The sequence below is a fragment of the Vibrio navarrensis genome (assembly GCF_000764325.1).
In the GTDB taxonomy this organism is placed as follows: Bacteria; Pseudomonadota; Gammaproteobacteria; order Enterobacterales; family Vibrionaceae; genus Vibrio; species Vibrio navarrensis.
Genome location: NZ_JMCG01000001.1, coordinates 576,714 through 692,056, shown reverse-complemented (window position 1 = coordinate 692,056; position 115,343 = coordinate 576,714). Strand labels below are relative to the sequence as shown.

Annotated in this window: 98 protein-coding genes, 1 tRNA gene, 1 other RNA gene and 9 pseudogenes (2 of these 109 cut by a window edge); 46 read left to right on the top strand and 63 right to left on the bottom strand. The window is 48.3% G+C overall.

What is annotated here, in order from left to right:
- From ftsW to rsmI, 10 genes are all read right to left on the bottom strand, one after another.
- Positions 1 to 46, bottom strand: partial view of a cell division protein FtsW gene (ftsW, locus tag EA26_RS03115; RefSeq protein ID WP_052079220.1) — the 5' end (the start) only. The gene continues 1,157 nt to the left of window position 1, outside the view; 46 of the gene's 1,203 nt are visible here — the first part of the coding sequence; the start codon lies at positions 44 to 46; its stop codon lies beyond the left edge, outside the window.
- A gap of 15 nt (positions 47 to 61) precedes the next feature.
- Positions 62 to 1,375 carry a UDP-N-acetylmuramoyl-L-alanine--D-glutamate ligase gene (gene murD / locus EA26_RS03110; RefSeq protein WP_039423985.1) on the bottom strand — a complete coding sequence of 438 codons (1,314 nt, stop codon included), beginning with the start codon at positions 1,373 to 1,375 and terminating at the stop codon, positions 62 to 64.
- Between the two features lie 36 nt (positions 1,376 to 1,411).
- Complete coding sequence (gene mraY / locus EA26_RS03105) at positions 1,412 to 2,494, bottom strand: phospho-N-acetylmuramoyl-pentapeptide-transferase (protein WP_039423983.1); 1,083 nt, start codon at positions 2,492 to 2,494, stop codon at positions 1,412 to 1,414.
- On the bottom strand, positions 2,491 to 3,852 hold the full coding sequence (locus tag EA26_RS03100; protein WP_039423980.1) for a UDP-N-acetylmuramoyl-tripeptide--D-alanyl-D-alanine ligase: 1,362 nt from the start codon (positions 3,850 to 3,852) through the stop codon (positions 2,491 to 2,493). Before EA26_RS03100 ends, mraY begins: the two co-directional genes overlap by 4 nt.
- A complete protein-coding gene (gene murE / locus EA26_RS03095; protein WP_039423977.1) occupies positions 3,846 to 5,330 on the bottom strand; it encodes a UDP-N-acetylmuramoyl-L-alanyl-D-glutamate--2,6-diaminopimelate ligase in 1,485 nt (494 codons plus the stop codon). Before murE ends, EA26_RS03100 begins: the two co-directional genes overlap by 7 nt.
- 35 nt (positions 5,331 to 5,365) lie before the next feature.
- On the bottom strand, positions 5,366 to 7,096 hold the full coding sequence (locus EA26_RS03090) for a penicillin-binding transpeptidase domain-containing protein (protein ID WP_039423975.1): 1,731 nt from the start codon (positions 7,094 to 7,096) through the stop codon (positions 5,366 to 5,368).
- Positions 7,093 to 7,410, bottom strand: coding sequence for a cell division protein FtsL (gene ftsL / locus EA26_RS03085; protein ID WP_039423972.1), 318 nt, complete (start codon positions 7,408 to 7,410; stop codon positions 7,093 to 7,095). Before ftsL ends, EA26_RS03090 begins: the two co-directional genes overlap by 4 nt.
- Before the next feature lie 3 nt (positions 7,411 to 7,413).
- The gene (rsmH, locus tag EA26_RS03080; RefSeq protein ID WP_039423969.1) at positions 7,414 to 8,364 is read right to left on the bottom strand and encodes a 16S rRNA (cytosine(1402)-N(4))-methyltransferase RsmH; all 951 of its coding nucleotides are present in this window, start codon (positions 8,362 to 8,364) and stop codon (positions 7,414 to 7,416) included.
- Positions 8,365 to 8,546: 182 nt separating this feature from the next.
- Positions 8,547 to 8,944: RNase P RNA component class A (gene rnpB, locus EA26_RS20120), an RNA gene on the bottom strand.
- Between the two features lie 105 nt (positions 8,945 to 9,049).
- Positions 9,050 to 9,916 carry a 16S rRNA (cytidine(1402)-2'-O)-methyltransferase gene (rsmI, locus tag EA26_RS03075; RefSeq protein ID WP_039423966.1) on the bottom strand — a complete coding sequence of 289 codons (867 nt, stop codon included), beginning with the start codon at positions 9,914 to 9,916 and terminating at the stop codon, positions 9,050 to 9,052.
- Between the two features lie 68 nt (positions 9,917 to 9,984).
- On the opposite strand from rsmI, the gene EA26_RS03070 reads away from it, so the two are divergent.
- The 4 genes from EA26_RS03070 to EA26_RS03055 are packed head-to-tail and all read left to right on the top strand — an operon-like array spanning position 9,985 to position 13,329.
- A complete protein-coding gene (locus EA26_RS03070) occupies positions 9,985 to 11,796 on the top strand; it encodes a penicillin-binding protein activator (RefSeq protein WP_039423964.1) in 1,812 nt (603 codons plus the stop codon).
- Entirely contained in the window at positions 11,783 to 12,151 is a 369-nt protein-coding gene (locus EA26_RS03065) for a YraN family protein (RefSeq protein WP_039423961.1), read from the top strand. Before EA26_RS03070 ends, EA26_RS03065 begins: the two co-directional genes overlap by 14 nt.
- Positions 12,152 to 12,154: 3 nt before the next feature.
- Positions 12,155 to 12,745 carry a phosphoheptose isomerase gene (locus EA26_RS03060; protein ID WP_039423958.1) on the top strand — a complete coding sequence of 197 codons (591 nt, stop codon included), beginning with the start codon at positions 12,155 to 12,157 and terminating at the stop codon, positions 12,743 to 12,745.
- Between the two features lie 2 nt (positions 12,746 to 12,747).
- Positions 12,748 to 13,329, top strand: coding sequence for a BON domain-containing protein (locus tag EA26_RS03055; RefSeq protein ID WP_039423955.1), 582 nt, complete (start codon positions 12,748 to 12,750; stop codon positions 13,327 to 13,329).
- A gap of 68 nt (positions 13,330 to 13,397) precedes the next feature.
- Here EA26_RS03055 and sspB read toward each other — a convergent pair whose 3' ends face one another.
- The 8 genes from sspB to zapE all read right to left on the bottom strand — a co-directional run bounded on the left by sspB (position 13,398) and on the right by zapE (position 19,735).
- The gene (gene sspB, locus EA26_RS03050; protein WP_039423952.1) at positions 13,398 to 13,886 is read right to left on the bottom strand and encodes a ClpXP protease specificity-enhancing factor; all 489 of its coding nucleotides are present in this window, start codon (positions 13,884 to 13,886) and stop codon (positions 13,398 to 13,400) included.
- 3 nt (positions 13,887 to 13,889) lie between these two features.
- Entirely contained in the window at positions 13,890 to 14,525 is a 636-nt protein-coding gene (gene sspA, locus EA26_RS03045; protein ID WP_039423949.1) for a stringent starvation protein SspA, read from the bottom strand.
- A gap of 99 nt (positions 14,526 to 14,624) precedes the next feature.
- Positions 14,625 to 15,362: a cytochrome c1 gene (locus EA26_RS03040; protein ID WP_039423945.1), complete on the bottom strand. Its 738-nt coding sequence runs from the start codon at positions 15,360 to 15,362 to the stop codon at positions 14,625 to 14,627.
- Positions 15,359 to 16,624, bottom strand: a complete 1,266-nt coding sequence (locus tag EA26_RS03035) for a cytochrome b (RefSeq protein WP_039423941.1) — start codon at positions 16,622 to 16,624, stop codon at positions 15,359 to 15,361. The genes EA26_RS03040 and EA26_RS03035 overlap by 4 nt, the downstream gene beginning before the upstream one ends.
- Entirely contained in the window at positions 16,624 to 17,214 is a 591-nt protein-coding gene (gene petA / locus EA26_RS03030) for a ubiquinol-cytochrome c reductase iron-sulfur subunit (protein WP_039423937.1), read from the bottom strand. Before petA ends, EA26_RS03035 begins: the two co-directional genes overlap by 1 nt.
- A gap of 329 nt (positions 17,215 to 17,543) precedes the next feature.
- Positions 17,544 to 17,936, bottom strand: a complete 393-nt coding sequence (gene rpsI, locus EA26_RS03025) for a 30S ribosomal protein S9 (RefSeq protein ID WP_039423934.1) — start codon at positions 17,934 to 17,936, stop codon at positions 17,544 to 17,546.
- Between the two features lie 15 nt (positions 17,937 to 17,951).
- On the bottom strand, positions 17,952 to 18,380 hold the full coding sequence (gene rplM, locus EA26_RS03020) for a 50S ribosomal protein L13 (protein ID WP_039423932.1): 429 nt from the start codon (positions 18,378 to 18,380) through the stop codon (positions 17,952 to 17,954).
- Positions 18,381 to 18,631: 251 nt separating this feature from the next.
- Positions 18,632 to 19,735, bottom strand: a complete 1,104-nt coding sequence (gene zapE, locus EA26_RS03015; RefSeq protein WP_039423928.1) for a cell division protein ZapE — start codon at positions 19,733 to 19,735, stop codon at positions 18,632 to 18,634.
- A 159-nt stretch (positions 19,736 to 19,894) separates the two neighbouring features.
- Between zapE and zapG the strand changes: the two genes are divergently transcribed.
- The 3 genes from zapG (at position 19,895) to degS (ending at position 23,048) form a co-directional block, all read left to right on the top strand.
- Complete coding sequence (gene zapG, locus EA26_RS03010; RefSeq protein ID WP_039423927.1) at positions 19,895 to 20,344, top strand: Z-ring associated protein ZapG; 450 nt, start codon at positions 19,895 to 19,897, stop codon at positions 20,342 to 20,344.
- Positions 20,345 to 20,494: 150 nt separating this feature from the next.
- Positions 20,495 to 21,862, top strand: coding sequence for a DegQ family serine endoprotease (locus tag EA26_RS03005; RefSeq protein ID WP_039423925.1), 1,368 nt, complete (start codon positions 20,495 to 20,497; stop codon positions 21,860 to 21,862).
- Positions 21,863 to 21,980: 118 nt separating this feature from the next.
- The gene (degS, locus tag EA26_RS03000; protein ID WP_039423923.1) at positions 21,981 to 23,048 is read left to right on the top strand and encodes an outer membrane-stress sensor serine endopeptidase DegS; all 1,068 of its coding nucleotides are present in this window, start codon (positions 21,981 to 21,983) and stop codon (positions 23,046 to 23,048) included.
- A gap of 42 nt (positions 23,049 to 23,090) precedes the next feature.
- On the opposite strand, the gene parC is transcribed toward degS, so the two are convergent.
- The 6 genes from parC to nudF all read right to left on the bottom strand — a co-directional run bounded on the left by parC (position 23,091) and on the right by nudF (position 29,993).
- On the bottom strand, positions 23,091 to 25,373 hold the full coding sequence (gene parC, locus EA26_RS02995; protein WP_039423921.1) for a DNA topoisomerase IV subunit A: 2,283 nt from the start codon (positions 25,371 to 25,373) through the stop codon (positions 23,091 to 23,093).
- Between the two features lie 3 nt (positions 25,374 to 25,376).
- Complete coding sequence (parE, locus tag EA26_RS02990; RefSeq protein WP_039423919.1) at positions 25,377 to 27,257, bottom strand: DNA topoisomerase IV subunit B; 1,881 nt, start codon at positions 27,255 to 27,257, stop codon at positions 25,377 to 25,379.
- Positions 27,258 to 27,482: 225 nt separating this feature from the next.
- Positions 27,483 to 28,073, bottom strand: coding sequence for an esterase YqiA (gene yqiA / locus EA26_RS02985; protein WP_039423917.1), 591 nt, complete (start codon positions 28,071 to 28,073; stop codon positions 27,483 to 27,485).
- Between the two features lies 1 nt (position 28,074).
- The gene (cpdA, locus tag EA26_RS02980) at positions 28,075 to 28,890 is read right to left on the bottom strand and encodes a 3',5'-cyclic-AMP phosphodiesterase (RefSeq protein ID WP_039423916.1); all 816 of its coding nucleotides are present in this window, start codon (positions 28,888 to 28,890) and stop codon (positions 28,075 to 28,077) included.
- An 18-nt stretch (positions 28,891 to 28,908) separates the two neighbouring features.
- Entirely contained in the window at positions 28,909 to 29,358 is a 450-nt protein-coding gene (locus EA26_RS02975) for a DUF1249 family protein (RefSeq protein WP_039423913.1), read from the bottom strand.
- Positions 29,358 to 29,993: an ADP-ribose diphosphatase gene (gene nudF / locus EA26_RS02970; protein ID WP_039423910.1), complete on the bottom strand. Its 636-nt coding sequence runs from the start codon at positions 29,991 to 29,993 to the stop codon at positions 29,358 to 29,360. Before nudF ends, EA26_RS02975 begins: the two co-directional genes overlap by 1 nt.
- Positions 29,994 to 30,221: 228 nt before the next feature.
- On the opposite strand from nudF, the gene tolC reads away from it, so the two are divergent.
- The gene (gene tolC / locus EA26_RS02965; protein ID WP_039423907.1) at positions 30,222 to 31,553 is read left to right on the top strand and encodes an outer membrane channel protein TolC; all 1,332 of its coding nucleotides are present in this window, start codon (positions 30,222 to 30,224) and stop codon (positions 31,551 to 31,553) included.
- 107 nt (positions 31,554 to 31,660) lie between these two features.
- Here the strand turns inward: tolC and hldE are convergent, their stop codons facing one another.
- From hldE to EA26_RS02950, 3 genes are all read right to left on the bottom strand, one after another.
- Positions 31,661 to 33,091 (bottom strand): bifunctional D-glycero-beta-D-manno-heptose-7-phosphate kinase/D-glycero-beta-D-manno-heptose 1-phosphate adenylyltransferase HldE, encoded by a 1,431-nt coding sequence (hldE, locus tag EA26_RS02960; RefSeq protein WP_039423904.1) that lies wholly within the window; start codon positions 33,089 to 33,091, stop codon positions 31,661 to 31,663.
- Positions 33,092 to 33,161: 70 nt separating this feature from the next.
- Positions 33,162 to 36,002 (bottom strand): bifunctional [glutamate--ammonia ligase]-adenylyl-L-tyrosine phosphorylase/[glutamate--ammonia-ligase] adenylyltransferase, encoded by a 2,841-nt coding sequence (glnE, locus tag EA26_RS02955; protein WP_039423902.1) that lies wholly within the window; start codon positions 36,000 to 36,002, stop codon positions 33,162 to 33,164.
- A gap of 115 nt (positions 36,003 to 36,117) precedes the next feature.
- Positions 36,118 to 37,374, bottom strand: a complete 1,257-nt coding sequence (locus tag EA26_RS02950; protein ID WP_039423899.1) for a methyl-accepting chemotaxis protein — start codon at positions 37,372 to 37,374, stop codon at positions 36,118 to 36,120.
- 112 nt (positions 37,375 to 37,486) lie between these two features.
- On the opposite strand from EA26_RS02950, the pseudogene EA26_RS02945 reads away from it, so the two are divergent.
- A pseudogene (locus EA26_RS02945) lies at positions 37,487 to 38,188 on the top strand (potassium channel family protein).
- A 31-nt stretch (positions 38,189 to 38,219) separates the two neighbouring features.
- Here EA26_RS02945 and EA26_RS02940 read toward each other — a convergent pair.
- On the bottom strand, positions 38,220 to 39,737 hold the full coding sequence (locus EA26_RS02940; RefSeq protein ID WP_039423896.1) for a CYTH and CHAD domain-containing protein: 1,518 nt from the start codon (positions 39,735 to 39,737) through the stop codon (positions 38,220 to 38,222).
- Positions 39,738 to 39,942: 205 nt separating this feature from the next.
- Here EA26_RS02940 and EA26_RS02935 point away from each other — a divergent pair, with 205 nt between their 5' ends.
- The 3 genes from EA26_RS02935 (at position 39,943) to EA26_RS02925 (ending at position 42,821) form a co-directional block, all read left to right on the top strand.
- Positions 39,943 to 40,623 carry a TIGR00153 family protein gene (locus EA26_RS02935; RefSeq protein WP_039428731.1) on the top strand — a complete coding sequence of 227 codons (681 nt, stop codon included), beginning with the start codon at positions 39,943 to 39,945 and terminating at the stop codon, positions 40,621 to 40,623.
- A 142-nt stretch (positions 40,624 to 40,765) separates the two neighbouring features.
- Entirely contained in the window at positions 40,766 to 42,025 is a 1,260-nt protein-coding gene (locus tag EA26_RS02930) for an inorganic phosphate transporter (RefSeq protein ID WP_039423894.1), read from the top strand.
- Positions 42,026 to 42,209: 184 nt separating this feature from the next.
- Complete coding sequence (locus EA26_RS02925) at positions 42,210 to 42,821, top strand: TIGR04211 family SH3 domain-containing protein (RefSeq protein WP_039423892.1); 612 nt, start codon at positions 42,210 to 42,212, stop codon at positions 42,819 to 42,821.
- A gap of 51 nt (positions 42,822 to 42,872) precedes the next feature.
- Here the strand turns inward: EA26_RS02925 and EA26_RS02920 are convergent, their stop codons facing one another.
- Entirely contained in the window at positions 42,873 to 44,999 is a 2,127-nt protein-coding gene (locus EA26_RS02920; protein WP_039423888.1) for an AAA family ATPase, read from the bottom strand.
- 96 nt (positions 45,000 to 45,095) lie between these two features.
- On the opposite strand from EA26_RS02920, the gene EA26_RS02915 reads away from it, so the two are divergent.
- Positions 45,096 to 46,316, top strand: coding sequence for a multifunctional CCA addition/repair protein (locus tag EA26_RS02915; RefSeq protein ID WP_039428728.1), 1,221 nt, complete (start codon positions 45,096 to 45,098; stop codon positions 46,314 to 46,316).
- A gap of 90 nt (positions 46,317 to 46,406) precedes the next feature.
- Here the strand turns inward: EA26_RS02915 and EA26_RS02910 are convergent, their stop codons facing one another.
- Genes EA26_RS02910 through folB form a run of 3 tightly spaced genes read right to left on the bottom strand, consistent with a single transcriptional unit; the run spans position 46,407 to position 48,063 of the window.
- Positions 46,407 to 47,210: an undecaprenyl-diphosphate phosphatase gene (locus EA26_RS02910; RefSeq protein WP_039423885.1), complete on the bottom strand. Its 804-nt coding sequence runs from the start codon at positions 47,208 to 47,210 to the stop codon at positions 46,407 to 46,409.
- Between the two features lie 14 nt (positions 47,211 to 47,224).
- On the bottom strand, positions 47,225 to 47,707 hold the full coding sequence (gene folK, locus EA26_RS02905) for a 2-amino-4-hydroxy-6-hydroxymethyldihydropteridine diphosphokinase (protein ID WP_039423882.1): 483 nt from the start codon (positions 47,705 to 47,707) through the stop codon (positions 47,225 to 47,227).
- Positions 47,704 to 48,063 (bottom strand): bifunctional dihydroneopterin aldolase/7,8-dihydroneopterin epimerase, encoded by a 360-nt coding sequence (gene folB / locus EA26_RS02900; RefSeq protein ID WP_039423879.1) that lies wholly within the window; start codon positions 48,061 to 48,063, stop codon positions 47,704 to 47,706. The genes folK and folB overlap by 4 nt, the downstream gene beginning before the upstream one ends.
- 124 nt (positions 48,064 to 48,187) lie before the next feature.
- On the opposite strand from folB, the gene plsY reads away from it, so the two are divergent.
- Positions 48,188 to 48,796: a glycerol-3-phosphate 1-O-acyltransferase PlsY gene (plsY, locus tag EA26_RS02895; protein ID WP_039423876.1), complete on the top strand. Its 609-nt coding sequence runs from the start codon at positions 48,188 to 48,190 to the stop codon at positions 48,794 to 48,796.
- A gap of 64 nt (positions 48,797 to 48,860) precedes the next feature.
- Here the strand turns inward: plsY and EA26_RS02890 are convergent, their stop codons facing one another.
- Together EA26_RS02890 and tsaD are read right to left on the bottom strand one after the other, a co-directional pair.
- Positions 48,861 to 49,676, bottom strand: coding sequence for an alpha/beta fold hydrolase (locus EA26_RS02890; protein WP_039423873.1), 816 nt, complete (start codon positions 49,674 to 49,676; stop codon positions 48,861 to 48,863).
- Between the two features lie 53 nt (positions 49,677 to 49,729).
- Entirely contained in the window at positions 49,730 to 50,749 is a 1,020-nt protein-coding gene (gene tsaD / locus EA26_RS02885; RefSeq protein ID WP_039423869.1) for a tRNA (adenosine(37)-N6)-threonylcarbamoyltransferase complex transferase subunit TsaD, read from the bottom strand.
- Positions 50,750 to 50,976: 227 nt separating this feature from the next.
- Between tsaD and rpsU the strand changes: the two genes are divergently transcribed.
- The 7 genes from rpsU to EA26_RS02850 all read left to right on the top strand — a co-directional run bounded on the left by rpsU (position 50,977) and on the right by EA26_RS02850 (position 57,782).
- The gene (gene rpsU, locus EA26_RS02880; RefSeq protein ID WP_001145625.1) at positions 50,977 to 51,192 is read left to right on the top strand and encodes a 30S ribosomal protein S21; all 216 of its coding nucleotides are present in this window, start codon (positions 50,977 to 50,979) and stop codon (positions 51,190 to 51,192) included.
- Between the two features lie 30 nt (positions 51,193 to 51,222).
- On the top strand, positions 51,223 to 51,666 hold the full coding sequence (locus EA26_RS02875) for a GatB/YqeY domain-containing protein (RefSeq protein ID WP_039423701.1): 444 nt from the start codon (positions 51,223 to 51,225) through the stop codon (positions 51,664 to 51,666).
- An 86-nt stretch (positions 51,667 to 51,752) separates the two neighbouring features.
- On the top strand, positions 51,753 to 53,519 hold the full coding sequence (gene dnaG / locus EA26_RS02870) for a DNA primase (RefSeq protein ID WP_039428727.1): 1,767 nt from the start codon (positions 51,753 to 51,755) through the stop codon (positions 53,517 to 53,519).
- A 99-nt stretch (positions 53,520 to 53,618) separates the two neighbouring features.
- The gene (gene rpoD / locus EA26_RS02865; protein WP_039423697.1) at positions 53,619 to 55,493 is read left to right on the top strand and encodes an RNA polymerase sigma factor RpoD; all 1,875 of its coding nucleotides are present in this window, start codon (positions 53,619 to 53,621) and stop codon (positions 55,491 to 55,493) included.
- A 143-nt stretch (positions 55,494 to 55,636) separates the two neighbouring features.
- Positions 55,637 to 55,712: transfer RNA gene (locus EA26_RS02860), tRNA-Ile, on the top strand.
- 335 nt (positions 55,713 to 56,047) lie between these two features.
- The gene (locus EA26_RS02855; protein WP_039423695.1) at positions 56,048 to 56,383 is read left to right on the top strand and encodes a helix-turn-helix domain-containing protein; all 336 of its coding nucleotides are present in this window, start codon (positions 56,048 to 56,050) and stop codon (positions 56,381 to 56,383) included.
- On the top strand, positions 56,376 to 57,782 hold the full coding sequence (locus EA26_RS02850; RefSeq protein WP_039423692.1) for a HipA domain-containing protein: 1,407 nt from the start codon (positions 56,376 to 56,378) through the stop codon (positions 57,780 to 57,782). Before EA26_RS02855 ends, EA26_RS02850 begins: the two co-directional genes overlap by 8 nt.
- Positions 57,783 to 57,820: 38 nt before the next feature.
- Here the strand turns inward: EA26_RS02850 and EA26_RS20210 are convergent.
- Positions 57,821 to 58,114 (bottom strand): annotated as a pseudogene (locus tag EA26_RS20210) (tyrosine-type recombinase/integrase); the annotation flags it as partial.
- Between the two features lie 108 nt (positions 58,115 to 58,222).
- Positions 58,223 to 58,939 carry an SIMPL domain-containing protein gene (locus EA26_RS02845; protein ID WP_039423689.1) on the bottom strand — a complete coding sequence of 239 codons (717 nt, stop codon included), beginning with the start codon at positions 58,937 to 58,939 and terminating at the stop codon, positions 58,223 to 58,225.
- Positions 58,940 to 59,331: 392 nt separating this feature from the next.
- Here EA26_RS02845 and EA26_RS02835 point away from each other — a divergent pair, with 392 nt between their 5' ends.
- The 5 genes and pseudogenes from EA26_RS02835 to EA26_RS02815 all read left to right on the top strand — a co-directional run bounded on the left by EA26_RS02835 (position 59,332) and on the right by EA26_RS02815 (position 66,755).
- Positions 59,332 to 61,095 (top strand): bifunctional lysophospholipid acyltransferase family protein/GNAT family N-acetyltransferase, encoded by a 1,764-nt coding sequence (locus tag EA26_RS02835; RefSeq protein ID WP_039423684.1) that lies wholly within the window; start codon positions 59,332 to 59,334, stop codon positions 61,093 to 61,095.
- A gap of 278 nt (positions 61,096 to 61,373) precedes the next feature.
- Positions 61,374 to 62,455 (top strand): annotated as a pseudogene (locus EA26_RS02830) (TRAP transporter substrate-binding protein).
- Positions 62,456 to 62,955: 500 nt separating this feature from the next.
- On the top strand, positions 62,956 to 64,908 hold the full coding sequence (locus EA26_RS02825; protein WP_039423682.1) for a PTS mannitol transporter subunit IICBA: 1,953 nt from the start codon (positions 62,956 to 62,958) through the stop codon (positions 64,906 to 64,908).
- A gap of 111 nt (positions 64,909 to 65,019) precedes the next feature.
- A complete protein-coding gene (locus EA26_RS02820) occupies positions 65,020 to 66,168 on the top strand; it encodes a mannitol-1-phosphate 5-dehydrogenase (RefSeq protein WP_039423681.1) in 1,149 nt (382 codons plus the stop codon).
- A gap of 56 nt (positions 66,169 to 66,224) precedes the next feature.
- Positions 66,225 to 66,755 carry an MltR family transcriptional regulator gene (locus EA26_RS02815; RefSeq protein WP_039423679.1) on the top strand — a complete coding sequence of 177 codons (531 nt, stop codon included), beginning with the start codon at positions 66,225 to 66,227 and terminating at the stop codon, positions 66,753 to 66,755.
- Between the two features lie 271 nt (positions 66,756 to 67,026).
- Here the strand turns inward: EA26_RS02815 and EA26_RS02810 are convergent, their stop codons facing one another.
- A complete protein-coding gene (locus EA26_RS02810; protein WP_226978292.1) occupies positions 67,027 to 67,857 on the bottom strand; it encodes a Tn7-like element transposition protein TnsE in 831 nt (276 codons plus the stop codon).
- A gap of 211 nt (positions 67,858 to 68,068) precedes the next feature.
- On the opposite strand from EA26_RS02810, the pseudogene EA26_RS20205 reads away from it, so the two are divergent.
- Together EA26_RS20205 and EA26_RS22140 are read left to right on the top strand one after the other, a co-directional pair.
- Positions 68,069 to 68,383, top strand: a pseudogene (locus EA26_RS20205) (IS5/IS1182 family transposase); the annotation flags it as partial.
- A 56-nt stretch (positions 68,384 to 68,439) separates the two neighbouring features.
- A pseudogene (locus EA26_RS22140) lies at positions 68,440 to 68,577 on the top strand (OsmC family protein); the annotation flags it as partial.
- A 75-nt stretch (positions 68,578 to 68,652) separates the two neighbouring features.
- Here EA26_RS22140 and gdhA read toward each other — a convergent pair.
- The 4 genes and pseudogenes from gdhA to ltrA form a co-directional block, all read right to left on the bottom strand.
- Positions 68,653 to 70,005, bottom strand: coding sequence for an NADP-specific glutamate dehydrogenase (gdhA, locus tag EA26_RS02805; RefSeq protein ID WP_039423677.1), 1,353 nt, complete (start codon positions 70,003 to 70,005; stop codon positions 68,653 to 68,655).
- A gap of 233 nt (positions 70,006 to 70,238) precedes the next feature.
- Entirely contained in the window at positions 70,239 to 71,147 is a 909-nt protein-coding gene (locus tag EA26_RS02800) for an IS5 family transposase (protein ID WP_039423675.1), read from the bottom strand.
- Positions 71,148 to 71,226: 79 nt separating this feature from the next.
- A pseudogene (locus EA26_RS22560) lies at positions 71,227 to 71,334 on the bottom strand (DUF4277 domain-containing protein); the annotation flags it as partial.
- Positions 71,335 to 71,361: 27 nt separating this feature from the next.
- Positions 71,362 to 72,849, bottom strand: coding sequence for a group II intron reverse transcriptase/maturase (gene ltrA, locus EA26_RS02795; RefSeq protein WP_052079615.1), 1,488 nt, complete (start codon positions 72,847 to 72,849; stop codon positions 71,362 to 71,364).
- 476 nt (positions 72,850 to 73,325) lie between these two features.
- On the opposite strand from ltrA, the gene tnpA (EA26_RS02790) reads away from it, so the two are divergent.
- From tnpA (EA26_RS02790) to tnpC (EA26_RS02780), 3 genes are read left to right on the top strand one after another with little or no spacing between them, the layout of a single operon-like run.
- The gene (gene tnpA, locus EA26_RS02790; protein WP_039423672.1) at positions 73,326 to 73,646 is read left to right on the top strand and encodes an IS66 family insertion sequence element accessory protein TnpA; all 321 of its coding nucleotides are present in this window, start codon (positions 73,326 to 73,328) and stop codon (positions 73,644 to 73,646) included.
- Entirely contained in the window at positions 73,643 to 73,996 is a 354-nt protein-coding gene (gene tnpB, locus EA26_RS02785; RefSeq protein WP_039423669.1) for an IS66 family insertion sequence element accessory protein TnpB, read from the top strand. Before tnpA (EA26_RS02790) ends, tnpB (EA26_RS02785) begins: the two co-directional genes overlap by 4 nt.
- A gap of 59 nt (positions 73,997 to 74,055) precedes the next feature.
- Complete coding sequence (gene tnpC / locus EA26_RS02780) at positions 74,056 to 75,588, top strand: IS66 family transposase (RefSeq protein WP_039423663.1); 1,533 nt, start codon at positions 74,056 to 74,058, stop codon at positions 75,586 to 75,588.
- A 30-nt stretch (positions 75,589 to 75,618) separates the two neighbouring features.
- On the opposite strand, the pseudogene tnpC (EA26_RS02775) reads toward tnpC (EA26_RS02780), so the two are convergent.
- The 4 genes and pseudogenes from tnpC (EA26_RS02775) to EA26_RS02760 all read right to left on the bottom strand — a co-directional run.
- Positions 75,619 to 76,482 (bottom strand): annotated as a pseudogene (gene tnpC, locus EA26_RS02775) (IS66 family transposase); the annotation flags it as partial.
- A 59-nt stretch (positions 76,483 to 76,541) separates the two neighbouring features.
- A complete protein-coding gene (tnpB, locus tag EA26_RS02770; RefSeq protein WP_039423660.1) occupies positions 76,542 to 76,895 on the bottom strand; it encodes an IS66 family insertion sequence element accessory protein TnpB in 354 nt (117 codons plus the stop codon).
- A complete protein-coding gene (tnpA, locus tag EA26_RS02765; RefSeq protein ID WP_039423657.1) occupies positions 76,892 to 77,212 on the bottom strand; it encodes an IS66 family insertion sequence element accessory protein TnpA in 321 nt (106 codons plus the stop codon). Before tnpA (EA26_RS02765) ends, tnpB (EA26_RS02770) begins: the two co-directional genes overlap by 4 nt.
- Before the next feature lie 244 nt (positions 77,213 to 77,456).
- Positions 77,457 to 78,437, bottom strand: a complete 981-nt coding sequence (locus EA26_RS02760; RefSeq protein ID WP_052079613.1) for a sigma-54 interaction domain-containing protein — start codon at positions 78,435 to 78,437, stop codon at positions 77,457 to 77,459.
- Between the two features lie 232 nt (positions 78,438 to 78,669).
- Between EA26_RS02760 and EA26_RS02755 the strand changes: the two genes are divergently transcribed.
- The 6 genes from EA26_RS02755 to EA26_RS02730 all read left to right on the top strand — a co-directional run bounded on the left by EA26_RS02755 (position 78,670) and on the right by EA26_RS02730 (position 84,200).
- A complete protein-coding gene (locus tag EA26_RS02755; RefSeq protein WP_052079611.1) occupies positions 78,670 to 79,233 on the top strand; it encodes an RBBP9/YdeN family alpha/beta hydrolase in 564 nt (187 codons plus the stop codon).
- 176 nt (positions 79,234 to 79,409) lie between these two features.
- Entirely contained in the window at positions 79,410 to 80,426 is a 1,017-nt protein-coding gene (locus EA26_RS02750; RefSeq protein ID WP_039423655.1) for a sulfate ABC transporter substrate-binding protein, read from the top strand.
- A complete protein-coding gene (gene cysT / locus EA26_RS02745) occupies positions 80,427 to 81,275 on the top strand; it encodes a sulfate ABC transporter permease subunit CysT (RefSeq protein ID WP_039423654.1) in 849 nt (282 codons plus the stop codon).
- A gap of 41 nt (positions 81,276 to 81,316) precedes the next feature.
- Complete coding sequence (gene cysW / locus EA26_RS02740) at positions 81,317 to 82,147, top strand: sulfate ABC transporter permease subunit CysW (protein ID WP_197057384.1); 831 nt, start codon at positions 81,317 to 81,319, stop codon at positions 82,145 to 82,147.
- A gap of 152 nt (positions 82,148 to 82,299) precedes the next feature.
- Positions 82,300 to 83,208, top strand: a complete 909-nt coding sequence (locus EA26_RS02735; RefSeq protein WP_407701083.1) for a sulfate/molybdate ABC transporter ATP-binding protein — start codon at positions 82,300 to 82,302, stop codon at positions 83,206 to 83,208.
- A 29-nt stretch (positions 83,209 to 83,237) separates the two neighbouring features.
- Positions 83,238 to 84,200: a LysR substrate-binding domain-containing protein gene (locus EA26_RS02730; protein ID WP_039423651.1), complete on the top strand. Its 963-nt coding sequence runs from the start codon at positions 83,238 to 83,240 to the stop codon at positions 84,198 to 84,200.
- 78 nt (positions 84,201 to 84,278) lie between these two features.
- On the opposite strand, the gene EA26_RS02725 is transcribed toward EA26_RS02730, so the two are convergent.
- The 7 genes from EA26_RS02725 to EA26_RS21850 form a co-directional block, all read right to left on the bottom strand.
- Positions 84,279 to 85,142 carry a TauD/TfdA dioxygenase family protein gene (locus tag EA26_RS02725; protein WP_039423649.1) on the bottom strand — a complete coding sequence of 288 codons (864 nt, stop codon included), beginning with the start codon at positions 85,140 to 85,142 and terminating at the stop codon, positions 84,279 to 84,281.
- Between the two features lie 93 nt (positions 85,143 to 85,235).
- Positions 85,236 to 86,006, bottom strand: coding sequence for an ABC transporter ATP-binding protein (locus EA26_RS02720; RefSeq protein WP_039423646.1), 771 nt, complete (start codon positions 86,004 to 86,006; stop codon positions 85,236 to 85,238).
- Positions 86,007 to 86,016: 10 nt separating this feature from the next.
- Positions 86,017 to 86,979, bottom strand: a complete 963-nt coding sequence (locus EA26_RS02715; protein ID WP_039423643.1) for an ABC transporter substrate-binding protein — start codon at positions 86,977 to 86,979, stop codon at positions 86,017 to 86,019.
- Between the two features lie 97 nt (positions 86,980 to 87,076).
- Entirely contained in the window at positions 87,077 to 87,919 is an 843-nt protein-coding gene (locus tag EA26_RS02710; protein ID WP_081947023.1) for an ABC transporter permease, read from the bottom strand.
- A 17-nt stretch (positions 87,920 to 87,936) separates the two neighbouring features.
- Positions 87,937 to 89,289: an LLM class flavin-dependent oxidoreductase gene (locus tag EA26_RS02705; protein WP_039423640.1), complete on the bottom strand. Its 1,353-nt coding sequence runs from the start codon at positions 89,287 to 89,289 to the stop codon at positions 87,937 to 87,939.
- A 127-nt stretch (positions 89,290 to 89,416) separates the two neighbouring features.
- Positions 89,417 to 90,004, bottom strand: a complete 588-nt coding sequence (gene ssuE / locus EA26_RS02700; RefSeq protein ID WP_052079609.1) for an NADPH-dependent FMN reductase — start codon at positions 90,002 to 90,004, stop codon at positions 89,417 to 89,419.
- 372 nt (positions 90,005 to 90,376) lie between these two features.
- Complete coding sequence (locus EA26_RS21850; RefSeq protein ID WP_160173451.1) at positions 90,377 to 90,541, bottom strand: hypothetical protein; 165 nt, start codon at positions 90,539 to 90,541, stop codon at positions 90,377 to 90,379.
- A 4-nt stretch (positions 90,542 to 90,545) separates the two neighbouring features.
- Between EA26_RS21850 and EA26_RS02695 the strand changes: the two are divergent.
- Both EA26_RS02695 and EA26_RS02690 read left to right on the top strand, forming a co-directional pair.
- Positions 90,546 to 91,199, top strand: a pseudogene (locus EA26_RS02695) (IS630 family transposase); the annotation flags it as partial.
- A gap of 160 nt (positions 91,200 to 91,359) precedes the next feature.
- Positions 91,360 to 92,284, top strand: a pseudogene (locus EA26_RS02690) (IS5 family transposase).
- 366 nt (positions 92,285 to 92,650) lie between these two features.
- On the opposite strand, the gene EA26_RS02685 reads toward EA26_RS02690, so the two are convergent.
- Positions 92,651 to 92,890 carry a LexA family protein gene (locus EA26_RS02685; RefSeq protein ID WP_020432846.1) on the bottom strand — a complete coding sequence of 80 codons (240 nt, stop codon included), beginning with the start codon at positions 92,888 to 92,890 and terminating at the stop codon, positions 92,651 to 92,653.
- A 73-nt stretch (positions 92,891 to 92,963) separates the two neighbouring features.
- Here EA26_RS02685 and EA26_RS02680 point away from each other — a divergent pair, with 73 nt between their 5' ends.
- Positions 92,964 to 94,088, top strand: coding sequence for an IS630 family transposase (locus EA26_RS02680; RefSeq protein WP_039423633.1), 1,125 nt, complete (start codon positions 92,964 to 92,966; stop codon positions 94,086 to 94,088).
- A gap of 65 nt (positions 94,089 to 94,153) precedes the next feature.
- Here the strand turns inward: EA26_RS02680 and glmS are convergent, their stop codons facing one another.
- Positions 94,154 to 95,986, bottom strand: a complete 1,833-nt coding sequence (gene glmS, locus EA26_RS02675) for a glutamine--fructose-6-phosphate transaminase (isomerizing) (protein ID WP_039423629.1) — start codon at positions 95,984 to 95,986, stop codon at positions 94,154 to 94,156.
- A gap of 73 nt (positions 95,987 to 96,059) precedes the next feature.
- Positions 96,060 to 96,821, bottom strand: a complete 762-nt coding sequence (locus EA26_RS02670) for a DeoR/GlpR family DNA-binding transcription regulator (protein WP_039423628.1) — start codon at positions 96,819 to 96,821, stop codon at positions 96,060 to 96,062.
- A 428-nt stretch (positions 96,822 to 97,249) separates the two neighbouring features.
- Here EA26_RS02670 and pykF point away from each other — a divergent pair, with 428 nt between their 5' ends.
- Both pykF and EA26_RS02660 read left to right on the top strand, forming a co-directional pair.
- On the top strand, positions 97,250 to 98,662 hold the full coding sequence (gene pykF, locus EA26_RS02665; RefSeq protein ID WP_039423625.1) for a pyruvate kinase PykF: 1,413 nt from the start codon (positions 97,250 to 97,252) through the stop codon (positions 98,660 to 98,662).
- Between the two features lie 167 nt (positions 98,663 to 98,829).
- Positions 98,830 to 99,489, top strand: coding sequence for a GntR family transcriptional regulator (locus EA26_RS02660; protein ID WP_039423623.1), 660 nt, complete (start codon positions 98,830 to 98,832; stop codon positions 99,487 to 99,489).
- A gap of 443 nt (positions 99,490 to 99,932) precedes the next feature.
- Here the strand turns inward: EA26_RS02660 and EA26_RS02650 are convergent, their stop codons facing one another.
- The 8 genes from EA26_RS02650 to EA26_RS02615 form a co-directional block, all read right to left on the bottom strand.
- A complete protein-coding gene (locus EA26_RS02650) occupies positions 99,933 to 101,813 on the bottom strand; it encodes a sensor domain-containing diguanylate cyclase (RefSeq protein ID WP_039423617.1) in 1,881 nt (626 codons plus the stop codon).
- 175 nt (positions 101,814 to 101,988) lie between these two features.
- The gene (gene ilvN, locus EA26_RS02645) at positions 101,989 to 102,483 is read right to left on the bottom strand and encodes an acetolactate synthase small subunit (RefSeq protein ID WP_039423616.1); all 495 of its coding nucleotides are present in this window, start codon (positions 102,481 to 102,483) and stop codon (positions 101,989 to 101,991) included.
- Position 102,484: 1 nt separating this feature from the next.
- Positions 102,485 to 104,209, bottom strand: a complete 1,725-nt coding sequence (locus EA26_RS02640) for an acetolactate synthase 3 large subunit (RefSeq protein WP_039423613.1) — start codon at positions 104,207 to 104,209, stop codon at positions 102,485 to 102,487.
- Between the two features lie 428 nt (positions 104,210 to 104,637).
- Positions 104,638 to 106,443 carry an AMP-dependent synthetase/ligase gene (locus EA26_RS02635; protein ID WP_039423611.1) on the bottom strand — a complete coding sequence of 602 codons (1,806 nt, stop codon included), beginning with the start codon at positions 106,441 to 106,443 and terminating at the stop codon, positions 104,638 to 104,640.
- A gap of 200 nt (positions 106,444 to 106,643) precedes the next feature.
- Positions 106,644 to 107,603 carry a transcriptional regulator LeuO gene (leuO, locus tag EA26_RS02630; protein WP_039423609.1) on the bottom strand — a complete coding sequence of 320 codons (960 nt, stop codon included), beginning with the start codon at positions 107,601 to 107,603 and terminating at the stop codon, positions 106,644 to 106,646.
- A gap of 346 nt (positions 107,604 to 107,949) precedes the next feature.
- Positions 107,950 to 108,996 carry an MJ1255/VC2487 family glycosyltransferase gene (locus tag EA26_RS02625; RefSeq protein ID WP_039423604.1) on the bottom strand — a complete coding sequence of 349 codons (1,047 nt, stop codon included), beginning with the start codon at positions 108,994 to 108,996 and terminating at the stop codon, positions 107,950 to 107,952.
- A gap of 9 nt (positions 108,997 to 109,005) precedes the next feature.
- A complete protein-coding gene (locus EA26_RS02620; protein WP_039423599.1) occupies positions 109,006 to 109,548 on the bottom strand; it encodes a phosphatase PAP2 family protein in 543 nt (180 codons plus the stop codon).
- A 132-nt stretch (positions 109,549 to 109,680) separates the two neighbouring features.
- Entirely contained in the window at positions 109,681 to 110,331 is a 651-nt protein-coding gene (locus EA26_RS02615; protein WP_039423590.1) for a TetR/AcrR family transcriptional regulator, read from the bottom strand.
- A gap of 439 nt (positions 110,332 to 110,770) precedes the next feature.
- On the opposite strand from EA26_RS02615, the gene leuA reads away from it, so the two are divergent.
- The 4 genes from leuA to leuD form a co-directional block, all read left to right on the top strand.
- On the top strand, positions 110,771 to 112,318 hold the full coding sequence (gene leuA, locus EA26_RS02610) for a 2-isopropylmalate synthase (RefSeq protein ID WP_039423587.1): 1,548 nt from the start codon (positions 110,771 to 110,773) through the stop codon (positions 112,316 to 112,318).
- 85 nt (positions 112,319 to 112,403) lie between these two features.
- On the top strand, positions 112,404 to 113,495 hold the full coding sequence (leuB, locus tag EA26_RS02605; RefSeq protein ID WP_039423586.1) for a 3-isopropylmalate dehydrogenase: 1,092 nt from the start codon (positions 112,404 to 112,406) through the stop codon (positions 113,493 to 113,495).
- 19 nt (positions 113,496 to 113,514) lie between these two features.
- Positions 113,515 to 114,915 (top strand): 3-isopropylmalate dehydratase large subunit, encoded by a 1,401-nt coding sequence (gene leuC, locus EA26_RS02600; protein ID WP_039423584.1) that lies wholly within the window; start codon positions 113,515 to 113,517, stop codon positions 114,913 to 114,915.
- Between the two features lie 12 nt (positions 114,916 to 114,927).
- Positions 114,928 to 115,343, top strand: partial view of a 3-isopropylmalate dehydratase small subunit gene (leuD, locus tag EA26_RS02595; RefSeq protein ID WP_039423581.1) — the 5' portion only. Its footprint extends 187 nt past the window's final position; the window shows 416 of its 603 coding nt (coding positions 1–416); the start codon lies at positions 114,928 to 114,930; its stop codon lies beyond the right edge, outside the window.

Sequence of the window (115,343 nt, the reverse complement as noted above, 5' to 3'; positions counted from 1 at the left end):
CAAACCATCGGAGCAGAGTTGTTCTGAAATGTGCTGCCTTGACCAAACGGTGAACCTATTGCTATGCGTACTGGCGCGCCAGCTCAGCGAATCGATCGCCGCGCGCCATAAAGTTACTGAACTGGTCAAAACTAGCACAGGCTGGCGAAAGCATCACCATATCTCCCGGTTGCAATTGCGCAGATATCTGCTCAATCACATCTTCCATCCGTTCAAAGCGTTTGGCTGACGGATGTAAAGGCATAAACTTATCGCCATCTGCACCAAAACAGCAGAGTTCGACGGGCAAATTGGCCAAAACAGGCGCTAACGGTGAAAAGTCGGCCCCTTTGCCGTCGCCACCGACCAACAGGTAGAGCTTGCCCGTGCAGTGCAAGCCCGACAAGGCTGCTTGAGTGCTGGCCAGATTAGTTGCTTTCGAATCATTGACCCACTTAATGCCGCGATTATCGGCGACAACCTGACACCGGTGTGTCAACCCGGTGTAAGACTTCAGCGCCTCTAGCCCTTTCCGATAGTCAATTCCTGCCGCGCTTAGTAGCGCTAGCACGACCAACACGTTCGCCACGTTATGCTGACCCACCAGTTTTAACTCGCTGCTTGGCAAGATGGGCTGACCGTTTTGCGCCAACCATGACTGACCTTGCCAAGTGATTAAGCCAAACTCTTCTGCATCAGAGCCAAACGAGAGCAATGGCATCGGCGAGAGCGGATAAGTTTGCACATCATCACGATTGACGATGGCGGTTTGCGCGTGTTGGAAAATGCGCAGTTTGGCTTGGCGATAGTCGTCCATGCCCTGATAGCGATCCATGTGATCTTCGGAAAGATTGAGAAACGCCGCCGCCACCAGTGACAAACTGGCGGTGGTTTCCAGCTGAAAACTCGACAACTCCAGCACGTAGAGTTCGACCTCTTGCTGCAACAAATCGAGAGCAGGTACTCCAATGTTGCCACCGATGGCCGCTTTCACTCCGCAGGCATTGGCCATCACACCACACAGGTCGGTAACGGTACTTTTGCCGTTGGAACCGGTAATCGCAAGCACTGGCTTGTCTGCCGCCCAGGCAAACAGCTCAATGTCACCAACCACAGGCGTACCTTTCGCAAGCACGGCCTGAATTTGTGGGGTTGCTAACGCGATTCCGGGATTGGTGACCACCAGATCGGCTTGGCTCAGCCAAGCGTCATTCCAGCCACCCGTATGTAGCTCAATGCCTGCTGGCAGTTTGTCTGCCCCCGGCGGCGTTGGTCGAGTATCCATCACCTTAAGCTGCAACTGAGGCTGTGTTTTTCTCAGGTGTTTAACGACAGAGAGCCCGGTTATTCCGAGCCCTACGATCACCACATTCTTTATCGATTGCCAACGTTCCATATTCTTTCACACTATAATTGTGCGGCGAGAGAGCGCTTAACGCACTTTCAACGTCGCAAGACCAATCAAGACCAAAACAATAGAGATGATCCAAAAGCGCACGATCACGCGCGGCTCTGGCCAACCTTTTAATTCGTAGTGATGGTGAATCGGTGCCATGCGGAAAATGCGCTGGCCACGTAACTTGTATGAGCCAACCTGAAGAATGACCGACAGGGTTTCCATCACAAACACACCGCCCATGATCACCAACACCAGCTCTTGACGCACCAATACGGCGATGGTGCCTAGTGCACCACCAAGTGCTAACGAGCCGACATCACCCATAAATACTTGAGCTGGGTAAGTGTTAAACCATAGAAAGCCCAGCCCGGCGCCCACCATCGCGGTACACACCACCACCAGCTCAGAGGCATGCGGCAGATACGGGATATGCAGATATTGAGCGAAGTTGACGTTGCCAGTCGCCCAAGCAATCACAGCAAACCCGGCTGATACCAGTACGGTGGGCATGATGGCCAAGCCATCTAATCCGTCGGTCAAATTGACCGCGTTTCCGGTTCCGACAATCACAAAATAGGTGAGAATGACGTACATTAAGCCAAGCTGCGGCATCACATCTTTGAAAAAAGGCACCACTAACTGAGTGGCTGCCGTGTCTTTGCCATACGCGTACAGAGCAAACGCCACCACGAGCGCAATCGCCGACTGCCAGAAATACTTCCAGCGGGCAATCAAGCCATCGGTGTTTTTGCGCACCACTTTACGATAATCGTCGGCAAAGCCAACTGCGCCATAACCAAGCAACACAGCCAGTACCGCCCACACATAAGGGTTCGAGAGGTTCGCCCACAGCAATACGGTAACCGTGATTGCCGTTAGGATCATGATGCCGCCCATGGTCGGGGTACCACGCTTACTGAAATGGGACTCAGGCCCTTCATTGCGCACCACTTGACCAATTTGCAGCAGTTGCAGCCGTTTGATCATCTTGGGGCCCATCCAAAGCGAGAGGCCAAGCGCCGTTAGGACACTTAAGATGGCGCGAAACGACAAGTATTCAAACAAGCGGAAGAAAGAAAAATATGGCTGTAGCAGCTCGGCAAGCCAAATAATCATTTAAAGTTCTCCTTCAAAGCAGCCACAACCTTGCTCATGCCAGCCGAGTTCGCCCCTTTTACCAATAAGGTATGGTTTGATTCGGCGTCAGAAGCGAGATGCTGCTTGATATAATCGATCATGGCGCTATGGTCAGCGAAGTGAAGCCCCTGACACAGATCGCTAATAATTCGTGTGTCCTCACCAAAAGTAAGAACGTGCTCAAAACCAAATGGGGCAGCATGTTCACCGACTTGACGATGAAGTGCAAGACTTTCATCCCCCAATTCGGCCATGTAGCCTAAAATTAGCCAGCGCGTACCTGAAAAGCTCGCCAACAGATCCACAGCCACTTTCATCGCGGGGACGCTGGCATTATAGCTGTCATCGATCAGTTTAATCTTATCGGTGAGACGTTGGACATCCACGCGGCCTTTCACTGGCATCAAATTACGCAGCCCTGCCTGAATTTCTTGCTCACTCGCACCAAAATGCAGCGCGATGATCGAAGCCGCAATCGCATTGCTAACGTTATGCTGACCAATGATCCCCAGTGAAATAGGTAAAGCTTGCTTTGGCGTGTGCAAAACAAACTTTGCTTGGCCCTCTTCATTAAGATAAACGTCAGAGGCATAAAAGTCGGCATTTGGATCGTGCGCCGAGAAGGTCACGACTTTTTTATCGGCCAACACCGATTGCCAAGCCTCTCCGCCATTACTCTCTAGGTTGACCACTGCCACATCGCCGGCGGCAAGCCCTTGATAGATTTCACCTTTCGCCTGCTTCACACCGTCAATCGAGCCAAAGCCTTCCAGATGCGCGGCCGCCACGTTATTGACCAGGGCAATTTGCGGTTTGACTAAACGGGTGGTGTAAGCAATCTCGCCAATGTGGTTGGCACCCAGCTCAATCACCGCGTAGTCATCATCTTCTTGTGAGCGCAGCAGCGTAAGCGGCACGCCGATGTCGTTGTTAAAATTACCGGTGGTAAACAGTACCTTGCCTTTTTGCTGCAAAATACTGGCGGTCATCTCTTTGACGGTGGTTTTTCCACAGCTTCCGGTGATCGCCACCGTCGCCGTCTGGCAGCGCTGATGCACATCGGCCGCCAACTGGCCGAGCGCCAATTTCGTGTCTTGGACAACCACTTGCGCAACAGGCAGATCGAGAGCGCGTTCCACTAATAAAGCACTTGCGCCAGCCTGCAACGCTTGCTGGCAAAAATGGTGCGCGTCGAAACGCTCTCCCACTAAGGCAACAAACAGCGCCCCTTTTTCGATGTGGCGGGTGTCGGTGGAAACACTGGAAAAAAGGGCATCCTCACCGATAAGCTGGCCCTCAGTGAGCTGAGCCAAATGGCTAAGCGTGGTGTCTAGCATGGCTGAATTCCTAAAAGTTGCTGCGCCGATTCACGATCAGAATAGTGAATCGTCTGATGGGATAACACTTGGTAATCTTCGTGCCCTTTGCCCGCCAATAAAATGATGTCGTCGGCATGGGCGTGCTGCAAGGCGTGTTGCAGCGCTTTGAAGCGATCATGCTCCACAATCGCCAACTGCGGCGAGGCAAGACCTGCTAACATATCGGCGATGATCTGCGAGCCATCTTCACTGCGTGGATTGTCATCGGTGAGGATAACACGATCCCCCAGCCGCTCGGCGATTTCCGCCATCATCGGCCGTTTGCCTTTGTCTCGGTCACCACCGCAACCAAAAATGGCCCAAAGTTTGCCCTGACAATGTACGCGCAGAGCTTGCAAGGCTTTTTCCAGAGCGTCGGGCGTGTGAGCATAATCCACCACCACTTTTGCTCGGCCCGGAGCTTGGAAAAGCTCCATACGACCAAGCACGGGTTGCAATTGGGCCGCACTATCGAGCAGCGCTTGTTTATCAAAGCCGAGACTGAGCAAGGTGGCCAGTGCCAACATCAAATTGGTGGCATTGAACTCGCCGATCAGCGGCGCTTGAAAACGCCCAGTACCGAAACAGCCATCAAACTCAAGCGTGATGCCGCTTTGCGCGTAGTCGACACGCGTTGCCCAAAGGGTGCGCTCTGCGGAGGGTTGTGGCTGCAGCGAGACAGCAATACCGCGCTCAAGCTCGGCAAACCATTGAGCACCAATCGGATCATCGACATTGATGATCGCTTGCTGGCATTGATGTTCAGTAAACAGGCTCATTTTGGCCTGTGCATAAGCCTCCATCGTGCCGTGGTAATCGAGGTGGTCACGACTTAAGTTAGTAAACACGCCAGCGGCAAAGTTGAGATCTTTCACTCGCCCTTGCACTAAGCCGTGAGAAGAGACTTCCAACGCGGTGGTTTGTGCACCTTGCTGCGCTAGCGTCGCTAACGTTTTTTGCACTTCGACCGCGCTACCTGTGGTATTGGCGGCAGGCTGCAAGTTATGCAGAAAACCATTGCCTGTGGTCCCCATCACCGCCGCCGACTCACCAAGCAGTTGCAGCCACTGAGCGATCAATTGCGTGATGGTGGTTTTACCGTTGGTGCCCGTCACGCCAATCAAACGCATCTGCGGATGCGGATAGAGTTTCCCGGCAATGGCCGAAAGCTGCATATCGAGCTGCTCGACATACACCACGGGCACATCCCCTCGGTACTCCAAACTGGCGTGCGCATGTTGAGAACAAGCACTGGCGATCACCGCGTTGGCACCATTGGCGATGGCAGTATCGATAAAACGGCGACCGTCGGTTTGCTGGCCAATCATTGCGACGAAGGTATCCCCAGTACGAATCTTGCGGCTGTCCAACTCAAGGGAAGTGACCGTTACGGCATTGAGCTCTGGATAAATCGCCCAAGGCGATAACAAGCTGGCCAAACTGATGGATGTTGTCATGGTTTCAATTCTCCGAGCTAAGCTCAGGTATTCAGTTAATTCTGGAACTGGTTTTCATCTGGAGCGACATTTAAGATTTGCAGCGCCCCTTTCATAATTTCGGAAAAGACTGGCGAGGCGACCGAGCCACCGTAATAATCATCACCCTGCGGCTCGTTCACTACCACCACCAGCGCAATGCGCGGATCGCTCACTGGCGCAACGCCGGCGGTATAGGTGATGTATTCATCACTGTATCCACCCGCGCTCGCTTTGCGCGAGGTCCCGGTTTTCGCCCCGACCCGATAGCCGGGTACAGCCGCACGACGGGCCGAGCCGCCTTTTTGCGTCACGGTTTCCAACATATTAAGCACTTCTCGCGCATGCTTTTGCGACACCACCTGCTTGGCCATGTCGCGTTCATGACTTTCGATAATGTGGATCGGCTCATATTTGCCTTCGTTACCTAAAGTGGCATAGGCGTGCGCCAACTGGATTGGTGTCACAGACAAGCCATAGCCAAAAGCGAGCGTAGCACGTTCAATCGGTGACCAGCGCGTACGCGTGGGGAAAATACCCGTCACTTCCCCCACTAAATTCAGCCCGGATAGCTCGCCTAAACCGACTGAGTTATACATTCCAAGCAACGCTTCAATCGGCATTTCCATCGACAGTTTCGTCACGCCGATATTACTGGATTTTTTGAGAATTTCGGTGAGATTGGCCTTACCGACTTTCGAGACATCACGCACTCGGCTGCCTCCTACCTGCAAAATGCCGTTGCCCGTGTCAATCACGGTATCTTTCGTCGCAACGCCGTTTTCCAGTGCCGCGAGAATAACAAACGGTTTGACGGTCGAGCCAGGCTCCAAAGAGTCGGTAATCACGCGGTTGCGCATTTTATAGCTTTGCCAATCACTGCGGTTATTGGGGTTGTAAGAAGGGGCGTTGACCATCGCCAGTACCGCGCCTGTTTTGACATCCAACATCACCGCCGACCCCGACGTCGCGCGGTGATCCGCCACTGCTTGTTTGATGGCGCGATAGGCGATTGCTTGCAAACGTTGATCAATGGTCAGTTTGAGCGGTTTGCCCTCTTGACGCTCCTCCAGCGCGATATTTTCCACCACGCGTCCAAAACGGTCTTTGCGGATGGTCTGTTTCCCCGCTTCGCCCGTCAGCCAGTTATCGTAACTGCGCTCAACCCCTTCCAAACCGTGGCCGTCAATACCAGTCACGCCCACTAGGTGCGCACTAACCTCTCCGGCGGGATAATAGCGACGAGACTCTTCTTTTAGCCCAACGCCCGGCAATTTCAGCTCGCGAATATAGTTGGCCATCGCAGGGCTGACTTGACGCTGCAAATAGATAAAACGCCGAGTTTCATTACGGCGAATTCGCTCGATCAGTGCGTCACGCTCAAGCCCAAGTACATCCGCTAATGCATACCATCGCTGCGGGTTATCCAGGCCGTTTTCTTTGAAAATGGTCACCGGATCGGCCCACACGGCTTCCACCGGGACACTCACCGCCAGCGGCTCGCCATTTCTATCCGAAATGATCCCTCGTGCAGAAGGCAGCGCTTTGACGCGAATCGAACGCAAATCCCCTTCACGAATCAGGTTATCAGGCTCCACCACTTGGATCAGCGCCAAACGCGCCACCAAGGCTGCAAACGCCAAGAAGACAAAAAACAGCACCAGATGGAAGCGCCAACGGATCAGTACCGGGCTCGCTTGCTCTCTCTCTGACGACTGAAGTTTACTTTTGCTCTTTTTCGCCATCATTTCAGATTGATCACCACTTCTTTGTCACCATCCGGACGGCGCATTTCCAACTCTTTCTTCGCCAGTTCCTGTACTCGGCTGTGCTCAGCCAGTGCCGTCTCTTCCAGCATTAAGTTACGCCACTCACTGTCGAGATGTTCGCGCTCTTGCAAGGTTTGATCTTTAAAGGTGATCGCTTGACGAGTGTGGTGCGTGGCAAAGACCACGGCCATTGCCGTCGCAAAAATGCACAGCAGCAGCAAAAGCGGCACCCGACCTACAGTGAGTAAGTCGAGCAAAATTAATTTGGCGAGATTGGGCGTGCGCTTTGCCATGAATCAGAGTTTTTCAGCAATACGAAGAACCGAACTACGCGAGCGAGGGTTCATCTCAATTTCCGCTTCCGTTGGCATAATCGCTTTACCAACCGTTTTCATATTCGCCGAGCCTAATGCTTGAATTTGCGCTTCGGTCATCGGGATACCGTAAGGCACTTCTGGCCCTTTGCTCTCTTTACGCATGAAACGTTTCACCATGCGATCTTCCAGCGAATGAAAGCTGATGACCGACAAACGCCCTTGTGGAGCCAAGATCGATGCTGCGCCTTTTAATGCGGTGTCGATCTCTTCCAATTCACTGTTGATGTAGATGCGAAAAGCTTGGAATGTGCGCGTCGCTGGGTGTTTTTTCTCTTTGAAACTTTTTGGCGCCGCTTCAGAGATCAATTTGGCCAGATGTGACGTACGTGTTAGTGGCTCTTTCTCTTCATTTTCCCGATGAGCGACGATCGCTTTGGCGATGCGACGGGCATGTTTGTCTTCGCCGAACTCGCGGATCACCCAGGTTATGTCATCAAGATCCGCTTCAAGCAACCACTGCGAGACCGGAATGCCCGACGTAGGATCCATGCGCATGTCGAGTGGGCCATCTTTCATAAAGCTAAAGCCGCGTTCTGCGTCGTCCAGTTGGGGGGAGGAAACGCCTAAATCGAGTAAAACACCATCCACCTTGCCGACTAAATCATACTGTTCAGCGTACTTGGCCATGCCAGAAAATGGGCCATGGATAATGGTGAAACGTGGATCGACAATTTTTCCCGCTTCAGCAATCGCCTGCGGATCGCGATCGATACTGTAAAGGCGGCCATTTTCGCCCAAGCGCGACAAAATTGTCCGACTGTGACCACCGCGGCCAAACGTTCCATCAATGTAAACCCCGTCGGGCTTGATCGCTAAGCCGTCGATCGATTCATTGAGTAATACGGAGATGTGCTGGAATGTGTTGGTCATGGTCTTCTCGTTGAATGTGCTAAGCCTTGGGCGGCGAATCATTAGTGTACTGATTTCCATCATCAGCGCCACTACTAGACTGGGCCTAGGCGTGATATAGCGCCAAGTTTATGGGTTGGTGAATAAAATACGTCAATAAAAAGCAAAAAACCCATCATTAACAAGTAATGATGGGTTTAAAGAGGTGGAGCCGACACATAAGCCGGGTTCTGTTCCGCTTGCGCGGCGGTAGCCATTCGTCTAGGCCAGCAATCACTCACTGGCTCGAGCAACCTACCCGCCTCCTTACGCGAGCAACGCAATGTGGAGGCCTATTTGGTCTTGCTTCAGGTGGAGTTTACCCTGCTACGAACTATTACTAGTCGTCCGGTGCGCTCTTACCGCACCCTTTCACCCTTACCTGATCCCCCTTTCTCTAACGAAAAAAAGGGCCATCGGCGGTCTTCTCTCTGCTGCACTTGTCGTAGGCTTGCGCCCCCCAGGCGTTACCTGGCACCTTGCTCTATGAAGCCCGGACTTTCCTCCCCTTTGTCAGTCTCCCTAAGGACATCAACAAAGCAGCGACTACCCAGTCAGCTCCGAGGGCGGATTGTATAGCCTTCTCACTAAGGTGTCTAGTCAGATCACATTATCGGCGCAAATTAGCGCTCATTTGCACAACCGACTCACCCAATGGCACGAACTATTACTGGTCGAGGTTTTCCAAACCCCATTTGTACAAGGCATTTTTCTTCACGTTGTAAATTTCCGCGACCATGGCAGCGGCACGTTTGAGCGGCAACTCTTTAAGCAAGATGGTCAATGCGCGCAGCGCTTCTTCCGGCAGACCGTCTTCTGCACTGTCACGATAACCATGGATCAATAACGCCATTTCACCTTTCTGCTGGTTTTCATCGCTTTTCACCCAGTCAACCAGCTCACCCAACGGCATTCCTTGGATAGTTTCAAAGGTTTTAGTCAACTCTCGCGCCAGCACCACTTCACGATTTGGCCCAAGAATTTCCAGCATATCGTGCAGTGAGTCGATGATTCGATGTGGTGACTCATAAAAAATACAGGTACGCTCTACCTTTGCAATCTCAAGCAATTTATCCTTACGGCCTTTACTTTTGGCAGGTAGGAAGCCTTCGAAACTGAATCGATCCGAAGGTAAGCCCGATGCAGACAAAGCGGTAATGACCGCGCAAGGGCCAGGCAGGGGCACAACTTTAACGCCGGCCTGACGACATTGGGAAACCAGATGATACCCTGGGTCACTGATCAGCGGCGTCCCTGCATCAGAGACCAAAGCGATGTTTTGCCCAGCGAGCAGTTTATCGACCAGCACCTGTGCTTTTTGCTGTTCATTGTGGTCATGCAAGGCAAAGGTTTTAGTTTGAATATTGAAGTGAGACAACAATTTACCTGTATGACGTGTATCTTCGGCCGCGATGAGATCGACCGTTGATAGCACTTCGATGGCGCGATGGGTGATGTCCCCCAAGTTCCCAATTGGAGTCGGAACAATGTAGAGGGTGGCACCCGTGGCGGGTAAGTTATTTTTATCTGTCATTTGTTTACCATCACTTCAACGATTAAGATAGAGACAATTTTGTACGGAATTATAGAGAACTCACGGCAATGATTAACCATAAGAGACTCAGTGTACCACGCCTACTCACCCCTGTTGCACTGGCAATTACCTTAGCGGCCTGTTCTTCAGCGCCGAAGATGCCGACCAGTGTTGACATTACCCTTGAGCCGAGCCAGTCCGTTGAAGCTTACATTATCAATGCCGACAGCAGCCAAGGCAGTTTGCAAACCGACTGGCTAATTATGGCCACCAAAGCGGCATTGCAGGCCAATCAGTTAGAGCAAGCCGATTTGCTTATCCAGCGCTTAGCTCGTCTGCCCATGAGCGAGCAACAGCAAGCCGAATGGCAACTTGCCCGAACCACTTACCATCAAAAGAAAAATCAACCTCGCTTGATCACCGAGCTGCTCAATTTCAAGACGTGGTGGACGCTGGCTGACAGCCAATGGCAAGAGTACTACACTCTGCGCGCGCAAGCGTTTCAAGCGCTTGATCGCCCCTTTGAAGCTAACCGCCAATGGGTCGCGCTCAGCCAATACGTACCAGAAGAGCAAAAAAGTGCCATCGCGGAACAGATTTGGGCCAATTTCAGCCGTTATTCACAGTACGAAATCACGCAACTGCATACCGAATCCGATGAAGAAGTGCTGGACGGCTGGCTACAACTGGCGATTTACATGAAAAACATGGCGGGGAATGTTCCTCAGCTAAAAAATACCCTAGAGCATTGGCTCGCCGAGAATCCAAACCATCCGGCCGCGATTTATACTCCTGCCGAAATCCAATCGATTTTGGCACTAGAGATCATCAAACCGGTCAATACTGCTTTGCTTCTGCCACTCAGCGGCAAGTTCGCGAAACAAGCACAACTGGTTCGTGACGGTTTCATTTTTGCCATGATGAATGACACTGGGCGGGATCCAAATGCCACCTTGACTGTGATTGATACCAATCTCTACCAAGCCAAGCAAATCAAGCAGCGCCTGATTGACGAGCAAATCGATTTTGTCGTTGGGCCACTGCGCAAAGAGATGATCGAAGCTTTACAGCAAGAGCTGCAAGACGAAAACGGCAAGACACAAATTCCATCTTTGGCATTGAACATCCCCGACACCATTCAAGCGGGCACAGGCATTTGCTACGTCGCTCTCTCGCCAGAACAAGAGGTGGCGCAAGCGGCAAAACATCTGTTTGCAGAGGGCTACAAATACCCGCTCATTCTGGCTCCGCAAGGTGCGTTTGGTCAGCGCGTAGTCGCCGCGTTTGAGCAAGAGTGGCAGAAGTACAGCGCCGATAAACCAGCCATAAGCTACTTTGGTGACAAACGCCAGCTACAACGAGACATCAACTCTGTCTTTGGTTTGCAAGAGAGCCAACAGCGCATCGCGCAGATGGAAAGCCTGATGAATGTGCCGATGGAAACTCAGCCGCGCAGCCGCCGTGATATCGATGCGGTCTACATTGCCGCGCGCAGCTCTGAGTTGACACTCATTAAACCCTTTATTGAAGTGGCCATAAACCCAGATACTAAGCCGCCGAAGCTGTTCTCCAACTCCATGAGTAACAGTGGTGAGAAGCAGTATGAAGATCTCTCTGGCATCACTTACAGCGACATTCCGCTGCTGATCCACGCGAGCCCAGCGCTGGATAATCAAATGAACCAATTGTGGCCCGAACAGTCAAATGTGCAAAAGCGCTTACAGGCACTTGGGATGGACTCTTACAAACTCATGGCAGAATTGCCGCAGATGAAAGTGGTCCCAGGCCATTCCGTCAATGGCAAAACAGGCCTGCTCACCATCGACAACAACTGTGTGGTGCAGCGCGAGATCAGTTGGTCAGAGCATGGCGCTCTTTAATCGCCGCGCTGTCGGTGAACAATACGAATCCCTGGCAAAGCGTTGGCTTATTGGCCAGGGATTGGTATTTATTGAACAAAACTTCAACACTAAATTAGGTGAAATTGACCTTATTTTCCGCGATGGTGAGACCATTGTGTTTGTAGAAGTTAAATACCGGAAAAGCGTATACTACGGCCACGCCGCCGAAATGGTCTCTGCCGCAAAAGCAAACAAGTTACTCAAAACCGCTTATCTTTGGCTAGACCGACACGGATACAACGCTTGTAACACCGCGATCCGCTTTGATGTGATTGCAATACACAATAATGGCGACGATCTCCATTGGATAGATAACGCCATCACGCAAGGATAACCAATGCTCGACAGCATTAAAGACAGCTTTACCGAAAGTATTCAGATTCAAATTGCAGCGGCAGAAGCGCTGCCCGATGCGATTACCCATGCCGCGCAAGCGATGGTCGCCACGCTACTCAACGGACACAAGATTCTCTGCTGTGGCAACGGCGGTTCAGCAGCCAATGTCCAACAGTTTGTCTCTTGCCTACTTAACCGCTTTGAAACCGAACGGCCAAGTTTGCCCGCGATGGCATTGACCGCCGACAACACCACGCTAACCGCCGTGGCGAATGACTACCACTATCAAGAAATTTTTTCCAAACAGGTGCGAGCTTTTGGTCAACCAGGCGACATTCTTCTCGCTATTTCCACCAGTGGTAACAGTAAAAACATCATCAAAGCGATGGAAGCTGCGGTAACGCGTGACATGACGATCATTGCACTTACTGGCAAGGATGGCGGTGAAATGGCAGGGCTTTTAGGTGAAAACGATGTGGAAATTCGCATTCCCTCCCATCGTACTGCGCGTATCCATGAAGTTCATATGGTGACCTTGCACTGCTTGTGCGATCTGATCGATCAGGTGCTCTTCCCAACCCATGAGGAATAAGAATGTTGCGTTACTCACTATTGCTGCTTTCAACCCTGATGCTCAGCGGATGCGCAGGGCTATTTATTGCTGGGGCGGCAACCACCGCGAATATCGTCACTGACACCAGAACCACCAAAGAGATTTGGCAGGACAACAATATCGAGTTTGAAATTGCCGCTATCGGCAACAAAGCCCCATATGTGGGCAATGTCAGAATCGTGGCCAGTTCATACAACGGCACGGTGGTTTTGATGGGGCAAGCTTCTAGCGCCGAAGAACGGGCGAGTTTCGAAAGCCAGGCGCGTAACGTTAAAGGGGTCAACGTACTGCACAATCAGGTCAGGGTGAAAACGCCGCTCGGTGTATCGGATATCAGTAACGACAGTTGGATAACCGCTAAGGTCAAATCCGCATTGTTGGCCGAGTCGGAGCTCAATGGCGTCAAAGTCAAAGTGATTACCGAAGATAAAGAGGTGTTTCTGTTTGGCTACGTCACAGAAGCTCAAGCGAAAAAGGCCACTGAAATCGCTCGCAATATTTCTGGCGTTAAACAAGTGATCCGCGCCTTTGAATATGGCAACGCGAAAACCGAAGAGCAGTAACGGATAAATCACAAGTGGTAAAAAATCAAAAAGCAGCGTTCGCTGCTTTTTGTTTTACCTGATCACACTTATTTGACCACTCTTAAGCTTGGCTTGCCTTTAGGTCGAGTCGGTTCAGCGTTAGAGTTTTCTGTTGAAGCAGTGTCTGAATCAAGGTCATCTAATGACAATTCCGAATCATCTACGTCATCAAGCCACTCTTCTTCAATCTCACCAGTCACGTTGGTGTAGGCTTCTTCTGGCTCAAACATGGTGCCAGCGCCGTTCTCTCGAGCATAAATTGCCAACACAGCATGAAGCGGTACGATGACGGAATGAGGACGACCACTAAAACGAGCATGGAACGAAATCGCCTCATTGCCAAGTTCAAGCTGGCCTACTGCTCTTGGCGCAATATTTAAGATGATCTGTCCATCTTGAACAAACTCAAGCGGTACTCGAACACCCGGCATTGTCGCCTGAACCACCAGATGCGGGGTCAGATCATTGTCCACCAGCCAATCATAAAATGCACGGAGCATATAGGGGCGGCGGGCAGTCATATTAGCAATTTCCATAACTTAACGAACCAGACGCATCTCACGTTCAGCTTCAGTCAAAGAAGCGAGGAATGAATCACGTTCAAAAACACGGTTCATGTAAGTCTTGATCTCTTTGGAACCAGGACCAACGAGCTCAATACCCAATTGAGGTAAACGCCACAATAATGGGGCAAGATAGCAATCGACCAAGCTGAACTCTTCACTCATGAAGTACTCATACTCGCCAAAAAGTGGCCCTAATGTCAGTAGATCGTTACGCAGTTTGATACGCGCTTTTTCTGACTCTTCACCGTTGCCTTTCGCCACTTTCTCCGCTAATGAATACCAGTTACGTTCGATACGGTACATCATCAGACGGCTGTTACCGCGAGCAACAGGGTATACAGGCATCAATGGTGGGTGTGGGAAGCGCTCATCCAAGTACTCCATGATGATCTTAGAGTCGTACAATGCCAGTTCGCGATCAACCAGAGTTGGCACTGACTTATAAGGATTTAGCTCGATAAGCTCTGCTGGTAAGTTGGTTTCATCAACCAGTTCAACCTCAACACTTACCCCTTTCTCAGCCAGAACAATACGCACCTGGTGGCTGTACAAATCTGATGCACTTGAGAATAAAGTCATCACAGAACGTTTATTGGCAGCTAAAGCCATGGGCCCTCCAGTACACTTAGGAATAGAAAAAAACAATGGAGGCTAAGCCTCCATTGATCTGTCAATAAAATTGAGAATTAGCGCAGCATGATAGCACAATTAATGCACATCGCGCCAATACTCTTTCTTCAGCATCACGACAACGATAGTAAACAGCACAAGGAAAGCCATAACCCACCAGCCAAGATTATGACGCTCAAGTTTCACTGGGTCACCCGAGTAAACGAGGAAGTTAACCAGATCAAGCACAGCTCTGTCGTACTCGCCCTTACTCAGCTCACCGGTACCGTCACTTTCGGTGCCGACCACAACTTGCACTTCGTGGCCGTCAACAACTTTGGTTTCGTATACTGGTGTTGGAATGCCTTGTAACTCTTCTAGCACATGCGGCATACCTACGCTTGGGAAAACGATGTTGTTCACACCAAATGGGCGCGATGGATCCACATAAAACGAACGCAAGTAGGTGTAAATCCAGTCAGCACCACGCACACGAGCCACCAAGGTCAAATCTGGTGGCGGCGCACCAAACCAGTTTGCCGCTTGTTTAGGCGGCATGGCATTGACCATCAAGTCACCAATTTTCGACTCAGGATTAAACATCAGGTTTTCTTTCATCAGATCCGTTGGAATACCGATGTCATTTGCAACACGCTCATAACGCTGATATTGCGTTGAGTGGCAGCCGAAACAGTAGTTCATAAACAGTTTTGCGCCGTTTTGCAGCGATGCCTGGTCGGATAGGTCAACATTTGCCTTATCCAAGTGAACATTAGCACCCGCCGCCATCGCCAGTGATGGCAACATCGCAAACAGAATTACAATCCATTTCTTCATTTGAATGTCACCCTCTCTGGTAATGGTTTTGTTGCTTCGTTCTTGCTGTACACATACAGGAGAATAAAGAACATGAAATAACCTAAGCTAAAGATCTGCGCGAGCAATGTGTATGTCGGGGTTGCAGGCAACGCACCAAGAATACCCAGAGCAATAAAGCTGATCGTAAACTGGATGATGTTAATCAAATGAATTTTGCTACGATAACGGTAAGAGCGAACTTTACAACGATCAAACCACGGCAGTAGGAACAAGAAGAGAATCGAAAGTCCCATTGCAACGACACCAATCAACTTGTCAGGTACCGCACGCAAAATTGCATAAAACGGGGTGAAGTACCATACCGGAGCGATATGCTCTGGCGTTTTTAGTGGGTTTGCTGCTTCAAAGTTAGGTGGCTCAAGGAAGTAACCGCCCATCTCTGGATTAAAGAACAACACGTAACAGAACAAGAACAGGAACCCGGCAACACCCACCAAATCTTTCACCGTTCCATATGGGTGGAATGGAATCGAATCGATGATGTCGTATTTGTTTGAGTAGTACTCATGGAACTTGAACTGCGACTTGTAATCCGCGCCCATTTTACCTTTTGGCAACTTGGTCTCGATACCGTCTGGGTTGTTAGACCCTACTTCGTGCAGAGCCAGAATGTGCAACACGATAAGTAGTAGCAGTACAATCGGCAAGGCAATAACGTGCAGTGCAAAGAAGCGGTTTAACGTCGCGCCTGAGATGATGTAATCACCACGAATCCACAGTGTTAGATCATCGCCGATAACCGGAATCGCACCAAACAGCGAAATGATTACCTGAGCGCCCCAGTAAGACATTTGGCCCCAAGGCAGTAGATATCCCATAAAGGCTTCTGCCATTAGCACCAAAAAGATCAACATACCGAAGATCCATAGCAACTCACGTGGCTTCTGGTATGAGCCGTAAATCAAGCCACGGAACATATGCAGATAAACGACGACGAAGAATGCAGACGCGCCAGTTGAGTGCATATAACGCAACAACCAGCCGTATTCCACATCGCGCATGATGTATTCGATTGAAGCAAACGCACCTTCACCCGAAGGAACGTAGTTCATCGTCAGCCAAATTCCCGTTAGGATCTGATTGACGAGAACAAGCATGGCTAAAGAACCGAAAAGGTACCAAAAGTTGAAGTTCTTTGGCATAGGGTATTCGGACAAATGCTTTTTGTAAGCATTCATCGCTGGGATTCGTTTCTCAACCCAATCTAACAGTGCTTGCATTATGCATCTCCCTCGTCAACACCGATAAGAAGCTTGTCATCGCTCAAATACATGTGTTTAGGAATAACTAGGTTCAATGGAGCTGGAACGCCCTGGAATACTCGCCCAGCCATGTCAAACTTAGAACCATGGCATGGACAGAAGAAGCCCGATTTAACCCCTTGAACTTGCTCTGAGAAAGAATCCGGTAAGTACGTTGGGGAACATCCCAAGTGTGTACAAAAACCAACCGCGATGAAGAACTCAGGCTTAATTGAGCGAAACTCATTCTGAGCATAAGCTGGTTGTTGTTCCATTTCGGACTGAGGATCACGAAGTTGACCACTAATCGTTTTCAGGTTTTCCAGAACTTCTTGTGTGCGGCGTACAACCCAAACAGGTTTGCCTTGCCACTCGACGCGAATCATCTGACCGGCTTCAATTTTACTGATATCCACTTCCACCGGCGCACCAGCTGCTTTCGCTTTGGCACTCGGATTCCAGGATTTGATAAAAGGAACGGCGACGGCAGCTGCCCCCAACCCACCAACCACTGCGGTTGTTGCGGTCAGAAAACGCCTGCGGCCGTTATTTAAAGGCGCGTTGCTCATCCAAACATTCTCCCATTTGCTCCTTTTGGATCGTGATTGTTCCGCTAATAGAGCATGGCTAACAAAATATGAATCTAGTTCTATTTATTGACGAGAAATGATAAATAAAACCCTACTTTTTGACAAGATAAAGCTACCTTTTTGTAACATTTGTGAGGTAAATCGCTCACGTCGTCACAAAAGCGGCAAAATTCTAAATATTTGATGTGAGGTGTAACAAAGAAAGGAGAATAACTAATTCAAAATAAACAAAAAGCCCGGCATATAGCCGAGCTTTGAACCACGATTTCCATGGATAAATCCAAGAGAAATTCTCTGCGAGCGTAAGATTAACGCTTAGAGAACTGTGGACGACGACGTGCTTTACGTAGACCAACTTTCTTACGTTCAACGCAACGAGCGTCACGAGTAACGTAGCCAGCAGCACGTAGAGCAGGACGTAGAGATTCATCGTATTCCATTAGAGCACGAGTGATACCGTGACGGATTGCACCCGCTTGACCAGAAATACCGCCACCTTTTACAGTTACGTATAGATCTAGTTTCTCCACCATGTCTACCAATTCAAGAGGTTGCTTAACAACCATGCAAGAAGTTGGACGACCGAAGTACTCTTCAAGCGCACGCTTGTTGATTACGATGTTGCCGCTGCCTGGTTTGATGAAAACACGTGCAGCTGAGCTTTTGCGACGGCCAGTGCCGTAGTATTGATTCTCTGCCATTTTCGAAATCCCCAATTAGATGTCTAGTACTTTTGGTTGTTGAGCAACATGGTTGTGCTCAGCGCCAGCGTAAACTTTCAGCTTACGGTACATAGCACGGCCTAGAGGACCACGTGGTAGCATACCTTTAACTGCCAGCTCAATGACCATTTCTGGTTTACGAACAATCAGCTTGTCAAAAGTGATTGACTTAATACCACCAGGGAATTCAGTGTGACGGTAGTAAGTTTTTGCTGCAGCTTTGTTACCAGTTACAGTAACTTTCTCCGCGTTTACAACGATGATGTAATCACCAGTGTCAACGTGTGGAGTGTACTCAGCTTTGTGTTTGCCACGTAGGCGAGATGCAATTTCACTTGCTAGACGGCCAAGAGTTTTACCTTCAGCGTCTACAACATACCAGTCGCGTTTTACAGTTTCTGGTTTAGCAACGAAAGTTTTCATGCTAATAATAACCCGTTAATTCAAATTTAAACTTTAAAGGAACACACCGCTGTGCTCCCACACTGTCTAAGAGCCCAGTCATCACCCCTTCGAGCGGTTGGCACTCTCGACCTTATATCTCGAATAACTTCGATAATCAGGTCTGCAGTAACGGTGGGTCGCAGGATTATAGAGAAGGGCGAAGAAAAAATCACCTTTTTTTGCACTCAATCACTAATTTTTTCTGCGTATTTTCCTCGAAAGGCGGAAACCTAAGCCAAGTGTTCTTTAGCTAGGTACTCATAACTTTGCATTTCCGTTAAGCGAGACAAACACCGTTTAAATTCGAACTCTAGCCGCCCTTGGGTGTAGAGCATCTCCATCGGCACTTGGGCAGAAATGATCAGTTTGACGTGACGTTCATAGAACTCATCCACTAGTGCGATAAAACGCCTAGCCGCATCGTCAATTTTGTTGTCCATCTGCTGAACGTCCGCCAACAACACTGTGTGATATATCTTTGATATTTCTATATAGTCATTCTGACTTCTTGCAGTTTGACAAAGCTGAGCAAACGTTGCGTACAGCACGCCATTACTGGCCTCGACCACCTCTATCTGGCGATGATTGATTTCGACTGAGGTGTGCTTGTGGCTATCGTCACCGGAAAGTTGTTGATAATAACGTTGCAAATTGCGGCTTGCATCTGCATCTAACGGGTGATGATAAATTTCAGCTTGCTGCAAGGTTCTTAGGCGATAGTCGATGCCGCTATCGACGTTAATCACCTGACAATGCGTTTCGATCAGTTCAATCGCAGGTAGAAAACGTGCACGCTGCAAACCATTGCGATAGAGATCTTTTGGCTCAATATTCGACGTCGCGACCAAAATCATCTCTCTTTTGAACATTTCCTGCATCAAGGTACCAAGGATCATGGCATCGGTAATATCGGAAACAAAAAATTCATCAAAACAGACGATGTCCGCTTCCTGTTTAAAACGCTCCGCCACCTTTTCTAACGGATTCTCCACCTCAGCCAGTTTTTTCAACTCGTCATGCACCCTATACATGAAACGGTGAAAGTGCACTCGCATCTTACGCTGGGTTGGCAAAGCATCAAAAAAGGTATCCATTAGATAGGTTTTGCCCCGCCCGACGCCGCCCCAGAAATATAGCCCTTGAGGAGCCTTAGGACGCATGGGTTTCTTTCCTAACCATTGTTGCCAGCGAGGCACACTTTCGGCTGGCGTAGCGGAATATTGGATAAATTGGTGAAAAAGCGAGTCTAACGCCCGCACGGCTTGGTATTGAGCAGGATCTTTTTTAAAGCCTTGATGCTCGATATCATGTTCGTATTTTTCTAATGGGCTCATTGTTGTCATACCAAAACAGGACAAAGCAATACAATTACTAGGATGAGAATTCGGTGTTGCTATTTTTCTTTATTGACCACTTTTCCCATAGTAACATGGTCATGCAATACGTGTAACTAAGCAGTAAAAAACATGTTAAAACAACTATAAGGAGCTGTTATGCCTTGGATGTATGCCATCGTAGGCTTGCTGGTCGGTGCGATTGTCGGCGTGATAATTTCCAGACTGACTACCCCCGAATACAAGAAACAGAAATCGGTCAAAAAGGAGCTGGAAGTCGCTAAATATGCGTTGGAACAGCAACGCCAAGAACTGGCGGACCACTTTGCCCAAACCGCAGAATTACTTGAAACACTAGGCAAGGACTACAGTAAGTTGTATCAGCACATGGCGAAGACCTCCGCTGACTTGCTGCCAAACCTGCCCGATCAAGACAATCCTTTTGATAAAAAAGCGATCACTTCAGAAAGTGAAGCCGCATCTGAGGCACAGTCTGAAGGTATGGCAGAGCAACCGAAAGATTATGCCAATGGGGCAACCGGTCTTTTTAGCGGTGAGAAAAAAGAGATTTTAACAGCCACTGACGCAGTGACCGCCAAAGCGTCTTAAATTTTCTGCTGAACTTTTCAAAGGTTTTTGAGTCCCAACTCACACTAGTGTCTATTGAAAACTGTTTGTGGCGCCAATATGAATAGCAATAAGCTTATTCGTTTGAGCCAATCTCCCTTGCAATAGACCTTATTTATGAGGAGTTATCGGATGAAAAAACCTTTGCTTGTTTTAACTGCCCTTTCATTGAGTTTAAGCTCAGCTCTCGCTCCCTTACCAGTCAGTGCGGCGTTTCCTACCGCGGTGAATGGACAAGAACTACCTAGCCTAGCCCCCATGCTTGAGCGCGTCACCCCTGCGGTAGTCAGCATTGCGGTGGAAGGTAAACAAGTCGAACGCTCACGCATCCCCGAGCAGTTTCAATTTTTCTTCGGTCCAGATTTTCCCACAGAGCAAGTGCGCGAACGCCCCTTTCGCGGGCTCGGTTCTGGTGTAATCATTAATGCGGATAAGGGCTATATCGTCACTAACTACCACGTCATCAAAGGCGCGGATAGCATCCGTATACAACTTCATGATGGCCGTGAAGCCGATGCTGAGCTGATGGGCGGAGACGAGATGTCGGATATCGCGTTGCTGAAAGTGAGCGGCGTTAAAGATCTGACCGAGATTAAGATTGCCGATTCCGATCAACTGCGCGTCGGAGATTTTAGCGTCGCCATCGGTAACCCCTTCGGTTTAGGGCAGACAGTCACCTCAGGGATCGTTTCAGCACTAGGGCGCAGCGGCCTTAATATCGAAAATTTCGAGAACTTTATTCAAACGGATGCCGCCATCAACAGCGGAAACTCCGGTGGTGCCTTAGTCAATCTGAACGGTGAGCTTATTGGCATCAATACCGCTATCTTAGGCCCCAGCGGTGGCAACGTGGGGATCGGTTTTGCCATTCCATCGAACATGATGAAAAACCTCACCGATCAGATTCTCGAATTCGGTGAAGTGAAACGCGGTATGCTCGGAGTACAAGGCGGTGAAATTACCTCAGAACTTGCCGACGCTTTGGGTTATCACTCGAGCAAAGGGGCGTTTGTCAGCCAAGTGGTCGAAGATTCGGCAGCCGATAAGGCGGGCATCAAGGCTGGCGATATTATTGTCTCGCTCAACGGCAAGAAGATTGAGACCTTCTCTGAACTGAGAGCCAAAATTGCCACCTTGGGAGCGGGTAAATCAATCAAACTGGGTGTTATCCGCGATGGTAAAGAGAAAGAGTTCAAAGTCACTTTAAGCGAATCTCAGCAAACCAAAGCCAAAGCGGACAAAATGCATGAAGGACTGGCAGGAGCGGAGTTAGCCAATACTAGTAGCTCCGACCGCATTGCTGGGGTAAAAGTGGTTGAAGTCGCAGACAATTCACCGGCTGCCCGCTACCAGTTGAAAAAGGATGACATCATCATTGGTGTCAATCGTCAGCGCGTGAAAAACTTAGCTGATTTCCGCACCATAGTGGAAAAACAAACTGGTGTACTGGCGCTAAATATTCAGCGTGGCGAACGCACTATCTACCTCGTGATTCGTTAATCTCGCTGAGACTTCACTAACTTAGGGCAGCCTTGCATAGGCTGCCCTTTTATTATTTCTGTCGGTAGTGCTATTCTTCACCCTTGTTTGCAAATTGTTCCGTTTTTGTGGAGAGGGTATGGTGAGCTTTCTTTTGCGTTCTATTTTATTGGGGCTGATGACAGCAGCATTGGTGTTGCTGGCGGTTCCCTCTTTACGCAGTAAAGTCTTGATCACTCCTTTAGATCCAGTTCCTCAAGATGCCGCAACGATGCAAATCTCCTTTAATCAAGCCGTGCACAATGCTGCGCCAGCGGTAGTGAACATTTACAGTCGTAAATATGTAGAAAATGATCGCAGCAAGCTCTCTACTCAAGGATTAGGTTCTGGGGTGATTGTCAGCGAAAAGGGCTACATCATCACCAACTATCATGTCGTCGCTCAGGCGGATCAAATTGTGGTCGCGCTGCAAGATGGTCGGGTCGCCGCGGCCCAGTTAGTGGGGAAAGACCGCCGCACCGACATCGCCATTTTACGTATTGAAGGCAGCAATCTACCGGTAATCCCTCTTAATCCAAGCTATAAAGCGAAAGTCGGCGATGTGGTTTTGGCCATCGGTAACCCGTACAACTTAGGCCAAACCACCACATTTGGTATTATTTCTGCCACGGGCCGCTCTTCGATCAGTGCCGATGGCCGACAAGCGTTTATTCAAACCGACGCTGCCATCAACGAAGGTAACTCTGGTGGCGCTTTGGTCAATACTCGCGGAGAGTTGGTCGGCATCAATACCGCCTCTTTCCAGCAAGCTACCGACATGGAAACCTACGGTATCTCTTTTGCTATTCCTTATTTGCTGGCCGATAAAATCATGCAAAAGATCATCGCCGACGGGCGAGTCATTCGCGGCTACATTGGTATTGATGGACAAGACATCAACGCCGTGACTGCGCGTTTATTAGGAAATGAGCACATTGGCGGGATTGTGGTGTTAGGCGTGGATCCAAACGGACCAGCAGCCAAAGCAGGCTTTCAGCCACAAGACATCATCATCAGTATTGATGACAATAAGATCCAAGGACGGCAAAGCGTGATGGACATTGTCACCGATTTGCGCCCAGGCACAACGGTCGATGTCGGCGTGATTCGTAAGGGCCAAGAAATCACTCTGCAAGTGACCATCGCCGAAGATGCGCGAGAAATCTAACCTCATAAAATGACAAACCCCAGCGCTATGCTGGGGTCTGCTTTACTCTTGCTCTTGCTCTGGCGCAAGCTCACTGTCGGAGGATTCAATTTCGATCCGAGTGACCCGCTGCAAGCCACGCGGCAGCAAGCCACCACGACGACCACGTTCACCACGGAAATTCTCCAGATCGCTCGGTTTAAGCCCCAGCTTACGTTTGCCAGCGTATAGGGTTAACGACACCCCTTTCGGCAATGCGATAAGATGAGACAACACTTCCTCTTTCGATTTGGCTTTGGCCGCCGGGATATTGATGATCTTGTTGCCTTTACCTTTACCAAGATGCGGTAAATCTTTGATCGGGAACATCAACATGCGCCCTTGGTTAGTAATCGCAAGGATGTCATCGTTGTCCAGATCCAGCACCGCCGATGGCGTCATCACTTCGGCATTTTCTGGCAAGGTGACGAGCGCTTTACCGCTGCGGTTTTTCGACAGCAGATCGCTACCTTTACAGACAAAGCCGTAACCCGCATCCGAACCCACCAGCCACAGTTGATCCTCTTCTCCCATCACCAGTTGACGAATACTGCTACCCGGCGTGATGTTGAGTCGGCCTGTAATCGGCTCACCTTGCCCACGCGCGGACGGCAAAGTATGCGACTCGAGCGAATAGCTGCGCCCATCCGAGCCAAACAGCACCACTTGCTGGTTGCTCTTACCGCATGCATGAGCAAGATAACTGTCGCCCGCTTTGTAGCTTAGCCCTTCGCAATCGACTTCATGTCCTTTGGCATGACGGATCCAGCCTTTTTCCGACAGCACCACAGTGATCGCTTCATTCGGCAGCAAATCACGTTCAGTGAGCGCTTTCGCTTCTTCACGTTCGATAAGCGGAGAGCGGCGATCGTCACCGAATTTCTCGGCGTCAGCTTTGATCTCTTTTTTCAGTAGCGTATTCAAACGGCGCTCAGAGCCCAGTAACTCTTCCAGCTTCTTACGCTCTTTTTCCAGCTCATCTTGCTCACCGCGGATCTTCATCTCTTCGAGCTTCGCTAGGTGACGAAGTTTGGTATCAAGAATCGCGTCAGCTTGAATATCGGTAATGGAAAATCTCGCCATCAACACCGCTTTAGGATCATCTTCGGTGCGAATGATCTCAATCACCTCATCGATGTTGAGATACGCGATCAACAAACCTTCTAAGATGTGCAAACGCGCCAGCACTTTATCCAGACGATATTGCAAGCGGCGGCGAACAGTCTCGCGGCGAAACTCTATCCATTCAGCCAGAATTTGTACTAAACCTTTGACCTGAGGGCGGTTGTCAAGGCCAATCATGTTGAGGTTTACTCGGTAGCTCTTCTCCAAGTCAGTTGAAGCAAACAAATGGTTCATCAGTTGTTCGCAATCGACACGGTTAGAGCGTGGCACAATCACGATGCGCGTTGGGTTTTCGTGATCCGATTCATCACGTAAATCTTCGACCATCGGCAGCTTTTTGGCGCGCATTTGCCCGGCGATCTGCTCAAGTAGCTTGGCGCCAGACACCTGATGCGGTAGCGCGGTGATGACGATATCAGCGCTCTCTTTATGCCATACCGCGCGCATTTTGATGCTGCCTCGGCCAGTGCGATAGATCTTCTCCAGATCTGACGCTGGTGAGGTAATTTCCGCCTCGGTTGGGTAATCCGGCCCTTTGACGAACTGCATCAGATCAGGCAGCGTAGCCTGTGGATGGTCAATCAAATGGATGGTTGCGTCCGCCACTTCACGCACATTGTGTGGTGGAATGTCGGTCGCCATCCCCACCGCAATACCCGTCACACCGTTAAGCAAAATGTGTGGCAAACGCGCAGGCAACATTTTCGGCTCTTTCATCGTGCCGTCAAAGTTTGCTTGCCACTCGACCGTGCCTTGGCCCAATTCGCCAAGCAACACATCGGCAAATTTAGACAGTTTCGCTTCGGTATAACGCATCGCGGCGAACGATTTCGGATCGTCCGGCGCACCCCAGTTTCCTTGGCCATCCACCAGCGGATAACGGTAGGAAAATGGCTGTGCCATCAGTACCATGGCTTCGTAACAGGCAGAATCACCGTGCGGGTGATATTTACCCAGCACGTCACCAACCGTACGCGCCGATTTTTTGTATTTTGCTGATGCAGACAGGCCGAGCTCTGACATCGCATAAATGATGCGACGCTGAACCGGTTTTAAGCCATCGCCAATGTATGGCAAGGCACGGTCCATGATCACGTACATCGAGTAGTTGAGATAAGCGTCTTCAGTGAACTTGCGCATTGGCAACTGTTCGACGCCATCGTAGGTAATTTCTGTAGACATCTATTAAACCTCTGCCATATCGCCGTTGTTTTGCAACCAAGATCGACGGTCGTCGGCACGCTTCTTACCCAGCAGCATGTCCATCATTTCCATGGTCGCTTCGGAGTCATCAATGGTGAGCTGCACCAAACGACGCGTATTCGGATCCATGGTGGTTTCACGCAATTGCAGCGGGTTCATTTCACCCAAGCCTTTAAAGCGTTGTACGTTGATTTTGGCTTTCTTCTGGCTGAGACGCTCCAAAATACCCTCTTTTTCTGCATCATCGAGGGCGTAGAACACCTCTTTGCCACAGTCGATACGATACAGCGGCGGCATGGCGACATAGATATGACCCGCTTCGACCAGAGCGCGGAAATGACGGGTAAACAGCGCGCACAGCAGTGTCGCGATGTGCAGCCCATCGGAGTCCGCATCAGCGAGGATACAGATTTTGCCGTAGCGCAGGCTTTCTAAGTTGTCGCTGTCGGGATCAATGCCCAGCGCAACCGAAATGTCGTGCACTTCCTGTGAAGCCAGCACTTGATCGGCTGAGACTTCCCAGGTATTCAAAATTTTACCGCGCAGCGGCATCACCGCTTGGAACTCGCGATCGCGCGCTTGCTTGGCAGAGCCGCCCGCCGAGTCCCCTTCGACAAAGAAAATTTCGGTACGATTGAGATCTTGCACCGAGCAGTCGGTCAGCTTGCCGGGTAGCGCCGGGCCCGAAGCCACCTTCTTGCGCACCACTTTTTTGCTGGCGCGCATACGGCGGTGGGCGTTGGCAATACACACTTCAGCCAGTTGCTCAGCAAGCTGCGGCTTTTCGTTAAGCCACAGGCTAAAAGTATCTTTCACCACACCAGAGACAAACGCAGCGGTTTGACGAGACGATAGACGTTCTTTGGTTTGGCCAGCAAATTGCGGGTCTTGTATCTTCACCGACAGGACGTAGGCACAGCGGTCAAAAACGTCTTCCCCTGTCAGTTTTACTCCACGTGGCAGCATATTGCGGAACTCGCAGAACTCGCGCATCGCGTCCAATAAACCTTGGCGCAAGCCGTTGACGTGCGTGCCGCCTTGCGCGGTCGGAATGAGGTTAACGTAGCTTTCGGTGATCATTTCACCGCCTTCCGGCAGCCAAATGACCGCCCAATCTGCGGCTTCAGTTTCTGCCGAGAAAGCGCCGGTAAACGGCTCTTCGGGCAACAAGGTGTAGCCTTTCACGCCTTCAAACAGGTAGTCTTTCAGCCCGTCTTGATACCGCCACTGATACTCTTGGTTATTCACTTTATCGCTGAAAGTGATTTCTAATCCGGGGCACAGCACCGCTTTAGCACGCAAGTTATTGACAAGGCGTGTTACGGAAAAATTGGCGGAATCAAAGTATTTGGCGTCTGGCCAAAAGTGCACACTGGTACCGCGATTGCGTCGGCCACACGTGCCTGTGACGGTAAGATCGGAAACTTTGTCACCATGTTCGAACGCAATTTCGTAGACTTGACCATCACGACGTACTGTCACCTCCACCCGTTTGGACAGAGCGTTGACCACGGAGATGCCTACCCCGTGTAGACCACCGGAAAACTGATAGTTTTTATTGGAAAATTTACCGCCAGCGTGCAGCTTACAGAGAATAAGCTCAACGCCCGAGACCTTCTCTTCCGGGTGGATATCGACAGGCATGCCGCGACCATCGTCGATCACTTCCAGTGATTGGTCTGCATGCAAGATGACTTGTACTTTGGAGGCATGTCCGGCCAGCGCTTCGTCGACACTGTTGTCGATCACCTCTTGACCTAAGTGGTTGGGGCGCGTGGTATCCGTATACATCCCTGGTCGGCGACGTACTGGTTCAAGACCATTCAGTACTTCAATGGCACCAGCATTATATTGTTCAGTCATAATACGGAATCGTTCTCAATATTTACCTGTTGTCTGTAGAACTTGCTCATCTTAAACACAGACAACGAAAAAGCTACCCTGTTACTCACAGGTTTGGCCCTGTGTGCTACACGGTAGCTGGATTCGGAAAACATAGTCGGAAAGCGGCCCGGCTATGTCAAGAAACGGTTGGATATGAGCTGCAAAACTATGAGCCTTCCCCAATCCTGTACAAAGTGAAGGGAGTTATAACTCAAGGAAAGTGATAATTTGCTCAGGATAACGTTCAAAGCCAACAAAGCTATGATCGCCTCCCTCTTCCACCGTCTGTCGGCTGGCAGCAAATTTGTCTACCGCCTGACGATAATCGAGCACTTCATCTCCGGTCTGTTGCAGCAGCCAGAAATCTTCTGGCGAAGCGATGCGTTTTACCTCAAGAGCTTTGAGCTCGTCAATATGCACACTTTCAAGTGTATAGCTTTCGTGCGTATAAGGATTGGTTTGCGGGCCAAGATAATCCGCGAGCAGCTCATAAGGTTTGACCGCCGGATTAACCACTACGGCGCGGAAACCAAATTGATCATTGAGCCAAGTCGACAAATACCCTCCGAGCGAACTGCCGACCAAACCAATTTGGTGTGTTGCGTGATACTGGGTAACAAGGGACAACAAAAAATCGGCTGCTTGCTTGGGGAAACTGGGCAGTTGCGGCACCACCACTTCGATATCCGGGCGATGCAACTGGCAGTATTGCTGCATCAGTTGCGCTTTCAATGACAGAGGGGAGCTGTTAAAACCGTGAATATAAAGTAATAAAGAGGGCTTTTTCTCTGTCATATCAATATCCACTCGAAGTAAAGTCGGGTAAAAAGCTTCCAGCACTCAAACGCTGGACTTGGGTCGTGATCTCGCCATCGGCATGCAACTGCAACTCTCGCCAACCGGGAGAGACATTATCCAAAGCGAAATCATCAGAGTTGGGTTTAAACTGAACGCAGGTTGAAGGCGTGGCCATCACGCGGATGCCGTGATGCATGCGATTCATATCCTGATGCACATGGCCGCACACAATGCCTTTGACATTGGGATAGCGATAAACGATCTCCCAAAATACCTCAGCATCTTTCAAGGTGTGTTGGTCAAGCCAAGCGCTCCCTACCAGCAGCGGATGGTGATGCAGTAAAATTAAGGTATGTTTACTGGGGTTGCTGGCCAGTTTTTCTTCCAGCAAGGCCAGTTGGCTGTCACTTAAACGGCCATGAGGCACGCCAACCACCTGAGAATCCAGCAAGACCATCTGCCAATGCTCGCCCAACGCAACATACTCCGGCGCGGTGATTTGCGAAGAAGGCAGCACACTCGACATATTCGGTTTATAGTCGTGGTTTCCCGGCAACCAGAAACACGGCTTTTGCAGCGGCGCGATGCCCTTAGCAAAATGCTGATAAGAGTGTGCGCTGTGGTCTTGTGAGATATCGCCCGTTGCCAGTACATAGTCAAACGCCACTTGGCGCTGTATGACCTGCTCGACGACCGCCTGAAAACTCTGAAGCGTTTTGACACTTAATAAGCTGCCTTCATCGGTCGCAAACAGATGAGTATCGGTTATTTGCAGCAGCTTTATGCTGCTCGTGTCGCTGGTTGTATGTTGCAAAATGAAAACCTGACTCTGTTATTCTTCTTTAAATGTTATTGGCGCTCGACTGATACCGCTCTTGAGGCAAAACGTGAGCCATTCACCGAGAAATGCATTGAGCTGATGTTTTTCATCTTTCTGCATTAACTTGTCATTCGGGTAGTCGTATTTCGCTTTAAAACGGGAGTGGTCGCCACTGGAGAGCACCTCAGCGACTCTGGCATCGTGATAAAGCCTGACAGACATCGTTGGCAAAGGAAATACTGGCGCCTCATCACTCTGACATACCTCCACTATCGTGGTGTATTTTGTGACCTCTTTCACTGTCAGTTGATAAACCATATTGGCCACTTGGTAGCAGCGCACCTCTCCAACCTCAGCTTGAAAAGGCAACAGCGCGTTCAATTTGGCATAATTGGTCTCGTAGGTTCTCATTAACTCTGCCAAATCAACGTAGTACGGCTTTTTAACTGCGACCTGCACCATCAACCCTTCTCCAACCACTGCGACTTTAACTGCAAGTGATTTAACTCTAACCATTGCAAAGCAATAATTGAGGCACCGTTCTCGATTTTACCTTCTCTTACTAAATCATACGCTTGCGAGCGGCTCATCACGTGAACACGAATATCCTCATCTTCATAGTCTAAACCATGAATGCCAGATGCTTGAGACGCATCCACTTCACCAATGAACACATCCAGTTTTTCAGAGCATCCGCCCGCCGAAGGGTAGTAAGAGACAATCGCGTGGATATTTTTGACCGAAATGCCCGCTTCTTCTTCCGCTTCTCGACGTACCACCTCTTCAGCCGATTCGTCGCGATCAATCATGCCCGCGACGATTTCCATCTGCCACGGGTGGTTGTGCTCTAAGGCACCGACACGGATCTGTTCAATCAAAACCACTTCATCGCGCACAGGATCATAAGGCAGCATTGCAGCAGCATGACCACGTTCAAACATTTCGCGTTCGATCACATTACTCCAGCCACCAGCAAACAATTTGTGGCGAAATCGGTATTTCACCATTTTAAAGAAACCTTTAAATAAGGTTTCTTTGGCCAGCACGTCTACATCGTTGGGAGTAAAAACACTGGGTTTATTGTCATACTGTTGCATCGGACACCTCACTGAGTGAATCTTGTAGTGTACTCACTGTTTAAACATGACTCAAAGGACTTGGCTCAACTTTTCATATAATTGTTCTAAAATTTTTTAGTATTGTTGCTGTTTTTATTATACAAGTGGACAGCTACTAAGAAAAAATGCAGAATTTAGGGTAAATATCCAGCAACTTAGGTTAGACTCTTGGGAATTAATCAAACTATAAACGGCAGGAATGAAAAAATGAAAAAACTGCTTCCACTGCTTATTGGTGCAGTACTCGGCGGCCTCAATACATCAGCTTGGGCTGATTCTCTGGCGGAGATTTACGACCTCTCCAAACAACACGACCCACAACTGCTGAGTGTCAAAGCAAAGCGAGATGCCGCGTTTGAAGCGATTACGTCAAGCCGCAGCAGCTTGTTGCCACAAATTAATTTGACCGCTGGGTATAATCTAACCCGCGGGGAGACTGATTTTGATTCAAGTTCAGTTTCTACGGCAGACAACGACAAGAACACCCTTTCTGCGGGCATCAGTTTTTCTCAGGAACTCTACAAACGTTCCTCTTGGATTACGCTAGACAACGCAGAGAAAACCGCTCGTCAAGCGGATGCCTCTTACGCGGCAACGCAACAAGCCTTGATCCTGCGTGTCGCGCAAGCGTATTTTGCGGTTTTAAAAGCGCAAGATAGCTTGGATTTTGTCCGTGCAGAAAAAGCCGCCGTTGCGCGTCAGCTTGAGCAAACCAAGCAGCGTTTTGAAGTCGGTTTGTCCGCAATTACCGACGTACACGACGCGCAAGCGCAGTACGATGGCGTTTTGGCTGATGAAGTGTTGGCCGAAAACAGCCTAACTAACAGCTACGAAGCGCTACGTGAGATCACAGGGCAAGAGCACAAAAATCTGAATGTACTGGACACCAAACGTTTCACCGCCAGCCGCTCAAGCACTCCTGCAGAAGCGTTGATCGAAGAGGCGCAAGAGAAAAACCTCAGCTTGCTGTCAGCACGTATTGCCACTGACATCGCTAAAGAGAACATTTCTCTGGCCAGCTCTGGTCATCTGCCTTCTCTCACGCTCGATGGTGGCTACAACTACGCCGATATTGGTAGCAGTGAAAGTTCTGACGGCACAACCAACAACTTCAATATTGGTTTGAACCTGAATGTGCCACTGTATACTGGTGGTAATATCACCTCACAAACCAAACAAGCTGAGTTCAATTACGTAGCAACCAGCCAAGATTTGGAAGCCACTTACCGCGGTGTGGTCAAAGAAGTGCGTGCGCAGAAGAATAACATCAATGCGTCAATCGGTGCGCTACGCGCTTATGAGCAATCCGTTGTCTCAGCGAAATCCGCACTGGAAGCAACCGAAGCGGGCTTTGATGTAGGGACTCGCACCATCGTTGACGTGTTAGATGCCACTCGCCGTCTCTACGATGCCAACAAAAACCTCTCTGATGCTCGTTACAACTACATCCTGAGCGTGCTGCAATTGCGTCAAGCTGTGGGCACCCTGAGTGAACAGGATATTCTCGATGTCGATGCGGGTTTGATTGCGAAAAAATAGTCGCCCACGGTGAGCCAGTCTCTCCGCTGGCTTGCTTAACGAAAGTGCGAAACAAAAAGGGTTACTTCATCAGTAACCCTTTTTTTGATCTTCATCTTGGCGGGTGATTAACCTTTGCCACCTTTGATCGCATCGATGATCTCTGTGGTCGAGCAGCCATCTTCGAAGTTGAGTACTTTCACTTCACCACCCGCAGCAATCACTTCTGCGCCACCGGCAATCTCTTCGGGTTTGTAATCGCCACCTTTGACCAACAGATCCGGCAATACCGCAGCAATCAAACGCTGCGGAGTATCTTCGCTAAAAGGCACCACCCAATCGACTGCGCCCAATCCCGCCAAGACCGCCATACGGCGATCGGTTGGGTTGACCGGGCGACCCGGCCCTTTGAGGCGTTTCACCGATTCATCGGTATTTACCGCCACAATTAAGCGATTGCCCAGTTTGGCCGCATTGTTGAGGTAAGATACATGGCCCGCATGCAAAATGTCGAAACAGCCGTTAGTCATCACCACTTTTTCGCCTTTGGCCTGCGCCGCTTTGACGGCATCGATCAACGCCGCTTCAGTAATCACGCCAAAATCGGTATCACGGCTGCCATGAATCGCTTCGGCCAGCTCGATGGTAGATAAGGTCGAGGTGCCCAGTTTGCCGACAACGACACCGGCGGCGGCATTTGCTAGAGCGCACGCCTCTTCCAGTGGTTTCCCCGCCGCAACCGAAGCAGCCAAAACAGAGATCACCGTATCCCCAGCCCCTGTCACGTCATATACTTCTTTGGCTTGTGTTGGCAGATGGAATGGCTTTTGCCCCGGGCGCACTAACGTCATGCCGTGTTCACTGCGAGTCACCAACAGCGCAGAGAAATCAAACTTCTCAATCAACGCCAGTGCTTTGGCCACCAAATCCTCTTCCGAGGTGACTTTGCCAACCACCGCTTCAAACTCCGACATATTCGGAGTCAGCAACGTAGCACCGCGATACGGTTCAAAATTGGTGCCTTTAGGATCGATGAATACCGGCACATTGGCGGCGCGCGCTTTGGCGATCAACGCTTCAACGTGCTCTAAGGCGCCTTTATCGTAGTCAGAGAGAATCACAGCCTGCACCTGTGGCAAAGTGCGTTCCATGCGAGAAAGGATCAACGCTTGATCGACATTGGCAAACTTGTCTTCAAAGTCGAGGCGGATCAATTGCTGACCGCGGCTCATCACGCGCAGTTTAGTGATGGTTGGATAGTTTGGCAGAGAGACAAAATCGCACTTCACCTTGAGTGAACTGAGGGTTTCCGTCAACACTCTGGCTGGCTCATCTTCACCCGTCAGACCAACGATGTGTGCAAGGCCGCCCAGTGAGGCGATGTTCATGGCCACGTTTGCCGCGCCGCCCGGACGCTCTTCGTTGTTGTCGACTTTAACGACAGGCACCGGCGCTTCTGGGGAAATACGGTTCACAGGCCCATACCAGTAGCGGTCTAACATGACGTCGCCGATGATCAGAACACCTGCATTGCTGTAATCAGGTAGGATAGGTTTCATTGTCGATCTCCAAATTTTTTGCTGCGCAGAGTTTAGCACAGCCCTTTTGCGGGCTAAATAGTGGAAGGTGCTAGCTCAGCCACGCGTTCCAAGCATCCATTACTACCTGTCGCTCAGCGGTAAATTTATCCAGAGCCACGTCCGCATCCAGATTCAGCAAATTGCGTTTATGGATCTCATCACGCATACGCGTGTAGGCCTGCGTTAGCGCCAGCGCCTGTGATTCATCCATCACACCTTGTGCAATCGAGGTTTCAAAGATGCGCACGTTATCACTCCAGCGTGTCATTTTCGGCTTACTCGCGCTGAAATTGAGTACCAAGTACTGGGCCAAGAACTCGATATCGGTGATCCCGCCTTGATCTTGTTTGAGCATGAAACGGTCCGCTTTTTTGCCACCAAGGTGATCGCGCATTTTTACTCGCATCTCCGCTACTTCTTTTTTCAGTTGGCTTTCATCACGCGGCAACGCCAGTACCTCGTGACGAACACGGGCAAATTCGTTCGCTAGATCGTCATCTCCATAAATCATACGGGCGCGAACCAGCGCCTGATGCTCCCAAGTCCACGCTTCTTGGCGCTGGTATTCATCAAAAGCATCCACCGGGCACACCAGTAAACCCGATGCACCGGACGGACGCAGGCGCGTGTCCACTTCATACAAGATGCCCGACGCGGTACGAGTCGAGAAAATGTGGATGATGCGCTGTGCCAGACGCAAGTAAAATTGGCGTCCATCAATCTCCTTTTTGCCATCGGTGTAGACATTGGTTGGGCAGTCATGGAGGAAAACCACGTCCAGATCGGAGTTGTACCCCAACTCCCAGCCACCCACTTTGCCATAGCCGACCACCGCAAAACCTTTGCCGTTTCTCTCTTTCAGATGGGTTGGCTCACCATATTTTTCCGCCACTTGTTGCCAAGCTTGATGGACAACGGCTTCGACAATCGCTTCGGCCAAATAGGTTAAGTGATCGCTCACTTTCATTACTGGCAATACACCTGCGATATCAGCCGCTGCGATGCGTAAAATGCAGATCTGTTTAAACTGGCGCAGTGCCTCCATTTGCTGCTCCATATCCTCTTCAGGAATACGGGCGAGAAAATCGCGCAGCTCAGTGCGATAGGATTCGAGCGGAATGGGGTTATACAACTGCTGTGGGTCGATAAGCTCGTCAAGCAAGATAGGATAACGCGCTAACTGCTGTGAAATCATCGGGCTGGCGGTGCACAGACGCACCAACTGAGTTAATGCGGCAGGGTGCTCGTCCAGCAGTTCCAGATACGTGGTGCGGGTGACGATGCTGTGCAATAAGAAAAACACCCGCGGCAAACCAAATTGCGCTTCAGGGTGAGCAAAAGCCGCGCTGAACACTTTCGGCATCAAGTGATTGAGCACATCGCGCCCGCGCGGCCCTAAGGTCTTTTTCGCCAGATCAGCTTTGAACTGAATCACTTGCTGGGCAACTGCGCCGGGATCGTCCAGGGAGAGATCGTTTTGCAGAATCTGCTCAATCACTTCTGGGTTGTGGGCCATATCCCATAGCTCGCTGAAGTGGTTCGCCACCGGACTCACTTCTTCTTCGTCATCACCGATCAAGGTTTCAAACACTTGATGCACCGCCGCCATGTGCTGATTGACCTCTAGCAATAAACTTTGCCAATCGGCATACCCCATCGCCGTAGCAAGAGCCAGTTGCTCCAACTCACTTTCTGGCAAGGTTTGCGTCTGTTTGTCGGCCATGGCTTGCAGTAAGTTCTCCAAGCGGCGCAAAAACTGATAGGCCACCGTCAGGCTACTGACCTCTTCTTGAGTCAGCAGTTGCAGTTGGGCAATCGCCTCCAGTGTGGTCAAGAGCCCTCGCTTGCGTAAACTGGGTTCGCGCCCGCCGCGGATCAATTGAAAGACCTGAGCGATAAATTCAATTTCGCGAATGCCGCCAGCACCGAGCTTGATGTTGTTGGTCAAACCACGGCGACGTACTTCGCTGCTGATCATCGACTTCATCCGCCGCAGCGATTGAATCGCGCTGAAATCAATATAACGACGGAAGACAAACGGACGCAGCATCTGGCGCAGCTCTTGGTATTGCGGGTACATCTCCCGTCCCATCACGCGCGCTTTGATCATCGCGTAGCGTTCCCAATCACGCCCCTGTTCTTGGTAGTAATCTTCCAACGCAGCAAAACTCATCACCAGCGGGCCACTCTCCCCGAAGGGGCGTAAACGCATATCCACCCGATAGCAAAAGCCATCAAAGGTTTGCTGATCGAGCGCTTTGATGATCCGCTGGCCAAGGCGGGTAAAAAACTGCGCGTTGGCAATGCTACGCCGTGCGCCTTGGGTCTCTCCGTTTTCCGGATAAGTGAAAATCAGATCGATATCGGAAGAAAAATTGAGCTCGCCACCGCCGAGTTTTCCCATGCCGATAATCAACATCGGCTGCGCTTCCCCCGCGGCATTGGTCGGCGTTCCCCACTCTTGGCAGCACAAAGCGTATTGCCACTGGTAAGTCTCAAAAATCATCGCCTCGGCCAGTTGAGAAAGATGGCTCAGTGACGCCTGCAAACTCCAACTTTGGCTGAAGTCTTTCCAAGCGATGTAAACCATCTCACGATTACGAAACTGGCGCAGTACGCACTGTCCCGTTGCTTCGTCACGACACTCGGCCAGCAGCGCCGCCAATTGGGCTCGGTATGATTCCTGACGGCTTTCATCCGCCAACATCGTCGGCAATTGCTTGGCAAGCAGACTGTCGCGCTGCAGCGCCTCGACAATAAAAGGGCTGAGTCCTGCGACATAGCGGTACTGTTCGGCAAACTCCGCCGACCAATGCTCGATGTAGCCCGCTTGTTGGGCGCTTTGCATCGCCCGCTCTGCGACAGGCTGTAATGACGAAGGCAAGTGCATGATTCTTCCTTGTAATGTTTTGCTTTGTGCTATTTATATCAGAGTTGCCGCCATAAAAAACGCCCACATCGACAATGTGGGCGTTCTCTCTTTTTTCTCGGTATTTTTCTCTGTATTAAACGCGGAATAACTTGATCTTTTTATCCAGCTCTTCGGCATTGTTTTGCATGATTTCCGAGGTCTCGAGGAGTTCACTCACCACCACCACCGAGGCTTCCACCAGCTCACGCACATTGGTGAGGTTCTGATCCATCTCGGCCGCGACGCTGCTTTGCTGACCTGCAGCCGTTGCGATGTGTAGGTTCATCTCATTAATTTGCGTAACTTGACCTACGATGCCGTCAAGCTCGTGACCCGCATTAGAAACCAACTCGACCCCTTCAGCGGCCTCAACCACACTTTTTTCCATCAGTTCCACCGCTGAAGTTGCGCTGCTTTGCAACTGAGAGATCATATCTTGAATCTCTACCGTCGCTTGCTGAGTACGCTGTGCTAAGTTACGCACTTCATCAGCAACCACTGCAAACCCGCGTCCAGCTTCACCAGCACGCGCCGCCTCAATCGCCGCGTTCAATGCCAGCAGGTTGGTTTGTTCAGAAATGCCTTGAATGGTACCGACAACGCTACCGATAGCGTCTACACGCTCTTCCACTTGGTTCACTGCCTGCGCCGACGCCGAAATATCGGAGGAAAGTTGGCTCATTTTGTTTACGGTGCCCTTAAGGAACTGCTGACCTTTTTTCGCCTGCTCGGACGCCAACTCCGTCAGTGAAGAGGCATTGTGCGCATGCTCGGCCACCGTCTGTACCGTGGAGGTCATCTCGCTCATTGCCGTTGCCAATTGGTCAATTTCGTTAAACTCTTCTTGGGCAGACTCTTTAGTTTCCGACATGCTCAGCGTCATCACTTCGGTCAATCCAGAGAGTTCATCCGAGGCATTAATCTGGGTTTGGATCACATCGTGTAACTGTTTACGGGTCTTCTCCAGCTCACGCGCTACGTCACCGTATTCATCTTTACACTCCATCCCGAAGGGAATGGAGAGGTTTTTCTGCGCCATGAGTTTAATAGCATCATTGAGGTAACGAGTCTGACGCAGCATGACACTCGCTGCGGCCATCAATAGAACAATAAACAGCACAATCAGCAGTGCGGTTTGCCAAGCAACTTGCACTAAGTAAGCATCATAATGGTGTTGCGCAAGCTGCTCATTCTGCGTTGCTGCCAACAAAGCTTGATAAAAAGTACTCGCATCCCACAGCTGTTTCCCCACGATTAAGATCGTACTGAACACCATCAGCATGACCATCTTGGGAACCAGGCGAATGTCTGAAATCACCCTTTCCCAGGGTTTAAACGCCAGCTTTTCCATTGTCAGTTCTCCACCAAGTCTTTTATAGTCCTATTTACAAGCGTGTTGCCCGAGCAACAAAATGCGCTGACTCTCAAAAAAACTGAGCCAATCTATTTATTTCGAGCCCCGTATGAATAGCAATGATATCAAAGACAGCACCAAACCTATGAGTCTGTTATCACTAATCTTGTCTTTTATGGCGCTATTTGTGATCTCTGGCTTGTTGTTTCTTCCTATCGATAACGAAACTCGCCAGATCCTTATCGGGTTGGATTTCATAATCTGTAGCATTTTCCTGCTACAACTGAGCGTAGATTTGATCCGCGCCACAGACAAACGCAACTTTGTGAAAACTCACTGGATCGATTTTCTCGCCAGCATCCCCTTAGTGGAGCCACTGCGCTTTGCAAGGTTGTTTCACATTCTGCGTGTCATCTTAGTGCTACGCTCGCCTCCATTTTACTCTTGATGGTGGTGCTGGTGATGCTCGGCTCGGGTCTGGTGCTTTTTATGGAAGGCAAGGAAGAAGGAGCGAATATTCAGACGGGCATTGATGCGTTGTGGTGGGCGTTTGTCACTATCTCCACCGTCGGATATGGCGATCATTACCCAGTGACGGATGGGGGGGAAGATCGTCGCAGTGATTGTGATCCTCTGCGGTGTAGGACTGTTTGGCATGATCTCAGGCCTGATCACTTCGCTACTCACCAGCCCGACCCACCAGCAAACTTCCCGCTCTATAAATAAAGAGAAGATGCTAGAGACCATGTTGCAGCGCCAAGAAGAGATCCTCAATCGGCTTGAACGTCTGGAACAGCAGATAAAAAAATAGGGCAAATGCCCTATTTTCTCGAACAACCCAGTTAGCGTCGCCAGTAAGGCTCTGCTTCAATACCGATGGCGCGTGTTTGATCCATCGCGTGCAAGATGGAACGTTCTTGACGCAGCAACCAGCGCTCTAATTGCTCTCGCTCTTCCGCTTCCAACTTCTCACATAAAGGATGCAAGTGGCGCAGCATTAATAGGTCATCAATACCGTGGATCAGATCCGCCCAAGGCATACGAAAACCGTTGCGCTCTTCGGCATCGTAAAGGCTGGCAAAGCCAACCCCAGTGTAAAGATTGCGCATTAAGCGATAACGTTGATCAATATACGCCTGCGCCGTCATCTCTTGCTCGGCGGGAAAAGCTTCCATCAACTCCGTCCAAGTTCTGTCCAACTGCGTTACGGAAAACTCTTTGACCGAACTCGCCATCTGCTCACGCGCTTTGTCATCCAGAAACGGCTGCCAGCCACGAGTTAGAATCCAGCGACTCAAATCAAGCAACAAGCCGGTGTAACGCGCACTGGTTAATAGACGCAGCATCTCTGCACGATCCGGCAGGTTGTCAAATTGTTGAGTGAGCTCAGCGACGAGAAATTTACGCGCGTCCAGCTTGCGCAGCACATGGCCTTTGTCTTCCAGAAGTTCGGTTAAATGCGCATGCTCGCCCAACCACGCCAGCTCTTCTTCCAACCATTTCAGTTCTTGGCGCAAAATGGCGCTGGCGCGGCGCGGCACAACCCCGCCAAAAATGGTCAAGGTTTGCCGAATAAAGCTGATGGCATGATTGATTTCGCGCAGAGCCTCCACCGATTCACGCTCAACGTAAATCTGTTCGTGGTAGTGCCAGTGCGACAGCGCATGCTCCAGTGAATTGATCAAACAATACTCAACGTTATCGAGCTTGCCTGTATCGACCAAACTGAGCGATTTCACCTCATCGCCTTGATAACCTTGCGCAAGGCGATAACCTTTGGCCGCTTTACTTAAGTTACCAAGACGCATACCGCCCGATTCAGACAGCAAACGGGCCAAGGTAAACAGCGCGTCAGTCTGACCAGATTTAAGCTCCAGTTCCACTTCACAAATCGTGTCTTCTTTGTCCTGTGCGTTGACCAACCCTTGGTCAAACGCCACTTCAATTTGGCTGCCGTCCGGCATACCAATTAACCACTGTTCACGGCTAAAGTTGGTGGAAAAAAGCGGCATCAATTCGGCTTGCAAGGTTTCAATCTCTTTGCCTTGCGGCCAGATATCAAGCGGATGCAGTGAGAGATCGGGGATGTTACAGGTATGTTCTGCATTGTATTCGGGACGTTGGTGTAAGCCTGCAACGACGCGTCCGGCTGTCTTGACAGTCTGAACAAAAACGTCATCAAAGCGGCGTATCCTTAAGCCTGTATCGTGTTGACGAAGCCAGTTGTCTGGAGTGTCAAAGTAGGTGTTACCCAGATCTCGACAACTGTGCTGAAGTACTTTGGTTTCGGCGATTTTATCTCGCAAAGTTTCTGAAAATTCAGGAGAAACAAAAAACTTCAGTTCTATCTCGGTTTCCATAGTTGTACCTTTCAAAGCAGACTGGAACAGGATATTGCCTAAATTCTTACGGGGCAAGAAAGAAATATCGCACTAGAGATGATCTAAAACAGTTTTAATGCGGGATTTAATGCGTTAACATGCGCGCCTTTATAGCCATCGCTCAACATTTCACCATGAAATGGTGTATGTTCTTTTAAGGTTATAGTTATTAGGTTGAATGACCATGCCAGTAAATACAATTATGGGGTTATTTGCAAAGTCCCCTATAAAGCCTTTGCAGCGTCACGTGGTTTGTGTCAACGAGTGTTGCTCACACCTGATCAAGTTCTTTGAAGTCTGTTCAGAGGGCGATTGGGAAAAAGCAGCGGAAATTCGTGCACAAATTTCTCACCTAGAGAAAGAAGCTGACGTGTTAAAGCGTGAAATCCGCCTTAAACTTCCTCGCGGTTTGTTCTTACCGGTCGATCGTACCGACATGCTGGAGCTCCTCACTCAGCAAGACAAACTGGCAAATCTGGCAAAGGACATCGCAGGTCGCGTCTACGGTCGCAAACTGGTGATTCCTGAAGCACTCCAATCCAATTTCATCGCTTACGTTCAACGTTGTCTTGATGCCGCTAACCAGGCTCAAAACGTCATCAACGAGCTTGATGAACTCCTCGAAACCGGATTTAAAGGCCGTGAAGTGACTCTGGTCGCTGAGATGATCCATCAGTTGGATGTTATCGAAGACGATACCGACGCGATGCAAATCACTCTTCGCCAACAGCTGATGGCTATCGAATCGAAAATGAATCCAATTGATGTCATGTTCTTGTACAAAATTCTGGAATGGGTGGGCGGCATTGCCGACCAAGCGCAGCGCGTTGGTGCTCGCTTAGAGCTTATGCTTTCTCGTTCTTAAATTTAAAAGTTAACCAAATAACGAAGAGCAACCACAGTATGACGACCCGCTAGGCGATGAGTATTTTCTACGCTGAAGGTCGTTATCTGCGTCAAAAACAAGCTTGGGTTGCTCCGCTTGTTATCAACAACTAGGTATTACGATGGAAATCCTTGCGAACTACGGCACCGTCTTGATTATTGTGGCAGCTGTCTTCGGTTTCTTGATGGCGATTGGTATTGGTGCAAACGATGTTGCCAATGCAATGGGCACTTCAGTAGGTTCAAAAGCACTCACCGTTAAACAAGCCATTATTATTGCGATGATTTTTGAATTCGCAGGCGCTTACTTAGCCGGTGGTGAAGTGACAGAAACGATCCGTAATGGGGTGATTGAAACCTCTCTCTTCGCAGATAAACCCGATGTGCTGATTTACGGCATGATGTCAGCGCTTCTTGCCGCAGGCACTTGGTTGCTGGTGGCGTCTTACATGGGCTGGCCAGTCTCTACCACTCACTCTATCATCGGCGCTATCATTGGTTTTGCTTGTGTCTCTGTTGGTACAGAAGCGGTCGATTGGAGCTCAGTAAAAGGCATTGTCGGTAGTTGGATTATTACTCCGGTGATTTCTGGCTTCTTTGCGTACCTCATTTTTGTCAGCGCACAACGCCTCATTTTCGATACAGAAAAACCACTGATCAATGCCAAGCGTTTCGTGCCGGTATACATGTTCATCACCACTATGGTGATTGCGCTAGTTACCATCAAAAAAGGCTTAAAGCACGTTGGGCTACACCTTTCAAGCTCAGAAGCTTGGATGTGGTCTGCGGTGGTTTCTGCCATCGTGATGGTCGGCGGCTATCTCTACATTCAGAAGAAATTTGCTAATCGTGATGAAGACCATGGTTTTGCCGGCGTTGAGAGTATCTTTAGCACTCTCATGGTGATCACTGCGTGTGCTATGGCGTTTGCTCATGGCTCAAATGATGTGGCTAATGCGATTGGTCCTTTGTCTGCTGTGGTTTCAACCGTTGAACATATGGGTGAAGTGGCCGCGAAAAGCTCTATCGCATGGTGGATTCTGCCACTGGGTGGCTTGGGAATTGTGTTCGGTTTAGCGACGCTTGGTCATAAAGTGATGGCCACCATCGGTACTGGTATTACAGAATTGACGCCAAGCCGTGGCTTTGCAGCCCAGCTAGCAACCGCTTCAACCGTCGTACTGGCGTCCGGCACTGGCTTACCGATTTCAACCACGCAAACTCTGGTTGGTGCGGTACTGGGGGTCGGTTTCGCACGTGGTATTGCTGCACTGAACTTAGGTGTGGTGCGTAATATCGTCGCTTCTTGGGTGGTCACGCTGCCTGCGGGCGCACTGCTGGCGGTCGTCTTCTTCTATATGATGCAAGCAGTTTTTGGCTAACACAAAGCGTCAGAAATATGTAAAGCAAGGACAGATTTTGTAAGCACCTTGTCATATTTGACTCAAACGCACATTAAGGGAGGCTTTGCCTCCCTTCTTTGTTGCATGAGTTTGGGAAACTTTTTACTATTCGTCAATCGGGGCATTTATCGCCGACTCTAATGAAATCGTTAAGGGATTTATTGTGAAAAAACTCATCGTTACGGTTTTGCTGACTGTCTTTGCTGTGCCGTCACTCTTCGCACAAGACCGCTACATTGCAGATGAACTGTTTACCTATATGCATTCAGGGCCAAACAACACTTTCCGCATCATCGGCAGTGTTGATGCGGGCAGTAAAGTACAACTGCTGCAAAGCAACAGCGAAACGGGCTACAGCGAAGTGGTTGACGAACGTGGTCGTAAAGGCTGGGTACAAACGAAATTTATCACTCGCCAAGAAAGCATGGCGATTCGCCTTCCGCGTCTGGAAAAAGAACTTAAAGATGTGAAAGCGCAACTGGCCAACGCGCGCCAAAGTGCCGACACCGAAAAAGCGGGCTTGGTCGATTCACTGGAAAACCGTAATCAACAAATTTCCGAACTGGAGATGAAGTATGGTGAAATCAGCGAGCAGCTCACCGCTGTTCAAACGGAAAATCGCCAGCTACGCGCGAAACTGGATACCCAGAAAGACGATCTGCTATTGAAATACTTTATGTATGGTAGCGGTGTAGCGGGCGGCGGCTTGCTCTTTGGCTTGATCTTACCTCACTTGATCCCACGCCGTAAAAAGTCCCCGTCAGGCTGGGCATAATGCGAAACGTTCAGGCCGCGATTGCGGCCTGATTTTTATCCTTCTCTACGCTCATCCCTTCCACTCATACAGAGCCGGAATGGCAATCTTCTCGCCGTCAAACTCCACCACAATCGACTGAGGTAAAATTTCCACCAGCTTGACTTGCTGCTCAATCCAATCCCCTTGGCGATACTCTGCGCCATTGATCTTCAACCAGCGTCGTTGGCTGTCATTGGAGTAAATATGCGATTGCAGATCCAGCGCCGGTAAACGCCCGCGCCAGCGCGCCGCTTCCATTTCCAGCGAATGCACTTCCCCCTGTTTTGTCTGACTTGGCTCAGGTGATGGTGAAGCCAACGCACTTTCCACTTTCATCGCCAATTCTGGAGAAAAACCTGAGAGATCTAAGTTATCGAGTAAGTCTTGCGCCTTATCCGCGTTCGGTAGCTCAGGTGAAGAGGCATTTTGCGCGAGCAGTATAGGCGCAGGTTTGGCTTCTACCAGAGACGCCTGCGGAAAAGTTCTGGGTAACGGTGATAGATAACCGAACGGCGGATAACTCAAGCGTTGCGCCAGCTTCTCTTGCTCGTCTAGCTCAGCCCCTTGCTGCAAACTCGGCGCGCTCAATTGAACCAACTGCTGCAAACGCGACAAAGTGTTCGGCCCGGCGATCCCATCGACATTTATCCCCTGCCATTGTTGGAACCATTCCACACGGCGTTGTAGCGCGCTATCAAAGTGCTCACCGCCTAGCGGATCATCATTGAGCGCTTTCGCCAGTAGCTGGTCTAATAGCGTAATCGCTTCGCCGCTCATGTTGAGCTTTAAGGTGTCACGCAGCGGCGCACGCCAAATAGCCATCGTTTCTCCGCGCCACAAAGCGAGCAGTTCGCCGACGGGTACTCGCAGGCGCGCATCGCCATTGAGCACCTCCGCCCACTCATGCTGCACGCGCCAAAGCACCACATACCCACGCTGATTCTGCTGCTGTAGCGTTAACACCACTGGACGGTTAGCCTGTACTATCTCCTGCCAATTACTCTGCAAGCGAGCACAACGAAATACCGACAGTGGCGCATTAAGACATAAGCTGTCTTGCTCACTCGCCTGATATCCCCACACTTGATACAGCTCACTCAGCGCCTGCTGTGGATCTTGCCGAGCCATCAGCAAGTCGACGATATTCTCTGACGGTGCTGGTGCAATCACGAGAGCGCTGCTTGGCGCATCGGGTTCAACATCGCTAGCCACTGCGGCTTGATTTGTGCTTAGCTGCGTGGTGTACCAGTAACCACCGCTTGCCAGCAGCGCGATGATGCTCAGCGCCACGGCACTTTTTGCCAACCTTGTAGTGGAGCGGCCTGTTTGAGGCTGCTGATAGATTTGCGCCTGAAACTGCATCACCTCTTCACACGCTTTATGCACATTGGTTTTGGACACCAGCAGCGTACTTTGGTAAAAACTCAATTGCAGCGCTTTATCGCAAATCAAGTTAATCAAACGCGGGATACCGTGACTGTATTTGGCAATCAGCTTGGTCGAGCTGCGATCAAACAGTTGCTTGTCACCTCCAGCGGTATGCAGACGAAAAGCGATGTAGTCGGCCGTCTCTCGCTCATCTAAGGGTAACAAATGGTAGCGGCCCGTAATGCGCTGGGCTAGTTGACGCAGTTGGGTGGTTTGCAGCAGCTTTTGCAGCTCAGGCTGCCCGACCAGCAACACTTTGAGCAGTTTACTGCTCTCGGTTTCTAAGTTGGTGAGTAAGCGTAGTTGCTCCAAAACATCCGCCGCGAGGTGCTGCGCTTCATCAATCACCAGCAGTGTTTGCCTCCCGATTTGGTGATTGCGCAGTAAGAACTGATGAATGATCTGATGGAGTTGCTTGAGGCTTGCCTGCTGTGGATAGCTGAGATTGAACTCATCACAAATTGCTTCGAGCAGTTCCAAGCTGGAGAAGGTCGGATTGAGTAGCAGCGCGGCGCATTTGTTGTCACCTAAGTTGGCCAACATCGACTTAGCCACGGTGGTTTTGCCTGTCCCCACTTCACCAGTTAGCATGGCAAACCCACCGCCATCGCCCAAACCTGCCTGCAGATGGGTGATGGCTTCACGATGACGTTGACTCAAATAGAGATAACGTGAGTTCGGCACAATCGAAAATGGCAACTCAGAGAAGCCAAAAAAGTCCTTATACATACACAATCCAAACGCAACGGGCTCATTTCAATAGGGAGCAAAGTACCATTGCTTGCTACAATGTCCAGTCAGATCAGCAATTATTCGAGGTCACACGTGGAAGTTTACTTAGTCGGTGGCGCAGTCCGAGACCGATTACTGCAAATCCCAGTTTACGATAACGACTGGGTCGTGGTCGGCGCAACCGCCGAAGCGATGCTCAGCGCAGGTTACACCGCCGTTGGCAGCGATTTTCCGGTATTTCTGCACCCCAAAACCAAACAGGAATATGCCCTCGCGCGTACGGAGCGAAAAACCTCGGCCGGTTACAAAGGCTTTGAGTGCTTTTTCTCACCGGAGGTAACCTTGGAAGAGGATCTCCTGCGTCGTGACCTGACGATCAATGCCATGGCGATGGACGCGCAAGGCCAGATCATCGACCCTTATGGCGGACAGCAAGATCTCGCCGATAAACTATTAAGGCATGTCTCCAGTGCGTTTACCGAAGATCCGCTGCGCGTTCTGCGCGTGGCTCGCTTTGCGGCAAAACTCGCGCCGCTGGGTTTTCGTGTCGCCGAGGAGACGATGGCGCTAATGAGAAGCATCGTAGAATCCGGCGAGCTGCAAGCCTTAACTGCCGAACGGGTTTGGCAGGAGTGGTTCAAGTCGCTCAATAGCGATGCGCCGCAAGTTTTTCTAAAAGTGCTGCGAGAGTGCGGCGCCTTGGCAGTCGTGCTGCCAGAGATTGACGCGCTGTTTGGCGTGCCTCAGCCAGAAAAGTGGCACCCGGAAATTGATACTGGAGTTCATACCTTACTGGTCGCTGAGCAAGCCGCCAAGCGCAGCCCATCGCCTGTGGTTCGTTTCGCCGCACAAGTGCATGATTTAGGCAAAGGCGTGACTCCCAAAGAGGAGTGGCCAAGCCATAAGCTGCACTGCCACACCGGACAGAAACTGATCCAGCGCCTTTGTGAACGAGTGCGCATTCCCAATGAATTTCGCGATTTGGCGCTGTTAGTCTGTCAGCAACACTCTAACATTCACCGCGCCGCTGAACTTAAACCAGCAACCATCATCAAGATCCTCAATGGCTTTGATGTGTGGCGCAAGGCGGATCGATTAAAAGAGATCCTATTGTGCTGCGAGGCGGATCATGCAGGCAGAAAAGGGCTGGAGAACGAACCGTATCCGCAGTCAGAACTCATGATGCGTGCATACCAAGCCGCTTTGTCCGTTGAGGTGCAAACGGTGATCGAAGCGGGATTCAAAGGTTCTGCGATTCGCGATGAACTGGAAAAACGCCGCATTGCCGCAGTGGCCAACGCGCTTGGCCGCTAGAGTGATATAACACGCTCAGCCATAGAGCAAAAAAGGCCCGCGGATCACAACCCGCGGGCCTTTTTAAAATGAGCTGAGCGAGTTAAGCACTTAAGCGTAGAGCAGGTAGGCAAACAAACCGACGCCCAGAATCAGACGATAAATCACAAACGGCATCATGCCCATACGTGAGATCATCTTCAAAAAAAGATGAATACACAAATAAGCACTGACAAATGAGGTGATAATCCCGGTCAGCAAGAAACCAACATGCACTGGCTCACCGCTAGTGACAAGTTTCAAACCAAGGTAAGAACCCGCCAAGGTAATGATTGGGATCGACATTAAGAAAGAGAAACGCGCTGCCGCCTCACGGGTAAAACCCAGATAAAGCGCTGCGGTAATGGTGGCTCCTGAGCGAGAAGTACCAGGGATAATGGCCACCGCTTGAGCAAGGCCGATAAAGAGCGCTTTTTTCCAGCCCGCTTGATACTCATCATTGAGCAGCGTGGCATTCTTATCAACCCACCACAGCAACAAGCCGAAGATGATGGTCGTGGTTGCGATCACATAAGCGCTGCGTAAGTAAACCTCAACCACATCTTTCATCAATAAGCCAAAAATACAGGCAGGAATGGTCGCCAGCACGATCATCCACGCCAACTTCGCTTCTTTACTGCGATCCCCTTTAAAAACGGAGGCGAACAAAGCCGAAAACAGCGTGATCACTTCATGGCGGAAGTAGATGACCACTGCGGCCAACGTCCCTACATGCACAGCGACATCGAAAGCCAATCCTTGATCTGCCCAGCCAAAAATCGCCGAGGGCAAAATTAAATGCGCCGAACTGGAAATCGGCAAAAACTCCGTTAGGCCTTGGATCAAAGCCAACACAAACGCTTCAAAATAACTCATGGTTTACTCGGTTTTTATAATGAAAAATCAATTTTTTGCAAAGAGTCGAGCTCCTTTGCATTGCGCCAAATTTGCTCGACGGTTCGACCATCACCCGGAATGGTCAACTCCGGTTGCAAATCATACAAAGGTTGAATGACAAAAGGGTATTTAAAAATATCGCTGCGAGGCAACTGCGGATTTTGCGCGCAAATGCAGTCACCAAACAACACAATATCGAGATCTAAGGTGCGATCTTGAAATTTTTGCGCATTCGTATCTCGACCCCACTTATGTTCGATCGCGCGCAAACGTGCGACAAACTCCGGCAGTGCGAGGTCAGTATTGAGCTGAATAACAAAGTTAAAAAAAGGATGGCTATCAAAGCCGACCGCAGCACATTCGTATATCGGCGAAGCGCGTAAATCACTGCCCAATGCCGCCAACTCTTGCCAAGCTGCGCGGGCGTGTTTCTCTCGCTCTAGATTGCTACCCACGCCGATATACGCGGTGTTCATGCCTGACCTCGTTCAATGACAACGCCCACCGCGCGTGCCTGTGGCACGGCTCCGGGCTTGGCCAGACGGATACGAATCCAAGGGACGTTAAAACGGCTCATGATCAACTCAGCCACTTCCTCGGCGACACGTTCGACCAACAGAAAACGGCCACCTTCGATATGTGTCAGCACGGCCTCACTCACTTGGGCATAATCGAGCGCGTCGCACACATCGTCGCTTTTGCCAGCAGGGCGATTGTCGTGGGCCATCTCGATATCCAGTGCCAGCTTCTGTTTGATCTCCTGCTCCCAGTCGTATACACCGATTGTGGTGATCACTTCCAACTGTTCAATAAACACTTTGTCCAGCGCCATGTTTTGTCCTTATTAGAGGTCGGATACCCGTTTGGGGTAAATTCATCGTATTATTTTCGCAATCGCGCTATGATAGCAACTACGCGAAAAATGAGCATTAATTTCCAAATATTTAGGTACTCACATGGACGCACTGGCAGTGACAATGACCATCATCGCCTACCTGCTGGGATCAATATCCAGCGCGGTGTTGATTTGTCGTGTGCTGAGATTGCCTGATCCACGAGGTGTGGGTTCCAATAACCCTGGCGCGACCAATGTACTGCGCATTGGCGGAAAAGGCACCGCGGCCGCTGTTTTGCTCTGTGACATGCTCAAAGGCACCATTCCGGTGTGGAGCGGTTACTATTTCGGTATCGACCCCATCTTACTTGGCGTGATTGCCATTGCGGCGTGTTTAGGCCATATGTACCCAATTTTCTTTCATTTTCAGGGTGGTAAAGGTGTGGCCACCGCACTTGGCGCGATCGCGCCCATCGGCCTTGATTTGACCGCGATGATCATGGCCACTTGGCTGACGGTGGCATTGCTGTTTCGCTATTCTTCACTGGCCGCGCTCATTACTGTACTGCTTGCACCCTTTTATACGTGGATGATCAAACCTCAGTATACCTTGCCTGTCGGTATGCTGTGCTGCTTGATTGTGCTGCGCCATCACCAAAATATCCGCCGCCTTTTTACTGGCGAAGAACCGAAAATCGGCGAAAAGAAATTGCCTTTCCCCAAACCTTAATCACGGATACTCAACAACGATTTAAAGCAGCGGCCTCAACATCAGCCCGCTGCTTTTGACACATTTAGGCATAAACCTGCGCAAAAAAATCGCTCAGCATACGGTTAACAAACTCCGGCTGCTCCAGATTGCTAATGTGGCCTGCATTAGGGATCTCGATTAATTGGCTGGCCGTGATCACATCTTGCATCAGATAGGACTCGAACACCGGACGCGGCTTATCTTCTCTACCGACGGCAATAAGCGTCGGCAAGGCAAAGTTCTCGGCATCTTCAATCACATCTCGGCGACCAAACACCATGCGTCCCACTCTCGCCACTTGCACCGCTTGTTCCCCGGAAAGAGAGGCAAGTTTTTGTGTAAAATCATCAACCAACTGAGGTTTTTTTTCTTTCACATCGTTGGCGAAAAACAGCGGCACCACCGCTTCAACTATTGGTGGTGGCACCAGTTGGCTTTGGCTAATAGCGTCTAACATGGCGAAATATTTTTTATGCGTCACTTCAGGTTCCAGACCAATAAAGGTATCCATCAGTACCAAAGACTTCACCCGCGCAGGTGCCTGCGAGACTAACTCCGCCCCCCACATGCCGCCGACGGATAAGCCAACAACAGAAAACTGCTCAATGGCTAAATGGTCCATCAAGGCCAGGACATGACGCGCGTAATCACCCAATGAATGGCAGTTCGCTGGCGCCGCCTGTGATTGCCCGTGCGCCCACAGTTCAGGAACGATGCAGCGATAGGATTGGCTTAGCCATTCAACTTGTGGCGCCCACATTGCGCTGTCCCACAAATAACTATGACCAAACAGCAAAACAGGGCCTTGGCCCACATCCTGATACGCCATCTGCTGACCATCAATCTCGAATGTCTTCATTTCTTACCCTTTTGACTGATAAAAACGGCCGCCTTGGCGACCGCTTGTCTCTGTTATTGTTCAATTGCCGTCAGCGTATCAATCGGCCAGCGCGGACGCGCCTCAACGGCTAAATCTGACACTTCATTGTTCTTCAAACGTTGCATACCGGCGTAAGCAATCATCGCTCCGTTGTCGGTGCAAAATTCGGTGCGCGGGTAATAGACCTCACCGCCCACTTTCTTCGCCAATTTCGCTAACTCGGCGCGTAAGCGTTTGTTGGCACTCACCCCGCCCGCAATCACAATACGCTTCATGCCAGTTTGCTCGAGAGCACGCTTGCATTTTATCGCCAAGGTTTCACACACCGCCTCTTCAAACGCTAAGGCGATATCGGCACGAGTCTGCTCATCATCACCGTTGGCTGCAATGGTATTGGCGGTGAACGTTTTCAGACCTGAAAAACTCATGTCTAACCCTGGGCGATCAGTCATAGGGCGGGGAAACTTAAATCGCCCTGGAGTGCCTTTTTCCGCCAACTTGGACAATAGCGGTCCTCCTGGATAGTCCAGTCCCATCAGCTTGGCGGTTTTATCGAATGCTTCACCTGCTGCATCATCGATCGATTCGCCTAAGATTTTGTACTCACCGATGCCTTTGACTTCCACCATCATCGAATGGCCACCAGAGACCAGCACCGCAACAAACGGAAACGGCGGTGGATTCTCTTCCAACATAGGCGCAAGTAAATGGCCTTCCATGTGATGCACGGGCACGGCTGGCACGCCCCAAGCGTACGCCAAACTGCGTCCAATCGTCGCGCCAACCAATAGTGCACCAACCAGCCCTGGGCCAGCGGTGTACGCCACACCATCAATCTCTTTTGCGCTCAGATTGGCTTCTTTGAGCGCTTCTTTGATCAGCGGAATGGTTTTTTTTACGTGGTCACGTGAAGCCAGCTCAGGCACCACACCGCCGTAATCGGCGTGCAGTTTAATCTGGCTATAAAGTTGGTGGGCTAGCAAGCCTTTCTCATCGTCATAAATGGCGATGCCTGTTTCGTCACAGGAGGTTTCAATGCCGATAATGCGCATAGTGTTCTCGGTATGCTTAGTGCTAATTGAAAATTGGCGACATATTACCTCGCTGGACTCTGACAAACAAATTTTGTACAGACAATAGTCGACAAAAGGCTTTACAAAGCCATTGTGATCGGATTAAAATTCCGCACCATTTTTGATCAAGCTGGTTAGAGACCAATCGCTAGTGATTTGTCTGTTTATTACCAGCGCTAACGAATAACCCCTGAGGTGAAAGGCATATGCCAGTAGTTAAAGTACGTGAAAACGAACCGTTCGACGTTGCTCTACGTCGTTTCAAGCGCTCTTGCGAAAAAGCAGGTATCCTTTCTGAAGTGCGTCGTCGTGAGCACTACGAAAAACCAACTACAGTTCGCAAACGCGCTAAAGCAGCAGCTCAAAAGCGTCACGCTAAGAAGCTAGCTCGCGAAAACGCTCGTCGCGTTCGCCTGTACTAATAACTGAGCTCCTGGTTAAGGAATTTAGTTATGGCTCTGATTGACACTCTCAAAGAAGAGCAAAAATTAGCGATGAAAGCCAAGGACAAACAGCGCCTTGGCACAATCCGTTTAGCCTTATCAGCCATTAAGCAACGTGAAGTTGACGAGCAGATCACTCTGAGCGACGACGACATTCTCGCTGTGCTGACCAAAATGGTTAAACAACGTCGCGACTCTGTATCGCAGTTTGAAGCGGCAGGTCGTCAAGACTTGGCCGATGCGGAGAAAGCAGAAATTACTGTGCTTGAAGACTTCATGCCACAACCGCTTAGCGAAGAAGAAGTAACCGCGCTTGTTGAAGCCGCCGTTATTGAATCTGGCGCTGCTGGCATGCAAGACATGAGCAAAGTAATGGCTGTGCTCAAGCCGCAAATTCAAGGTCGTGCAGATATGGGTAAAGTGAGCGGTTTAGTTCGCGCTAAACTGGCTTAATACCCGCACCTGTTTGCAGCAAGCCGTGCTATCCTTTGGAGCGCACGGCTTGTTTGTATCTACTCTTCTCTTTTTTATTAGGTTTTATGGCAGGACACATCCCTCGTAGTTTTATTGATGACCTCCTAGCTCGACTAGATATCGTCGATATTATTGACGCACGGGTAAAACTTAAGAAAAAAGGCAAGAACTACGGTGCTTGCTGCCCTTTCCACAACGAGAAAACCCCCTCGTTCAGCGTCAGTCAGGAAAAGCAGTTTTACCACTGCTTCGGCTGCGGTGCGCACGGTAATGCCATCGACTTCATGATGGAATATGAGCGACTCGAATTTGTTGAAGCCATTGAAGAACTCGCCTCTTATCTCGGTTTAGATGTGCCGAGAGAGCAGCGCGCTCAAGGTAGTGGACGCTTTAGCCAAGCCCCTCAAGCCAGCAGCAGCGAAAAACGCAGCTTGTATGACTTGATGGCGAGCATCGCACAGTTTTATCGTGACCAACTCAAACAGCCTACGGGCAAAGTAGCGATTGATTATCTGAAAAATCGTGGCCTCTCGGGCGAAATAGTGCAGAAGTTTGGCATCGGTTACATCGCCGATGAGTGGGATTTGGTGCGCAGAAACTTCGGCCAACACAATGAAGCTCAAGAGATGTTGGTCTCAGGCGGCATGTTGATCGAAAATGACAAAGGCAATCGCTACGACCGTTTTCGCGGCCGAGTGATGTTCCCCATCCGCGATCGCCGTGGTCGAGTCATTGGTTTTGGTGGGCGAGTGATTGGCGAAGGTACGCCAAAGTACCTCAACTCGCCCGAAACACCGATTTTCCACAAAGGCAAAGAACTCTACGGCCTGTATGAAGTGTTGCAAGCCTATCGCGAGCCACCACAAATTTTGGTGGTCGAAGGCTATATGGATGTTGTCGCCTTGGCGCAATATGGCGTAGATTATTCCGTCGCGTCCCTTGGCACCTCCACCACTGGCGATCACTTGCAAGTGTTGTTCAGACAAACCAGCACCGTGGTGTGTTGCTATGATGGAGACCGCGCAGGCAGAGAAGCGGCTTGGCGCGCAATGGAAAACGCCCTGCCGTACCTGACCGATGGGCGCCAACTTAAGTTCATGTTTCTACCGGATGGCGAAGACCCGGATTCTTATATTCGCCAATTTGGTAAAGCAGAGTTCGAGCGACAAGTTGCCAGCGCCACGCCATTGTCCGAGTTTATGTTTAGCTCCCTTGCTCAACAGGTGGACATGAGCAGCAAAGAGGGCATGGCAAAACTCAGTACACTCGCTGTTCCATTAATTGATAAGGTGCCAGGCGGAACTTTACGTCTATACTTGAGAGAATTGTTGGGACGTCGACTTGGTTTGGTTGATGAGCGTCAGTTGCAGCAACTCATTGCACGCCAAGCTCAAAGCGAACAAAAGCCTCAGCCTCACCGAGAGCTGAAGCGAACCCCGATGCGTGAAGTCATCGCCTTGTTAATCCAGCGCCCAGATTTTGCCCAGTTGGTGCCTGATCTGAGCTCAGTCGCTCACTTAACCATACCCGGCTTAAGTTTATTGATAGAAGTGCTTGAAAAATGTCAAGCACGTCCCAATATCACTACGGGCCAATTGTTAGAAAGCTGGCGTGGTAGCCAGAATGAGACCCTTCTGTCTCGTCTTGCGAGCTGGGAAATCCCCCTCGTTGAAGATAATGAAGAAGATATATTTTTGGATTCACTGGATAAAATTCTTGCCCAGTGCGTCGAAAAGCAAATTGAAAACCTGCAGGCAAAAGATAGAAGTATCGGCTTATCAGCCGATGAAAGAAGGGAGCTGCTAGCACTAATGCTAGATTTAAAAGCGTAACCCTGTTTAATTAGTCAGCAACGATTTTATTTGCTATAGTTAGTGGTTTGCATTTCGCATACTAATTCCTTCACCAGATTACGAAGTTGGATACCGTCTATGGATCATAATCCGCAGTCACAGCTAAAACTACTTGTCATTCGTGGCAAAGAGCAAGGCTATCTGACCTACGCCGAAGTAAATGACCACCTACCTGCTGAGATCGTCGATTCCGAGCAGGTGGAAGATATCATTCAGATGATCAACGACATGGGCATCAAAGTAGTAGAAACTGCTCCTGATGCTGATGACCTGTCACTGAGTGATGAAACAAACATTACCGATGAAGACGCAGCCGAAGCGGCAGCGGCAGCACTTTCGAGTGTAGAAAGCGAAATTGGCCGTACCACGGATCCCGTGCGTATGTACATGCGCGAAATGGGCACGGTAGAACTACTAACACGCGAAGGCGAAATTGATATCGCTAAACGTATTGAAGATGGTATTAACCAAGTACAATCTTCGGTTGCCGAATACCCAGGTACCATTCCTTACATCCTTGAGCAATTTGATAAAGTGCAGGCAGAAGAGCTTCGTCTGACCGACCTTATCAGTGGCTTTGTCGATCCTAACGCTGACGAAACCGCAGCGCCAACCGCAACACACATCGGCTCTGAGCTGACCGAGGCGGATCTGGAAGATGAAGACAGCAACGACATGGACGACGATGAAGACGAGGATGAAGACGGCGACGATTCAAGCTCAGATTCTGATGAAGATATCGGCATCGATCCTGAAGTGGCACTTGAGAAATTCACCCAACTGCGCAACAGCTACCAGAACGTTCAGCTTGCTATTAACGAGCACGGCTACGAAAGCGCTCAGGTCGCTCAAGCTCATGAAGTGATGTTGGAAGTATTCAAAGAGTTCCGTCTCACGCCAAAACAGTTTGACCATCTGGTTAATGAACTTCGCACAGCAATGGATCGCGTTCGTACCCAAGAACGTTTGATCATGAAATCTGCGGTCGAAATCGCCAAGATGCCGAAAAAGTCGTTCATCGCTCTGTTTACTGGCAACGAGTCCAACGACGCATGGCTGGATCAGATCCTCGCATCTGACAAACCATACGCAGAAAAAATCCGCCAAAACGAAGAAGACATTCGCCGTTCAATCGCCAAGCTGAAAGCTATTGAAGAAGAAACCTCTTTGTCTGTTAACAACATCAAAGACATCAGCCGTCGTATGTCTATCGGTGAAGCGAAAGCACGCCGGGCGAAGAAAGAGATGGTGGAAGCGAACTTACGTCTGGTTATTTCTATCGCGAAGAAATACACCAACCGTGGTCTGCAATTCCTCGATCTCATTCAGGAAGGCAACATTGGTCTGATGAAAGCGGTAGATAAGTTTGAATACCGCCGCGGCTACAAGTTCTCAACATACGCCACATGGTGGATTCGTCAGGCGATCACTCGCTCTATCGCAGACCAAGCCCGTACAATCCGTATTCCGGTGCACATGATCGAAACGATCAACAAACTCAACCGTATCTCGCGTCAAATGCTACAAGAGATGGGCCGTGAGCCACTACCGGAAGAACTGGCTGAGCGCATGCAGATGCCAGAAGACAAGATCCGTAAAGTACTGAAAATTGCCAAAGAGCCAATCTCCATGGAGACACCTATTGGTGACGACGAAGATTCTCATCTAGGCGATTTCATCGAGGATACCACTCTAGAGCTTCCTCTGGATTCTGCAACGGCCACCAGCCTAAAAGCAGCAACCAAAGAAGTTCTTGCTGGCCTAACGCCTCGTGAAGCAAAAGTACTGCGTATGCGCTTTGGTATCGACATGAACACCGACCACACTCTAGAAGAAGTGGGCAAACAGTTCGATGTAACGCGTGAGCGTATCCGTCAGATCGAAGCAAAAGCACTACGTAAACTGCGTCACCCAAGCCGCTCAGAAACCCTGCGCAGCTTCTTAGACGAATAACAAGGCGTGTTTCAGACAAAAGGTGAGCCTCGGCTCACCTTTTTTGTTATTTGTTGTGCTAAGTGAATAAAAACTAAGCGCAATTAGCCGTCGTAACATCTAGACACCCTGCCCTAGTTCTCCTATAATCTTGGCTCTTATTTGGCCCCTTAGCTCAGTGGTTAGAGCAGTCGACTCATAATCGATTGGTCCGCAGTTCAAGTCTGCGAGGGGCCACCATATTTCAGAAGGTTAGTAAGCGTAGTGTTTACTAACCTTTTTTTGTACCTAACGATTTTGGGTCAGGTAATGGGTCAGGTAAGCCCCGATCACGCACTCTTCTCTGCCTTCTTCCAATACTAATCCGAATACTACGCTGTTGCCAAATGTGTCCTTCTGGCTGATAAAACTCTCTCATAGAGAACAAAGAGAGGTATTTAACTCGCAAACCAGTCATAAGTAACTTAAATTGCACTTATAGATAATTTCTTATACAGTCACTACAAAAGTGAGCTATAGTGAACTTATATATTAAGACGAACCCAATAGTGACAAAAGTACATTAAAAGACACTTATGAAAAAAGGTAAGATGGTAAAGGCACAACCTATGCCTGATTTGAATACCGAGTTCAGTATGGAAACGCTGGGGAGCGCCATTCGCTCAAAGCGCACCGATAGAGGCTGGCGTATTGATGATCTCGCTTTAAAAGCCAACTTATCTCGTAGAACAGTAATGAAGGTAGAAAAAGGCGATACCAGTGTCACCTTTGCCAATGTACTCGTCCTCATGGATATCTTAGGGCTATCGTTACGCCTTATCGACTTAAACCTATTTGTTCGTCCACATAGCCAAATAACCTCCCAAGCTGAAAACAGCGTGAGAAGCAGTGAGGACGGTTGGTATGAGTAAGTTACAACAGTTAGACGTGTTTATCGGTACGAATACCAAAATTGGTCGTTTGATTCTTCCTGTCGGAACAGAAACAGAGTTCTCATTCATCTATGAAGATGAATGGAAACACACGGGTTTCCCGATTTCTCCCCACATCCCTTTCGATGGTCAGGCTTCGCCACGTAGTATCGAGAACTATCTCAGAAATCTCCTTCCTGAAGGAGAAGCCTTTGAGGAGATGATACAAAACACCACTATCTCCAAAAGCAACACGTTCGGGCTGATTCGTAAGCTTGGTGCGGAAACATCTGGCGCATTGTCTTTTCGAGTTCCAGACTCAGAACCTGGGGAAACCAGTTTTAGATCTGTACCTGATGATGAACTAATAGAACGACTAGAGCGAAATCTAGCGCCATTAGTTTATTGGGACGGTAAGGTTCGCCTTTCGGTTGCTGGTGTGCAAAACAAATTAAACTTACTTAAGCGCGGTGATGAATGGGGGTTTGGTGAAGGCAAATTAAGTTCGAACTACATTCTGAAGTTTGAAAGCGGTAGAGCACCGTGTATTGCTGTTAATGAGTTCTTTTGCATGACATTAGCCAAGCTAGCAGGTTTGGACGTCGCTAATGTTGAGTTAACCCGCATTGGGAAGACTAGGACACTGATAATAGAGCGGTTCGATCGTGCCTATATCGAGGCTCGTGATGTCGTTCAACGAAGACATGTGATTGATGGCTGTCAGGCAACTGACTTACCTCCAGGTTACAAATACGAGCGTCAGAATGGGGATGAAGGCGATGGCGTATATATGCGTGATGGCGTTTCTTTCCCACGCCTACTGTGCGTCAAAACCATAGACACGGTAATCACCAATCTAAAGCTTACCCAATGGATGCTCTTTAATCTAGCAACACTAAACTACGATGCCCATGGTAAAAATATTAGCTTCTTCGTCACCCCTAAAGGTCTGGAACTGACCCCTTTTTATGATTTAGTAAACATAGAAGCAATCGCTCAAGAGGGAGCAAAACGCAACTCACGAAGCGGTAAATTGTCTGCTGATGAGGGCCGTGCCGCCAGCATCCCTCAATATTTTGCAATGTCGATTGGAGATTGGGAAAGTGAAGACTTTCAAAATCCGCCGAAAGGTAACTTCAAACGCCCTATCACCAGCTATGATTTAGCTGAATTCGGCGCTCTGCTGAGTTATTCAGGCACCAAAATGGCTTCCATAATGGTAGAAACCGTTGATGCTATAAAAAATGCTCTGAAGGAAGCGATTGACCTTACCGAAGCTCAAGGAATCGACGATGGGGAACGTGAACACATAGAGCTATGTGTGTCACTCATCCAAACAGAGTGTGAACATTTACTAAGTCAGGCCGAGAGTGTACCAGAAATGAGTGAGCTTCTTTAATGGCAAATGCAGGGGCACTCGTTAGCAAGTTATATAAGCTATTCCACATTCGCACTTACTTCTCTCAACCTACTCGAAGCCAAATGAGCATCTCTAATACTGGTTTGCGGCGATTGATGCCCTAATAAATGCTGAACATCATAGAGCGTGGCATTTCCGCTGTTTATGAGGATCGATGCGAAGCTGTGCCTCAAATCATGAATTCGGAAGTTGTCTGTAATCCCGGCAGCTTTCTTGATTCGGGCGAATGCCTTCTTCGGATGAGCGATAGGTCTGCCGGGTGCATCTCCGGCAAAGATATAGGGGTTCTTCGGTTGTTGAAATCGTCGTTGATATTTCCAGCGCCAGCGAATAGTTGTCCGGCGATTAACCCGCGTATTGGGTAACCGATAGGTAACAAAAGGGCAGAATGAATCTGCCCTTTTGCATTTTTGCATTGCTCAATCCGACAAATAGTACTGCACCGTCGAAACTACACGGACGATTTTAATATGTGGTGTATTGCTATCGCGCTCATAAATGGTGAACTGACCTTGGGAAGCATTGCGAATTTTGCCAAGGGTACTATGCGAATCTTTGGCAAACTTTTCGGCCACTTCACGGGCGTTTTTAGTGGCTTCTTCAATCATGTCGGGTTTGACATCATTAAGTTTCGTAAAGCTGTATACCACAGAGTTGTAGTAAGGATCTTGGTTGAAGACGATGCCTTGCTTACCCAAACGGCCAATTTGGCTGATGGCTTGGCGCACGACGTCCACTTGGGTGCTGAACACAGTGATCGTCTGTGTCGCCAGATAGCGGTATTGCGGCTCCATTTCACCGCCATATTGTTGCGCTTTTTTGTCGATCACCGCTGGCGCTGCAAGCGTGACGTTTTCGTCAATCCCCGCTTCTTTGAGGAACGTTTCAATGATGGCAGTTTGGCTCTCGACCCGAGTAAACAGTTTCTGCACATCGTTGTCAGCGACGGTGAACTGGATCGGCCAGATAACGGTGTCTGCCGGATATTCTCGCTCCGATAAGCCTTTGACCGTCACCACACGCTCATACGCTTTAAACTGAATCGCAGTCTGCTGTAAAAAATAGCCGAGCAATCCCAAGCCTAGCATCAGGGAAATACCCAAAATCAGCGCGGCCCTACTATTGAGCTCTTTCATTGTTCTGTCCTTAATGGAGAAAGTGAATAACTGGCTAAAACATAGCGTATTTATTGCTTCAAGGCTAAGAAACGCCGTGAAGAAGAAAAAGAAACGGGAACCGATATCGATTCCCGTTTTTCCAGAGCAGCAAAACAAAGGTTTATTGACTTATGCGTTATTTTTTATCCCGCATTTGCAACTTAACACCCAAACTTAGGATTTGATGCAAAATTAGTATATTTTGTGAGCAATAGATTATTTGTATCAATTAAATTAATCATTGTTGCATTGAACTTAAAACACCCTTCACTGAACTGTCACGCGCGCGTCACTAAAGCCTCATCATTGTGCAGCGTACCTGTCACAAAACCGCCTTAGCATGCCTTTAGCAATACTGTCTAGAGGTGACTATGACAACAAGCAGTCCTTTCCGTCTCCCACGTAAGACCCCATTTGGCATCGGCGAAAATGTCGCGGAGTGGATGACCGGTTTGAGCAAACTGGATAAGTTTTATATGCAGCGCCCAGTGGGCTGCAACACCCCTGCTTTCCTGCGCTATACCTTGCAAGTGCTGGGTATCGACTATCATATCGCGCGCGGGTCATTGGACTCAGTGCCGAAAATCGGCCCGACGGTAGTGGTGGCGAACCATCCGCTTGGGTGTGTCGAAGGGGTTATTTTGGCCGAGCTACTGCTCACCATTCGCAGCGACGTGCAGATCTTAGCCAATCAATACCTCAAAACTGTGCCAGAGCTGGATAAGCTGTTTATCGGTGTCGATGTGTTTGAAGGCAAAGATGCGATGAAATCCAATATGAAAGCACTGCGCGACGCCAACAAACACCTTGCTCAGGGCGGCTTATTATTGGTCTTCCCTGCGGGCGAAGTGTCGCAATTGGTCGACCGCAAACAGCGCCGAGTGGAAGATAAAGACTGGAGCCGCTCTGTCAGTGCCTTGATCCGCAAGAACAGAGCCACCGCGGTGCCCGTTTTTATTAATGGGCAAAACTCGCAGCGCTTTTATATGGCGGGCAAAATTCACCCTTTGCTGCGCACGCTGATGCTCGGGCGAGAACTGCTGAACAAAAACAACCAGCCGATCCAGCTCTCCATTGGCCAAGCAATCAAATACAAAGAAGTGACCACGCTCAATGATGAGCAGTTGGTCAGTTATTTGCGCCTCAACACTTATTTACTCGACCACAGAGGGAACGGCCAAGTAGCAGCCAATAGTCACCCAGTGAGCCAAGAGCCGATTGCGCAGCCGCTCGACAAAGCAATACTGCTGCGCGAGTTGGCCATGCTGCCAAGCGATGCACAACTGCTGAAACAAGGGGAGTTTAGCGTCTATTGTGCCAAAGCATCGCAAATCCCCTCTTTGCTGCATGAAATTGGCCGCCAGCGAGAAATTAACTTTCGCGCGGTCGGCGAAGGAACGGGCAACGCGATAGATATCGACCATTTTGATCACTACTACCACCATCTGTTTGTGTGGGACGATGAACAGCAATGCTTAGTGGGCGCTTATCGCCTTGGCTTGGTGGACGAACTGCAAGCGCAGCTGGGGATTGACGGCCTCTACTCGCGCACTCTGTTTGAATACGATCAGCGTTTTCTTTCCCAGCTTGGTCAGTCGATTGAAATGGGACGCTCGGTGATCACCGCCGAATACCAACGCAGCATGAGCGCGCTGCTTTTGCTGTGGAAAGGGATCGCCACTTTTGTCCACCAGCATCCGCAGTACACGCATCTGTTCGGCCCGGTGAGCATCAGCAACGATTACAGCCCCGCAGCGCGACAGTTACTGGCTCAATCGATGACGCTGCACCACTATGACACGGCCAATGCCGAACATGTGAAGCCACTCAATCCGCTGCCCGAGGCGCACCTCGGCTGGAACACCAGCATGTTGACGGCGCTCGGCGATTTGCAACTGTTGTCGCGCGTTATTGCCCGCCTCGATGAAGGGAAAAGCGTACCTGTGCTGTTGAGGCAATATTTAGGGCTCAATGGCAAACTGGTGTGCTTTAATGTCGATCCTGCGTTTAACAACGCACTGGATGGTTTGATCGTGGTGGACTTGCGTGATGTCCCAGAGAAGACTCTGGCGAAATACATGACCGTAAGCGGCGCCGAGGCGTATCTCAAGCACCATCAAGCCCTTGATAGATAACCAGCCCTGAACAACTAACCTCTACCGCAAGCAGTCACGAGCAACTGGTCCGTGACTGCTTTGGCAGTTTTAAAATCACGACTTTACTCTTACTGAGAAGACATATATCGCAATTTTACACCACTGATTAAACAGAACCCTTCAAAAAACAATTAATAAAACATCAAAACGCAGTCATTCAGTCGATTCGATACGCTGATTTTAACTAGCAACTCAGTTGACGAGAAATTGATCTGCTTTGACTCTGTTGGCAAACAACAATCGATAACGAGGAAGTCATGCCAGCCAACAAACCCTGCCAATCCCTACTAAAACGCGCGCTGATTGCGTCGGTCGCCCTGCTCTCCTTTTCCACCTTTGCCACCGATCAAGTCTATCGTCTCAAGCTCGCAGAAACTTGGGGGCCAAACACGCCCATTTTAGGCGATGCGTCGAAAAATATGGCCAAACTGGCACAAGAGATGTCCAACGGGCGTTTGCAGATCCGCATTGATTCCGCCAACAAACACAAAGCGCCGCTTGGCGTGTTTGATATGGTGAAATCAGGTCAATACGATTTGGGCCATTCCAGCTCTTACTATTGGAAAGGCAAAGTGCCGAATACCCTCTATTTTTCTTCAATGCCGTTTGGCATGGTCACCATGGAGCAGTACGCGTGGTTTATCACGGCGGCGGTATGGAGCTGATGGAAAAAGTGTATGCACCGCACAATCTGCTCTCCTTTCCCGGTGGCAATTCTGATATTCAAATGGGCGGTTGGTTTAAAAAAGAGATCAACTCACTGGAAGATTTGTAAGGGCTGAAAATGCGTATTCCGGGCTTTGCGGGCGAAGTGCTGGCCCGTGTCGGCGCCAAACCAACCAATATTGCCCCCGGAGAGCTGTATACATCACTTGAGCGCGGCACCATAGATGCACTGGAATGGGTCGGGCCTGCGTTTGATCTGCGCATGGGATTTCAAAAGATCGCCCCTTACTATTACACCGCTTGGCATGAACCGGGCTCAGAAACCCAGTTCTTAGTCAATAAGAAAACGTGGGATAAATTACCCAAGGATCTCCAAGTTATCTTGGAAACGGCGTTTCGTGTCGCGGCGTTTGACATGTACACCCAAGCGGTGGATGCCAATGCCAGCAGTTGGGCGACGATGAAAAGCGAGTATCCCGACATTAAAGTGCGCGACTTTCCGCCGCAGGTGCTCGCTGCGATGCGAACTGCCACCCAAGAGTTGCTCGCAGAAGAAGCGGCCAAAGATCCGTTGGCAAAAGAGATCATCGACTCACAAGAGCAGTATCTGAAAAAAGTTCGCGCTTGGACCAACATCTCCACCCAAGCCTATTTGCAAAGCAACACTCAATAACTCATAGCAACAAGTCGGCGGCACTGTGCGTTCTTCTTCAGTGTCGCCTCCCACTGAAAAGCCCGCTCAATTCTTGTCAAAAAGTTTCAAAAAACAGCAAAATCCAACAAGCATCACATTTTTATTTTTACCAACAAAAAACAAAAGGCGACATATATCACTTAAATATTTTATTTCACGAATAGAAATAAATCAGAGGTGATCAATGTCACAAAATATTTTTATTTATAATTTAATTAAATGGGATATTTATCACTACTATTTTTATTGACAAATAAGGAATTAGCTTTTCGTTATTAAGTTACATGTCAATTAATTGATCGCCATCACTTAAAAAACGTTTGCTTGGGTGGAAAAATCAGGCACTGATCACGAAAAACCCGTTGTCAGTTCCAATTGGAGAATGTGTGGTAAATTGACTGTGAATTAAGCAATCAGACGGTTTTGGCGAACCGTTTTACTACAACAATATTCATCAGAACATCAAACGGGGAACACATATGATATCACCAGATGCAAAGATCAAGATACAAAATTTTGGTCGTTTTCTGTCTAACATGGTCATGCCCAACATAGGCGCATTCATCGCTTGGGGCTTTATTACCGCACTTTTCATTCCTACCGGATGGCTACCCAATGAGACCTTAGCGTCCATGGTTGGCCCTATGATTACCTACTTACTGCCACTGCTGATCGGTTACACTGGCGGTAAACTGGTCGGTGGCGATCGCGGCGCTGTCGTCGGTGCCATCACCACCATGGGTGTCATCGTCGGTACCGATATCCCCATGTTTATGGGGGCAATGATGGTTGGCCCACTTGGCGGCTGGGCAATCAAAACCTTTGATAAAAAAGTCGAAGGAAAAATCAAAAGCGGCTTTGAGATGTTGGTCAACAACTTCTCCGCTGGCATCATCGGCATGCTTTGTGCCATGTTGGCTTTCTTCCTGATTGGCCCATTTGTCAAAATCCTTTCTGGCGGTTTGGCGGCAGGGGTAAACTTCCTAGTTTCAGCACACCTGCTCCCTCTTACCTCCATTTTTGTTGAACCTGCGAAAATTCTCTTCCTGAACAACGCAATCAACCACGGTATTTTCTCACCGCTGGGCATTCAGCAAGCCTCTGAAATGGGTCAATCGATCTTCTTCTTGATTGAAGCAAACCCTGGCCCAGGTCTTGGCATTCTGTTGGCTTACATGGTGTTTGGTAAAGGCACCGCGCGTCAAACCGCAGGCGGCGCATCCATCATCCACTTCTTCGGTGGTATTCATGAGATCTACTTCCCATACATTCTGATGAATCCACGTTTGATCCTCGCAGCAATCGCAGGTGGTATGACTGGCGTATTCGTCCTTACCGTATTTGATGCAGGCATCGTCTCTCCAGCTTCTCCGGGTTCTATTTTCGCAGTGCTGCTGATGACACAAAAAGCGTCTATCGTCGGTGTTCTTGCGTCTATCGCTTCAGCGGCAACGGTTTCTTTCGCGGTGGCTTCACTGCTGATGAAAACCCAGACCTCAAGCGAAGAAGAAGGTGATGAAGCGGCGTTGGCCAAAGCAACCTCACAAATGAAAAACATGAAGTCGGCGTCAAAAGGCGCAGTGAGTGCAAGCAATCAGAGCAAGGGCAACGTTGATCTGACCAAAGTACAAAGCATCATCGTCGCTTGTGATGCGGGCATGGGCTCAAGCGCGATGGGCGCGAGTATGCTACGCAAGAAAGTACAAGAGGCAGGGCTGGCAATCCACGTCACTAACCTTGCTATCAACAGCCTAACCGAGAGTGCCGATATCGTGATTACTCATAAAGATCTCACTGACCGTGCACGCAAGCACGCACCAAACGCCTACCACATCTCACTGGTGAATTTCCTTGATGGCGAGATGTACAACCAACTGGTGACCAAACTGCTCGCTGCGCAAAAGCCGTCGGCGGCAAACGATGAGAATGCGGTGAAAGTGTCATTGGTGGCGGCCAACGACGACAATTACAACCCGCAGCAACCTTCGGTTTTTCAAATCCAACGTGAAAACATCCACCTCGGATTAAAAGCAACCAACAAAGAAGAAGCGATCCGTTTTGCGGGGAACAAGTTGGTTGAGTTGGGTTACGCCGAGCCAGAATACGTTGATGCGATGTTTGCACGCGAAGCACTGGTGCCCACTTATCTGGGCGAATCGATTGCCGTACCGCACGGTACGGTGGAAGCGAAAGATCGCGTAAAGAAAACCGGGATCGTGATCTGCCAATACCCAGCTGGCATCCAGTTTACCGATGATGCCGACGACGTGGCTAAGTTAGTGATTGGCATCGCGGCGAAAAACGATGAACACATTCAGGTGATTACCACCATTACCAACGCACTTGACGAGCCAGAAGCAATTGAAAGGCTGACCAGCACGCAAGATGTTGAAGAAATCCTCAACATCTTGAGCGGTCAACAAGCCGCGTAAGCCTCTGAGTCAACCTTTTTGCTCCTGAGCAAACCGAGGTCAGCTGTCACCCCCTATGCGGTTGACCTCATCTTCGTCTCGTTCATTGATTTAATTTTGGTAGGTAAGAATATGAAAAATGCAGTTCATTTTGGCGCAGGTAACATTGGTCGTGGTTTTATTGGCAAACTGCTCGCCGATGCCGATGTGGCGGTCACCTTTGCCGACGTCAACGCTCCCTTGGTCGATCAACTCAGCCACAAACAGCAGTACAAAGTGAAAGTGGTCGGCAGTGAGTGCCAAATCGACACTGTGACGCATGTTACTGCGGTCAACTCCGCCAGTGACGATGTGATTGAGCAGATTGTAAAAACCGATTTGGTCACTACCGCAGTGGGGCCAAACGTGCTCGATATCATCGCTAAGACGATTGCCAAAGGCATCGCACAACGGTTTGCCGCTGGCAACCAAGCACCGCTGAACATCATTGCGTGTGAAAACATGGTTCGCGGCACCACACACTTGAAAGGCGAAGTGTATAAACATTTAAATCCCGAACTTCACTCTCAAGCCGACGAGCTGATTGGCTTTGTCGATTCAGCGGTTGACCGCATCGTGCCGCCCGCTGAAGCAGCCAACGATGACCCACTGGAAGTCACCGTGGAGAGTTTTAGCGAATGGATTGTCGATGAGCAGCAGTTTAAAGGCGAGATCCCTGATATTGCCGGTATGGAGAAAACCAACAATCTGATGGCGTTTGTCGAGCGCAAACTGTTCACTCTCAACACCGGTCATTGCATCACCGCGTACTTAGGTTGCTTAAAAGGCCACCGTACCATCCGTGAAGCGATTGAGGATGAAGAAATCTACGCAGACGTCAAACAGGCGATGCAAGAGAGTGGTGAAGTGCTGATCCGCCGTTATGGCTTTGATCGCGAGATGCACAATGCTTACATCGAGAAAATTCTTGGCCGCTTTGCCAACCCATATTTGGTGGATGAAGTGGATCGCGTTGGGCGTCAGCCAATCCGCAAGCTTGGCGAAAATGATAGATTAATCAAACCACTACTGGGTACAATTGAGTACGGCACCGACAACCAAACCCTGCTGAAAGGGATTGCCGCTGCGCTCAAATACCAAAATGAGACCGACCCGCAAGCACAAGAATTGCAAAACGCGCTGCGAGAGCTTGGGGTGAAAAAGACCTTAAGTCACTACACGGGTCTCGCTGAAGAGAGTGCGGAAGTGGCGCAAATCGAAGCCATTTTCCTACAACTTTAATCTGTTCGGGGAGCTTAGCTCCCCGCTACTATAATAACGATATATTGACCTAGCATATGGCAGAGAACCTAAACGAAACCGAGATAATAGAACGCTTGAATAATGCCGCTTCGGTCAGAGGTTTTTTTGTTGAAACCGTAGATATTTTTACTGAAGCCATTGATGGTCTTATCCAACGTATTTTCCGCAAAGACAACTTCGCCGTTCAGTCGGTGGTTGGCCCGTTACTTCATGATTCAGGACCGCTTGGCGATCTCTCCGTGCGCCTCAAGCTACTATTTGGCCTTGGGGTGCTAGGCGATCACTGCTATCACGACATCGAAGACATTATTAAGCTCAAACATAAACTTAACAGCGACGGTACCGATTACGAATTCACCGATCCATACATTTTAGAAGCGATCCAGAAGCTGCATTTAGTGAAAAGCATGGGAATGGTGCAACTGCGCGTTGATGAACCCGATGACGACATTGATCTTGGCTTTTATCAATTACAGCTGCAACGTCGGCAACAAGTGATCCGCTCCGGTCTCTCTTTGGCCATCGTTGAAATCTGCAATGAATTGGGCAAGGACAGCCCATTCTAACATCTCTGTTTTACTCAACCCTCTCTCAATAGCCACTCGCGGTCCCAGCGCCGCCCAGCCTTTGTACGAATCCTTATTTGTGGCTCAAACACTCAGGCATAAAAAAACCGAGGCCAGAGCCTCGTGTGAGAGAGGAATAAAGTTTCATACTAAGAATTTTCTAAAGCCGCATTGTGCAATGAGGTTGCGGTTTTAGTAAAAAAATAAAGTATCATACTAGATAGAAAGAAATGGCTCTACTTCGTAAAAATCGAAGTATTAAAGTATCATACTAATAATCTAACCATCCCATAAACCATCCTGCCCATTTATCAATATCAGCAGGGTCGATACAACCTTTGTGTTTACAAGGAGGATGAGAGATTCCCTTGAAGTTACCATCTCCACAAATTAGAGAGATATAATCGCGCGGCCAAGCAAGCGACTTCTTGAGCAGTCGAACTTCTAACTCAGCGATCTGCTCAAGCAACGCTACATTATCTTTTAACTTTAATACCATGGTCGATATCGAATTCTTCGCATCAGAGGTATCAACTTCAACAAAATGATACACCTGCCCATGATAAGTAACTTTGACGACAGCCATACACCTCGGATTAGCATCATCCGCCATCATGTGTTTGGTACATCGTGCCAATTTAGGCAATTTTCTCAGCGGATGGCGGTACGTTTGACATCCGTAATTAGATTCCAAACGATCAATCACCTGAAAGAAAGTCTCAAATTTACTTGCATACAGATGAACGTCATCACTTTCGTCATTCAAAACGTCATAATCAGCACCGGCAATTGTACCTGTAGCATTATCACCATTTGGAGATAACTTATTGGGAAGTTGTTCATTGGAATCACTATCATCGGGCTTTCCGCGATTAGCCTTCCGAGTTTTATCAGTTACTCGATTAGTCTTGAATGGCTTACGAAATGACAAGCCAACTGATTCTGTATCTAAAACAACACGTTTTTTATCGGGGTCAGCCTCTTCCTTATCATCAAGTTCGTGCTCTTCCGGACGTTTAGGCCGACCTGAATTAGCTCCGCCACCTTGACCTGTTACCTGCCTTTTGAAATCAGGGTGATAAAAATCTAGCTCATCAGGCATACTCGATGGCAAACCTTCCACCCTTCTAATTTCCCATATAAAAAAGCTGTTACTGTTCCAATCATGCCACCCTGACACTTCTAGTTTTGTTCTATTTAAGCAAGGAGGTGTAAAAGAGAAATCCCAAAATTTATACTGTCCATTGGATGTATACTCTCTCATCATTGTCTGGTGAATACTTTCAAATGAAGTTCGAGCCTCAGGGTCCATCAATGCTATACGGATCAAGCGAGCTGTTCCGCTCATCCCACCAAGAGAAGGAGCAGCCTTCTGGGAACAAGGGCATCCTCGTAACTTAGCGGTAGGTTGTCAGAAGCTCTACGGCTCCAACAAGAAATGGAAAAAGCGGTATGGCTATCATAAGCGCTCGCTATCAGAGACAGCAATGTATCGGGTGAAACAGTTGTTAGGTGGAAAATTAAGCCTGAGAAACTACAACGCTCAGGTTGGCGAGACTTACGCCATGATCAAAGCACTGAACAAACTTACAGGGCTTGGTATGCCTGAAACTCCGTATATTGTATAAAAGTCGCTCAACTTTAGGAGGTTTGGTTTCTCGTCTGAATTACGCATCAAAGCCCACTAAACCCTAAGATAACATTTGCTGGTGATAATCAACCGACACGATCTCAATTAGAAAAAATGCACCACATGGCTCATGAGAATTGTTTTATCGCCAATTCGGTTAAAACTGAAGTGACGACGCTTATTGCAGATTAAATGAAGCTCTTTGTCAAAGCGCAGTGTATCGCCGAATAGTGTTAAGCCAGCAGTCCGGCTGCTGGCTACTGTGAACTAAACGATGCCTTGCTCGATCATCGCATCAGCGACTCTTCTAAAGCCGGCAATGTTTGCGCCTAAAACTAAATTACCAGGTTGACCAAACTCTCGACTGGTTTCGTTTGCATTAATAAAGATGTTTTTCATGATGGTCTGCAACTGGCTATCGACTTGCTCGAAGGTCCAGTTTTGCATGCTGGCATTTTGTGCCATTTCAAGCTGACTGGTTGCAACGCCGCCTGCATTGGCTGCTTTCGCTGGCCCATAAGCCATTTCGGAATCCACGATGATATTGACCGCATCACGAGTGGTTGGCATGTTTGCGCCTTCACTAATCAAAACACACCCATTATCGATAAGAGCAAGAGCATCGTTTGACGTCAGTTCATTTTGGGTCGCGCAAGGGAATGCGGCGTCAGCTTGATATCGCCATACAGCATGCCCTTCATTAGGATAGTCACCCAACGGCGTATACTCTGCTTCAGGGTAAGTGTCTAAATACTCTTCTAAACTTGCTCTTTTCACTTCTTTTAGTTGCTTGAGGAGCTGCAGATCAATACCGTGTTCATGATAAATCGTGCCTCTAGAATCGCTGCATGTTACTGGGGTTGCTCCCATGTGGTATAGCTTTTCAATTGCATAGATAGCGACGTTACCTGCGCCAGAAACGAGGCAAGTTTTGCCTTTTAGTGAATCATTACGGTCATTGAGCATGCATTCCGCAAAATATACGGTTCCGTATCCCGTTGCTTCTTTTCTAACAAGTGAGCCCCCCCAAAGAAGGCTCTTGCCTGTAAATACTCCTTCGTAGCGGCCCGTCAATCGTTTATATTGACCAAACATATAACCAATTTCACGCGCACCGACGCCGATATCGCCAGCAGGAACATCGGTAACGGGACCAATGTGGCGGTATAACTCGTTCATAAATGATTGGCAAAATCGCATGATTTCACCGTCAGATTTTCCTTTAGGATCGAAATTTGAACCGCCTTTTCCGCCACCAATTGGAAGGCCAGTAAGCGCGTTTTTAAAAATCTGTTCAAAACCGAGGAACTTTATGATGCTCGCGTTCACTGAATGATGGAACCTCAGTCCGCCTTTGTATGGACCTAACGCGGAGTTAAACTCGACGCGGTAGCCTTTGTTTACTTGCACATTCCCTGCGTCATCGACCCAAGGAACTCGAAACATGATTTGACGTTCTGGTTCTACGATTCTTTGGATAATCGCTTGTTCTTTATATTTATTATTGCTTTCTATGACTGGAGCGAGAGAAGTTAATACTTCTTCTACGGCTTGGTAAAACTCTTTTTGAGCCGGGCTACTGTGTTGTAACGCAACAATAGTATCGTGTATGTGTGACATAGTCCTCTTCCTTGATATGAATAAGTAATCAGTTTATATGAATTCATTACCATTAAATAGTGATTTTGACCAATTCTCAATGGCTATACCTATTCAACTTGAAGATGCAGGTTTCAATATCTGAAAATTATCCGTAATTCTGGATACGAGTGAGCCTGCAACTTTTGGTAATGTCGCATGGCGTTGTTGAACAAATCAGGTGAAGGACATATCTTGCCTACGTTCTATCAGCATTAGTTTCGAACTGGCATACCTAGTCCTATTACTTTGTTCATGGCTTTGACATTGGCAAGCGCTTCACCTACTTGAGCATTATAATTCCTTAAGCTCAATTGGCCACTCGTTAGCCCTTTGTATCGTGACATTGCCGTTTCAGATAGAGAAGGGTCGTGATAACCAGAGTTAATTTTCCATTGAGCCAACGTATCACTTTTTAACGCTTTTACTGCTTCGTTTCTTGGGTGTCCATCATCCCAGAAGCTAGCATTTTTACGTGGCGGTATTAACGGAGTAATGCCTTTTCTTTGTAACACGTTATGGCAACCCTTCGTATCGTATGCACCATCGCCAGAGACTGAATCTATTTTTCTTCGTAATGGATTAAGCAGCGTCGGAAGCACTTCACTATCACCGACATTAACCAAGCTCACTTCAGCACTGATGACTTCATGCGTATCTACATCTACAGCAAGATGCCGTTTACGCCATGTTCTGCGCTTTTCGTTTCCGTGTTTTTTGACCTTCCACTCTCCCTCTCCAAAGACTTTAAGACCTGTAGAGTCAATGGCGATATGACGAATGCAGCCTTTAGACTTGTTACGATACCGTACTTGAACTGTCTTTGACCGTTTGCTGATACACGTGTAATCAGGTGAAGTGAGAGGAACATCCATCAGCGTAAAAATGGAGTCGATGAAGCCTTGAAGCGCACGAAGAGGAAGAGAGAAAATACCTTTTATCATAAGGGCGGTTTCGATAGCTGTATCCGAATATTGAAAACCTCTACCTCGCTTCCCGTGATGCTTTGTACATTTCCAAGCTTCGATGGCAGAGTCATCAATCCAAAAAGTCACGCTACCACGTTGACATAATACACGGTTGTACTCACTCCAGTTTGCGATTTTAGCTTTTGGCTTGCTCATTTCTTTGCTCGTTCAATCATTGATATGGGATCAGATCCCTACGAACTAAAAAGGTTCAATTCGATTTGAGCAACAACGCCGTAAGGTGGTGTGCTTCAATGTCTTTGGCGAGTAACTTAGACACAGGCTTGGTCTTAAAAAAGTCCGAGAACATGTGCAATGTTCTGCTATGAAAGCCAAGTCCATTGGTCGCGGTAGGAATAGCGGTCACCCGCTACCCCCCGCACAGATCCGTACGTGCGCTACTAACGCATACGGCTCCTACCTTGGGTCTAACGTCAAATCGCTGCTCAGGATAAGGGTGGACAATTCTTGCTTTGGGGATCCAGTAATCAACTAATTTCCTAAAACGTGACCATGTCATTTTATGACGCTGGCTACGCCTTCGCAGTTGCTTTAGCCATGCATTAGTGATCTCTGTAATAAACAGATTTAGGGAGCTACCATTCATTGGGACACCATAATAGTTGATGTGCCCTCGAATAATCTGATTCAGCCACTTTCCAACCTTCCACGGCGGTAAGTGAAGCCTTTTCTTTAGCTCCTGTCTGACCCATTTTATCTTACTGATAAGTCGCTTTTTGATTGTCTTCCGCTTGATCATTATGGCCTTTTGGCTCTTAGTCAGGTCACAGTAATGTGTGAATCCAAGGAAATCAAAGGTTCCTGGTCTTTGAACTTTCCCTCTTTTAAAGTCTTCAAAAGCGAATCGTCCAAAATGTATCAACTTGGTTTTGTCCGGATGAACGGATAAGCCAAATTGAGAGAGGCGTCTTTTCAACCCCTCTAAACACGCATTTGCATCATTTTTATGCTGAAAACCGATAACAGCATCGTCAGCGTACCTAACCATGATGACATCGCCAGTTGCACTTCGATGCCGTTCTCGGTTCAGCCAAAGATCAAAAGTATAATGAAGATAAACATTTGCCAACAATGGTGAGATCACCGATCCTTGAGGAGTCCCGAGGAGCGATTTAACTCGCTGGTTATGTTCATCAACGTACCCTACTTTTAACCATTTGGTAATAATTTTGAGCAATGGTTTATCTGCGACTCTGTGCTCTAAGAACTGGATCAACCAATCATGTTCTACAGTATCAAAGAACTTGGTTATATCTAAATCAAGCACCCAGTTTATCTTTCTCCGGTTGAGAGCAACATACAGTGCATCAAGAGCTTGATGCTGATTCCGCTCTGGTCGAAAACCATATGAAAAGCCCATAAAGTCGCTCTCATAGATCGATTCTAGAACTTTACTGACTGCTTGTTGAACAATTTTGTCCCTAATGCATAGGATATTCAGCGGTCGCTGACTACCGTCTTGTTTAGGGATATAAATTCTTCTGGCAGGTTTTGGCTTATATCGTCCTGATTGAATATCTTCACATAGCTGCTTGATGAGCTGTTTTGAGAATAATTGATATTTATCCCATGTTACCCCATCGATCCCTGCGGCAGAATCACGCTTGAGAGTGTAAAAGCACTCCATGAGCAATTCTTCCGTTATAAGATGAAGAAGGTTGTTAAACTTCAGTGTCTTATTTTGAGCTGCGAGTTTGCGTATGGCCACCAACTTTGACATCACGGGGATCCAGCTCTGTGTCTGGCCGTGGTTAGACTGTTGACCATTCCCCTTGGTCAGGATACTTCCCTCCGCAGACTCCGCGTCTGTTTTACGAGTTTTGTTCGTCTGTTTCATCAGTACTATTATCCTGTCCGACTTCCTATACCATATTTATCTTGCCTGAGAGGGTTCAATAATTATGCCCGGTTGATACTTACCGGGACTGTATAGGATCTCCTAGGTTCCGGCGTATAAATTTCTCTGTATGCATAAGGTCTCCGACCCCGGGAAGTGTGCCCAAGAACTCACCAAATTACGCTCTTGTCACTATTGGATTCTGCTTCGCTTAACAACATCTCCACTTCCAAACTGAATTTCGTGGCTCAATACTTAGCCTACAGATGCCTCTACTAACACTTCACTAATGCAGTTACCCACACTCAGCGCATAGCTCGAGGACCCAGCGGATGGTTAGTCCTTACTGAGATGGGACTTCCACCCATTATTTATTCGCCAGCTTTGCCTAGCGTTCTAAGCGCATCATAAACCCCGCATTCTAATCGTCTAGCCCGAATAATAAGATCAAACCTCCAACCCAAAGGAGATTTGAAATGGCCAAACGACGCACTAACCAAGAATGGCGAACCCTGTTCGAACACTATGAATCCAGCCAGTTATCACAACGATTATTCTGTGAACGTAACGGACTGAGTCTCTCCACTTTTTACGCTAAGCGCCAACAGTTAAAGCACTGCGAAAAACCGAACACGGTTGGCTTTGTTAAAACAGAAGTCGTTGAAAAGACCACAAAGTATCAAGCCACTCACGTTGCCGTTGCCAATATGACCCTGCTCGTCAATGATGTTGAACTGAGCATCCCACAAGGCACGCCAGCGACCTATCTCGCAGAGCTTATCGGTGCGCTGTCATGAAACGTATGCTCAGTGCTCCCGAAATCTATCTCTATCGCGAAAGCGTCGATTTTAGAAAGTCCATCAACGGCCTCGCGGCGATTATCGAAAGTGACACCGACTTACCCTTGGGCAGTGGTGCGCTGTTCCTATTCACCAACAAACAGCGCGATAAAGTCAAAGTGTTGTACTGGGATAAAACAGGCTTCGCTCTTTGGTACAAGCGCCTCGAAAAAGCCAAGTACAAGTGGCCTTCCAAAGAGCAAAATGAGGTGTTTACCCTAACTCAATTCGAGCTTGATAGACTGCTTTCTGGCTTCACGATTATCGGCCATAAACCCATTGAAATAAACGATTTTACAATGACTTAAGCGATAATAAACTCTTATCCACCAAGCGTTAACGTCATGATTTTAGTATAATCAACGCCATGAAAAAGACGCTAAATATCAACCCAGAAAGCCAAGATGTTGCCGAGCTACAAGCGATGGTGAAAGTGCTGATGTCGGAGAAAAATGAGTGGCAACAAGAGCGTCAATCCCTACTTGAACAGCTTAAACTTGCCTTCGACCGCCAGTTCGCTAAACGCTCGGAGGCATTAAGGCCTTACGATGAATCCCAAGGTGACCTCTTCAACGAAGCGGAATGTGAAGCCGCTAAGGAAGAAGAGGTTGACGTTGTCACAACGACCACCACAAAGAAGAAACGCGGTAAACGTCAGCCCCTGCCAAAGAGCTTGCCTCGTGAGGTTATCGAACTTGATTTAGACGACGATGAAAAGCAGTGCACTTGCTGCCAACATCACCTGCATAAAATCGGTGAAGACCGTAGCGAGAAACTTGAGTTCACGCCAGCGGTACTCAAAGTGTTGGAATATGTTCGTCCTAAATATGCTTGCCGCCAATGCGAGCAAACTCAGGACAACAGCCGCATCGTTCAAAAGCCAGCGCCGCAAAGTATTATCCCTAAAAGCTTCGCTACAGAAAGCTTGTTGGCCAATATCATCCTCGGCAAATACCAATACGCGATGCCACTTTATCGACAAGAGTCGTTGTTTACCCAGTCGGGTATCGAACTCTCGCGCACCACCATGGCAAGGTGGATTATCCAAGTCAGTGAGAAGTTCGCTCCACTTTATGCGGCCTTGAAAGCGCACCTACTTGAGCAAATGGTGATTCAGGCGGATGAAACGCCGCTCAATGTCCTCAAAGAAGATAAACAGTGTTACATGTGGCTCTACTGCTCGGGCGCGGACTCGCCAGATGCCGCACTGCCCAATGTAAAAAATATCGTCTTGTATGACTATCAAAACAGTCGCGCGAGGTCGTGCCCTGTTGCCTTCTTGGGCGACTATGATGGGTATCTGCAAACCGATGGCTATGGTGTTTATGATGGGCTTCATCGAGTCACCAATGTCGGTTGCTTTGCGCATGCTCGGCGCAAGTTCATGGACGCGAAAAAGCTTCAAGGCAAAGGTAAGTCAGGCAAAGCGGATAAAGCGCTGGCCAAAATCCAGAAACTCTATGGGATAGAATCCCGCTTAAAAGGTGCCAGTGCCGAAAAACGGAAAGCAGAGCGCCAAGAGCATGCTAAGCCGATACTGGATGAGCTTTATGAATGGATGACAACTCAGAAAGTGCTTGAGTCTAGCCCGCTGGGTAAAGCGATAAAATACACGCTCGGTCAGTGGCCGAAGCTCATTCGCTATATCGATGACGGTCACTTATCGATAGACAATAACCGTGCTGAACGCGCAATAAAACCGCTGGTTATTGGGAGAAAGAACTGGCTCTTCTCGACCAATCCCAATGGAGCGGAAGCGAGCGCGATGCTTTACAGTATCGTCGAGACAGCGAAAGCCAGCGGCCTTATCCTTTACGACTACATGGTCAAGTGCATGCAGGAGTTAGCGAAAGCGGAACCTGATATCGATGCACTCCTGCCTTGGAACTTCAAACACTAACAATATCGCCCCGTGGGATCATGGGGCGGATACGATATTTCTCACATTAGGGAGGGCGGCATCTGGCGAGTCCGCGCCCGAGCAGTAGAGCCACATGTAACACTGTTTATCTTCTTTGAGGACATTGAGCGGCGTTTCATCCGCCTGAATCACCACTTGCTCAAGTAGGTGCGCTTTCAAGGCCGCATAAAGCGGGGCGAACTTTTCACTGACTTGGATAATCCACCTTGCCATAGTGGTTCGTGATAGCTCGATACCCGACTGGGTAAACAACGACTCTTGTCGATAAAGTGGCATCGCGTATTGGTATTTGCCGAGGATGATATTGGCCAACAAGCTTTCTGTGGCGAAGCTCTTAGGGATAATACTTTGCGGCGCTGGCTTTTGAACAATGCGGCTGTTGTCCTGAGTTTGCTCGCATTGGCGGCAAGCATATTTAGGACGAACATATTCCAACACTTTGAGTACCGCTGGCGTGAACTCAAGCTTTTCACTGCGGTCTTCACCGATTTTATGCAGGTTATGTTGGCAGCAAGCGCACTGCTTTTCATTGTCGTCTAAATCGAGTTCGATAACCTCACGAGGCAAGCTCTTTGGCAGGGGCTGACGTTTACCGCGTTTCTTCTTTGTGGTGGTCGTTGTGACAACGTCAACCTCTTCTTCCTTAGCGGCTTCACATTCCGCTTCGTTGAAGAGGTCACCTTGGGATTCATCGTAAGGCCTTAATGCCTCTGAGCGTTTAGCGAACTGGCGGTCGAAGGCAAGTTTAAGCTGTTCAAGCAGCGACTGGCGCTCTTGTTTCAATTGGATTTCTGACGCCAACAGTGCTTTCACCATCGCTTGTAGCTCGGCAACATCTTGGCTTTCTGGGTTGATATTTGGCGTCTTTTTCATGGCATTGATGATACTAAAATCATGCCGTTAATGCTTGGTGGATAAGACTTTATTATCGCTTAAGTCATTGTAAAATCGTTTATTATGACGGGTTTGTGGCCGATAATCGTGAAGCCAGAAAGCAGTCTATCAAGCTCGAATTGAGTTAGGGTAAATACCTCGTTTTTCTCTTTTGATGGCCACTTGTACTTCGCTTTTTCAAGACGTTTGTACCAAAGAGCGAAGCCTGTTTTATCCCAGTACAACACTTTGATTTTGTCGCGCTGTTTGTTGGTGAACAGGAACAGTGCGCCGCTGCCCAAGGGCAAGTCGGTGTCATTTTCGATAATCGCAGCGAGGCCGTTGATGGACTTTCTAAAATCGACGCTTTCACGATACAAGTAAATCTTTGGAGCGCTGAGCATGCGTTTCATGATAACGCACCGATAAGCTCTGCGAGATAGGCCGCTGGCGTGCCTTGCGGAATGCTCAGTTCAACACTGTTTACAAGTAGTGTCATGTTGGCAACGACAACGTGAGTGGCTTGATACTTTGTCGTCTTTTCAACGACTTCTGCTTTAACAAAGCCAACCGTGTTCGGTTTTTCGCAGTGCTTTAACTGTTGGCGCTTAGCGTAAAAAGTGGAGAGGCTCAGTCCGTTACGTTCACAGAATAATCGTTGTGATAACTGGCTGGATTCATAGTGTTCGAACAGGGTTCGCCATTCTTGGTTAGTGCGTCGTTTGGCCATTTCAAATCTCCTTTGGGTTGGAGGTTTGATCTTATTATTCGGGCTAGACGATTAGAATGCGGGGTTTATGATGCGCTTACAATGTACTGACTCATAAACGAAATGACAGTTTTGACTACATGTCATGACTTGATCGATTAGTGTGCCTTCATCTAGTAAGATTTTGGGGCGATTGCAAGCCGTGAAACAGTTCAGGACAAGACACTCAGTTACATATAAGTTGTTTACTCCACAGAACCAATATCTACTTAAAGTAATTCGTTTTGCCAATTCCCAGAGTTTTCATTTTTGATCGAAGCGTATTCGGATTAATTGCCAGCAGTTGTGCCGCCCCAAATGGACCTTCAACTCGACCATGACAATGAACTAACGCTTTAGTAATGTGCAGCTTTAACGCTTCATTTAAAGTCAGAAAAACGCCATTTGTACGTATTGGTTCTCTTACCTGATTAGCAACCTTACCATTATTGTCTATAGATGCCTGAGGAAGAACGAGCGATTCTTCTATCGCCAAAAATGCACCTTGACCCAGTATTGCCGCTCTTTCAATGATGACCTGAAGCTCCCGCACGTTACCAGGCCACTCGTATTTTTTCAGGTAACTAATTTGTGACTCTGTGGGTAAGGCCAACGGAAGGCCTAGTTTATTGGATGCTTTCTGAGCAAAGTACTCTGCTAAATCAGCAATGTCTTCTATTCTGTCTCGCAACGCTGGTAAACGAATAGGAAAAACATTAATTCGAAACCAAAGATCTTCACGAAAGATACCGTCTTTAACTGACTCTTCCAGATTTCGGTGCGTTGCTGCAACGATACGGACATTCACATCGATCTCTTGTTCTCCACCAACACGCGTTAGAGTCCCTTCTTGAAGCACCCTAAGCAAACGAACCTGTGCCGCTAGGCTCAATTCTCCAATTTCGTCTAAAAAAAGGGTTCCACCGTTCGCTCTTTCAAACCAACCTTTTTTTTGCGATGAGGCCCCAGTAAAGCTCCCTTTTTCATGGCCAAAAAGCTCTGAATCAATCAGCTCCGACGGAATAGCACCACAGTTTACACGAATGAAACTATTGTTAGCTCTTGAGGAGTGTTGATGAATATAACGCGCTATAAGTTCCTTTCCCGAGCCTGTTTCGCCAAGAATTAATGCAGTTGAGTCCGTTTGTGCGACCAATTCAACTTCACGTATCGCACGTTTTAAACCTTTGTTGTATCCAATAATCATGGTAACCATTCCATCGATTTCAGAGATTATCAGCGAGATTAAATGGAATAAATGTTATTTATAAATGATTTTTAATTACTAAATCGAATAAAAAGTTATATTAAAGATTGAAAACAATACAAATAGTCATTATTTATCAGTAACTTACTGGAGGGTGATTATCTAGCAGGAGAAAATGGCACAAGATCTGATTGGGGACAGCTACATCTCAAAGACAATATGGAAATGAACTATGAAAGGTAACATTCTCATCGTCCCTGGCTACAAAGGCAGCCCGAGAGGCCACTGGCAAACTTGGATTGAAAAACAATATCCTAATGCGCAGCGTCTCAAGGCCATTGACTATCACCAACCCGCACTTTTCAATTGGTCTGCACACATCAGCGAGTATCTTGCTCAGCAAACACACCCTGTGACCATTGTTGCTCACAGTTTTGGTTGCCTTGCTGCTGCACTGGCAATAAAACAGCATAGACACATGGTGAATGCGGCTTTACTTGTTGCGCCAGCCTCTCCCTTTCGCTTCACGGAAGATGGACATATCAATGATTTTCCAACTTCCCCAACCATTTCAACCGCTCTACCAGATAAGCCGCTAGGAATTACTGGACTCATCGTTGCTTCCCAGAATGATCCGTGGATGGATTATAAGGACGCACACGAGTTGTCATTAAAGTGGGGAATGTTGTTTCACAACGCTGGATATGCCGGGCATATTAATATTGAGTCTGGACATGGCCCCTATCCCAAAGTAAAGATGCTCCTTGATAGCCTCATTGACATCACACAACCATAAAGATGAATATCGTCCATTTATTCAATGAAAAACCACTGTATTTAGTGGTTTTTTTGTTATAAAAATGAAATTTAATATAACAAATAAAAATTAACAATTTAAATCAATAAGTTAAAAACTGGCATTCTTTTTGTAATTGAGATAAGGACTCAATACTCAATCCAAAAGGAATCGTTATGAAAAAAATAGTGGGAATAACTTTGATCGCCGCATTGGCAGGCTTTAGCGGGCAATTGTGGGCAGAGACCAAGACCTTACTCAATGTCTCCTATGATCCAACGCGAGAGTTTTACCGTGAGTTTAATGAAAGTTTCAGCCAAGACTACAAAGAAAAAACGGGAATTGATGTTCAGATCCGTCAATCACATGGAGGATCAGGTAAACAAGCTCGAGCGGTGATTGATGGCCTAAAAGCAGATGTTCTAACGCTGGCTCTAGCCTACGATATTGATGCTGTACAAGCTCGTACGCAACTGTTCAATGCCGATTGGCAAAACCAGCTCCCTCATGCTAGCGCACCTTATACTTCGACTATCGTCTTTCTGGTACGCAAAGGCAACCCCAAAAATATTCGAGACTGGGGAGACTTGATCAAGCCCGGCGTTGAAGTCATTACTCCTAACCCCAAGACCTCCGGTGGTGCACGTTGGAACTACTTGGCCGCATGGGCTTATGCGGCTAAACAGTATCATGGGGATGAAACAAAAATCCGCCAATTTGTCAGAGATTTGTACAGGCATGTTCCGGTTCTTGACTCAGGCGCGCGAGGCTCAACAAACACCTTTGTTCGTAATGGTATTGGTGATGTTCTGCTCGCATGGGAAAACGAAGCTTTGCTGACCACAGAGAAGCTACAAGGTGCCAGTGAATTTGAAATCGTCGTACCGTCTATCAGTATCCTAGCCCAACCTCCTGTTACTGTCGTTGACAAAAATGCACAGCAACATGGTGTAGCCAAAGAAGCTCAAGCTTATCTTGAATACCTTTACAGCCCTGAAGCACAAAGATTAGCAGCGAAACATTTCTACCGTCCAGTAAGCCCTCAATATGCAGAGAAAAGTGACCTGGCTCGCTTTCCCGATGTCCATCTGATCACGATTGATGACGAATTTGGTGGTTGGCAACAAGCACAACAAACGCATTTCAATGACGGTGGTGTGTTTGATGAAATTTACCAACCGGGTCAAAAATAAATGAGAGGATTCAAACAATATTCAGTGATCCCCGGACTCTCATTGAGTCTGGGTTACACCCTGTTTTATCTCGGGTTGATCGTTTTACTCCCGATGGCGGCACTCGTGGGTAAAACCATGACTCTCAGTTGGTCACAATTTTGGGCGGTCGTGACACATCCGCAAGTCGTTGCCTCTTATCAGCTCACCTTTGGTGCTGCTTTTGTGGCTGCATTGATCAATTTGATCTTTGGCTCTTTAGTCGCATGGGTGCTAGTACGTTACTCTTTTCGTGGCAAACGAATTGTTGACGCGTTGATTGATCTTCCATTTGCTTTACCGACAGCGGTAGCGGGCATTGCATTAGTCGCAATTTACGGCCCAAACGGCCCTATTGGCGGTCCTTTATTGCAAGCCGGAATCAAAGTGGCTTATACCCCGTTGGGGATCACACTAGCGCTGATATTTATCGGTTTTCCGTTTGTCGTCAGAACGGTGCAGCCGATTTTGGAAGATTTTGAGCAAGAGCTGGAGGAGGCTGCTGCTGCTTTGGGAGCGAGCCGTTGGTATACCATCCGCCGTGTGATTATTCCGCATCTCCTGCCGTCACTTCTGACAGGTTTTGCCTTAGCGTTTGCTCGCGGTGTGGGCGAGTACGGTTCAGTGATTTTTATCGCGGGTAACTTACCGTTTGTTTCTGAAATTACCCCGCTACTGATTGTCACCAAACTAGAGCAGTTCGACTATCCTGGCGCGACAGCCATCGCTTGTGCCATGTTGGCTTTTTCTCTGATCATGCTTTTTGTGATTAACACTTTACAAGGCTGGCTGGAGCTGCGTGAGAAAAAACATCAAGGAGTAATGGCATGAACCAAAGCACGACTCAAGGTCTTCTTTCACCTCGGCCCACCATGACAGTACATCCGTCTGCAACAACCGAACGGGCTTGGGTGAGAAAAACCTTAACCGCAATTGCATTAGTCTTTGTGGTCTTTACTCTCATTCTTCCTCTTTTGATGGTGCTCTATGAAGCATTTCGTTCGGGATGGCATGTGTATCTGGCCTCGATTACTGAACCCGATGCCCTTAGCGCGATCAAACTGACCCTACTCGTTGCCGCTATAGCTGTGCCTTTAAACCTGATTTTCGGTCTGGCAGCCGCTTGGTCGGTAACAAAGTTTGAGTTCGTCGGTAAACGCTTATTGATGACGTTAATTGATCTCCCGTTTTCCGTCAGCCCCGTCATTGCAGGCCTTATTTTCATTCTGCTGTTTGGCAGTGAAGGCTGGTTTGGTGAAACACTGGCGCAGTATGGCATTCAGATTGCGTTCTCGGTTCCTGGTATCGTGTTGGCAACGGTTTTTGTCACTTTTCCATTTATTGCCCGTGAACTGATCCCGCTAATGCAGTCACAAGGCACCGATGAAGAGGAAGCGGCCAGAGTATTAGGCGCGTCCGGCTGGATGATTTTCTATCGAATCACTCTACCCAACATTAAGTGGGCATTGCTCTATGGCGTCATTTTGTGTAACGCCCGAGCAATGGGCGACTTTGGCGCGGTTTCCGTCATATCTGGGCATATCCGCGGACTCACGAACACTCTGCCGCTCCATGTTGAAGTGGTCTACAACGAATATCAATTTACGGCGGCATTTGCCTGCGCCTCTCTATTAGCGTTATTGGCAATCGTCACCCTGATCATTAAAGAAATTTTGCAACGCAATTTGCACCAAGAAAAATAACCGAATTCAATAGGCATCATTATGAGTATTCAAGTTTCAGGACTGTACAAACATTTTGGACAATTTACCGCATTAAACAACGTCAGTATTGAGTTTCCCAGTGGGGGGGGCTTGTAGCACTACTTGGCCCTTCAGGTTGTGGAAAAACCAGCCTGTTAAGAGTCATCGCCGGCTTAGAGCGCCCTGACTCAGGTAGTGTTCATATTCAGGGACGAAACGTTTCCGGATTGGACATCCGTGAACGTCAAGTCGGGTTTGTGTTTCAACACTACGCGCTGTTCCGCCACATGACTATTTTTGAAAATGTGGCCTTTGGCCTACGCGCTAAACCTAAAGCCAGTCGTCCTGATGAATCCACCATTAAACAGAAAGTAAACCGACTGCTGGAACTGGTGCAGTTGGAATGGTTGGCTGATCGTTATCCAGCGCAACTGTCTGGAGGTCAACGTCAACGGGTAGCCTTAGCAAGAGCGTTAGCCATTGAGCCACAAGTGTTACTACTGGATGAACCCTTTGGGGCGCTGGATGCAAAAGTGCGTAAAGAACTGCGCCGCTGGCTACGAAAACTGCACGATGAACTGCATATCACAAGCTTATTTGTGACTCACGATCAAGAGGAAGCGTTGGAAGTTGCTGATCACATTGTGGTGATGAACAAGGGGCAAATCGAGCAAATTGGCACGCCTGAAGAAATCTACCGAACACCACGCACCGAGTTTGTTTACCAATTTGTCGGTTCATCCAACCGCTTGTATCTCGAAGGCTCCAACGGTCTTTCTTTTACTCCGAGCGATGTTGTTTCAACTCATGGAGAGCAAACCGAGAGAGTCTACTGTCGGCCTCATGATTTTGCTGTAAATACGGAACATCGGCCAGATGCCATCCCCGTGACAGTCGCGCGCAAATTAGCGCTAGGGAACATGGTTCGATTGGAAGCTTACAGCTTAGATAACCAGCAATTGGTGGAAGTGGAGCTATCCAGTCATGATCCCGTACTAGACGAAATCCAAGCTAAGACACATCTGTGGCTGACGCCAAAAACTGTGTCCCAATTTGCCTAGTGAGTCGCCCACAATAAAGGAATGCCATATTGAATTTTCAACAACTTAGAATTGTACGAGAAACCGTTAAACAGAACTTTAACCTGACTGAAGTTGCGAATGCACTTTATACTTCTCAATCTGGTGTTAGCCGTAACATCAAAGAATTAGAAGAAGAATTAGGGCTGCTACTCTATGTCCGTAAGGGAAAGCGTCTATTGGGCATGACAAAGCCTGGTGAGGACTTACTGGTGATGGCGGAAAAGATTCTAAATGAAGCAGCCAACATCAAACGGTTAGCGCAAAATTTTGCACAACCCAAAGTTGGGAAATTAGTGATCGCAACAACCCATACACAGGCTCGCTACGCTCTACCTGAAGTGATCAAAGAATTTCGAGTGCATTATCCACTAGTAAAATTGGTGATCTATCAGGGCAGCCCTAAAGACATCCTCACCATGGTACAAAATGGCGAAGCAGACATTGGGATTGCCAGTGAACTTTTGGCTGAAAATGGGGGAATCGCCACTTTTGAGTACTACCAGTGGCATCATCGAGTCATTGCACCGAGCAATCACCCTCTTGCGGATGAAGAAAACTTGACGTTAGAACAATTGGTGCAATGGCCGTTGATTACCTATCATCGAGGGTTAACCGGAAGAAGTAACATTGATCGTGCTTTTGCCACTCAAGAGCAGCAGCCAGAAATCGTGCTGAGTGCTCAAGATTCTGATGTCATTAAAACCTATGTGTCCTTAGGAATGGGGGTCGGCATTATTGCTGAAAAAGCCATCCATTCTGACGAAGACAGCTCACTAGTGCGTATTGATGCATCTCACCTTTTCGCCACCAATACGGTCTGGTTGGGCGTCAAGAGCCATAAACTACAACCCGACTATACTCATTTTTTCCTCAACTTATGTAACCCCTCATTGTCACTAGATGATATCCACTCTGAAATCTACCGAGATAAATCAGCATTAAATTATGCAGGTTTCAACTACCAGATATAAGACTTCAATGACTCACTGTATTGTAAAAGGGAGTGCTGTGTGGCACTCCCTTTTACAATCCTTCTGTCTGGCTGAGTATTACACGGGTCGAGAACCAGCCAAGCTGACGCGGCGTAAATCTCGGATTTGCTCTGATGGAAACGAAGATCTAGCGTGAGCAGTAGAACGATTGTCCCACCAAACAACGTCTCCGACTTGCCACTGATGCTGATAGGCAAACTCGGCGCTGAATGTATGTACGCGTAACCTTTCAATTAACGCTTTTCCAGCCTCATTATCAAGCTCGGGAATTTCCACTTCAGTATCGGCACTGAGATAGAGGGACGACTTCCCACTTTCAGGATGCGTCAGTACTAATGGGTGCACGTACCCCTTCCCTTTGGTGGGGATGTTGTTGTCCCGATACAGCGGTCTTTGTTCACCTGGTTCGTTCAAAAAAGGGTTGTACGTGACGAGAGATAATGCCGCGATCTGCTTTTTCGTTTTCGTATCCAGTGCTTCCCATGCTTTTTGTAAGTTATACCATGTAGTCTGCCCTCCATCTTGAGTCACTTGTACGGCATAAAGAAACGACGCTTTCGATGGTCTCGGAGTCCAGAGATGGTCGATATGAGGATGCAATTCCACATTCCCGGTATGACCACCTTGCTTATTCGAAACAGGCACCACGGAGGGCACGTTACCCTGTGCATCTGAAGCTAAGACTGGCACATCTGCTGGCGGGATAAATACATCACCAAAATAGGTCGCAAAATCAAACAAGCTTTGATCAGACAAAGTTTGACCCTGAAAAATCAGAACATGGTATTGATTCGAGGCCGCCTGGAGTTGTTTCCACTGTGTGTGAGTCAGCGGTCGATTCATATCAATCCCGGATATTTTCGCTCCTAACGCATAGCGCAGTGGTGTAATGGTAAAGGATTGGGTGGTTGTCGTTGACATCCTTTTGCTCCCTCATAGAAATTTGATGGTCATCCCCTTCTGTCCTATCTGTTCGGTATCGTCAGAATGTACAAATGAAGGGGATAGTTAGAGTTAGTGCAAGCCAAATTCGGTCATCAGGCTTTGCCGCAAAAAGACAAAGTCTTGCTGCGAGCGTTCCCTAGGACGAGGTAAATCAATATCCAGTTGTTTCGGCTTACCACCCTGTTCTTTGGGCAGAATCAGCACTTGATCCGCAAGATAGATCGCCTCTTCCAGATCATGGGTCGCCAGAATCATGGTGATATTTTCTTCCTGCCATATACGCACTAACTCTTCCTGCATCTTAATTTTCGTAATGGCATCCAGTGCCCCTAACGGCTCGTCCAGTAACAAAATTTCTGGCTGAACCGCCAGAGCTCGGGCAATCCCTACACGCTGAGCCATGCCGCCTGATAGTTGCCCTGGCCAAGCGTGCTCAAATTCTGCCAATTTCACTAATCGCAAGGTATCTCGTGCCACTTCTCTGGCTTTCTCTTTAGAGACCCCTTGAACTTCCAGACCAAAACTGACGTTATCGAGTACCGACAGCCAAGGTAACAACCTCGGTTCCTGAAAGATCACTGCTCTTTCACGTCCTAGCCCATGTACAGGTTGAGCATCAATCGTCACCTCGCCTTTATCAGGCTCCTCAAGCCCGGCCAGTAGCCGCAGCAATGTCGTTTTTCCACACCCACTTGGTCCGACAATCGCCAACACTTTCCCTGCTTTAAGGTTAATATTTAGGTTGTTTAATACGTTGAGCCGCTGCCCGTTGAGGACAAAGGATTTGCTGAGATTGCGCACCGAAATGGCCCCTCGTTCTTGCGGATGTAGATTTGCCATAGGTGACCTCTTAGTTCAGGCTTAGAATCAAAGACTGAGCATCAATACTCTCGGGCTTAACTCGGCCTTCTCGTGTCAGCACATCGATCCAAAATTGCAGATCTTGTTTGTCAGGTAACCCTCCCGCACGTACTCCATAGCCGGCAAAGTATTGCGCGATGTCTGGGTTTTCCCCACGCTTTTTCAAAATGCGGGCAATGGCGGCTTTCGTTTCCTCAGGATTCTCTCTGGCAAAATCCAACGCTTTTGCTGATTGCAATGTGAACTGTTTTGCTGCCTGAGGATGTCGCTGCACAAAATCTTCTCGCAGTACGGTAAAACCGCCCGCAATATTCCCCAAGACATCCGTATCCCCAAACACACTTCTCAACCCACCATGTGATCGTGCGGCACCTTCAAACGTTGTCTGCCAATAGCCGAATGCGGCAATATCTACCTGCCCAGAACGCAGTACTTGTTCCAATTGAGGGCCGGGGACCACCACCAAATTTGCTGCATCTGGTGGCAACCCAACTGAGCGCAGCGCTTCTCTGACGGTATAATCAAGGTGCGCACCTAACGTATTCACTGCAATGGTTTTACCAGCAATGTCTTTGATAGATCGAATCGGGCTCCCCTCTAATACGGTAAAGAGCGATTGCGTTTGTTTGTTGATACCATTTTCTGGATAGGCGACCAAAAATGCATTGCCGCTCGCAACTGCATTAATGACGGCAGGGGTTGCTGCACCACCAATGTCCACACTGCCCGACGCCAAAGCAAACAGCGATTCTGGACCTCCACCTGCATACCCGACATTTTTTATTTCTACATTCGTCTTGTCGAAATACCCTAGCTCCTGTGCCAGTTCATGGGCCGATACACTGCCATGGCTGGATAAACTCCGGAAAACAACTTTATCTTGTGCAACAACTGGTAGAGACAAACTGATCAATGTGGCAAACGCGGCTACAACTCTTGATATTTTCTTCATTTTAAATCCTTTTCAATCTGAGCACTTTACTGTGGCACGTTGTGCCTGATTACTTTTCTTTTTCTATTTCATTGAGTTACATGGTGGACTTGAGCATTCAGTGTGCATATGCGCTGTGCCAACGACACAATCGACGTTGTAAACGCACCAATACGAAATTCACAGATATGCCTAAAAAGGCCAATAGAAAGATGGCCGCGAACATGGAAGGGATCTGAAAATTGTACTGAGCATTCATCACCTGAAATCCTATGCCCTTATTAGCACCAATCATTTCTGAGGCGATGAGCAATAACAACGCAGATGTCGCCGATAGTCTTAATCCGACGAATATTGAAGGGATGGAAGACGGCAGAATGATACGGGTAAAAAGAGTCAATGGTGATGCACCGTATGTTCGCGCCATCTCCAGAAGTTTGCTATCCACACCTTTCACACCACTGATGGTTGCCAGCAGCAATGGGAACAGAGATGACCAGAAAATAACAAAAACTTTAGACGCCTCACCCAGCCCAAGAAGCAGAATAAATACCGGATAGAGCGCCAGAGCCGAAGTTTGGCGGAACAATTGCAGGATAGGGTCTAATGCACGTTCTACGATACGAATTTGCCCCATCACTAGACCTAATGGGATGCCAACCAGAGCAGAGGAAAGAAATGCGATACCGGCCCGTTGCAGGCTGATTGCGATATCGTCTAATAGCGCACCAGATGAAATGCCCTGCCATAATGCGGCAAAAATACGATCTAAAGGTGGAATGACCGCAGCGTTTAGCCAGCCTTGTGTACTGGCTATTTGCCAACCAGCGAAAAAGAGCATCAGCAACCCATATTCCGCAATGAATTTAAACCGTCGCTGATGCCCGAATTCTCTTGAGTCGGCATGAGAGTTATCCCGATACCAACGTCGCCATGATATATTTTTGATCAAAATTAACATACTGTGCTCCTCTCCCATTAAGCGGCTTGCTCTGTGTCTTTTTGTGTTTTCGCATGACGATTCACTGGCAGAGGTAGCCCCAGATTTCCTCTCAACGTTGTCGCTTCATATTCCGTACGGAACAACCCACGTTTTTGTAACTCAGGGATCACTAACTCCACAAAGTCATCCAGACCAGTCGGTAGATAGGGAGGTAAAATATTGAACCCGTCCGCCGCTTCGTTCTCAAACCACGTTTGTAGTTGATCCGCAACCTGCTCGGCAGTTCCGACAACGGTATAATGTCCACGCGCTGTAGCAACCCATTCATACAGTTGGCGAATCGTGAATTGATGTTCATCGGCAATTTCGCGTAGTAATACCTGACGTGATTTCATACCTTCAGTTAACGGAATATTCGGTAGCGGGCCATCCAAATCATAATGCGACAGATCCAGTGTTCCACCAGTTAAACCGTTGAGCAGAGAAACGCCATCGGATTCAACAATCAATGATGTCAACTGATGATACTTTTCCCACGCTTCTGCTTCGGTACGTCCAACAAACGGGGCAACCCCAGGCATAACCAAAATATGGTCTGGATTCCGCCCTTGTGCTTTCGCTCGCAGCTTAATATCCCGGTAAAACTCCTGAGCGGTCGAAAGGTGCTGCTGAGCCGTGAAAATCACTTCTGCGCTTTCAGCCGCTAACGCCCGGCCATCTTCCGATTGACCAGCTTGAACGATGACCGAATGCCCCTGAGGAGAGCGTGGGATATTCAAAGGCCCCTTCACCTTAAAATGCACGCCTGCATGATCGGTTCGATGCACCTTTTGCGCGTCATAAAACACGCCTGACTTTTTATCTCGAATAAACGCATCATCCTCAAAGCTATCCCACAGTTTCTTTACGACATCGACATGTTCTCTGGCTCGAGCATAGCGGGATGCATGAGGGTGCTGAGTTTCTAAGTTGAAGTTATGCGCAGCCGCATCAGTGGCCGTCGTCACCACGTTCCACCCAGCTCGGCCTGATGAAATGAGATCCAGTGAAGCAAATTTTCGTGCCAGATTGTATGGCTCTTCATACGTCGTTGACGCTGTAGCGATAAAGCCCAGATTCTTAGTGATTGGCGCCAAAGCAGCGAACAGTGTGACGGGTTCAAAACCCGCTACGCGCGCAAAGCCGCCTTCCGTTACTCCCCCCAGAGATACCGCTAATCCATCAGCCAAAAAGTACGCATCGAATAGCCCGCGCTCAGCCGTCAGCGCTAACTGCTTATGAAACTCAAAATTGGTTGCGCCATCAGCAGGTTGATCAGGATGTCTCCATGAAGCAATGTGCTGGCCTCCTCCTGGAAGAAATGCGCCTAATTTGATTTTTCTTGTCATGTGTATTCCCTTTTTCCTAAATAACCACAGCCAAAATAATTCATTTTATTCAAGTTGATAAACAATCAATTCAGGTATGTATATTTGCCTAGCAACAATGGATAACTGCAAATTAGAACGAGAGTTTCTATGCTAATTTCATGACAATTTCATTAGGCTTAGCTCGAAATGCATTGAATATAATTGTCTCATTATTGAAATATTGAAATAGATGAGAAATGGATTCATCCAATCGCCGTTTAATTGATTCACTTAGCAGAATATTTTCATCACTTTGCTTAATAAAATCTTGTGGAGTAGCAAAAATGGATGGGAGTAAATGCGAAGCCCCTAGGTTGGATAGTACTGGTTTCAGTGCGTAATCTAGCATCAGCAAATGGGCATTAGAGCCTCCAGATGCTAACGGGATAACCACCTTGTTAGACAAACCATTTTGTGGGATCAAGTCCAGTAAGAGCTTTAAGGCTCCGCTGTACGAAGCTTGATAAACGGGTGTGGATATAAAGATTATATCCGACTCCTTTACTGACAATTGAAAACTTATAATATCAGGGCTACTGAAATCATAGCTAACCAACTCACTGGCATTAAAACTTTGCGGACGATATCTTTTAATCTCTCCACCGTGGTTAATTAAATTTTTCTCCACATAATCCAGTAAGATCTCTGATTTAGAGCCTAGGGTAGTGCTACCACCAATAAGAAGTATTTTCATATTGTCCTCCTATAAAAAACACAGGATAACGAACACTTATTCAAAAAGTAACTAACAATAAAATATAATGTTTTCTGAAAAAATTATATTGTAGTGGACAACTAAAATTGGATACAGTTTTAGCGTCCCCGATATAATCGTTCTGATTCATTGGGAGGTAAGGCCACTGTTATACTGATGTAGCCTGAGTTAACAATAATGCGGTTGCCTTGGCGCTTACGATATTCTCACTATTGCATTAACCGCTCTTCAATAGATATGCCTTACCGACTTAGGTATTCGGTAAGGCACGGGTGAATTAACTCCACTCTATAGAATAATTGAAACTGGCAGCAAAGCTGAAGATGATTGTATTTTTCCAGCTTACTACCTTCAGCTCTGTGGATGAACTTCAACAATTACGTCATAAGGATCAGTATTTTCTGGTAAACGATCACGCACATAGCGATCATATAACTCTAGTAAGTAATGCTGCTCTCCTAATTCAATCAATTGCTGGTTAACCCAATTTTTCAGTTCACTATTACCTTTTTTCACCGCTGGTTTTAGCTACAAGCAACCGAAAGGTGTTCCACACAAGTTTGATGAAGCAAAACAGCTAGCATTCATAGAGGCTTATGAAGCTCTAAAGGCAAGCTGTAGCAAGGACGAGTCGATTCTATTTATCGATGCCGTTCACCCAACTCAAGCGACCAAAATATCTCATGGTTGGATACGAACAGGGCAAGATAAATCGGTTGAAACAACGGGAAGTCGAAGTCGTCTCAACCTCATTGGTGCTTTGAATCTTACCGATATTGGCGGCACTATCATTAATGATTACGAGAGCATAAACAGTGAAAGTATCGCCCGTTTCTTCTGCCAAATCAGAGAGCGTTATCCATTAAATAACAAGCTCCACATCATCTTAGATGGTGCGGGATATCACCGCAGTGACTTAGTCAAAGATGCGGCGTTTGTCCTTAATATTGAACTGCATTATCTTCCACCTTACAGCCCAAACCTCAACCCAATAGAGCGGCTATGGAAAGTAATGAATGAGAAGTCGAGGAACAACGTTTACTTCAAAAGAAAGCAGGACTTCAAGGCGGCAATAGACCAATTTTTTGCTGTGACTCTTCCAGAGATCGCAGGCTCTTTGGCATCTCGAATTAATGATAATTTTCAGGTTCTTAAGCCTGCATCTTCAAGTTAATTCGGTATAGACTGGGGGCTTTGTTCTGAGGGGTCCCCTCATAATTTCCCCAAAGCACAACCATGTTTGAATGGATTTTGAGGGCTTTGTTTTCTAAATCAGGGAACTAAATCAGTAACCCACGATCTGATCAGCCAAGTTCACTCAAACACTTAGACCAATGGCCAAGCCTCGCTACAAGACAACCAATTGGAAGCACTATAACCAAGCTTTAATTAATCGCGGCTCACTGACATTTTGGATAGATGAAGAAGCCATCCAGCTATGGAAGCAAATCAAACAGTGAAACCGCGGTAGACCTCGCTTGTTTAGCGACTTAGCCATTACGACAGCACTTATGGTTAAACGCGTATTTTCAATGCCCTTGAGAGGTCTTCAAGGGTTCATTAACTCTATTTTTAAGCTCGCTCAACTGCCATTGTCATGCCCTTATTATTCATGCATTAATTAGCAAGCGAGCTAAAACAGTGAACGTCGCGTTCAAGACAAAAACCAAAGGAACCATCCAGCATTTAGCCATTGATGCGACAGGACTAAAGGTCTACGGTGAGGGCGAGTGGAAAGTCAAAAAGCATGGCACTGACGGAAAGCGCCGTGTCTGGAGAAAGTTGCATTTCGCGGTTGATACTGAAACGCATGAAATCATTGCTGCAGAGTTAAGTCTATCGAATGTGAGTGACAGTGAAGTGCTGCCTAACTTGCACAGGCAGACCCGACGAAAAATCGCAGAGATATCTGGCGATGGCACTTATGACACAAGGTTGTGCTACGAAGCCATTCGCATCAAACGAGCCGCTCCAATCATTCCGCCGAGTGAAGGGGCGGCCTTCTGGGATCGAGGTCATCCTCGCAATCTAGCGATCGGGTGCCAGAAACTCTATGGTTCAAATAAGCATTGGAAAAAGAAGTACGGCTACCATAAGCGTTCGCTCTCAGAGACAGCGATGTTCCGAGTTAAGAAACTGCTTGGTGGGACATTAAGCTTAAGAAATTACAATGCTCAGGTTGGCGAAGCTTATGCCATGATAAAAGCGTTAAACAAGCTCACAGGACTAGGTATGCCCGAAACGATGGTGATCGCTTAACAATTAGTAATGTTAGGCGTGTTTTTAACTGAAATCGAATTAGGAAACAAAGCCCCACCAGATTGAAGACCTGTTGCCCCAAACAGCGACTTAAGTATGCTTTTCGTGTTGCGAGGACAATCTGGCGCGAACCTCATCATAGAGCTGAGACTAAATAAGTCTCTAAACAGACTCTGAATATATTATCGCAAATCAGCTCGTTATTTTGATTTCTACTTGCAATAACGGGACGTACCATATATTGGGGCATAAACGTTTTAGAAATGGCAGCGTACTATTATCGCTGCCATTTTAGTATGAAACTTTAATACTCAGTATGATTCTTTATTACCTAGTACCGTTTCCATTTAATTCTGATCGATTGAGCTACCAATCCAATGGTAGCTCTTTTACATCAATAGCCACCTTGATACTTCGGCTGACACCAGCTTCTTTCGTTATCAATCCACGCTCTTCAAGCTTCAATAACATCTGATGAACACTTGGTGGTGATACCTCAAAGTAATCTTGTAGATCTGCATGAGCTGGCGCTCGTCCATTCACTTTGGTGTAGTAGTAAATATAGGCCAGATACTGCCCTTGTTTTTTGGTGTATTTTCCAGACATTTTCCCATCTTAGATCGACATTTTTACCGGAGTATGATCAATTATTGGTTTTAAGAATGAAGCCTATCATGCCATGAATATTTCCTACCGTGTTGAACTGACTTGTGAAGAAATTGCTGAACTTAACGAACTCACCAGTAAAGGTAAGCACAACGCCAGAAAGCTAAAACGTGCCCAAATCCTTTTACTGGCAAATCACAGGCAACATACAGACGCTGAAATATGTCAGCTCTTAAACACCAGTACTTCAACGGTCTATAGAACCAAACGCGGTTTTGTTGAAGAAGGCCTGCAATCTGCCCTGGAAGAAGGAAAACGTCGTGGGCAGCCGAAGGCATTAAGCTCAAGCGAGGAAGCCACGCTTATCACTATCGCCTGTACCAAGCCACCTGAAGGGGTCGCTCGCTGGACGCTTTCTTTAATTGCAGACAGGCTGATTGCTTTGACGGACTTAGAAAGTATTTCTCTGGAAACAATCCGCTCACGACTTAAGGAAAATCAACTCAAACCATGGCAGAAGAAAATGTGGTGCATTGGTCAACTCAATGCGGACTTCATTGCACAGATGGAAGAAGTTTTGGAGTTGTATGCTCAACCTGCCAACCCCAAAGAGCCGGTCATTAACTTCGATGAGGCCATGAAGCAGATGATTTCCCATACAAGAGAGCCTATTTCAGCTAAACCTGGACAACCAGAACGCATCGATTATGAATATCGCAGGGAAGCGGTAGCGAATATCTTCCTGATGTATGACCGACATAATGGTTGGCGACATGCGAAAGCAACAAAAACCAAAAAGTTCGAAGACTTTGCTTGGTGCATGAAAGAGTTAGTTGATGAACATTACCCGGATGCAGAGCAAATTCATGTTGTATTAGACAATTTTACCACTCACAAGGCTGGCGCACTTTATCACACGTTCCCTGCGGGAGAGGCTCGTCGAATATTAAGGAAAATCACTTTCCACTATACCCCTCCTCATGCCAGTTGGCTCAACATGGTGGAGATTGAGATCGGCGTTATGAATCAGCAATGCCTTAATCGACGTATCGGGAGTTGGGAGGAATTACATCGGGAACTTAAAGCTTGGGAGACTATGCGCAATACAGAGAAAGCATCCATTGAATGGTTGTTTGATGTAGACAAAGCCCGGAACAAACTTCACCGGGCTTATGATGAACTAACCATTCAAAACTAAATGGAAAGGGTACTAGTATGAAACTTTATTCTACTCACACACCTCGGTTCGTAATTGGTGACGATTTATTCTACCGTTACCGCTTTCGCTAGGTTACGTGGTTGATCCACGTCCGTGCCTTTGATCAGCGCGACATAGTAAGAGAGCAACTGCATTGGGATGGTGTAGTAGATCGGCGCCGTGATCTCACTGACGTGCGGCATGGTGATGATCTTCATGGTGGCGTCCGCTTCAAAGCCCGCATTGGCATCGGCAAACACATACAGCAAGCCGCCGCGTGCACGTACTTCTTCGATGTTAGATTTAAGCTTTTCTAGTAGCTCATTGCTTGGCGCGACCACAACTACTGGCATATCGGCATCAATCAGCGCCAGCGGGCCATGTTTCAATTCACCCGCCGCATAAGCTTCGGCGTGAATGTAGGAGATCTCTTTGAGCTTCAGCGACGCTTCCATCGCAATCGGATAGAACTCGCCACGGCCAAGGAACAGCGTATGGTGCTTGTCGGCAAAATCTTCAGCCAAGGCTTCAATGTCTTTTTCGAACGATAGAGCAGCGTCGATCTGTTTTGGCAGTTGATGCAGCGCGTGAACGATCTCTTTCTCTTTCTCTTTGCTGATGCGTTGCTGCTGTTTGCCCAGCGCCGTCACCAGCATCAGCAGTGCCGCAAGTTGAGTGGTAAACGCTTTGGTCGACGCCACACCAATCTCAACCCCTGCGCGGGTCATGAAAGCAAAATCCGATTCACGAACTAAAGAAGAACCCGCCACGTTACAGATGGTCATCGCAGCCATGTAGCCTTTCTCTTTCGCCAGACGCAGCGCCGCTAGCGTGTCCGCCGTTTCGCCCGATTGAGACAAGGTGATCAGTAAGCTATTTGGGCGAGTGACAAATTTGCGGTAGCGGAATTCAGAGGCAATTTCCACGTCGCAGCTCACGCCGGCCAGATCTTCAAACCAGTAACGCGCCGTCATCCCAGCGTTGTAAGATGTGCCACAAGCAACGATCTGCACGTGCTCTACTTTGCTCAAAATTTCAGCAGCGTTAACACCAATCGCTTCCGTCACCACAGCGTCGCCTGAGATGCGCCCTTCCATGGTATTGATCAAAGCCGTTGGTTGCTCGTAGATCTCTTTTTGCATGAAATGGCGATATTTGCCTTTATCTCCAGCATCATGCTCAGCATTCGATTCGGTGATTTCACGCTCAACACGTTCACCTGAAGCATCAAACACCGTCACTTCGCGACGCGTGATCTCAGCAACATCACCCTCTTCTAGATACATAAAGCGGCGCGTGACATTCAGCAGCGCCAGTTGGTCCGACGCGAGGAAGTTTTCACCCACACCAAAGCCAATCACGATTGGGCTACCAGAGCGAGCAACCACGATGCGTGACGGATCGTTGCGATCCATCGCTACCGTGCCGTAAGCCCCTTCCAGTTGTTTCGCTGTTTTTTGTACCGCTTCAACCAGAGACGCAGAGGTGCGCAGTTCCCACTCAACCATGTGCGCAATCACTTCGGTATCGGTTTGCGATTCAAACACATAGCCACGCTCACGCAGCAGCGCGCGCAACTCTTCGTGGTTTTCGATGATGCCATTGTGCACTACGGTGATATCGCCCGATTTATGTGGGTGTGCATTGATTTCTGATGGTTCGCCGTGTGTTGCCCAACGCGTGTGCGCAATACCCGTACCACCCGTCACTTCAGCTTGGTTAACCGCATCCGCCAGCTCTTGCACTTTACCCAAACGACGAATACGCGTTAGGTTGTGCTCGGCATCGACAATCGCCACACCCGCCGAGTCATAACCGCGATATTCCAAACGGCGCAGACCTTCCACCAAAATTTCAGCCACATCTCGCTGTGCTACCGCACCGACGATTCCACACATAGTTATCTCTCCATATTGATATTTTTTGTTTTCTTCGCCCTCGGCAAGCAAGAGTAATGGCGAAGAATAAGGATTAGGCGCAAATGACGCGAACGCCGTTTGCTTCAATTTCTGCTTTGTGCTCCGGCAACAGCTCTTCGTCGGTGATCAAGATGTCGATCATCGACCACGCAAGCTCCAGATTAGGGATTTTTCGACCAACCTTGTCAGACTCCACCATCACGATCACTTCTCGCGATACTTCCGCCATCACTTGGCTCAAACCAACCAGTTCATTAAACGTGGTGGTGCCACGCGCAAGGTCAACGCCGTCGGCGCCGATAAACAGTTGATCGAAATCGTACGAGCGCAATACAGACTCGGCGACTTGACCCTGAAAGGATTCAGAATGGGTATCCCAAGTGCCACCTGTCATCAGCAAGGTTGGCTCACTTTCCAGTTCATTCAGCGCGTTGGCAACATGCAAGGAGTTGGTCATCACCACCAAACCACGTTTGCCATTGAGCTGCTGAATCAGTGCCCCTGTGGTACTGCCACTGTCGATAACAATGCGGTTGTGGTCGCGGATCAGCTCCGCGGCCAGTTCTGCCAGTCTTATCTTTCGATTCGAAACATGTTTACTGAGTTCATCATGAATCACTTCTTTTGGGATAGAGATAGCACCACCGTAGCGTCTAAGCAGTTGGCCATTTTTCTCTAAAGAGGCGAGATCCTTTCGGATAGTGACTTCTGAGGTATCAAACTTATGGGCAAGTTCGTCAACACTGACTTCGCCTTTCTCGTTTACCAGATTAGAAATCGCGTGTCTTCTGAGTTGCGTGTTTCGTTTCGACATCTTTAATTGAAATGAAAGTTTCGTTATGAAATTTATTATATTCCAAACGAAACTTTTTCGTCCATTTATTTTGATCCAAAAAATTAATAAATAGCGATAAAACCTTGTCCTAAGACAATTCTTAGGCAGTGATATTGCTATCATTCAATGGTAGAATTCGCCCCCGAAAAGAAAATAAATTACAGAATTGACCGTTATTTTTTTGCAACTTTTTTCATATAAGGTGGGGAAAGTCACAAAAAACCTGAATATTTGCCCATTGAGTTGGTCATAAAATGACTAAACTTGATGAAAGACTTACAGCTCTGGAAGGCAGTGAATTTGCACGAAAAGCTCGGCTCACACACAACAAGAAGCCGATATTTTTCACTCCCGAGCACAACAACCGACTTTCAAATTGTAACTATATTGACCGGAGAGACTCTTCCATGAAAAAGACCAAAATCGTATGTACGATTGGCCCAAAAACTGAATCTGTTGAGAAGCTAACTGAGCTAGTTAGCGCAGGCATGAACGTAATGCGCCTGAACTTCTCTCACGGTGACTACGTTGAACACGGCACTCGTATCGCGAACTTCCGTAAAGTAATGGAAAACACAGGTAAGCAACTTGCTATCCTGCTAGACACTAAAGGTCCTGAAATCCGTACTATCAAACTGGAAAACGGCGACGACGTTGATCTAGTTGCTGGTCAAGAGTTCACTTTCACTACTGACACTTCTGTTATCGGTAACAAAGATGTTGTCGCGGTAACTTACCCAGGTTTCGCGGCTGACCTCTCTGTAGGTAACACTATCCTAGTTGACGATGGCCTAATCGAGATGGAAGTTATCGCAACAACAGCCACTGAAGTGAAGTGTAAAGTACTGAACAACGGCGCTCTGGGTGAAAACAAAGGTGTTAACCTTCCTGGCGTTTCAGTAAACCTGCCTGCACTGTCTGAAAAAGACAAAAACGACCTGAAATTTGGTTGTGAGCAAGGCGTTGACTTCGTTGCCGCTTCTTTCATCCGTAAAGCTTCTGACGTGAAAGAGATCCGTGAAGTTCTCGCAGCAAACGGCGGCGCGAACATCCAGATCATCTCTAAGATCGAAAACCAAGAAGGTGTGGACAACTTCGACGAAATCCTAGAGCTTTCTGACGGTATCATGGTTGCTCGTGGTGACCTAGGTGTAGAAATCCCTGCAGAAGAAGTTATCTTCGCGCAGAAGATGATGATCGAGAAATGTAATCGCGCACGTAAAGTGGTTATCACTGCAACGCAAATGCTCGATTCTATGATCAAGAACCCACGTCCAACTCGCGCAGAAGCGGGTGACGTTGCGAACGCCATCATGGACGGCACTGACGCAGTCATGCTTTCTGGCGAAACAGCGAAAGGTAAATACCCTGTTGAAGCGGTAACTATCATGGCGCAAATCGCTAACCGTACTGATTCTGTACTAAAAGCAGAGCTAGGCTCTCGTCTAGACAGCCCGCGACTACGTATCACTGAAGCGGTATGTAAAGGTGCAGTAGACACAGCTGAGAAACTCGCAGCGCCACTTATCATCGTAGCAACGGAAGGTGGTAAGTCTGCACGTTCTGTACGTAAGTACTTCCCAACGGCAAACATTCTTGCGCTAACTACCAACAAGAAAACAGCCGCTCAACTTGTACTGACTAAAGGTGTAACACCGGTTGTTGTTGATTCAATCGACAACACTGATGCGTTCTACGTAGCTGGTAAAGAGCTTGCGCTTGAATCTGGCCTAGGTAGCAAAGGCGACATCGTTGTGATGGTATCTGGTGCTCTTGTTGCATCTGGCACAACCAACACAGCTTCAGTACACGTACTGTAAATAAATTTACAAAGATAAAACGAAATGAGGGCTTCGGCCCTCTTTTTTTATGAAACGCCTTGCGATAAAAAATTGTACGCTATATCATCAAAACCGTCAGAATTTCGTACTGTTAAATAAAGATAACTTCTTATTTATACGTCGTTTTTTATCTATGAGGTTTTGTTGTGTCCAGTCCTACTCTTACTGACAAAGTATCCAAAATGATCCGCGACGACATTCTAAGCGGCGCATTGAAACCGGGGCAAAAGTTAGTCGTTGCTGATCTAAAAGCAAAGTACGACGTTGGTGCTTCTCCGATCCGTGAAGCGTTAGTGCAACTCTCTTGGACCAAATACGTAAAACTTGAACCGCAAAAAGGCTGTTGGGTTGCCCCTATGTGCAAATTTGAACTCAACGACCTGTATGAGAGCCTACGCGTCATCGCTTCCGTTTTGCTCAAAAAAGCAATCGCTTGCGGTGATGAAAATTGGGAGCTGAGCGTACTAACCTCATTCCACAAACTGTCCAAAGTGCAGCAACTGAGCGATGAGCATTGGCCAGAATGGGAAGAGCGTCATCATCAATTTTATACCACGCTGCTCGCCGGCTCCGAGTCACTCAATATGTTTGAGTTCTTCCGGGATTTGATCAATCAGATCAAACGTTATCGCTATTTTGCCTTGTGCCAATCAAACAGCGAGCGCCAAGCGTTGTTTAATATTGAAGAGCATGAGATGATCATGAAGCTGGTGCTGGCAAAAAATGTCGAAGAGGCCACTCGTTTGCTCGATAGCCACCTGCTGGGTTCAATGAAGGTCATTGAGTCTGCTATCGAAGCGGCGTAAGTTTCATCTTGAACATAAAAAAAATCGGGTTGACCCCGATTTTTTGCTTATAACGACGTTACCAACCAAAGATCTCTTTGTGATGGGTATTAAGCAGCACGACCATCAATAGAAAATAGATGGCGCTCAACTTAATCCCCAGAATCAATAAAGTGCCTAAGGTTAGTCTCACTAGAAAATAGTTTACCATACTCTGCCTCTGATGCCCGAACTGCGTATTTCCTTATCAACACGCCACGCGCGCTGAATCCGTTCAAGACAGGACAAACTGAACAATGTGTCACGCTGGGTTGCACGAAATCGTCAACGAAAATCGTCTTAGATCACAGCAAGCCACAAAAGGAGTGACAGTTTACTTAATAACCAGTCTAGTTCAATTTTGTTCAAATATTAGACTTTAGTCTAACTGTACATATTTTGTGACAATTTGCCGCGAAGAGAAATTAAGCGATGTCGTCATCACTGTAGCAAAGTGAAACACGATTTCGCCCGGAGCTTTTCGCATCGTATAAGGCGATATCGGCACACTTGTAACTGCGGGTTGTGTTAGCCGTCAGGTCGGTAAAGCCGATACTGACCGTCACATCCAAATCTTTTGCAACGTTGATGGCAATGCGCAGACGGTTAAGAACCACTTCCGCCGCTGAGATGGTGGTGTGTGGCATGATGATGGCAAACTCTTCCCCACCGACTCGCGCAAGAAAATCGGTATTGCGTAGGCTTTGCAGCAGCAGGCTCGCCACGCCTTTAATGACGCGATCGCCCTCATCGTGCCCTTGCTCATCATTAATGCGTTTGAAATGATCAATATCGACTAGAGCCAAACAGGCTGTTGGTGTGGCAGGATATCGCTCCAACAAACTGGCGTGGTGTTGCAACTGTTCTTCAAACTTGCGTCGGTTCCAGATCTGAGTCAGTTCGTCTTTTTCGCTCAAATGGCGCAGCCGCTCTTCAAGCTGTTTACGCGCGGTAATATCCACCAGCGACGTGATGTAATAGCTCACCTTTCCCGCCGAGCTCTTGACGGCTTGGATACGCATGATAGCGGTCAAAACTTGATTGAAATAAGTTTGGCAGCGGATCTCCCCTTCCCACACATCGTTTTTTTGCAACTCATTCCAAGCCTGCATCACGATGTCGAGATCATCACTCAAAAAGATCAAGTTGTATGCTCGCTTGCCTTCGATCTGCTGATTGTCGTAACCGAACATCTGCTCAAATTCTCGGTTACCTAAAATGATCCGGTGCGAAGTATTGGAGATCATCACGGCCGTCATGCCATTGAGTGCCGCGCGCGCTAGCTTACTTTCGATACTGTGACGACGATAATGCAACGCGACGGTAGTCACAGGCAGCACAAACAGCATCACCACACAAAAAACGATCAAGGCTTCACGAATCAACTCATTGACCGCCTGCTCTGAGCGCGCCATCAACTGCTCTTCACTCATATCAATCACTAAGTGCAGCGCACCATGACTGCCCAGAACTAAGGTATTAAAAACGACCAAACAGTTATTGTCATAAAAATAACCCGCCTGTTGCTGGGAGAACTTTTGCCAGCTCTGCGGATAGAGTTTGCTAAAGCGGTAAATTTCTCGCTCGGGAAGATAGTCCCCGAACAGCTTCTCCGGCTGATCGCTGACCACGTAGTAACCACGTTGATTAATGATGTCGACATTAAAACCTTGCACAGGCGAATAGTGCAAACGGCTCGCCATGTAGCGAATGTTTAGATTCATGACCAGATAGCCCACACGCTGGTTACGAATGGTCACTGGCGCAAAAATGCGCATCACTGGCGTATAAGGTTCTTTGAGTAGCCCTTGCTCTTCTTCCAGCGTGACACCCCAGACACCCGTCTCATCATTTTTGAGCGCTTGAGCACTAGCAAAAAACGGGTCTTTAGAAACATCTTGTGCTGGGGCTTGGGAGAGGAAAACCCCCACATTTAAATCGTAGTTCACCCGAAAGCGTTCATATCCCGACAGATCCAGTAAGCTAATGCGGGTATACCACTTCTGATTGAGTAGCACCGAGGACCACAAATCGGTTAACGCCGCTTGGTGTTGCTGATCGGGAGTGAGAATGAAATCTGTCAGCGTTTGGTTGTATTTAAGCAGATCGAGAACCGACAACATCTGCCCGTAGAGATTGGTGTATTCGCGCTGAGTGTAAGCGAGCTGATTCAGTGCATCTTCGGCACTGCTTTGCAAGTTCTCATCAAGCAGCGAGCGATATTTATCGTGGTAATAAAAGGCAATGAGTGCCGCAAAAAAGACGCTGATCAGAAGAAGAATGCCGAACAGTTTTCTGACTTTCACTCTGAGCTACACCTTCCTGGCTAAATGAAGAGCGAAGTATAACATAAATCAGATTTGCCCCTACAAACTCTCATCAAATCTTTGTAAATGAAGTAGTTGCAAACGAAATCGTGGTAAATAACTAGGGCCACATAATGTGGCCCAGAAAGAGAAAGCATCAAAACATCAACGCAGGTTAAGCGCGTAACGCTCGCTCACCACGTGCAATACCCACGACGCCGCTTCGGGCGACTTCAATCACTTCGGTGACTTCGGAAATCGCATCAATAAACGCATCGAGTTTTTCACTATTGCCCGCCAACTGCACTGTGTATTGCGAAGCGGTGACATCCACGATCTGCCCGCGGAAAATATCCGCTGTGCGTTTGACTTCCGCGCGAGCAAAACCACTGGCTTTAACTTTAACCATCATTAGCTCACGCTCGATGTGATCAAACTCGGTGACCTCTTGCACTTTGAGCACATCAATTAACTTGTGCAGTTGCTTTTGAATTTGCTCCAGTTGCATCTCATCCGACATCGTAGTGATGTTGAGACGCGATAGGGTCTCGTCATCGGTGGGTGAAACCGTCAACGATTCGATGTTATAGCCGCGCTGAGAAAACAGGCCAACCACACGAGACAAAGCACCCGGTTGGTTTTCCAATAGCAGTGAAATTATGTGTCTCATATCAGGTTCTCTCCGTTTTGCTTAGCCACATTTTGTCCATCCCTTCGCCTTTGATCTGCATTGGGTATACGTGCTCCGTTTCATCCACACTGATATCGACAAAGACCAAACGATCTTTCATCTCCAGTGCTTTACGAAGACCAGACTCCAGTTGGTCCGGCGTTTCAATGCGGATACCCACATGCCCATACGCTTCAGCGATAGCCACAAAATTCGGCACCGAACTCATGTATGAATTCGAGTGACGTCCCTGATAGATAATGTCTTGCCACTGCTTAACCATGCCAAGAAAGCGGTTATTCAAGTTAATGATTTTAACTGGAATATCGTATTGCATCGCCGTGGAAAGCTCTTGAATATTCATCTGAATACTGCCATCGCCGGTCACCACCACCACTTCTTCTTCTGGCATGGCAAATTTCACTCCCATACCCGCCGGCAAACCAAAGCCCATGGTGCCAAGGCCACCGGAATTGATCCAGCGACGCGGTTTGTTGAACGGATAGTAGAGCGCGGCAAACATTTGATGCTGACCAACATCCGATGCGACGTACGCGTCTCCGTTGGTCAGTTTGTGCAAGGTCTCAATCACTTGCTGCGGTTTGATCCGCTCAGAGGAAGTATCGTAAGCAAGACACTGGCGATCCTTCCACACTTGGATCTCTTGCCACCAAGCGTCTAACGCGGCGCTATCGTTGCTCGCGCCCTGCTCTTCCATCAGGCCAACCATGGTTTCGAGCACTTTCTCAGCAGAGCCGACGATCGGCAGATCAACTTTGACGTTTTTCGAGATCGACGATGGATCGATATCGATATGCATGATCTTGGCGTTCGGACAGTATTTTTCCAGATTATTGGTGGTACGGTCATCAAAACGAACCCCGACCCCGAAGATCAGGTCAGCGTGATGCATTGCCATGTTGGCTTCATACTTACCGTGCATGCCAAGCATGCCTAAGGCATTCTTGTGAGTCCCAGGAAAAGCCCCCAAGCCCATCAAGGTACTAACAACAGGCAGATTTAAATGTTCGGCCAGTTTGAGAATTGGCTCGTGCGCGCCAGAGATGATGGCACCGCCACCGATGTACAACACCGGTTTTTTGGCTTCGAGCAACGCTTTGAGCGCTTTTTTGATCTGCCCTTTGTGACCCTCTGTGGTTGGCTTATACGAACGCATGCTGATGGTTTTTGGGTATTCGTACGGCAATTTCACCAGCGGATTCATTACATCCTTGGGTAGATCAATCACCACCGGGCCAGGTCGACCAGTGGTCGCAATAAAGAAGGCTTTTTTGATCGTTTCCGGAATGTCTTGCGCACGTTTGACAAGAAAACTGTGTTTAACGATAGGGCGTGATACACCGACGATATCGCACTCTTGAAACGCGTCGTTGCCAATCAGACTATTGGGCACGTTACCGGAAATGACGATCATCGGAATGGAATCCATGTAGGCCGTGGCGATTCCTGTCACTGTGTTAGTCGCACCGGGTCCGGAACAAACCAAGACCACGCCCGGCTTACCTGTGGCTCTGGCATAGCCATCCGCCATATGCGTTGCGGCTTGCTCGTGTCGTACTAAAACGTGACGAATTTGTTCGGTTTTGGCATGCAGTGCATCGTAGATATCCAGTACGGAACCACCGGGGTAACCGAAGATCTGTTCTACTTTTTCTTCGATCAGAGATTGCACCACCATCTCTGCGCCAGACAACATCGCTGTCATATCGTTTCTCCTTGCCAGCATGCAACTAATAAGGTCAATCAATTGTGCTGGTTTTACATAGTCTAGGGCTTATTTGTAGCCTAATTCGAAATATTTCCAATTTCAGCTATGTCCCGCCTTTGTCATAACAAAGAGCAAGGTAACGCAACAAATGTAACCTTTTCTTATCAGGAGATCTAATGCGACTTGGATCGAATTTTAAACAAGATGCTAAATTTTAGAGATTAATAAGAAATTGATGTTACTTCTTCGCCACTCTGCGGAATAAAACATCAAGATACCTGCAATTAAGGATGAATAATCCAACGCTTGCACTCGTAACAGGGTTAACTATGGGTAAAAATGCGCAGATAAAAAAACCGCCTTATTTGCCGAAAGGCCAACAAGGCGGTCAATGCGCTTTGAACAATCAAACGGGTAACAAGGCGTTATTTTTTGCCTTTATCCGAATACATTTCTTCAATCTCATCCTGATATTTATCGTTAATCACTTTACGACGCAATTTTTGCGTTGGCGTCAACTCACCATCGTCCATTGAGAATGCTTTAGGCAGCAATTTGAACGCTTTCACTTGCTCAAATTTGGCCAGCTCTTTTTGTAGCTCATTAACCCGCTTTTCAAACATCTCCACCACTTGGTGATGCTTAATCAGCTCTAAGCGATCGTGATACTTGATATTCAACTCTTTGGCGTACTCTTCTAGCGCGTCAAAACATGGCACGATCAAAGCGGAAACAAATTTACGCGTGTCGGCAATCACCGCGATCTGTTCGATAAAGTGATCTTTACCAATCGTCCCTTCGATCATCTGCGGCGCGATATATTTACCGCCCGAGGTTTTCATCAGTTCTTTGATACGATCTGTGATAAACAGGTTGCCATATTCATCAATGTGCCCAGCATCGCCAGTTTTCAAGAAACCGTGTTCATCGAAACTCTTGGCGGTCTCTTCCGCCATTTTGTAGTAGCCACGCATCACCATCGGACCGCGCACCAGAATTTCGTTGTTCTCACCAATTTTCACTTGCGCGCCCGGCATCGAGACACCGATCGAATCGGGGTTGAACCCATTATCCCCCCAACAAGAGACGGTGGCGGTGGTTTCTGTCATACCGTAGCCCAGCTTGACGTTAATGCCTATCGCATGGAAAAAACGACCGATGGTTTCATCCAGTTTAGCGCCACCACAAGGCATAAAATTGATCCGTCCACCGAGCAATTCACGCAACTTAGACAGCACGATTTTATCGGCTAAAGCATACGATTTTTTCAATAATAAAGATGGCTTGCGTCCTTGCTGATGAGAGGCCGCCATTTTGGCCCCCATATTCACCGCCCAAGTGAACAGCACCTTTCTTACCAAAGGCGCTTTGGCGACTTTTTCATGAATGGCAGAAAATATCTTCTCGTAAAAACGCGGCACGGCACACATCACCGTTGGGCGAATTTCACCGAGCGCAGCACGCACTTGCATAGTGTCTTGCAAATAGCAGTTGGTCGCCCCTTTGTAGAGCACGTAAAACGTCCAAGCTCGCTCAAACACATGAGAAAGAGGCAAGAAACAGAGGGAAACGTCTTTTTCACTCAAGCTCAGTACTTGGTCGTGCCCTTTGAGCTGCGCGGCGATGTTGGCGTAATCCAGCATCACCCCTTTGGGCTGTCCCGTCGTCCCGGAGGTGTAGATTAAGGTGAGAAGATCGGCAAAATTGGCCTGTTCAACGCGCAGTAAAAGTTCGCTTTGCTGTTCTGGGTGCGCCTGCGCAATAAAGTGTTGCCAATGTTTGGCGCTAGGGTGATCGCCAAGCTCGATCTCATCCGACATGGCGACGATCAGTTCCAGCTGCGGACACTGCTCAAACAGAGTCACTGCGGCGTCAAACTGCGCCTGCTCACCGACAAACAGTACTTTGACATCGGCGTCTTGCAGAATGTAGCCCGCCTGAGCGGCAGTATTGGTCGGATAGATAGGCACGGTGACGCAACGTATTTGCAGTGCAGCAAAATCGGCGATGGTCCACTGCGGCATGTTGTTGGAGAAGATACCAATTTTGTCTTGTACATTGAGTCCCTGCGTTAGTAGAGCAAGGGAAAGATTGTCAACTTGTTGGCCAAACTGCTTCCAGCTGATCTCTTGCCAGGCGTCACCTACTTTATGCTTCAAAGCGGTCGTCTCTGCCCTTTGAGCTATCTGCTCTCGAATTCGTTTTACAATATGAAAATCTAAATTGGCCATCTCTTCTACCTTTGGCTTACACCTGTAAGCTCTATTTGCGGGCACAGTGTAGCCATGAAAGAGAAAAACGCAACTGATGCTGGTCAAACTTATCCTGTTTTAGAGAGCGTTATCACTTAGTTTGTCAAAATGCACAACCAAGAAAAAAGCCCTTGTTGCATAAAGCGTCAAGGGCTTAATTCATCAAGCTGAAGTGTCTTTTATTGCACAGCAACCACTTCACCACAGGTCACCATCAACAAATCGCGCAGCCAAATATGGCCTTTGTCTTTTTCGCTCGATTCATGCCAACTGAGGTAACCGCTGATCTCGCAATTTTCAAACGGCAGCTCCAAAATCTGTAATTGGTCATGATTGGCGGCATTTTCCACAATCCAGCGCGGTGCAATCGTCACCAACTCGGACTGACCGACCACGTAAAGCACATTGCTCAAGCTGGTGCCTTCAAAATACGCTTCTACGTCTAGCTCACGATACGCTTGCTCAGAGAAACTTCTCTGGCCGTGGGTCTTTGATAACTTGGCATGGCGCTCGCTAAGCAATTGCTCCGCCGTTACCTCACCTTGGATACGAGGGTGGCCTTTTGACGTCACAACTACCAATTGATCTTTGAAGATCTCGGTACTTGAAAAACCTTGTTCATCAAAACGCGCGTAATCGATCACAAAGTCGATCTCTTGATAACGCATACGCTCTGACAACTTGCGATCAAATTCCGCGTCGAGATGCAACTGCACACTTGGTGCTTGGGCGTGAATATCGGCCATGATTCTTGGTGCGAAACGCATGTCACACGGGCTGCAAATTGCCAGTTTAAACAGGCGGGTAGAAGATTCTGGCTGGAATACGGAACTTGGCAGTTCATTACGCACCAGTTGCAGCGCTTGGCGGATAGGCCCAAACAACTGACGAGCACGCTGAGTTGGCTGAATACCACGTCCCTGACGCATGAACAATTCATCATTAAACATCACTTTTAAACGCGCGACGGCATTACTCACCGCAGGTTGTGACATCCCTAGATTGTGTGCCGCTCGAGTAATATTTTGCTCCTGCATCACGGCATCAAACACGGTCAACAGGTTCAAATCGACCCCACGCAGGGTACTTTCCATCCGATAGCTAGCGATAGCGCTGATCGCTTCTTTTTTATCTAACATCTGACTTGCCTCTTATTATTAACGGTCAACAAAATGAATGTAGGAATCGGAATAGATAACCTGAGTTATTATATTTATCGCCCTTATAAATTCGGGCCGACCCACTATCATTCAATCCATTAATGGTTGGCAAACAGATTGATAACTAATCACTAAATTTTAGGTAAAAATAAAATAAACCCTTTAAATACAATACATTAATGAAAACCTAAAAAACTATAAAACTGAGCATCGTTACCTCCATACATCCCATTTAGCAGATGTATATGTTACTAATGTCAACACACAAATCATTCACAAAGCACATCAACCAAGAAATGTATGAATTATCACGTCAATACCTACACTACAGATTTGACACGTAACTGGGGAAATCGACTCGTTCCCAAAGCCGTCGGGATAGCTCTTGCTGTGAGCTCCAATCACCTTGCAAAAGCCAGTCGGAGATTGCAGCCGCCACATCGGGATACGTAACGCTTTCTGCATGCTCTTCCTCCAGCCAAGCACGCACCACTGGTGCATCAAGCGAATCCATCACCGATGCCAATCCCAAGGTTTCGAGCGTTGCCACATTGCTTTGTTGCTCAAACTGCCCTTGCAGCGGTTTGACCAACAATTTTTTTCCTAGTGAGAGCGCCTCGGATGGCAATTCAAACCCGCCGTTGGCAATCACACCGCTGCAGGCATGTAAATCGGCCTGAAACGCCTGATGATTGAGGGCACGAAGCTCGACATTTTCCAGCACCTCAGTATCTAAGAGGTCGGGGTGGTAGCAGAGAAACCTTTGTCCTTGAAAGCGCCACAGTAACTCACAAATCTCCTCTACCTGCTCAAAAGGCAGATAAACCAAAATGAAATCTCGATTAGCCGAGCTCTGCTGCACGGTATTGACGATCGGCGGTAGAATCGGTTGATCAAAGTGATACCAATGCAAGCCGATATGGATATCCGCAGGGGCAAAGTACTGCAACACTTGCTTGTCTAACCAACTTGCCCCTTTCAGAGGTACCGGATAGCGAAAGGCATTTTGGTGGCTGATGCTAATACAGGTTTTATGCTGTTTTTTCGCCGCCCACGCCGACACAGGTTCAAAATCATTGATCACCAAGTCGTAGGCAGAGAGATCGAGGCTGTCGATTTCACGTTTCAGTTGCAGTAGGCTATTGTTTATTGCCGTTTTTACATAGCTCACTCGACCTTTCTCCGTGGCGAAAGTCAGACCACGGCAGGTTCGAAACTCGCCAAATGCCTCCATGGAAAAATAGCGATCCGCTTCGCGTCCAGAAAAGAGAAAATCCACCGCGACGCCTCGTTGTTTAAGCGCATTAGCCATCGCCCTCGCTCTGGCAATATGACCATTGCCCGTCCCTTGCACGCCATACAATATTTTCATGCGTTACCCCTATAGCAGCGACAAAGCAAAGGATGCGCATGCACTACCAAGCACGGCACCAATCAACACATCGGTGAGAAAATGCACCCCAAGTAAGATGCGTGCTAAGCCAATTAAACTTGCCCAGCAGAAGGCAAACCAAGCCAACTCAGGATAAAAGTGCGCAATTAACGTTGCCATAACAAAACCTGCAGCGGTGTGCCCAGAAGGCAAACTGTAGCGGTCGGAAGGGGTAATAAACGCGGGGAGATAAGCGCAGTACTCTTCAGGTCTACGCCGTTTGAAGCTATTTTTCAGCAACCAATAGATCGGCAGTTCGATGGCGAAAGCCAGCAGCCCGGCGCACAAGAACATCCATCCGTTGCTGGGCTGCATCAACCAAGCGGCTAAACCTAACGCCAGATACAAGTGCCCATCGCCACTGTGCGACACCGCTTTACTGATGGTCGCGACTTGATGACTAAAGCGATGTCTGAGACAAAGGCTTGAAAAAGCCAAATCCAACGCCGCGATCCGTTCCATCGGCTGGCTCAGGGAAACGAGAGTCCTCATAAGTATCTTCCTATTAACCTTGGGGTACAAAAGTTAAGCTAGAAGAGGTTAATGACAATCCAATGAAGGCAATTTGGCTATTTGGTGAACAAAGCTCGGCCACACTATGCAGCAGAACGTAGATTGCGACGGCTACAGAGCCGTAGCCAGCTCAGGCCGTAAAAAGCCGCTTTTCATCACTTGAATATTGTGTTCCACCAAACGATCCAGAAACGTTTCATTCATTTCGACGCCATGCACAGCGAGCAACGCCGGAGGCGCAATAAACGGAAAGACCATCAGGCTGATGTAAGAGATACGACAGAGCTGCGGATCCCTTTCAGGGTTAATCACACCGCTACTGGCCAATTTGCCAAACAGCATTTCTTGCATCGGTTGAGTGATGTCCAAAAAGACTTTTTCCACCAGCCGACGTTGAATGTCTGATGGCGGCATGTGCATCACCTGAACGATCAAACGCGGAAATTGCGGCATTTTCACCATCTCGCGATAGTAGGTTTTCATAATATCGAGCAGATTGCGCTCTGTGCTCTCCATGACCAACTGCTGCATTTTCTTCTGCATCGGCGCTAAGGTCTCTCTTAGCATGGTTTCAAACAGCCCTTCTTTGCTGCCAAAGTAGTAACGAATTAAAGCGCTGTTGACCCCCGCTTTTTGCGCAATCAACCGCGTTGAGACTTTGTCATACGCCATGACCACAAACAGATCCCGCGCATGATCAATCAGCTTTTTACGCGCATCAGTTTTACTACTTGGTCGCCCTACTCTGCGTTTTTCCGCCATCTCGTTTTATCTCCCATCTTCATCGTCGATGAATTATATCCCGTGTTGATTGGAGTGATATCGCAATTATTCTTCATCGCTTAATCAGTGATGAATTTCAGACCTCACCGCTCTTTGCGAGCGAAACCGTTTTTCGCGCGGAAACTGTTTGCGCGCGAAATTGTCGGATATGAGTAAAAAATCAACTTTAGGGTTGACGCGCCCCACCGAGTGCGGTACTAATCTGTTAACTTAATTTTGTGGAATGCTTAACAAGATGACAGCACACTTTTCTCTCCTCAACCTCCTCCTTATCGTGACCAGATCGCGCGGGTAGGCTGTGGAAGAAAAATAACCACACAGAATGACAACAAACCCGCACGCAGATGCGGGTTTTTTTATATCTAAACACAACATCTACCGGAAGAAATCGATTAACTATCGAAAAAAGGAAGCGAACATGAACGATCAGGTGATAATTTTCGACACCACATTGCGTGATGGCGAACAAGCGTTGTCAGCGAGTTTGACAGTCAAAGAAAAACTGCAAATTGCCTACGCGCTAGAAAGGCTGGGCGTTGATGTGATTGAAGCAGGCTTCCCGGTGTCCTCTCCGGGGGATTTTGAATCAGTGCAAACCATCGCCAAACATATTAAAAACAGCCGGGTTTGTGCCCTTTCTCGTGCCGTTGAGAAAGACATTGACGCCGCTGCGCAAGCGCTAAAAGTCGCTGAGGCGTTTCGAATTCACACCTTTATTTCCACATCCACCATCCACGTTCAAGATAAGCTGCGCCGTAGCTACGATGATGTGGTTGAGATGGCGGTGCATGCCGTCAAACATGCGCGCAACTACACTGATGATGTCGAGTTTTCTTGTGAAGACGCGGGCCGCACGCCAATTGACAACCTATGCCGCATGGTAGAGGCAGCCATTAACGCTGGCGCACGCACCATCAACATTCCTGATACTGTTGGCTACACCGTGCCAAGCGAGTTCGGCGGCATCATTCAAACGCTATTCAATCGCGTGCCGAACATCGACAAAGCGATCATTTCAGTCCACTGCCATGATGACTTGGGTATGTCGGTTGCCAACTCGATTGCCGCGGTGCAAGCGGGCGCACGTCAAGTGGAAGGCACCATCAATGGCATCGGCGAGCGTGCAGGAAACTGTGCATTGGAAGAGATCGCCATGATCATCAAAACTCGTCAAGAGCTGTTGGGCGTGCACACGGGCATTAAACACGACGAGATCCATCGCACCAGTAAACTAGTCAGCCAGCTTTGCAACATGCCGATCCAAGCCAACAAAGCGATTGTCGGCGCCAATGCCTTTAGCCATTCATCCGGCATTCACCAAGATGGCATGCTAAAGAACAAAAACACCTACGAAATTATGACACCCGAGTCGATCGGCCTGAAAAATCAAGCGCTGAACCTAACCAGTCGCAGCGGCCGCGCTGCAGTCAAGAGCCATATGGATGCGATGGGCTACAAAGCCGAAGAGTACAATTTGGATGCCTTGTACGAAGATTTCTTAAAACTGGCCGATCGCAAAGGTCAAGTGTTTGATTACGATTTAGAAGCGTTGATGCATTTTTCCAACCTGCGTGAAGAAGACGATTTCTATAAATTGAGTTATCTAAGCGTTCAGTCAGGCAGCGTGATGGCGACCACCAGCATTAAATTGCAATGCGGCGAGGAAGAAAAATGCGAAGCCGCCGTTGGCAACGGCCCGGTTGATGCGTTATACCAGTGTATCTACCGTTTGACTGGCTACGATATCGTACTGGACAAGTTTGATCTGACCGCCAAAGGCGAAGGGGAAGATGGTTTAGGCCAAGCGGATATTATCGCCAACTACAAAGGCAGAAAATACCACGGCACCGGTGTTTCCACCGATATCGTTGAAGCGTCTGGACAAGCTCTGCTGCACGTGATCAACAGCATTCATCGCGCCGACACCATCGCCGAGCTGAAGCAGAAAAAAATTGCCACCGTCTGATGCTCTTTGCGCCCAATCAGGCGCATAGATAAAGAATTGAGACAAACACAACTCAAAAAAGATTAAATAAAACGAAAGGATTAACATGACAGACAAAACTTACAAAATCGCCGTTTTGCCCGGCGATGGCATCGGCCCAGAAGTGATGGCACAAGCGCACAAAGTGCTGGATGCTATCGAGAAAAAACATGCCATCACTTTTGAGCGCGAAGAGCACGATGTCGGCGGGATTGCGATAGATAATCACGGTTGCCCGCTGCCAGAAAGCACTGTCAGAGCTTGTGAACAGAGCGATGCGGTTCTGTTTGGTTCAGTCGGTGGTCCGAAATGGGAACACCTGCCGCCCAACGATCAACCTGAGCGCGGCGCTCTGCTGCCACTGCGTAAACACTTCCAACTGTTTTGTAACCTTCGTCCCGCGCAAATTCACAGCGGTTTAGAGAGCTTCTCACCACTGCGCGCCGACATTTCTGCGCGCGGTTTTGACATTGTGGTGGTGCGCGAACTCACTGGCGGTATCTACTTTGGTCAACCCAAAGGCCGTGAAGGAGAAGGCGCTAACGAAAAAGCGTTTGATACCGAGGTTTATCACCGTTTTGAAATAGAGCGCATCGCAAAAATTGCGTTTGAATCAGCGCGCCTGCGCCGCAAAAAAGTGTGCTCGATCGACAAAGCCAACGTGCTACAAAGCTCGATTTTGTGGCGTGAAGTGGTGGAAGAGATCGCCAAAGAGTACCCAGATGTGCAACTTTCACATATGTACATCGACAACGCGACCATGCAGCTCATCAAAGATCCCGCGCAATTTGACGTGATGCTCTGCTCCAACATTTTCGGCGACATCATTTCCGATGAGTGTGCGATGATCACCGGTTCCATGGGCATGCTGCCTTCTGCCAGCCTGAATGAAAGTAAGTTTGGTTTGTACGAGCCAGCTGGCGGCAGTGCGCCCGATATCGCGGGCAAAAACATCGCTAACCCAGTAGCGCAAATCCTCTCGGCAGCGCTAATGCTACGATACAGCCTTGGTGAAGAAAGCGCAGCGCAAGAGATCGAAAACGCGGTCTCTCAAGCACTGGCTGCGGGCGAGCTGACAGCGGATCTGGCGGGCAACAAACCAGCCCTGACGACCTCAGAGATGGGCGATAAGATCGCACAGTATATTCTAAATTCATAAAAACACGGAAGTTCGAGCAATGGGCAAAACACTCTACGAAAAAGTTTACGATGCGCATGTCGCCGTTGCAGCGCCAGGGGAAACCCCGATCCTGTACATTGACCGCCACTTGGTTCACGAAGTGACCTCGCCACAAGCCTTTGATGGTTTGCGTGAAAAAGGACGTCAAGTGCGTCAGGTGAGCAAAACCTTCGCCACCATGGATCACAACGTCTCTACCACCACCAAAGACATCAATGCGTCCGGCGAGATGGCACGCATTCAGATGGAAACGCTGATCAAAAACTGTCTGGATTTTGGTGTCACTCTGTATGACTTAAACCATAAATATCAAGGTATCGTGCACGTCATGGGGCCAGAGCTTGGCATCACGTTACCAGGTATGACGATTGTGTGTGGCGACTCACACACCGCGACTCATGGCGCATTTGGCTCGCTCGCGTTTGGTATCGGCACGTCAGAAGTGGAGCACGTGCTTGCCACACAAACACTCAAGCAGGCACGCGCCAAAACCATGAAAATCGAAGTTAAAGGCAAGGTGGCCGAAGGCATCACCGCCAAAGACATCGTGTTAGCCATTATCGGCAAAACCACCGCCGCTGGCGGTACAGGTTATGTGGTCGAATTCTGTGGTGAAGCGATTACTAACCTGTCGATGGAAGGCCGCATGACCGTATGCAACATGGCGATTGAACTTGGCGCCAAAGCAGGCTTAATCGCCCCCGATGAAACCACCTTTGCATACGTTAAAGGTCGCAAGTTTGCGCCTACTGGCGCAGATTGGGATGCTGCGGTTGAATACTGGAAAACACTCAAAACCGATGAAGATGCCACCTTTGACGCCGTGGTCACACTCGACGCAGCGGAGATAAAACCGCAAGTGACTTGGGGCACCAACCCGGGCCAAGTGATCGCAGTAGACGAGCCAATTCCTGCGCCTGAAAGCTTCAGCGACCCGGTCGAGAAAGCCTCGGCAGAGAAAGCGCTGGCTTATATGGGCCTTGAAGCGGGCAAATCGCTTTCTGACTATAAAGTCGACAAAGTGTTTGTCGGCTCGTGCACCAACTCACGAATTGAAGATATGCGCGCCGCCGCCAGTGTCGCCAAAGGGCGCAAAGTAGCATCACATGTGCAAGCCCTGATCGTTCCGGGCTCTGAACAGGTGAAAGCGCAAGCCGAAGCAGAAGGTTTGGATGTTATTTTTAAAGAAGCGGGTTTTGAATGGCGACTACCAGGGTGCTCAATGTGTCTGGCGATGAACAACGATCGTCTAGGGCCGCAAGAGCGCTGCGCTTCTACGTCCAATCGCAACTTTGAAGGGCGACAAGGGCGTGATGGTCGCACTCACTTAGTGAGCCCAGCCATGGCGGCAGCAGCAGCGATTGCCGGCCATTTTGTTGATATTCGAGATTGGAAATAAGAGGAAGCAAACATGCAAGGTTTTAAACAACATACCGGTTTGGTGGTTCCTCTGGATGCGGCCAACGTCGATACCGATGCCATTATTCCAAAACAGTTTCTGCAGAAAGTCTCTCGTTTAGGCTTTGGCAAACACCTGTTCCACGATTGGCGTTTTCTGGACGATGCAGGCGAGCAGCCCAACCCTGACTTTGTGATGAATGCGCCGCGCTACCAAGGGGCCTCCATTCTGCTTGCTCGCGAAAACTTTGGCTGTGGCTCATCACGTGAACACGCGCCATGGGCACTGGCAGACTACGGCATTCGTGCCATGATCGCGCCGAGCTTTGCGGATATTTTCTATGGCAACTCGATCAACAACCAGATGGTGCCCGTGCGTCTGACGGAACAAGAAGTGGACGAACTGTTTCAGTTTGTCGAAGCCAATGA

Excerpts from the sequence above, each read along its gene's own strand:
- EA26_RS02670 (WP_039423628.1), bottom strand. The coding sequence starts at position 96,821 with ATGTCGAAACGAAACACGCAACTCAGAAGACACGCGATTTCTAATCTG.
- EA26_RS02625 (WP_039423604.1), bottom strand. The coding sequence starts at position 108,996 with ATGAAAATATTGTATGGCGTGCAAGGGACGGGCAATGGTCATATTGCC.
- EA26_RS02855 (WP_039423695.1), top strand. The coding sequence starts at position 56,048 with ATGAAAAAAGGTAAGATGGTAAAGGCACAACCTATGCCTGATTTGAAT.
- EA26_RS03005 (WP_039423925.1), top strand. The coding sequence starts at position 20,495 with ATGAAAAAACCTTTGCTTGTTTTAACTGCCCTTTCATTGAGTTTAAGC.
- EA26_RS02810 (WP_226978292.1), bottom strand. The coding sequence starts at position 67,857 with ATGCCTGATGAGCTAGATTTTTATCACCCTGATTTCAAAAGGCAGGTA.
- tnpC (WP_039423663.1), top strand. The coding sequence starts at position 74,056 with ATGAAAAAGACGCTAAATATCAACCCAGAAAGCCAAGATGTTGCCGAG.
- leuB (WP_039423586.1), top strand. The coding sequence starts at position 112,404 with ATGACAGACAAAACTTACAAAATCGCCGTTTTGCCCGGCGATGGCATC.
- rplM (WP_039423932.1), bottom strand. The coding sequence starts at position 18,380 with ATGAAAACTTTCGTTGCTAAACCAGAAACTGTAAAACGCGACTGGTAT.
- parC (WP_039423921.1), bottom strand. The coding sequence starts at position 25,373 with ATGTCTACAGAAATTACCTACGATGGCGTCGAACAGTTGCCAATGCGC.
- murD (WP_039423985.1), bottom strand. The coding sequence starts at position 1,375 with ATGGAACGTTGGCAATCGATAAAGAATGTGGTGATCGTAGGGCTCGGA.
- rsmI (WP_039423966.1), bottom strand. The coding sequence starts at position 9,916 with ATGACAGATAAAAATAACTTACCCGCCACGGGTGCCACCCTCTACATT.
- EA26_RS03055 (WP_039423955.1), top strand. The coding sequence starts at position 12,748 with ATGTTGCGTTACTCACTATTGCTGCTTTCAACCCTGATGCTCAGCGGA.
- EA26_RS02685 (WP_020432846.1), bottom strand. The coding sequence starts at position 92,890 with ATGTCTGGAAAATACACCAAAAAACAAGGGCAGTATCTGGCCTATATT.
- petA (WP_039423937.1), bottom strand. The coding sequence starts at position 17,214 with ATGAGCAACGCGCCTTTAAATAACGGCCGCAGGCGTTTTCTGACCGCA.
- EA26_RS03100 (WP_039423980.1), bottom strand. The coding sequence starts at position 3,852 with ATGCTAGACACCACGCTTAGCCATTTGGCTCAGCTCACTGAGGGCCAG.
- rsmH (WP_039423969.1), bottom strand. The coding sequence starts at position 8,364 with ATGACCAACACATTCCAGCACATCTCCGTATTACTCAATGAATCGATC.
- plsY (WP_039423876.1), top strand. The coding sequence starts at position 48,188 with ATGGACGCACTGGCAGTGACAATGACCATCATCGCCTACCTGCTGGGA.
- EA26_RS02850 (WP_039423692.1), top strand. The coding sequence starts at position 56,376 with ATGAGTAAGTTACAACAGTTAGACGTGTTTATCGGTACGAATACCAAA.
- EA26_RS02950 (WP_039423899.1), bottom strand. The coding sequence starts at position 37,374 with ATGGAAAAGCTGGCGTTTAAACCCTGGGAAAGGGTGATTTCAGACATT.
- EA26_RS02875 (WP_039423701.1), top strand. The coding sequence starts at position 51,223 with ATGGCTCTGATTGACACTCTCAAAGAAGAGCAAAAATTAGCGATGAAA.
- glnE (WP_039423902.1), bottom strand. The coding sequence starts at position 36,002 with ATGCACTTGCCTTCGTCATTACAGCCTGTCGCAGAGCGGGCGATGCAA.
- EA26_RS02620 (WP_039423599.1), bottom strand. The coding sequence starts at position 109,548 with ATGAGGACTCTCGTTTCCCTGAGCCAGCCGATGGAACGGATCGCGGCG.
- cysT (WP_039423654.1), top strand. The coding sequence starts at position 80,427 with ATGAGAGGATTCAAACAATATTCAGTGATCCCCGGACTCTCATTGAGT.
- tnpA (WP_039423657.1), bottom strand. The coding sequence starts at position 77,212 with ATGGCCAAACGACGCACTAACCAAGAATGGCGAACCCTGTTCGAACAC.
- EA26_RS02935 (WP_039428731.1), top strand. The coding sequence starts at position 39,943 with ATGCCAGTAAATACAATTATGGGGTTATTTGCAAAGTCCCCTATAAAG.
- parE (WP_039423919.1), bottom strand. The coding sequence starts at position 27,257 with ATGACTGAACAATATAATGCTGGTGCCATTGAAGTACTGAATGGTCTT.
- leuO (WP_039423609.1), bottom strand. The coding sequence starts at position 107,603 with ATGTTAGATAAAAAAGAAGCGATCAGCGCTATCGCTAGCTATCGGATG.
- rpsU (WP_001145625.1), top strand. The coding sequence starts at position 50,977 with ATGCCAGTAGTTAAAGTACGTGAAAACGAACCGTTCGACGTTGCTCTA.
- EA26_RS02705 (WP_039423640.1), bottom strand. The coding sequence starts at position 89,289 with ATGACAAGAAAAATCAAATTAGGCGCATTTCTTCCAGGAGGAGGCCAG.
- sspA (WP_039423949.1), bottom strand. The coding sequence starts at position 14,525 with ATGGCTTTAGCTGCCAATAAACGTTCTGTGATGACTTTATTCTCAAGT.
- tolC (WP_039423907.1), top strand. The coding sequence starts at position 30,222 with ATGAAAAAACTGCTTCCACTGCTTATTGGTGCAGTACTCGGCGGCCTC.
- EA26_RS02725 (WP_039423649.1), bottom strand. The coding sequence starts at position 85,142 with ATGTCAACGACAACCACCCAATCCTTTACCATTACACCACTGCGCTAT.
- EA26_RS03065 (WP_039423961.1), top strand. The coding sequence starts at position 11,783 with ATGGCGCTCTTTAATCGCCGCGCTGTCGGTGAACAATACGAATCCCTG.
- tnpB (WP_039423669.1), top strand. The coding sequence starts at position 73,643 with ATGAAACGTATGCTCAGTGCTCCCGAAATCTATCTCTATCGCGAAAGC.
- EA26_RS02715 (WP_039423643.1), bottom strand. The coding sequence starts at position 86,979 with ATGAAGAAAATATCAAGAGTTGTAGCCGCGTTTGCCACATTGATCAGT.
- ilvN (WP_039423616.1), bottom strand. The coding sequence starts at position 102,483 with ATGAGACACATAATTTCACTGCTATTGGAAAACCAACCGGGTGCTTTG.
- degS (WP_039423923.1), top strand. The coding sequence starts at position 21,981 with ATGGTGAGCTTTCTTTTGCGTTCTATTTTATTGGGGCTGATGACAGCA.
- tnpA (WP_039423672.1), top strand. The coding sequence starts at position 73,326 with ATGGCCAAACGACGCACTAACCAAGAATGGCGAACCCTGTTCGAACAC.
- EA26_RS02835 (WP_039423684.1), top strand. The coding sequence starts at position 59,332 with ATGACAACAAGCAGTCCTTTCCGTCTCCCACGTAAGACCCCATTTGGC.
- EA26_RS02750 (WP_039423655.1), top strand. The coding sequence starts at position 79,410 with ATGAAAAAAATAGTGGGAATAACTTTGATCGCCGCATTGGCAGGCTTT.
- EA26_RS02845 (WP_039423689.1), bottom strand. The coding sequence starts at position 58,939 with ATGAAAGAGCTCAATAGTAGGGCCGCGCTGATTTTGGGTATTTCCCTG.
- zapG (WP_039423927.1), top strand. The coding sequence starts at position 19,895 with ATGCCTTGGATGTATGCCATCGTAGGCTTGCTGGTCGGTGCGATTGTC.
- dnaG (WP_039428727.1), top strand. The coding sequence starts at position 51,753 with ATGGCAGGACACATCCCTCGTAGTTTTATTGATGACCTCCTAGCTCGA.
- yqiA (WP_039423917.1), bottom strand. The coding sequence starts at position 28,073 with ATGACAGAGAAAAAGCCCTCTTTATTACTTTATATTCACGGTTTTAAC.
- folB (WP_039423879.1), bottom strand. The coding sequence starts at position 48,063 with ATGGCGCTGGACAAAGTGTTTATTGAACAGTTGGAAGTGATCACCACA.
- leuC (WP_039423584.1), top strand. The coding sequence starts at position 113,515 with ATGGGCAAAACACTCTACGAAAAAGTTTACGATGCGCATGTCGCCGTT.
- mraY (WP_039423983.1), bottom strand. The coding sequence starts at position 2,494 with ATGATTATTTGGCTTGCCGAGCTGCTACAGCCATATTTTTCTTTCTTC.
- nudF (WP_039423910.1), bottom strand. The coding sequence starts at position 29,993 with ATGCAACAGTATGACAATAAACCCAGTGTTTTTACTCCCAACGATGTA.
- tnpB (WP_039423660.1), bottom strand. The coding sequence starts at position 76,895 with ATGAAACGCATGCTCAGCGCTCCAAAGATTTACTTGTATCGTGAAAGC.
- EA26_RS02755 (WP_052079611.1), top strand. The coding sequence starts at position 78,670 with ATGAAAGGTAACATTCTCATCGTCCCTGGCTACAAAGGCAGCCCGAGA.
- EA26_RS02815 (WP_039423679.1), top strand. The coding sequence starts at position 66,225 with ATGGCAGAGAACCTAAACGAAACCGAGATAATAGAACGCTTGAATAAT.
- EA26_RS02940 (WP_039423896.1), bottom strand. The coding sequence starts at position 39,737 with ATGGAAACCGAGATAGAACTGAAGTTTTTTGTTTCTCCTGAATTTTCA.
- hldE (WP_039423904.1), bottom strand. The coding sequence starts at position 33,091 with ATGAAACCTATCCTACCTGATTACAGCAATGCAGGTGTTCTGATCATC.
- cysW (WP_197057384.1), top strand. The coding sequence starts at position 81,317 with ATGACAGTACATCCGTCTGCAACAACCGAACGGGCTTGGGTGAGAAAA.
- rpsI (WP_039423934.1), bottom strand. The coding sequence starts at position 17,936 with ATGGCAGAGAATCAATACTACGGCACTGGCCGTCGCAAAAGCTCAGCT.
- zapE (WP_039423928.1), bottom strand. The coding sequence starts at position 19,735 with ATGAGCCCATTAGAAAAATACGAACATGATATCGAGCATCAAGGCTTT.
- EA26_RS02890 (WP_039423873.1), bottom strand. The coding sequence starts at position 49,676 with ATGAAGACATTCGAGATTGATGGTCAGCAGATGGCGTATCAGGATGTG.
- sspB (WP_039423952.1), bottom strand. The coding sequence starts at position 13,886 with ATGGAAATTGCTAATATGACTGCCCGCCGCCCCTATATGCTCCGTGCA.
- EA26_RS03070 (WP_039423964.1), top strand. The coding sequence starts at position 9,985 with ATGATTAACCATAAGAGACTCAGTGTACCACGCCTACTCACCCCTGTT.
- ltrA (WP_052079615.1), bottom strand. The coding sequence starts at position 72,849 with ATGAAACAGACGAACAAAACTCGTAAAACAGACGCGGAGTCTGCGGAG.
- gdhA (WP_039423677.1), bottom strand. The coding sequence starts at position 70,005 with ATGTCACACATACACGATACTATTGTTGCGTTACAACACAGTAGCCCG.
- EA26_RS02930 (WP_039423894.1), top strand. The coding sequence starts at position 40,766 with ATGGAAATCCTTGCGAACTACGGCACCGTCTTGATTATTGTGGCAGCT.
- ssuE (WP_052079609.1), bottom strand. The coding sequence starts at position 90,004 with ATGAAAATACTTCTTATTGGTGGTAGCACTACCCTAGGCTCTAAATCA.
- EA26_RS02615 (WP_039423590.1), bottom strand. The coding sequence starts at position 110,331 with ATGGCGGAAAAACGCAGAGTAGGGCGACCAAGTAGTAAAACTGATGCG.
- EA26_RS03040 (WP_039423945.1), bottom strand. The coding sequence starts at position 15,362 with ATGAAGAAATGGATTGTAATTCTGTTTGCGATGTTGCCATCACTGGCG.
- ftsL (WP_039423972.1), bottom strand. The coding sequence starts at position 7,410 with ATGGCAAAGCGCACGCCCAATCTCGCCAAATTAATTTTGCTCGACTTA.
- EA26_RS02635 (WP_039423611.1), bottom strand. The coding sequence starts at position 106,443 with ATGGCCAATTTAGATTTTCATATTGTAAAACGAATTCGAGAGCAGATA.
- EA26_RS03035 (WP_039423941.1), bottom strand. The coding sequence starts at position 16,624 with ATGCAAGCACTGTTAGATTGGGTTGAGAAACGAATCCCAGCGATGAAT.
- leuA (WP_039423587.1), top strand. The coding sequence starts at position 110,771 with ATGAACGATCAGGTGATAATTTTCGACACCACATTGCGTGATGGCGAA.
- glmS (WP_039423629.1), bottom strand. The coding sequence starts at position 95,986 with ATGTGTGGAATCGTCGGTGCGGTAGCACAGCGAGATGTGGCTGAAATT.
- tsaD (WP_039423869.1), bottom strand. The coding sequence starts at position 50,749 with ATGCGCATTATCGGCATTGAAACCTCCTGTGACGAAACAGGCATCGCC.
- EA26_RS02720 (WP_039423646.1), bottom strand. The coding sequence starts at position 86,006 with ATGGCAAATCTACATCCGCAAGAACGAGGGGCCATTTCGGTGCGCAAT.
- EA26_RS02975 (WP_039423913.1), bottom strand. The coding sequence starts at position 29,358 with ATGGTGCAGGTCGCAGTTAAAAAGCCGTACTACGTTGATTTGGCAGAG.
- murE (WP_039423977.1), bottom strand. The coding sequence starts at position 5,330 with ATGACAACATCCATCAGTTTGGCCAGCTTGTTATCGCCTTGGGCGATT.
- pykF (WP_039423625.1), top strand. The coding sequence starts at position 97,250 with ATGAAAAAGACCAAAATCGTATGTACGATTGGCCCAAAAACTGAATCT.
- EA26_RS02640 (WP_039423613.1), bottom strand. The coding sequence starts at position 104,209 with ATGACAGCGATGTTGTCTGGCGCAGAGATGGTGGTGCAATCTCTGATC.
- EA26_RS02825 (WP_039423682.1), top strand. The coding sequence starts at position 62,956 with ATGATATCACCAGATGCAAAGATCAAGATACAAAATTTTGGTCGTTTT.
- EA26_RS02760 (WP_052079613.1), bottom strand. The coding sequence starts at position 78,437 with ATGATTATTGGATACAACAAAGGTTTAAAACGTGCGATACGTGAAGTT.
- EA26_RS02800 (WP_039423675.1), bottom strand. The coding sequence starts at position 71,147 with ATGAGCAAGCCAAAAGCTAAAATCGCAAACTGGAGTGAGTACAACCGT.
- EA26_RS02920 (WP_039423888.1), bottom strand. The coding sequence starts at position 44,999 with ATGTATAAGGACTTTTTTGGCTTCTCTGAGTTGCCATTTTCGATTGTG.
- EA26_RS03090 (WP_039423975.1), bottom strand. The coding sequence starts at position 7,096 with ATGATGGCGAAAAAGAGCAAAAGTAAACTTCAGTCGTCAGAGAGAGAG.
- EA26_RS03060 (WP_039423958.1), top strand. The coding sequence starts at position 12,155 with ATGCTCGACAGCATTAAAGACAGCTTTACCGAAAGTATTCAGATTCAA.
- EA26_RS02710 (WP_081947023.1), bottom strand. The coding sequence starts at position 87,919 with ATGTTAATTTTGATCAAAAATATATCATGGCGACGTTGGTATCGGGAT.
- EA26_RS02680 (WP_039423633.1), top strand. The coding sequence starts at position 92,964 with ATGAATATTTCCTACCGTGTTGAACTGACTTGTGAAGAAATTGCTGAA.
- EA26_RS02820 (WP_039423681.1), top strand. The coding sequence starts at position 65,020 with ATGAAAAATGCAGTTCATTTTGGCGCAGGTAACATTGGTCGTGGTTTT.
- EA26_RS02910 (WP_039423885.1), bottom strand. The coding sequence starts at position 47,210 with ATGAGTTATTTTGAAGCGTTTGTGTTGGCTTTGATCCAAGGCCTAACG.
- folK (WP_039423882.1), bottom strand. The coding sequence starts at position 47,707 with ATGAACACCGCGTATATCGGCGTGGGTAGCAATCTAGAGCGAGAGAAA.
- rpoD (WP_039423697.1), top strand. The coding sequence starts at position 53,619 with ATGGATCATAATCCGCAGTCACAGCTAAAACTACTTGTCATTCGTGGC.